100 protein-coding genes and 2 tRNA genes are annotated in these 113,889 nt (G+C 70.9%); 54 read left to right on the top strand and 48 right to left on the bottom strand.

Features of this window, described 5'->3' with window-relative positions:
- The first annotated feature begins 208 nt into the window (after positions 1–208).
- The 4 genes from ACFYV1_RS18505 to ACFYV1_RS18490 all read left to right on the top strand — a co-directional run bounded on the left by ACFYV1_RS18505 (position 209) and on the right by ACFYV1_RS18490 (position 4,692).
- Positions 209–904: a hypothetical protein gene (locus tag ACFYV1_RS18505; protein ID WP_389396556.1), complete on the top strand. Its 696-nt coding sequence runs from the start codon at positions 209–211 to the stop codon at positions 902–904.
- Between the two features lie 175 nt (positions 905–1,079).
- A complete protein-coding gene (locus tag ACFYV1_RS18500; RefSeq protein ID WP_389396555.1) occupies positions 1,080–2,321 on the top strand; it encodes a cation:proton antiporter in 1,242 nt (413 codons plus the stop codon).
- A 344-nt stretch (positions 2,322–2,665) separates the two neighbouring features.
- Positions 2,666–2,914, top strand: a complete 249-nt coding sequence (locus tag ACFYV1_RS18495; protein ID WP_389396915.1) for a hypothetical protein — start codon at positions 2,666–2,668, stop codon at positions 2,912–2,914.
- Positions 2,915–3,021: 107 nt separating this feature from the next.
- Positions 3,022–4,692 (top strand): class I adenylate-forming enzyme family protein, encoded by a 1,671-nt coding sequence (locus ACFYV1_RS18490; protein ID WP_389396554.1) that lies wholly within the window; start codon positions 3,022–3,024, stop codon positions 4,690–4,692.
- A 24-nt stretch (positions 4,693–4,716) separates the two neighbouring features.
- On the opposite strand, the gene ACFYV1_RS18485 is transcribed toward ACFYV1_RS18490, so the two are convergent.
- On the bottom strand, positions 4,717–5,994 hold the full coding sequence (locus tag ACFYV1_RS18485; protein WP_389396553.1) for a M6 family metalloprotease domain-containing protein: 1,278 nt from the start codon (positions 5,992–5,994) through the stop codon (positions 4,717–4,719).
- A gap of 270 nt (positions 5,995–6,264) precedes the next feature.
- Here ACFYV1_RS18485 and ACFYV1_RS18480 point away from each other — a divergent pair, with 270 nt between their 5' ends.
- Complete coding sequence (locus ACFYV1_RS18480; protein WP_389396552.1) at positions 6,265–6,948, top strand: TetR/AcrR family transcriptional regulator; 684 nt, start codon at positions 6,265–6,267, stop codon at positions 6,946–6,948.
- A gap of 277 nt (positions 6,949–7,225) precedes the next feature.
- Positions 7,226–8,755: an MFS transporter gene (locus tag ACFYV1_RS18475; RefSeq protein ID WP_389396551.1), complete on the top strand. Its 1,530-nt coding sequence runs from the start codon at positions 7,226–7,228 to the stop codon at positions 8,753–8,755.
- A 111-nt stretch (positions 8,756–8,866) separates the two neighbouring features.
- Here ACFYV1_RS18475 and ACFYV1_RS18470 read toward each other — a convergent pair whose 3' ends face one another.
- A complete protein-coding gene (locus ACFYV1_RS18470; RefSeq protein WP_389396550.1) occupies positions 8,867–9,391 on the bottom strand; it encodes a MarR family winged helix-turn-helix transcriptional regulator in 525 nt (174 codons plus the stop codon).
- 131 nt (positions 9,392–9,522) lie between these two features.
- On the opposite strand from ACFYV1_RS18470, the gene ACFYV1_RS18465 reads away from it, so the two are divergent.
- Positions 9,523–10,308, top strand: a complete 786-nt coding sequence (locus tag ACFYV1_RS18465; protein ID WP_389396549.1) for a dioxygenase — start codon at positions 9,523–9,525, stop codon at positions 10,306–10,308.
- Positions 10,309–10,417: 109 nt separating this feature from the next.
- Here the strand turns inward: ACFYV1_RS18465 and ACFYV1_RS18460 are convergent, their stop codons facing one another.
- On the bottom strand, positions 10,418–10,981 hold the full coding sequence (locus ACFYV1_RS18460) for a GNAT family N-acetyltransferase (RefSeq protein ID WP_389396548.1): 564 nt from the start codon (positions 10,979–10,981) through the stop codon (positions 10,418–10,420).
- A gap of 149 nt (positions 10,982–11,130) precedes the next feature.
- On the opposite strand from ACFYV1_RS18460, the gene ACFYV1_RS18455 reads away from it, so the two are divergent.
- Positions 11,131–12,156 carry an RNA polymerase sigma factor RpoD/SigA gene (locus ACFYV1_RS18455; RefSeq protein ID WP_389396547.1) on the top strand — a complete coding sequence of 342 codons (1,026 nt, stop codon included), beginning with the start codon at positions 11,131–11,133 and terminating at the stop codon, positions 12,154–12,156.
- A gap of 336 nt (positions 12,157–12,492) precedes the next feature.
- Here ACFYV1_RS18455 and ACFYV1_RS18450 read toward each other — a convergent pair whose 3' ends face one another.
- Complete coding sequence (locus ACFYV1_RS18450; protein ID WP_389396546.1) at positions 12,493–13,452, bottom strand: helix-turn-helix transcriptional regulator; 960 nt, start codon at positions 13,450–13,452, stop codon at positions 12,493–12,495.
- 62 nt (positions 13,453–13,514) lie between these two features.
- On the opposite strand from ACFYV1_RS18450, the gene ACFYV1_RS18445 reads away from it, so the two are divergent.
- Complete coding sequence (locus ACFYV1_RS18445; RefSeq protein WP_389396545.1) at positions 13,515–15,113, top strand: MFS transporter; 1,599 nt, start codon at positions 13,515–13,517, stop codon at positions 15,111–15,113.
- A 121-nt stretch (positions 15,114–15,234) separates the two neighbouring features.
- On the opposite strand, the gene ACFYV1_RS18440 is transcribed toward ACFYV1_RS18445, so the two are convergent.
- Both ACFYV1_RS18440 and ACFYV1_RS18435 read right to left on the bottom strand, forming a co-directional pair.
- Positions 15,235–16,023: a DUF6227 family protein gene (locus ACFYV1_RS18440; RefSeq protein ID WP_389396544.1), complete on the bottom strand. Its 789-nt coding sequence runs from the start codon at positions 16,021–16,023 to the stop codon at positions 15,235–15,237.
- Between the two features lie 144 nt (positions 16,024–16,167).
- Positions 16,168–17,229, bottom strand: coding sequence for a P1 family peptidase (locus tag ACFYV1_RS18435; RefSeq protein ID WP_389396543.1), 1,062 nt, complete (start codon positions 17,227–17,229; stop codon positions 16,168–16,170).
- Between the two features lie 566 nt (positions 17,230–17,795).
- Here ACFYV1_RS18435 and ACFYV1_RS18430 point away from each other — a divergent pair.
- Positions 17,796–18,002, top strand: coding sequence for a hypothetical protein (locus ACFYV1_RS18430; RefSeq protein ID WP_389396542.1), 207 nt, complete (start codon positions 17,796–17,798; stop codon positions 18,000–18,002).
- A 32-nt stretch (positions 18,003–18,034) separates the two neighbouring features.
- Here ACFYV1_RS18430 and ACFYV1_RS18425 read toward each other — a convergent pair whose 3' ends face one another.
- From ACFYV1_RS18425 to ACFYV1_RS18400, 6 genes are all read right to left on the bottom strand, one after another.
- Positions 18,035–18,550, bottom strand: coding sequence for an MscL family protein (locus tag ACFYV1_RS18425; protein WP_389396541.1), 516 nt, complete (start codon positions 18,548–18,550; stop codon positions 18,035–18,037).
- Positions 18,551–18,673: 123 nt separating this feature from the next.
- Entirely contained in the window at positions 18,674–19,243 is a 570-nt protein-coding gene (locus tag ACFYV1_RS18420; RefSeq protein WP_389396540.1) for an RcpC/CpaB family pilus assembly protein, read from the bottom strand.
- A 159-nt stretch (positions 19,244–19,402) separates the two neighbouring features.
- On the bottom strand, positions 19,403–20,266 hold the full coding sequence (locus ACFYV1_RS18415; protein WP_389396539.1) for an S-methyl-5'-thioadenosine phosphorylase: 864 nt from the start codon (positions 20,264–20,266) through the stop codon (positions 19,403–19,405).
- Positions 20,267–20,348: 82 nt separating this feature from the next.
- Positions 20,349–20,675: an FmdB family zinc ribbon protein gene (locus ACFYV1_RS18410; protein WP_389396538.1), complete on the bottom strand. Its 327-nt coding sequence runs from the start codon at positions 20,673–20,675 to the stop codon at positions 20,349–20,351.
- A 68-nt stretch (positions 20,676–20,743) separates the two neighbouring features.
- Positions 20,744–22,015 (bottom strand): MFS transporter, encoded by a 1,272-nt coding sequence (locus ACFYV1_RS18405; RefSeq protein ID WP_389396537.1) that lies wholly within the window; start codon positions 22,013–22,015, stop codon positions 20,744–20,746.
- Positions 22,016–22,309: 294 nt separating this feature from the next.
- The gene (locus ACFYV1_RS18400) at positions 22,310–23,821 is read right to left on the bottom strand and encodes a potassium/proton antiporter (protein WP_389396895.1); all 1,512 of its coding nucleotides are present in this window, start codon (positions 23,819–23,821) and stop codon (positions 22,310–22,312) included.
- A 216-nt stretch (positions 23,822–24,037) separates the two neighbouring features.
- On the opposite strand from ACFYV1_RS18400, the gene ACFYV1_RS18395 reads away from it, so the two are divergent.
- The gene (locus ACFYV1_RS18395) at positions 24,038–26,848 is read left to right on the top strand and encodes a penicillin acylase family protein (protein ID WP_389396536.1); all 2,811 of its coding nucleotides are present in this window, start codon (positions 24,038–24,040) and stop codon (positions 26,846–26,848) included.
- On the opposite strand, the gene ACFYV1_RS18390 is transcribed toward ACFYV1_RS18395, so the two are convergent.
- The gene (locus ACFYV1_RS18390) at positions 26,814–27,431 is read right to left on the bottom strand and encodes a 5-formyltetrahydrofolate cyclo-ligase (RefSeq protein ID WP_389396535.1); all 618 of its coding nucleotides are present in this window, start codon (positions 27,429–27,431) and stop codon (positions 26,814–26,816) included. The genes ACFYV1_RS18395 and ACFYV1_RS18390 overlap by 35 nt on opposite strands.
- A gap of 111 nt (positions 27,432–27,542) precedes the next feature.
- On the opposite strand from ACFYV1_RS18390, the gene galU reads away from it, so the two are divergent.
- From galU to ACFYV1_RS18355, 7 genes are all read left to right on the top strand, one after another.
- The gene (galU, locus tag ACFYV1_RS18385; protein ID WP_389396534.1) at positions 27,543–28,469 is read left to right on the top strand and encodes a UTP--glucose-1-phosphate uridylyltransferase GalU; all 927 of its coding nucleotides are present in this window, start codon (positions 27,543–27,545) and stop codon (positions 28,467–28,469) included.
- 4 nt (positions 28,470–28,473) lie between these two features.
- Entirely contained in the window at positions 28,474–29,775 is a 1,302-nt protein-coding gene (glp, locus tag ACFYV1_RS18380; protein WP_389396533.1) for a gephyrin-like molybdotransferase Glp, read from the top strand.
- A 72-nt stretch (positions 29,776–29,847) separates the two neighbouring features.
- Positions 29,848–30,366 carry a cyclic pyranopterin monophosphate synthase MoaC gene (moaC, locus tag ACFYV1_RS18375; protein ID WP_389396532.1) on the top strand — a complete coding sequence of 173 codons (519 nt, stop codon included), beginning with the start codon at positions 29,848–29,850 and terminating at the stop codon, positions 30,364–30,366.
- On the top strand, positions 30,363–30,869 hold the full coding sequence (locus ACFYV1_RS18370; RefSeq protein ID WP_389396531.1) for a molybdenum cofactor biosynthesis protein B: 507 nt from the start codon (positions 30,363–30,365) through the stop codon (positions 30,867–30,869). The genes moaC and ACFYV1_RS18370 overlap by 4 nt, the downstream gene beginning before the upstream one ends.
- Entirely contained in the window at positions 30,866–31,489 is a 624-nt protein-coding gene (locus ACFYV1_RS18365) for a GNAT family N-acetyltransferase (protein ID WP_389396530.1), read from the top strand. Before ACFYV1_RS18370 ends, ACFYV1_RS18365 begins: the two co-directional genes overlap by 4 nt.
- 141 nt (positions 31,490–31,630) lie before the next feature.
- Complete coding sequence (glpR, locus tag ACFYV1_RS18360) at positions 31,631–32,737, top strand: gephyrin-like molybdotransferase receptor GlpR (RefSeq protein ID WP_389396529.1); 1,107 nt, start codon at positions 31,631–31,633, stop codon at positions 32,735–32,737.
- A 116-nt stretch (positions 32,738–32,853) separates the two neighbouring features.
- Positions 32,854–32,927, top strand: a tRNA-Ala gene (locus tag ACFYV1_RS18355).
- A 140-nt stretch (positions 32,928–33,067) separates the two neighbouring features.
- Here the strand turns inward: ACFYV1_RS18355 and ACFYV1_RS18350 are convergent.
- Positions 33,068–33,472: a hypothetical protein gene (locus ACFYV1_RS18350; protein WP_389396528.1), complete on the bottom strand. Its 405-nt coding sequence runs from the start codon at positions 33,470–33,472 to the stop codon at positions 33,068–33,070.
- A 309-nt stretch (positions 33,473–33,781) separates the two neighbouring features.
- Between ACFYV1_RS18350 and ACFYV1_RS18345 the strand changes: the two genes are divergently transcribed.
- On the top strand, positions 33,782–34,807 hold the full coding sequence (locus ACFYV1_RS18345) for a hypothetical protein (protein WP_389396527.1): 1,026 nt from the start codon (positions 33,782–33,784) through the stop codon (positions 34,805–34,807).
- Positions 34,808–34,895: 88 nt separating this feature from the next.
- Here the strand turns inward: ACFYV1_RS18345 and ACFYV1_RS18340 are convergent, their stop codons facing one another.
- On the bottom strand, positions 34,896–35,846 hold the full coding sequence (locus ACFYV1_RS18340; protein WP_389396526.1) for a trypsin-like serine peptidase: 951 nt from the start codon (positions 35,844–35,846) through the stop codon (positions 34,896–34,898).
- 110 nt (positions 35,847–35,956) lie between these two features.
- Entirely contained in the window at positions 35,957–36,445 is a 489-nt protein-coding gene (locus tag ACFYV1_RS18335) for a GNAT family N-acetyltransferase (protein ID WP_389396525.1), read from the bottom strand.
- 50 nt (positions 36,446–36,495) lie between these two features.
- Here ACFYV1_RS18335 and ACFYV1_RS18330 point away from each other — a divergent pair, with 50 nt between their 5' ends.
- Positions 36,496–37,293, top strand: coding sequence for an exodeoxyribonuclease III (locus tag ACFYV1_RS18330; RefSeq protein WP_389396524.1), 798 nt, complete (start codon positions 36,496–36,498; stop codon positions 37,291–37,293).
- A 56-nt stretch (positions 37,294–37,349) separates the two neighbouring features.
- On the opposite strand, the gene ACFYV1_RS18325 is transcribed toward ACFYV1_RS18330, so the two are convergent.
- Positions 37,350–38,411: an ArsR family transcriptional regulator gene (locus tag ACFYV1_RS18325; RefSeq protein ID WP_389396523.1), complete on the bottom strand. Its 1,062-nt coding sequence runs from the start codon at positions 38,409–38,411 to the stop codon at positions 37,350–37,352.
- 250 nt (positions 38,412–38,661) lie between these two features.
- On the opposite strand from ACFYV1_RS18325, the gene ACFYV1_RS18320 reads away from it, so the two are divergent.
- The gene (locus ACFYV1_RS18320; protein WP_389396522.1) at positions 38,662–39,324 is read left to right on the top strand and encodes a twin-arginine translocation signal domain-containing protein; all 663 of its coding nucleotides are present in this window, start codon (positions 38,662–38,664) and stop codon (positions 39,322–39,324) included.
- 97 nt (positions 39,325–39,421) lie between these two features.
- Here ACFYV1_RS18320 and ACFYV1_RS18315 read toward each other — a convergent pair whose 3' ends face one another.
- From ACFYV1_RS18315 to ACFYV1_RS18300, 4 genes are all read right to left on the bottom strand, one after another.
- Positions 39,422–39,652 (bottom strand): hypothetical protein, encoded by a 231-nt coding sequence (locus ACFYV1_RS18315; protein ID WP_389396521.1) that lies wholly within the window; start codon positions 39,650–39,652, stop codon positions 39,422–39,424.
- 97 nt (positions 39,653–39,749) lie between these two features.
- A complete protein-coding gene (locus tag ACFYV1_RS18310; protein WP_389396520.1) occupies positions 39,750–40,640 on the bottom strand; it encodes an SDR family oxidoreductase in 891 nt (296 codons plus the stop codon).
- Complete coding sequence (locus tag ACFYV1_RS18305; protein WP_389396519.1) at positions 40,637–41,575, bottom strand: alpha/beta fold hydrolase; 939 nt, start codon at positions 41,573–41,575, stop codon at positions 40,637–40,639. The genes ACFYV1_RS18310 and ACFYV1_RS18305 overlap by 4 nt, the downstream gene beginning before the upstream one ends.
- Positions 41,572–43,110, bottom strand: a complete 1,539-nt coding sequence (locus ACFYV1_RS18300; RefSeq protein ID WP_389396518.1) for a flavin-containing monooxygenase — start codon at positions 43,108–43,110, stop codon at positions 41,572–41,574. The genes ACFYV1_RS18305 and ACFYV1_RS18300 overlap by 4 nt, the downstream gene beginning before the upstream one ends.
- A 171-nt stretch (positions 43,111–43,281) precedes the next feature.
- On the opposite strand from ACFYV1_RS18300, the gene ACFYV1_RS18295 reads away from it, so the two are divergent.
- Positions 43,282–43,908 carry a MerR family transcriptional regulator gene (locus tag ACFYV1_RS18295; protein WP_389396894.1) on the top strand — a complete coding sequence of 209 codons (627 nt, stop codon included), beginning with the start codon at positions 43,282–43,284 and terminating at the stop codon, positions 43,906–43,908.
- A gap of 69 nt (positions 43,909–43,977) precedes the next feature.
- Here the strand turns inward: ACFYV1_RS18295 and ACFYV1_RS18290 are convergent, their stop codons facing one another.
- Entirely contained in the window at positions 43,978–47,388 is a 3,411-nt protein-coding gene (locus ACFYV1_RS18290) for a S41 family peptidase (RefSeq protein WP_389396517.1), read from the bottom strand.
- 301 nt (positions 47,389–47,689) lie between these two features.
- Between ACFYV1_RS18290 and ACFYV1_RS18285 the strand changes: the two genes are divergently transcribed.
- Both ACFYV1_RS18285 and ACFYV1_RS18280 read left to right on the top strand, forming a co-directional pair.
- Positions 47,690–48,262: a TetR/AcrR family transcriptional regulator gene (locus tag ACFYV1_RS18285; RefSeq protein WP_389396516.1), complete on the top strand. Its 573-nt coding sequence runs from the start codon at positions 47,690–47,692 to the stop codon at positions 48,260–48,262.
- A 120-nt stretch (positions 48,263–48,382) separates the two neighbouring features.
- Positions 48,383–50,548, top strand: coding sequence for an MMPL family transporter (locus ACFYV1_RS18280; protein WP_389396515.1), 2,166 nt, complete (start codon positions 48,383–48,385; stop codon positions 50,546–50,548).
- A 193-nt stretch (positions 50,549–50,741) separates the two neighbouring features.
- Here the strand turns inward: ACFYV1_RS18280 and ACFYV1_RS18275 are convergent, their stop codons facing one another.
- A complete protein-coding gene (locus ACFYV1_RS18275) occupies positions 50,742–51,083 on the bottom strand; it encodes an SsgA family sporulation/cell division regulator (RefSeq protein WP_389396514.1) in 342 nt (113 codons plus the stop codon).
- Positions 51,084–51,261: 178 nt separating this feature from the next.
- Between ACFYV1_RS18275 and ACFYV1_RS18270 the strand changes: the two genes are divergently transcribed.
- From ACFYV1_RS18270 to ACFYV1_RS18240, 7 genes are all read left to right on the top strand, one after another.
- Positions 51,262–52,344, top strand: a complete 1,083-nt coding sequence (locus ACFYV1_RS18270; RefSeq protein WP_389396513.1) for an energy-coupling factor ABC transporter permease — start codon at positions 51,262–51,264, stop codon at positions 52,342–52,344.
- 18 nt (positions 52,345–52,362) lie between these two features.
- Entirely contained in the window at positions 52,363–53,124 is a 762-nt protein-coding gene (cbiQ, locus tag ACFYV1_RS18265; RefSeq protein WP_389396512.1) for a cobalt ECF transporter T component CbiQ, read from the top strand.
- A gap of 26 nt (positions 53,125–53,150) precedes the next feature.
- Complete coding sequence (locus ACFYV1_RS18260; RefSeq protein WP_389396511.1) at positions 53,151–53,948, top strand: energy-coupling factor ABC transporter ATP-binding protein; 798 nt, start codon at positions 53,151–53,153, stop codon at positions 53,946–53,948.
- Positions 53,945–54,427: a MarR family winged helix-turn-helix transcriptional regulator gene (locus ACFYV1_RS18255; protein ID WP_389396510.1), complete on the top strand. Its 483-nt coding sequence runs from the start codon at positions 53,945–53,947 to the stop codon at positions 54,425–54,427. The genes ACFYV1_RS18260 and ACFYV1_RS18255 overlap by 4 nt, the downstream gene beginning before the upstream one ends.
- Positions 54,428–54,494: 67 nt before the next feature.
- Positions 54,495–54,962: an organic hydroperoxide resistance protein gene (locus tag ACFYV1_RS18250; protein ID WP_389396509.1), complete on the top strand. Its 468-nt coding sequence runs from the start codon at positions 54,495–54,497 to the stop codon at positions 54,960–54,962.
- 180 nt (positions 54,963–55,142) lie between these two features.
- The gene (locus tag ACFYV1_RS18245) at positions 55,143–56,333 is read left to right on the top strand and encodes a serine hydrolase domain-containing protein (protein ID WP_389396508.1); all 1,191 of its coding nucleotides are present in this window, start codon (positions 55,143–55,145) and stop codon (positions 56,331–56,333) included.
- Positions 56,330–57,112: an SDR family NAD(P)-dependent oxidoreductase gene (locus ACFYV1_RS18240; protein ID WP_389396507.1), complete on the top strand. Its 783-nt coding sequence runs from the start codon at positions 56,330–56,332 to the stop codon at positions 57,110–57,112. Before ACFYV1_RS18245 ends, ACFYV1_RS18240 begins: the two co-directional genes overlap by 4 nt.
- A 49-nt stretch (positions 57,113–57,161) precedes the next feature.
- On the opposite strand, the gene ACFYV1_RS18235 is transcribed toward ACFYV1_RS18240, so the two are convergent.
- The 4 genes from ACFYV1_RS18235 to ACFYV1_RS18220 form a co-directional block, all read right to left on the bottom strand.
- Complete coding sequence (locus tag ACFYV1_RS18235; RefSeq protein WP_389396506.1) at positions 57,162–58,028, bottom strand: EamA family transporter; 867 nt, start codon at positions 58,026–58,028, stop codon at positions 57,162–57,164.
- Positions 58,025–58,516, bottom strand: a complete 492-nt coding sequence (locus ACFYV1_RS18230; RefSeq protein ID WP_389396505.1) for a YbaK/EbsC family protein — start codon at positions 58,514–58,516, stop codon at positions 58,025–58,027. Before ACFYV1_RS18230 ends, ACFYV1_RS18235 begins: the two co-directional genes overlap by 4 nt.
- Before the next feature lie 55 nt (positions 58,517–58,571).
- On the bottom strand, positions 58,572–60,212 hold the full coding sequence (locus tag ACFYV1_RS18225; RefSeq protein ID WP_389396504.1) for a penicillin-binding transpeptidase domain-containing protein: 1,641 nt from the start codon (positions 60,210–60,212) through the stop codon (positions 58,572–58,574).
- A 126-nt stretch (positions 60,213–60,338) separates the two neighbouring features.
- On the bottom strand, positions 60,339–62,069 hold the full coding sequence (locus tag ACFYV1_RS18220; protein WP_389396503.1) for a dolichyl-phosphate-mannose--protein mannosyltransferase: 1,731 nt from the start codon (positions 62,067–62,069) through the stop codon (positions 60,339–60,341).
- A 61-nt stretch (positions 62,070–62,130) separates the two neighbouring features.
- Between ACFYV1_RS18220 and rsmI the strand changes: the two genes are divergently transcribed.
- From rsmI to ACFYV1_RS18165, 11 genes are all read left to right on the top strand, one after another.
- Positions 62,131–63,009, top strand: a complete 879-nt coding sequence (rsmI, locus tag ACFYV1_RS18215) for a 16S rRNA (cytidine(1402)-2'-O)-methyltransferase (protein WP_389396502.1) — start codon at positions 62,131–62,133, stop codon at positions 63,007–63,009.
- Between the two features lie 128 nt (positions 63,010–63,137).
- On the top strand, positions 63,138–63,671 hold the full coding sequence (locus tag ACFYV1_RS18210) for a hypothetical protein (protein WP_389396501.1): 534 nt from the start codon (positions 63,138–63,140) through the stop codon (positions 63,669–63,671).
- A 33-nt stretch (positions 63,672–63,704) separates the two neighbouring features.
- The gene (locus tag ACFYV1_RS18205) at positions 63,705–64,577 is read left to right on the top strand and encodes a TatD family hydrolase (protein WP_389396500.1); all 873 of its coding nucleotides are present in this window, start codon (positions 63,705–63,707) and stop codon (positions 64,575–64,577) included.
- Between the two features lie 307 nt (positions 64,578–64,884).
- On the top strand, positions 64,885–66,285 hold the full coding sequence (locus ACFYV1_RS18200; RefSeq protein WP_389396499.1) for a ubiquitin-like domain-containing protein: 1,401 nt from the start codon (positions 64,885–64,887) through the stop codon (positions 66,283–66,285).
- Positions 66,282–67,142, top strand: coding sequence for a 16S rRNA (adenine(1518)-N(6)/adenine(1519)-N(6))-dimethyltransferase RsmA (gene rsmA / locus ACFYV1_RS18195; protein WP_389396498.1), 861 nt, complete (start codon positions 66,282–66,284; stop codon positions 67,140–67,142). Before ACFYV1_RS18200 ends, rsmA begins: the two co-directional genes overlap by 4 nt.
- Entirely contained in the window at positions 67,139–68,047 is a 909-nt protein-coding gene (locus tag ACFYV1_RS18190; protein ID WP_389396497.1) for a 4-(cytidine 5'-diphospho)-2-C-methyl-D-erythritol kinase, read from the top strand. The genes rsmA and ACFYV1_RS18190 overlap by 4 nt, the downstream gene beginning before the upstream one ends.
- 509 nt (positions 68,048–68,556) lie before the next feature.
- Positions 68,557–69,870, top strand: a complete 1,314-nt coding sequence (locus ACFYV1_RS18185; protein WP_389396496.1) for an acyltransferase — start codon at positions 68,557–68,559, stop codon at positions 69,868–69,870.
- Between the two features lie 43 nt (positions 69,871–69,913).
- Positions 69,914–71,719 (top strand): ABC-F family ATP-binding cassette domain-containing protein, encoded by a 1,806-nt coding sequence (locus ACFYV1_RS18180; protein WP_389396495.1) that lies wholly within the window; start codon positions 69,914–69,916, stop codon positions 71,717–71,719.
- Between the two features lie 258 nt (positions 71,720–71,977).
- Positions 71,978–73,801, top strand: coding sequence for a PQQ-binding-like beta-propeller repeat protein (locus ACFYV1_RS18175; RefSeq protein ID WP_389396494.1), 1,824 nt, complete (start codon positions 71,978–71,980; stop codon positions 73,799–73,801).
- A gap of 52 nt (positions 73,802–73,853) precedes the next feature.
- The gene (locus tag ACFYV1_RS18170) at positions 73,854–75,686 is read left to right on the top strand and encodes a PQQ-binding-like beta-propeller repeat protein (RefSeq protein ID WP_389396493.1); all 1,833 of its coding nucleotides are present in this window, start codon (positions 73,854–73,856) and stop codon (positions 75,684–75,686) included.
- A 305-nt stretch (positions 75,687–75,991) separates the two neighbouring features.
- Positions 75,992–76,684: a LuxR C-terminal-related transcriptional regulator gene (locus ACFYV1_RS18165; RefSeq protein ID WP_389396492.1), complete on the top strand. Its 693-nt coding sequence runs from the start codon at positions 75,992–75,994 to the stop codon at positions 76,682–76,684.
- Here ACFYV1_RS18165 and ACFYV1_RS18160 read toward each other — a convergent pair whose 3' ends face one another.
- Complete coding sequence (locus tag ACFYV1_RS18160; protein WP_389396491.1) at positions 76,685–76,969, bottom strand: hypothetical protein; 285 nt, start codon at positions 76,967–76,969, stop codon at positions 76,685–76,687.
- Between the two features lie 23 nt (positions 76,970–76,992).
- Positions 76,993–78,663, bottom strand: a complete 1,671-nt coding sequence (locus ACFYV1_RS18155; protein ID WP_389396490.1) for a sodium:solute symporter family protein — start codon at positions 78,661–78,663, stop codon at positions 76,993–76,995.
- A gap of 265 nt (positions 78,664–78,928) precedes the next feature.
- Between ACFYV1_RS18155 and galT the strand changes: the two genes are divergently transcribed.
- The 4 genes from galT (at position 78,929) to ACFYV1_RS18135 (ending at position 83,245) form a co-directional block, all read left to right on the top strand.
- Positions 78,929–79,969 (top strand): galactose-1-phosphate uridylyltransferase, encoded by a 1,041-nt coding sequence (gene galT / locus ACFYV1_RS18150; RefSeq protein ID WP_389396489.1) that lies wholly within the window; start codon positions 78,929–78,931, stop codon positions 79,967–79,969.
- Positions 79,970–80,938: a UDP-glucose 4-epimerase GalE gene (galE, locus tag ACFYV1_RS18145; protein ID WP_389396488.1), complete on the top strand. Its 969-nt coding sequence runs from the start codon at positions 79,970–79,972 to the stop codon at positions 80,936–80,938. It begins immediately after the preceding gene.
- Entirely contained in the window at positions 80,935–82,047 is a 1,113-nt protein-coding gene (galK, locus tag ACFYV1_RS18140) for a galactokinase (protein ID WP_389396487.1), read from the top strand. The genes galE and galK overlap by 4 nt, the downstream gene beginning before the upstream one ends.
- 388 nt (positions 82,048–82,435) lie before the next feature.
- On the top strand, positions 82,436–83,245 hold the full coding sequence (locus ACFYV1_RS18135) for a LuxR C-terminal-related transcriptional regulator (protein ID WP_389396486.1): 810 nt from the start codon (positions 82,436–82,438) through the stop codon (positions 83,243–83,245).
- Here the strand turns inward: ACFYV1_RS18135 and ACFYV1_RS18130 are convergent.
- The gene (locus ACFYV1_RS18130) at positions 83,204–83,701 is read right to left on the bottom strand and encodes a MarR family winged helix-turn-helix transcriptional regulator (protein ID WP_389396485.1); all 498 of its coding nucleotides are present in this window, start codon (positions 83,699–83,701) and stop codon (positions 83,204–83,206) included. The genes ACFYV1_RS18135 and ACFYV1_RS18130 overlap by 42 nt on opposite strands.
- Positions 83,702–83,833: 132 nt before the next feature.
- On the opposite strand from ACFYV1_RS18130, the gene ACFYV1_RS18125 reads away from it, so the two are divergent.
- Positions 83,834–84,655, top strand: a complete 822-nt coding sequence (locus ACFYV1_RS18125; RefSeq protein WP_389396484.1) for a trans-aconitate 2-methyltransferase — start codon at positions 83,834–83,836, stop codon at positions 84,653–84,655.
- Positions 84,656–84,744: 89 nt separating this feature from the next.
- Here the strand turns inward: ACFYV1_RS18125 and ACFYV1_RS18120 are convergent, their stop codons facing one another.
- From ACFYV1_RS18120 to ACFYV1_RS18110, 3 genes are all read right to left on the bottom strand, one after another.
- Complete coding sequence (locus ACFYV1_RS18120; protein WP_389396483.1) at positions 84,745–86,499, bottom strand: FG-GAP repeat domain-containing protein; 1,755 nt, start codon at positions 86,497–86,499, stop codon at positions 84,745–84,747.
- A gap of 151 nt (positions 86,500–86,650) precedes the next feature.
- Positions 86,651–87,340, bottom strand: coding sequence for a TetR family transcriptional regulator (locus ACFYV1_RS18115; protein ID WP_389396482.1), 690 nt, complete (start codon positions 87,338–87,340; stop codon positions 86,651–86,653).
- Positions 87,337–88,368: an acyl-CoA desaturase gene (locus ACFYV1_RS18110; protein WP_389396481.1), complete on the bottom strand. Its 1,032-nt coding sequence runs from the start codon at positions 88,366–88,368 to the stop codon at positions 87,337–87,339. Before ACFYV1_RS18110 ends, ACFYV1_RS18115 begins: the two co-directional genes overlap by 4 nt.
- A 217-nt stretch (positions 88,369–88,585) precedes the next feature.
- Between ACFYV1_RS18110 and ppc the strand changes: the two genes are divergently transcribed.
- A complete protein-coding gene (gene ppc, locus ACFYV1_RS18105; RefSeq protein WP_389396480.1) occupies positions 88,586–91,315 on the top strand; it encodes a phosphoenolpyruvate carboxylase in 2,730 nt (909 codons plus the stop codon).
- A 243-nt stretch (positions 91,316–91,558) separates the two neighbouring features.
- On the opposite strand, the gene ACFYV1_RS18100 is transcribed toward ppc, so the two are convergent.
- The 11 genes from ACFYV1_RS18100 to ACFYV1_RS18050 form a co-directional block, all read right to left on the bottom strand.
- Positions 91,559–92,248 (bottom strand): hypothetical protein, encoded by a 690-nt coding sequence (locus ACFYV1_RS18100; RefSeq protein ID WP_389396479.1) that lies wholly within the window; start codon positions 92,246–92,248, stop codon positions 91,559–91,561.
- A 172-nt stretch (positions 92,249–92,420) separates the two neighbouring features.
- Positions 92,421–92,891, bottom strand: coding sequence for a hypothetical protein (locus ACFYV1_RS18095; RefSeq protein WP_389396478.1), 471 nt, complete (start codon positions 92,889–92,891; stop codon positions 92,421–92,423).
- A gap of 60 nt (positions 92,892–92,951) precedes the next feature.
- Complete coding sequence (locus ACFYV1_RS18090) at positions 92,952–93,239, bottom strand: hypothetical protein (protein WP_389396477.1); 288 nt, start codon at positions 93,237–93,239, stop codon at positions 92,952–92,954.
- 46 nt (positions 93,240–93,285) lie between these two features.
- Positions 93,286–94,188 (bottom strand): hypothetical protein, encoded by a 903-nt coding sequence (locus ACFYV1_RS18085; RefSeq protein ID WP_389396476.1) that lies wholly within the window; start codon positions 94,186–94,188, stop codon positions 93,286–93,288.
- A 308-nt stretch (positions 94,189–94,496) separates the two neighbouring features.
- Positions 94,497–95,726, bottom strand: coding sequence for an MFS transporter (locus ACFYV1_RS18080; RefSeq protein ID WP_389396475.1), 1,230 nt, complete (start codon positions 95,724–95,726; stop codon positions 94,497–94,499).
- A gap of 162 nt (positions 95,727–95,888) precedes the next feature.
- On the bottom strand, positions 95,889–96,482 hold the full coding sequence (gene pth, locus ACFYV1_RS18075; RefSeq protein ID WP_389396474.1) for an aminoacyl-tRNA hydrolase: 594 nt from the start codon (positions 96,480–96,482) through the stop codon (positions 95,889–95,891).
- Positions 96,483–96,580: 98 nt separating this feature from the next.
- Positions 96,581–97,171 (bottom strand): 50S ribosomal protein L25/general stress protein Ctc, encoded by a 591-nt coding sequence (locus ACFYV1_RS18070; RefSeq protein ID WP_389396473.1) that lies wholly within the window; start codon positions 97,169–97,171, stop codon positions 96,581–96,583.
- Between the two features lie 223 nt (positions 97,172–97,394).
- The gene (locus ACFYV1_RS18065) at positions 97,395–98,372 is read right to left on the bottom strand and encodes a ribose-phosphate diphosphokinase (RefSeq protein ID WP_389396472.1); all 978 of its coding nucleotides are present in this window, start codon (positions 98,370–98,372) and stop codon (positions 97,395–97,397) included.
- Positions 98,373–98,496: 124 nt separating this feature from the next.
- Complete coding sequence (glmU, locus tag ACFYV1_RS18060) at positions 98,497–99,945, bottom strand: bifunctional UDP-N-acetylglucosamine diphosphorylase/glucosamine-1-phosphate N-acetyltransferase GlmU (protein WP_389396471.1); 1,449 nt, start codon at positions 99,943–99,945, stop codon at positions 98,497–98,499.
- A gap of 114 nt (positions 99,946–100,059) precedes the next feature.
- Positions 100,060–100,130 (bottom strand) — tRNA-Gln (locus tag ACFYV1_RS18055).
- An 11-nt stretch (positions 100,131–100,141) separates the two neighbouring features.
- Positions 100,142–101,014 carry a hypothetical protein gene (locus ACFYV1_RS18050; protein WP_389396470.1) on the bottom strand — a complete coding sequence of 291 codons (873 nt, stop codon included), beginning with the start codon at positions 101,012–101,014 and terminating at the stop codon, positions 100,142–100,144.
- A gap of 157 nt (positions 101,015–101,171) precedes the next feature.
- Here ACFYV1_RS18050 and ACFYV1_RS18045 point away from each other — a divergent pair, with 157 nt between their 5' ends.
- A complete protein-coding gene (locus tag ACFYV1_RS18045) occupies positions 101,172–102,491 on the top strand; it encodes a sensor histidine kinase (RefSeq protein WP_389396469.1) in 1,320 nt (439 codons plus the stop codon).
- Positions 102,492–102,793: 302 nt separating this feature from the next.
- Here ACFYV1_RS18045 and ACFYV1_RS18040 read toward each other — a convergent pair whose 3' ends face one another.
- Together ACFYV1_RS18040 and ACFYV1_RS18035 are read right to left on the bottom strand one after the other, a co-directional pair.
- Positions 102,794–103,285, bottom strand: coding sequence for an SUKH-3 domain-containing protein (locus ACFYV1_RS18040; RefSeq protein ID WP_389396468.1), 492 nt, complete (start codon positions 103,283–103,285; stop codon positions 102,794–102,796).
- A gap of 10 nt (positions 103,286–103,295) precedes the next feature.
- Positions 103,296–103,802, bottom strand: coding sequence for a YwqJ-related putative deaminase (locus tag ACFYV1_RS18035; protein ID WP_389396467.1), 507 nt, complete (start codon positions 103,800–103,802; stop codon positions 103,296–103,298).
- A gap of 230 nt (positions 103,803–104,032) precedes the next feature.
- Here ACFYV1_RS18035 and ACFYV1_RS18030 point away from each other — a divergent pair, with 230 nt between their 5' ends.
- Together ACFYV1_RS18030 and ACFYV1_RS18025 are read left to right on the top strand one after the other, a co-directional pair.
- Positions 104,033–105,046 carry an SMI1/KNR4 family protein gene (locus ACFYV1_RS18030; protein WP_389396466.1) on the top strand — a complete coding sequence of 338 codons (1,014 nt, stop codon included), beginning with the start codon at positions 104,033–104,035 and terminating at the stop codon, positions 105,044–105,046.
- Positions 105,047–105,053: 7 nt separating this feature from the next.
- On the top strand, positions 105,054–107,951 hold the full coding sequence (locus ACFYV1_RS18025) for an SUKH-4 family immunity protein (RefSeq protein ID WP_389396465.1): 2,898 nt from the start codon (positions 105,054–105,056) through the stop codon (positions 107,949–107,951).
- Between the two features lie 286 nt (positions 107,952–108,237).
- Here the strand turns inward: ACFYV1_RS18025 and ACFYV1_RS18020 are convergent, their stop codons facing one another.
- Positions 108,238–109,179 (bottom strand): LuxR C-terminal-related transcriptional regulator, encoded by a 942-nt coding sequence (locus tag ACFYV1_RS18020; RefSeq protein ID WP_389396464.1) that lies wholly within the window; start codon positions 109,177–109,179, stop codon positions 108,238–108,240.
- Between the two features lie 342 nt (positions 109,180–109,521).
- Between ACFYV1_RS18020 and ACFYV1_RS18015 the strand changes: the two genes are divergently transcribed.
- The 3 genes from ACFYV1_RS18015 to purN all read left to right on the top strand — a co-directional run bounded on the left by ACFYV1_RS18015 (position 109,522) and on the right by purN (position 111,346).
- Positions 109,522–109,659 carry a hypothetical protein gene (locus tag ACFYV1_RS18015; RefSeq protein ID WP_389396463.1) on the top strand — a complete coding sequence of 46 codons (138 nt, stop codon included), beginning with the start codon at positions 109,522–109,524 and terminating at the stop codon, positions 109,657–109,659.
- A gap of 77 nt (positions 109,660–109,736) precedes the next feature.
- A complete protein-coding gene (locus ACFYV1_RS18010) occupies positions 109,737–110,720 on the top strand; it encodes a MarR family transcriptional regulator (protein ID WP_389396462.1) in 984 nt (327 codons plus the stop codon).
- Positions 110,717–111,346, top strand: coding sequence for a phosphoribosylglycinamide formyltransferase (gene purN, locus ACFYV1_RS18005; protein WP_389396461.1), 630 nt, complete (start codon positions 110,717–110,719; stop codon positions 111,344–111,346). Before ACFYV1_RS18010 ends, purN begins: the two co-directional genes overlap by 4 nt.
- A gap of 72 nt (positions 111,347–111,418) precedes the next feature.
- On the opposite strand, the gene purL is transcribed toward purN, so the two are convergent.
- The gene (gene purL / locus ACFYV1_RS18000) at positions 111,419–113,692 is read right to left on the bottom strand and encodes a phosphoribosylformylglycinamidine synthase subunit PurL (RefSeq protein ID WP_389396460.1); all 2,274 of its coding nucleotides are present in this window, start codon (positions 113,690–113,692) and stop codon (positions 111,419–111,421) included.
- Between the last annotated feature and the right edge of the window lie 197 nt (positions 113,693–113,889).

The following is a 113,889-nucleotide window of genomic DNA, read 5'->3' as shown; positions in this document are numbered from 1 at the left end:
CGGCCTCGGTCCTGGGCGTGTCCGCGTTGCCGCCGCCCGCTCCCGCCCCCGTCATGGGGGAGCGGGACGCGGCCTTCGGCCGGCGTTCCCCCGAAGCGACGCCGGGCGGGCGACGGTGACCGGCACTGTCCGGCCGGCGTCGCCCACCCGTAGCCGGCGGATACGCCGGCTGCGCCGCCAAGGGATGTTCGCCCTGTTGTCCGGGGCAGTGTCCCTTCTCATCGGCATCCTGCTCATCGGGGTGATGCTGCCCCAGGCAGTGGCCGAGGAGGCGGACTTCAGGGCCGCCGCCCCCTGCCCGCCGGCCACGACCACGCAATGGACGGATTGCGTGCAGGCTGCCTGGTTCACCGTGGAGGAAGTCGAACTCCGCAAGGGAAGAGGAGCGACCAGTTCGGTGATGCTCGCCGGGCCGCCTGCCTGGAGCGGCCGCGCCGACTTCGAGAGCGAGAACCCACTGCTGCGCCGGCTCCTGCCGGGAGAACAGGTGGCGGGCACGGTCTGGCGCGGTGAGATCGTGGCGGTCTCCGCGCAGCGAAGGAGCCAGAGGACATCGGCCCATCCGGTCGGCGATTCCCTCCTCGTCGCCGGGCTCGGTGTCGCTCTGACCCTCGCGGGCGGGCTCGGACTCTACGCGGCCCGCTGGTGGATCAGGCGCCCGCACGACTGTGTGCACCGGACTCCCTCACCGTTGGCCGTCGCAGGATGGATCGCGGGCGGCCTGGGCTCGTACTCGATCGTCCTCATGCTGGTGCTGCGCGCCCATGACGCGCCTCTGTGGCTCCTTGCGGGGCTCTGGGCGGCGGCGGGACTGCCGGCCTGCGGTACGGCAGCGATCCTCATGCGCTCGGCGGTGGGCAGGGCAGGCGGATTGCCCGCCGGCCGCAGCGGTCGTACTCCGTGAACAGGCAGCGGCTCAGGGGTTGTTTGCCGGATCCCGGCAGCCGGAGAGCGGCCGACCTGTCTGTCAAAGGGTCTGTCGGGACCGGATAAGGGCCGTGTAAGGTCCGTACCGGAGTGCCGGGAAGCCTGGTCGGCGAACAAGGGACAGTTGTCTTTGCCGATCGGGGGATTCCATCGTGGTGCTCGTCGCAGTTTTCGGAGTCGCGCTGCTCATCGCCGTACTCCTGTCGGGGCTCGCGGCCCGTACCGTCCTTTCGACGTCCTTCCTCTTCCTCGTCGGCGGTGCGCTCGTCAGTGACGGCTTCCTCGGCCTGATCCACATCACGCCCGAGAGCGACATCGTCTCGGTCACCGCGGATCTCGCGCTGTTCGCCGTGCTGTTCACCGACGGCATGCACGTCTCCTTTCCCAAGCTGCGTGCCAACTGGAAGAACCCGGCCCGCGCCCTGGGACTGGGCATGCCACTGGCGTTCGTCGGCATGGCCGTGATCACCCACTATCTGGTGGGGCTGGACTGGACGACCTCGTTCCTCGTCGGTGCCGTTCTGGCGCCCACTGACCCGGTGTTCGCCTCCGCGATCGTGGGACGCAAGGAAGTCCCGTCCAAGCTGCGGCAGTTGCTCAACGTGGAGAGCGGCATCAACGACGGTCTGGCCCTGCCCATCGTCCTGATCCTCATCGCGGCGGCCGGCCCCACGGCCGGTCATGCCGAGGCGTCGCTCGGCGCGATCGCCCTGGAACTCGGCCTGGGGCTCGTGTTCGGTGTCGTACTGCCGCTGGTGGTCGTAGCCCTCCTGCGCTTCCGGCTGCTGGGCGCCGAGCCGAAGCTGCAGCCGCTGCTGCCGCTCGCGATCGGCGTCATCCTCTACGGGCTGTGCCACCTCACCCACGCCAACCCCTACCTCGCGGCCTTCTCCGCCGGTGCCGTGCTCACCGCCGTTTCCCCGGAGGCGAAGTCCGCGTTCGAGCCGCTGGGCGAGGCTCTGGCCGAGCTGGCCAAGTTCGCGGCGCTGCTGGTCTTCGGCGCGCTGTTGACGCCGCAGCTCTTCGGTGACCTGTCCGTCGGCGGCTACATCGCCGTGTTCCTCGCGATCGTGCTGATCCGCCCGGCGTCGCTCCTGATCTCGCTCGTCGGCACCCGCTTCGACCGTCGGGAGAGGCTGGTCGCCGCGTGGTTCGGCCCGAAGGGCTTCGCGTCAGTGGTGTACGGACTGCTGGTGCTCCAGGCGGGCATTCCACAGGGCCATGAGGCGTACACCCTGATCGCCGTGTGCATCGCGGCCTCGATCATCGCGCACAGCAGCACCGACGTCCCGATCGCGCGGCTCTTCCACGTCGACGATCTGGCAGGCATCCCCGGTGACGGAACCGCGGAGGACGGTCGGCAGAGTTCTGACGCCTCGAAGGCGGATCTGTGAGCGGACGGTCTCTCCCGCCACTGCCCGGAGGTGCTTCGGGCAGTGGCGGAGTTCCGGTTGGCCGTGTGTGCCGTGAACGGGATGCGGGGCCCCCGCATCCCGATTGCTGATGTCCGGCAGTCCGCAGCTGCTCAGGTGGCCGTCGAGCTGACGACGAGTGGCACCGAGCCATGAGGGACTGCCGGGATCCGGCAGATTCAGCGGACGAATGAGTTCCCGGTGGGAACAGTGTGCGTGCAGCACTGCGCCGATACCTTCACTCACGGAACGAGCAGGCGCGAACGGGCCGCCGTTCCCTTGCCGATACAGGCACGGACACCGGACCCACCTGCTGAGGAGCACCTGTGAACGACAACCATGAGCCCGTGTTCAAGCGCAGCCGGTGGGGAACCAGCCGGTACGTCTACAACCCGAACAACCCGGTCGGGCTGGCCCTGATCATCATCAGCCTGGCCTTCGCCGTCATCATGATGATCATGATGGAGAACAGGGCGGGTCCGTTCGCCCCTCCGGAGCGGGAGGAGTGGAACTCTCCGACGTCGGTGGAGTACGACTGGTCCCCTCCCACGCCGACCTACAGCAGCGAACCGTAGACGGGCCGGGCCCGGCAGGCGGCCGCCGGGAGACGACCTTGACGGGGTCAGGGGGGCGGCATAGCGTCGCGCGCACGTACTGAGCAAGCGCTTTGAGAGGGCCGATCGTGCCGCACTCGTACCCCGACGCAGCCCTCACCGCCCCCGGGGCCCCCTTCGCCGTCGTACGTGGCGAGGACGGAGGACTGCTGTACGAGAACGGGCCTCGCACGCTCCGGGAGTTCGTCGAGACGACGTGGGCGTACGGGGACCGGCCGTTCCTGGTGGCGGAGAGCGGGACGTACACCTACGGGGAGTTCTTCGCAGCCGCCTCGGCACTCGCCGGGCGGCTCGTCGACTCGTACGGGCTGCGGCCGGGGGACCGGGCCGCCGTCGCGATGCGCAACCACCCCGAGTGGCAGATCGCGTTCTGGGCGGCCCAGCTGGCCGGGCTCGTCGCCGTGCCGCTCAACGCCTGGTGGACCGAGGACGAGCTGGCGTACGCGCTGGACGACTGCACCCCGAGGGTGCTGTTCGTCGACGGGGAGCGACTGCCGCGAGTGGCGAGGTGGGCGGCGGCGCACCGCGTCCGGACGGTCGTCTTCCACCACGACGGGGACGTGGCCGAAGGCATTGGGGGCGTCGAACGCTACGCCGACTTCGACGCCCCCGATCCCCTCGCCGCGCCGCCCGCCGTCGACGTGGCGGCGGAGGCCGATGCCACGATCATCTACACGTCGGGCACCACCGGCCGGCCCAAGGGCGCCGTCGCCACCCAGCTCGCACAGGCCGGTGCGGCACAGCATCCCCGCTACCACGCGACCGCCTCGGCGCTCGGCCGCGGTGTGCTGCCGGGACAGGGCGCGACCCCTGTCACGCTGATGACCTTCCCGTTCTTCCATGTGGCCGCGTTCACCACGCTGTACGCGATGATGGGCGTCGGCGGCACGCTCGTACTCATGCGCAAGTGGGACGCCGGCGAGGCGCTCGCGCTGATCGAGGAACACGGGGTCACCTACTACTCGGGCGTCCCGGCGACAGCGCTCCAGCTCCTCGACGCCGCCGAGCGGGCCGGCTCCGAGCTGGCCACACTGACCAACCTGAGCACCGGCGGGGCCGCCGCGCCGCCCGACCTCGTGGCGCGGCTGACAGCTGCGTACGGGCGTCGGATCGAGCCGCGCAACGGGTACGGGTTGACCGAGACCAGCGGGGGGATGCTGGCGAACTTCGGTGACGGGTATCGCGAGGACCCGGGCAGCGTGGGCCGGCCCGCGCCCGCCGTCGAGGTGCGGATCGCGGGACCGGGCGGCGAGGTGCTGCCCGAGGGCGAGGTCGGTGAGTTGCTGCTGCGCGGCCAGGGGCTGATGCGCGGCTACTGGCGCGACGAGCGGGCGACCGCCGAGGCGTTCGACGGCGGCGGCTGGTTCAGGACCGGGGACCTCGCGACGGTGCGGGAGGGCCGGGTCGCCGTCGTGGACCGGATCAGGGACATGGTGATCCGGGGCGGGGAGAACGTGTACTGCGTGGAGGTGGAGGCGGTGCTGCACGACCACCCGGACGTCGTGGACGCCGCTGTGCTCGGCGTGCCGCATCCGGTGCTCGGCGAGGAGGTCGCCGCCGTCGTGCAGCTGCGGGCCGACGCCGCGGTCACCGCCGAAGGGCTTCGGCAGCACGTCGGCCGGACACTGGCGGCCTTCAAGGTGCCCGCCCATGTGCTGGTCCGTGAGGAGCCGCTGCCGCGCAATCCGACGGGCAAGATCCTCAAGCGGGTTCTCAGGGAGTCGCTCGGGACCGCGTGATCACGAGCGGGTGTGCCGCGCGGATCACGAGCGGGTGATCCGTACCCGGTAGACGCCGTCCTGGTCCTCGTCGACCACCGCAATGCGCACACCGTTCTCGCGGTCGGTGAAGGACTGGCCCGGCCGGTAGGGGGCGTCGGACAGTTCGGCGTGGACGTTGGGCTGCCGGGTGCAGCCGCCGCTGTCGCCGTCGCTGTCGGACACGGTCACCGGCCCCTGTCCCGTGTCCACGTCGGACTTCACACGGTAGATCAGTACGCCGGCCTCGCACACGTGGTCGTCGTTGCCCGCCCGGGTGCGTACCTCGACCGCGTAACCGGTCTTCTCGTCCAGCGGCACGATCGCCATCTTGGAGCCGCCTCGCCTGGCGAGCGGGGTGAGCGCGTACTCGGTCGTGCCGGGCGCTGCGGCGCAGTTGATCTGGCTGTTGTCGAGCCAGCCGAGCTTCCACTTGTGCCAGCCCAGCAGGTCGTTGTTGGCACCCCAGTCCTCGGACATGATGTCCCAGTGGCCGACCGCGCCCCCGCCGCTCGCGGTGTAGAGGTCGGGCAGTCCGAAGACATGGCCGTTCTCGTGAGGCAGGACGCGGTAGCCGGTCTCGGAGTACGACCCGGAACCGTCGTCCTGGCGGCTGTAGACGAAGGACGTGTTGGCGAGCGGTACACCGTCGGCGGTCGGCGCCTGTTCGTTGCCGGAGAACGTCACGGACAGCACGGTGTCCAGGGCGGACGGCCCGGCGTTGGGCGTGACCAGGACGTTGACCAGGTCGTAGGCGTCGAAGTCCACCTTCGGGTCGGCGACGGACACCAGGTCCTCGACCAGTTGCCGGTATCCCGGTTCGTAAGGGGAGCCGCGCTCTATCCCGTAGGCGGCGAACGGTTTCGGCATCCGCAGCCAGCTGCTCACGGGGGCGTGCGGACGGTAGCTGAGGCGGCCGTACGAGCTGGTGGCGAACCATTCGGAGGTCTGCGGGAAGAACTCCGCGAGCCGGTCGAGGGCCGAGCCGCTGCCCTCCGCGTCGGGGAAGTCGATCATCAGGTTGAGGGCGCGGACGATGCCGGTGGAGCGGGTGTAGCCGGTCGGGGTGGGCAGGCCCTCCGACATCTGGACGCCGACGGCCGAAGGGATACGGCAGGGTCCGAGGCCGACGGCGTTGGGCGCGGCGCTCGGCCCGGCGAAAACGCGGTCGGGGGCGGGGACGGTCCCGCTTCCCGTGGTCAGGGCGGCGAGCGCGAGCGCCGAGAGGGCGGCGAGTCCACCGAGTCTGCCCCGTGTTCGTATCCGGTGGCGGGTCTGCTCCATGCGATCGCCTTCGGGGCCGCGGCAGCAGGCCGGACCCTGGCTGCGCTCTGATCGTCAGCCTGTGTCGGGTGGTGACGGGGCGCGCGCCGGGTGGGCCGATCGTGGGTTTTTCCGAGCGCGGTGCATATGTGGCTCAGGTCACAGCACGTGCGGGAAATAACCGGGGATCGTTTCCCCGTTTGAACCCGTGTCCCCGCGAAACGGGGAAGCCGTCCCCGCTTGAGGGTCGGTCCGCGAGGGCCGCCCCCCGAGGGGGGAACCATCGGGGGCATGAGCCTCGGGTCGAGAGCAAGGAAGGGAAGTGGAGCCGTGACCGCCGCCACCGAGACGCGCCGCACGCCGCGCCCCAGGGCAGACGCCCTGCGCAACCGTGAGCGGATCGTGTCGGCCGCGCGCGAGATGTTCGTCGAGTTCGGACCCGACGTCCCGCTCGACGAGATCGCCCGCCGCGCCGGAATCGGAAACGCGACGCTCTACCGGCACTTCCCCGAGCGCGTGGTCCTCATCCGTGAGGTCGTCCTCGCCGTCATGTCGCGCATCACGGAGCAGGTGGACGCGGCTTCGGCCGACGAGTCCGACCCCTTCGCCGCGCTGCGCCGCTTCGTGCACGCGGCGGCCGACGAGCGGATCGGAGCCCTGTGCCCGATGCTCTCCGGCGCCTTCGACACCGACCACCCTGATCTGCACATCGGACGCGAGCGACTCGAGGAAGCCGTGCGCGGTCTCGTCGAGGCGGCGCAGTCCGCGGGCAGGATGCGTACCGACGTCGCCGTGGGCGATCTGTTGGTGGCGCTCTCCCAGCTCACCCGGCCGCTGCCGGGCACCGCCTGCCCGAACATGGACCGGTTCGTCCATCGCCATCTGCAGCTGTTCCTGGACGGACTCGAGGCGCCCGCGCGCTCCGAACTGCCGGGCGCCGCGGCGACCCTGGAGGACCTCCGGATCACCTCGTGACGCCGTAACTCCCCCCGATCTTCTCGGCCTTCTGGACCTTCTCGATCTTCGACTTCTTTGAATCTCGACCTCTTCGACCCTCGACTCCCCGCACTCCCTCGACTCCCCGCACTCCCTCGACTCCCCGCACTCCCTCGACTCTCCGCACTCCTTCGACTTCCCGGGCTCCCGGGCTCCGGGCCTCGCCCGCGGGCCCGGACCCTTCACGCCACTTCGCTTCATCTCGCTTCACCCGCGTACCGCGTGACCTCCCGTTACCCATTAGGTGGACAGACGTATGCCAAAAACAGCCGATATTTCACTTCCTGACCCGAGTCGTTGGAAAGCGCTCGTCTTCATAGCGCTCGCCCAGCTGATGGTGGTGCTGGACGCGACGATCGTGAACATCGCGCTCCCCACCGCCCAGCAGGACCTCGGAATCTCCGACGCCAACCGGCAGTGGGTCATCACCGCCTACGCCCTCGCCTTCGGTGGACTGCTGCTCTTCGGCGGCCGCATCTCCGACCTGTGGGGCCGTAAGCGCACCTTCATCGTCGGACTGCTCGGCTTCGCCGCGGCCTCCGCGCTCGGCGGTGCCGCGGGCGGTGAGGCGATGATGCTCGGTGCCCGTGCCCTGCAGGGTGTCTTCGGCGCGCTGCTCGCGCCCGCCGCGCTCTCGCTGCTCGCCGTGATGTTCACCGACGCCAAGGAGCGCGCCAAGGCCTTCGGCATCTACGGTGCGATCGCCGGTGGCGGTGGCGCCGTCGGCCTGATCCTGGGCGGCTTCCTCACCGAATACCTGAACTGGCGCTGGACGTTCTACGTCAACATCCCGTTCGCGGTCGTCGCCGCCGTCGGCGCGTACCTGGTGATCCGCGAGCCCGAGGGTGCGCGCAACCGTGCCTCCCTGGACATTCCCGGTGTCGTGCTGTCCACGCTCGGCCTGGTGGCGCTGGTGTACGGCTTCACCCGCGCCGAGTCCGCCGGCTGGTCGGACGGCCTGACCGTGAGCATGTTCGTCACCTCCGCGGTGCTGCTCACCGCGTTCGTCCTCACCGAGGCGAAGGTGAAGTCGCCGCTGCTGCCGCTGCGCGTCCTGACCGAGCGCAACCGCGGTGGTGTCTACCTCTCGCTGGGCCTCGCCATCATCGCGATGTTCGGGCTCTTCCTCTTCCTCACGTTCTACCTGCAGGTCGTGAAGGGCTACTCGCCCGTCATGACGGGCTTCGCCTTCCTGCCGATGATCGCGGGCATGATCACGGGCTCGACCCAGATCGGTGCCCGGCTGATGACCCGTGTGGCGCCGCGCCTGCTGATGGGCCCGGGCTTCGTCCTCGCGGCGGCCGGCATGCTGCTGCTGACGCAGCTGGAGGTCGACAGTTCCTACGCGGCTCTGATCCTTCCCGCGCAGCTGATGCTCGGACTCGGCATGGGTACGGCGTTCATGCCGGCGATGTCGCTGGCCACGCACGGCGTGAACCCGGCGGACGCCGGCGTCGCCTCCGCGATGGTGAACACCTCGCAGCAGGTGGGCGGTGCCATCGGCACGGCCCTGCTCAACACGATCGCGGCCTCGGCCACGACCTCGTACGTCGCCTCGCACGCCGCCGGTGCGGCCGACCCGAAGCTGCTGGAGCTCCAGGGCATGGTGCACGGCTTCTCGTCGGCGATCTGGTGGGCGGTCGGCATCCTGGCGGCCGCTGCGACGATCGCGTTCACGCTCATCAACACCGGGCGTCCGCAGGCCGGTTCGGTCACGGCGGCTTCTGCCTCCGGTGAGGGTGCCGGCGCGGAGGACGAGATCAAGGTTCCCGTCGTCGCGCACTGAGCCGCGCGAGCGGCAGGTCGTACGCGCGTGAAGAAGGGCCCCGCCCGGGTGCGGCACCCGGGCGGGGCCCTCGCGCGTCGCGGGTCATCTGAGCCAGGGCAGGTCCGCGGGTCATCTGAGCCAGGGCAGGTCCGCGCCGGTGTCCTGGGGCTGCAGCCCCTCCGCCATCAACGACATGATCTCCCCGAGCTGTTCGACCTGCTGGGGAGTGAGTCGGTCGAACATCGCCTGCCGTACGGCCTCCACATGGCCGGGAGCGGTCCGTTCGAGCACACCGAGGCCCTCGTCCGTGAGCACCGCGTTCTGGCCGCGCTTGTCGGAGGGGCAGTCCTCGCGGCGCACCCAGCCGTTCTTCTCGAGCCGGGCGACGGCGTGCGAGAGGCGGGACCGGGTGATCTTGGCGTCGATGGCCAGCTCGGTCATCCGCTTGCGGTGGCGGGGGGCCTGGGAGAGCTGGACGAGCAGGCCGTAGTAGATGTGCGGCATACCCGCGTCGCGCTGCAACTGGCGGTCGAGGTGGTCCTCGAGGAGGGTGGTGGCGTGGAGGTACGCGCGCCAGACGCGCTGTTCCTCGTCGCTCAGCCAGCGTGGACCGTGACTGTCCTCACCATTGGGTGCCCTGTTCATGTATCCCACTCTACGACCCCATTCTTGAAAGTTGAACTAAATGGGGCTACGGTTGGGGCGAGCTTGAAAGTTCAAGCTTCAGGCTCGCATCTTTCCAGGTTCGCAATCGACCAGGTTCAGTACCCCGGGAGCCGACCGTCATGAATGCCGCCACAGCAGCGCCACAGCGCATGCCCGCCCTCTACCTCTCCCACGGCGCCCCGCCACTGGCCGACGACCCGGTCTGGCCCGGGGAGCTGTCCGCCTGGTCGGCGTCCCTGCCCCGGCCCAAGGCGATCCTGATGGTGTCCGCCCACTGGGAAGAGGCGCCGCTCGCACTCGGCGCGACCCGGACCGTGCCGCTGGTGTACGACTTCTGGGGCTTCCCCGAGCACTACTACCGCGTCCGCTACGGCGCGCCCGGTGCTCCGGCCCTCGCCGACTCCGTGCGCAAACTGCTGCGCCGCGCCGGCACGCCCGTGCAGGACATCCCCGACCGGGGCCTGGATCACGGCGCCTACGTACCGCTCGTCGAGATGTACCCCGGCGCCGACATCCCCGTACTGCAGATCTCCATGCCGACGCTCGACCCGCAGAAACTGCTGGAGATCGGACGCAGGCTCGCACCGCTCAGGGACGAGGGTGTGCTGATCGTCGGCAGCGGATTCTTCACGCACAACCTCGCCGCGCTGCGTCACGAGGGGATCCCCGGCTGGTCGGCCGAGTTCGACGACTGGGGCCGGCGGGCGCTCGCGGACGCCGATGTGGACGCGCTGCTCGACTTCGAGCACAAGGCACCGGCGGGCAGGCTGGCCCACCCGCGGACCGAGCACTTCGCACCGCTCTTCGTCACGCTGGGGGCGTCGGAGGCGGAGGTCGGCAGCGGGCGCAGTGTGATCGACGGATTCTGGATGGGGCTGGCGAAGCGGTCGCTGCAGTTCGGCTGAGCCCTGCTGAGCTCTGCTGGACCCTGCTGGGCTTTCGGGGGTCGGGCGGGGCAAAGCGGGGCGGCGCCGGGCGGGTGTCGGGCGCGGGGGTGCGGCGCGCTCGCGCTGTTCAGTCCAGGCGCTTCTCGAACCAGGCCACGTCCCAGTACCTGCCGAACTTCCGGCCCACCTCCTCATACGTCCCGACGTGTCGGAAGCCGAAGCGGGTGTGCAGCCGGACCGACGCCTCGTTGGGCACCGCCACGCCCGCGTACGCGCGGTGCAGGTCCTCGCCCGCCAGGGCCTCGAAAAGCGCCTTGTAGAGAAGGGTGCCGATGCCGCGTCCGGCGGCCTCCGGCGCGCAGTAGACGCTCACCTCGACAGACGTCGAATAGGCCGGCTTGGGGCGGAAGGGGCTGCTGGTGGCGTAGCCCAGGATTGCGCCTGCCGGGCCCGCTCCCGGCCGGGCTGCCGGATTCGATCCGGCAAACCGGACATCCTGAGCAACCAGAAGCCGGTGCGGGCCGTCTTCAGGGTGGGAGTGCAGCCATGAGCGGCGCTGCTCAGGGGTGAAAACCGTGGTGTCGAACGTGACGGGGGTCTCACGGACGTAGTGGTTGTAGATGTCCGTGAGGGGCTCGAGGTCGGCCTCCGCGCCCGCCCTGACCTGCACCTCCGCGTGTTCCGCCGACATCCGTCCTCCCTGGGGTGGCCGCACAGGGTACTGCATGATCGCGGAAATCGATGCACCCGATGGGAATTCTGTCCGGATTCCAGTCGTTGTTTCCTTCGGATGCAGGGCACCCGGGAGGGTGTCGCGACCTACTCAGCAAGGGAGCTCGCATGGCAACCCGTGCCGTCGCCCGCCGACAGTCCGACTCCGGTGGGGCGACAGACAGGGCAAGCAGTGTTCGCGCCGTGGGCGGGGAGATCGCCGACCGCGACCTGGTCGGCATGTACCTCGACGAGATTGCGCGTACGCCACTGCTCGACGCCGCCAAGGAGGTCGAGCTGTCCCAGACGATCGAAGCAGGTGTCTACGCCCGCCAGATCCTCGACGAGACCGTCGCACCCGCCGCTGCCGCGGCGGGGAAGAGCGGGACCGGCGATGCCACGCGCGAGGAGCTGGAGGCGCTGGCCGATGCGGGCGAGCGCGCCAAGGACGTCTTCATCCGCTCCAATCTGCGCCTCGTCGTCGCCGTCGCCCGGCGCTACCCGCGCAGCGGACTGCCGCTGCTCGACCTGATCCAGGAAGGGAACGCAGGCCTGGTCCGCGCGGTCGAGAAGTTCGACTACGCCAAGGGATTCAAGTTCTCCACGTATGCGACGTGGTGGATCCGCCAGGCGATCACCCGCTCCATAGCCGACCAGTCCCGCACCATCCGGCTCCCCGTCCACCTGGTGGAGGAGCTCGGCCGCATCCGCCGTGTCCAGCGCGAGTTCAACCGGGAGAACGGCCGGGACCCCGAGCCCGCCGAGATCGCGGGCGAACTGGGCTCGACGGCCGAGCGGATCACGGATGTCCTCGACTGGGCCCGTGACCCGGTCAGCCTGAACATGGCGGTGGACGACGCGGGCGAGACCCAGTTCGGTGACCTGCTGGAGGACACCTCCGCGGTGTCGCCGGAGCAGTCCGTGCTCACGCTGCTGCGCAGTGAGGAACTGGGCGGCCTGATCGGCAAGCTCGACAACCGCACAGCGTCCATCATCCGGATGCGTTACGGGATCGAGGACGGCCGGGAGCGCACGCTGACCGAGGTCGGCAAGGAACACGGCCTCACGCGCGAGCGGATCCGCCAGATCGAGAAGCACGCGCTGCTCGAACTCAAGCGGATGGCCCGCGACACGGGCTTCGAGCCGGCCGCGTAACGGCGGTTGGCCCAGGCCACGCCTCCGGCCGGCCGAGGTGCGGGCCGCCCCGAGCCCGTGCCGTGTGCCTCGCAGCCCGGTTCCGGCACGGCTCAGCCCCCTCCTGGGGCCCGTTCCCCGGAGCCCCGCCCGGGGCCCGAGCAGATCCTGCGCCGGTACGGCGCGCGAGCTCACCCTGTCCGAGCGGGTACCGCCCCGTCCGAGCGGGTACCGCCCCGTCCGAGCGAGCGGGTGCCGCCCGCCCGTTGGCCCGCCGCCTGGCCTGTTGGCCCGCTGTGGCCCGCTCCTTAGCTGCCGTCCGCCCGGCCCGGCGTCAGGGCCCGTTGCTCCGCCGTATCAGGCCGTGGCTCTGGCGAGGCGTGTGGCGAGTTCCGTCATGTAGACGTGCAGCGGCTGCGGCCCGTGGACGGTGAACTCGCAGTCCACCAGCGCCAGTCGAAGCGCCAGCCACTCGACCGAGTCCGCCGACCGTGTCAGCAGACGGCAGCTGCCCTCGCCCGTCGGGGCGGGCGCGCCCAGGTGTTCCGGCAGACGTGCCGCCACGAATGACGCCGGTGCCTCGAAGCTCACATCGACCTCGTGCTCCTGCTGCTGACGCGACTGCGAGTGGCCCAGCAGCTCCGCGGCATCACCGACCGGTGCCTCTCGAGGCGTGAACCGCGCGCCTGTCGCGAACGGCTCCGTCACCCGGTCCACCCGGAACGTGCGCCAGTCCTCCCGCCCGATGTCGTATGCGACGAGGTACCACCGCCGGCCCGTCGACACCAGACGGTACGGCTCCACCTGCCGCCGGGTCTCTGCGCCGTCCCCCGCCCGATAGGCGAAGCGGAGCCGCTCGCGCGCCGTCACGGCGCCCGCGATGACGGTCAGCGTCTCCGGGGCGATCGTCGCGCCGTCGCCCCTGGTGAGGGGGAGTGTCGCGGCCTGGAGCGTGGTGACCCGGTACCGCAGCCGGGACGGCAGCACCTGTTCCAGCTTGGCCAGCGCCCGTACGGACGCTTCCTCGATGCCCTCGATCGCGTGCCCCGCCCCGGCCCGCAGACCGACCGCGATCGCCACGGCCTCCTCGTCGTCCAGCAGCAACGGCGGCATCGCCGCACCCGCCACCAGGCGGTAACCGCCGACGGCGCCTTTGGTCGCTTCCACCGGATAGCCCAGGTCGCGCAGCCGGTCGATGTCGCGACGGATCGTGCGCGGGCTGACGTCCAGTCGCTCGGCGAGCTCGCTGCCGGGCCATTCCCGCGGAGTCTGGAGAAGCGAGAGCAGATTCAGAAGTCGTGCCGGAGTGTCCGTCATGTTCTTCAGGATGCCCGCCATCTAGGACATGTTCTGACCTATACGCGATCTAGTTTCGTCCCATGAGTTCACAGCAGCCCGCCGGGGCAGAAACGGCAGCCGTACCGCAGGACGCGTCCGACCGCCGCCGCTGGATCGCCCTGGCGATCGTCATGACCGCCGCTTTCATGGATCTGGTCGACGTCACCATCGTCAACATCGCGATCCCCAGCATCGAGCGGGACCTCGGCGCGTCGTTCGGCGCGATCCAGTGGATCACCGCCGGATACGCGCTCGCCTTCGCCGCCGGCCTGATCACGGGCGGCAGGCTCGGTGACATCTACGGCCGCAAGCGGCTGTTCCTCATCGGCATCACCGGCTTCACAGTCGCCTCGGCGCTCTGCGGATTCGCCGTGGGGGAGGAGATGCTCGTCGCCGCGCGACTGCTGCAGGGCGCGGCCGCCGCGATGATGGTGCCGCAGGTACTGGCGATCGTCCACGTCACCTTCCCGGCGCACGAACGCGGCAAGGTCTTCGGCCTGTTCGGCGCCGTCGTCGGCCTCGGCGCGGTGTCCGGCCCGCTGCTCGGCGCGCTGCTCACCCAGTGGAACCTCTTCGGCCTCGAGTGGCGGCCGATCTTCCTCATCAACCTGCCGGTCGGGATCGCGGGCCTCGTCCTGGGGCGGAAGTTCATCATCGAGTCCCGTGCGCCGAAGGCGCTCAGGCTCGACCTCGTCGGCGTCCTGATGGTCACGCTCGCCCTGCTGATGCTGATCTACCCGCTCACCAGGGGACGCGAGCTGGGCTGGCCTCTCTGGGGACACCTGTGCATGGCCGGCAGCCTGCTCGTCTTCGCCGCCTTCGTGGCGTACGAGAAGCACAAGACGCGCAAGGACGGCTCACCGCTGGTCGAACTGTCACTGTTCAAGGTGAAGAGCTTCGCCGCCGGTATCGCCGTACAGCTCACCTTCGGAGTCGTGATGGGGATCTTCTTCCTCGTCTGGACCCTCTACATGCAGATCGGGCTCGGCTGGAGCCCGCTGAAGGCGGGACTCACCGGAGTACCGTTCTCGATCGCCGTCTCCGCGGCGGCCGGCCTGTCCGTGCAGCTGCTGGTGCCGCGCTTCGGGCGCAAGGTGCTGCAGGCGGGAGCGGCCGCCATGGCCGCCGGACTGGCCCTCTACATCTGGGAGGCCGACCGGTACGGCACGGCCATCCACTCCTGGCAGATGATCCTGCCGCTGGTCGTGATGGGTGTCGGCATGGGGCTGATCGTCGCACCGCTCACCGACGCCGTGCTCTCCGAAGTGCCGCGTGAGCACGCCGGATCGGCGTCCGGCCTGATCAACACAACCGGGCAGATGGGCACCGCGCTCGGCCTCGGGCTGGTGTCGCTGGTGTTCTTCGGATCGATCGACGAGGCCAAGCCCGCGCCGGACGCCATGGGGCCCGCCTTCGTCGAGGCCTTCGAGAACTCGCTGTGGTGGGTGGCGGCGGTACTGGGCGTCATCTTCCTGGTTATGTTCGCGCTGCCGGCGCGGCCGAAGCAGCACGTGGAGGGCGGCGCCGCGGAGGACGGAGCGGAACTCCCTGTGCGGCAGCAGCCCGGCCAGGAGTTCGAGCCGGACGCCGAGCCGGAAGCGGAGCCGGACGCCGAGCCGGAGCCGGTGCTCTCGCGCTGACCGGACCTCTCCGTGCCCGCGCCACCCCCGGTGGCGCGGGCACTCGCCTACGTACGGGCTGCCGTACGCCCGGGCTGCCCGTACGGGCGAGCGCCGCGCACGCGGCGGGGTGGCTCGAGGGTCACCGGACGCGGGCGCGGTGCTCCATCGCCTCGCGGGCCGCGTGCTCCGCCTCGTACACCTCGCACATGTGCCGACCGTCCGGCGTCGCCGTGTGCTCCACCTCCCACAGACTCCGCTCCGTGCCGTCGAGCAGCAGGAACGCATGCTCGTAGAGAGTGAAGCCCGCGTCCTTTCCGTCCACCCTGCACTGACGCCCGAAGACCTGGGTGATGTGGTGGGCGAAGGCGCTGCGCAGCAGGCGGGCCGTCTCGTCACCCGGCCGGTCCGCGTTCTCCGCGCGGCGCAGCACCCTGCGGGCGTGGTCCGCGGAGTCGTCGGGGACGTACATCGGCGGCAGCGGCGCGGGAGGCGGTGCCATCAGCGCGGTGAGCAGTTCCAAATCGGCGTCGAGATCGACGCCGAGCTCCTGCTCGAACGCGACGCCCGGCCCGCCGGAGTCACCCGCACCGGCGAATCCGGGGAACCCGGCCGGCAGCCGTGAGGCCGCCAGCCGCGCCTCCGACTCCTCCGTGTAGAGCTCGTGTTGCTCCGTGCCCTCGCGGCCCGTGTTGTGCACCAGCTCCCACAGCACGAGGGAACTGCCGTCACCGAGCAGATAGGCATGGCGGTAGGTGGCCCTGTGCAGTGCCGCGCTGTGGTGCGAGGAGTGCAGCGAACTGGCGTGTGCCAGCGCGGAGTCGAGCCGCTCGACCGTCGTGTCGGGCAGGTCGAAGGAGTTGAGCGCCCGACCCAGGAGTCGCTCGAGGTGCGTCTCGGTTGTCTCGTAGGGATCGATCGGATCGTTCAAGAGGGGTCTCCAGGCCGTCGCCAAAAGTCACTCGGTGATTGCTAAAAGTAGCGCTTCGATGCGGCGGTGCGCTTCCGGGTCGGGTAAAACGAAGGGGCGCGTGGAAGAAGTTCCCGCACGCCCCCAACTCGGCTGTCCGTTAAGTCAGTCGATGCCGTACAACTCCCCGTACGAAGGGAAGCTGCCGCCCGGTCCGTCGACACCGGTGGCCGTCCGCACGGCGCGCACGATCGCCCGGGTCACCATGTCGGCACCCGCCGCCAGCACTTCGTTGAGTGCGAGCGGATTCTCGGAGTCCAGCTCCGTCGAGCCCGTGGCCAGCGCGAACACCGTGTCGCCGTCGTTGAGGAGGTGCACGGGCCGCACGGCGCGTGCGATGCCGTCGTGCGCCGTGCCCGCGAGCTTGTGCGCCTGCGCGCGAGTGAGGTCGGCGTCGGTGGCGACAACCGCGAGGGTCGTGTTCAGCGGCGGCGGTCCGTTCTTCTCCCGGGCCTCGGCCAGCCGAAGCTGCGCCGCTGCGTGGACCGCGGAGGTGGGGAACGCCGCCCGGTCGGCCCCCTCGGTGACGAACTCGCCGTACAGGGCGCCGGTCCGGGGGTCGACGGCCGAGCCGACGGCGTTCGCCACGACGAGCGCCGCGACCGTGATCCCGGAGTCGAGGACGATGCTCGCCGTGCCAACCCCGCCCTTGAAGTGGCCGATCACCGCGCCGGTCCCGGCGCCGACCGCCCCCTCCTCGACCGGCGCGCCCTCCGCCGTGGCGGCTGCCGCCTCCACGGCCGCGCGTCCCGTCGAGGCGTTCGGCCGGGCATGCCAGTCACCACCGCGTCCGAGATCGAAGACGCATGCGGCGGGTACGACCGGCACGACCTGCGAGGGGTCCGGGCCCACCCGTACGCCGCGACCCTGCTCCTCCAGCCAGGCCATCACCCCGGCGGCCGACTCGAGGCCGAACGCGCTGCCGCCGGTCAGCACGATCGCCTCGATGCGCTGGACGACGTTGCGCGGATCAAGTGCGTCCGTCTCGCGGGTGCCGGGTCCGCCGCCCCTGACATCCACAGCGGCGACGGCTCCGCCCTCCGGCGCGAGGACGACAGTGGTGCCGCTGAGGGCGCCGACGCCGGCTACCTGCGCATGACCGACCCGCAGGCCGGTCACATCCGTGAGCCCGTCGGCCCGGCCTTCGACCCTGCTCATAACGACCATGTACGCCAGGTTAGTTGGGTGCGGCACGCGCCGTGGTGTGACCGCGGCGGCCCGGCGTGGGCTCCATCGTGTCTCCGGCGGGCCTCGAGTCCTGCGGCCGAGATCGCGGTGCCCGTGCCCGCTGTCCCGTGCCCGTGTCCGCTGTCCCGTGGCCAGATGTCCGGTGCGCGGCCGCCCCGGCCCGGCTGCCGGCCCTGCGGCGCCGAGTCCCGCCAGAACCGGCCGGAGCGCGAGATCCGGAGCGCGAGCGGTATCCGCAGATCCGGCCGGCCGGCGGCTACGGCGACGACCCCGGGGCCACGCACCCCGTCCCGGCGCCCAGGGCGGGCAGGGAGCCGGCACGGCCCTTGAAGCTCAGCCCCCGGCTGGGGCCGGCGGGCCCCGTCGTCGCGGGCCGGTTGTGGGGTCTGGCCGCCGTGGGGGACGAGTGGACGAGAGGCGGGACCCGTACCGCGTGGCGGGGTGCGGCCTTTCTGATCCCCTGGTGCCGGGTGGTCCCGGGCCCGTGGTGGCTCGACCCCAGGGACCGCTGACCGGCCGGCGGTCTGCCGCCGTACCCTGGAGGCATGAGCACCGCCCCCACCCCCGGCCCGCGTGATGCGAAGCAGCCCGGACAGCAGGACCTTGAGCCGAGGCTGATCTTCGACGATCCGCTGGACCAGCAATCGGCGGACGATACGGACCGCGGGTGGGGCGAGCGGCCTCTTTCGAGCGGCGACAGTGCCGCCGACCTCGCGCGCTTCCTCGAAGAGAAGCCGCCCCACCACATCTGAGCCGTCCGGGACCGTCCGGTCCGCCGGCCGCCTCAGCGGCTGTCGCCGGCTCCCGGCACATCCGACGGGCCGGAGGTTCCCCCGGATCCCGGGGCTCCCGGACCGCGCTGCGCCACCAGTGCGTCGCGGATCTCCTTCAGTACCTCCAGCTCGCTCACCTCGAGCGTCTCCTGCACGCCTTCCTTCGCCTTCTGCGCAGCGGCACGGCGAGCCAGGTACTTCGCCATGGGCAGCACCATGAGGAAGTAGACGACGGCCGCGGTGATCAGGAACTGCAGGGCCGCGCCGAGTACGGAGCCCCACATGATCTGGATGCCCTGCATCTCGCCGTCGACCACCTTGCAGGGGTCCTTCAGGCAGGAGCTGTAGGCGTCCAGGTCCTTCGTGCCGAATGCTCCGACGAGGGGGTTGATCACACCCTTCACCACCGCGTTCACGATGTTGGTGAAGGCGGCGCCGATGACGACCGCGACCGCGAGGTCGATCACATTGCCACGCGTCAGGAAGGCCTTGAAACCTTCGAGCAGACTCGGGTTCTTCTCGCTCACGAATGAGCCTCTTCTCATGAATTCCGGAGGGGAGTGGGACTGCCTGGCAACCTACGGCAGCGCCGGCCCACGTTGTCCAATCCATCCCCTTCAGGAGGTGACCCGGCGCGACACCTGTACGAGTCAGCACACCGTCACCGCCAGCCGGGACGTCGCCCCCGCACCGGCCAGCTCCGCCGCCGTGGCACGCGGCACCGACAGGACGACCAGGGCGCCGTCCTCCGACGAGCCCTCGTCGGCGTCGGGGACCTCGGCCACCCGGACGCCCGATGCCACGACCCGCGCCTCCGGAGCCTCCCCGACGGCCGGGTCGGGGGCCGCGATCACGTCCACGTGGTCGCCGGGCCGGAGCAGTCGCACCGTGGCGGCGTCCGCGATCCGCACGGGTGCGGACACCAGCGCGGCGGCCGGTCGCCGTTCGTGCGCCGGAGCCGCGGCCACCGGCACGGCGGCGCCCGGTCCATTGTCCGCGGGGCGTCCGTGCGCGGGACCGGTGGCGTCGGTCCCGCGGGCCGTCGACGCCGCAAGCGCCGCCGCCGTCACCGCCAGGCCCGCTGCCATCGTCCGCCGCTGCCGCCACAGCGCGCGTCGCAGTCGCTGAGCCCCGCCGCGGACCCGCAGCGGGGCGAACGCCGGTACGCCGAGGGGCTCCGGCGCGGGAGAAGGAGGAGGAGAGGAAGGCAGAAAGGACATGACACGCACCGCCTTGCGAGGAGTGGCCCGAGCCCGGCGCCCGTGACCGACCGCTCCTCACGATCCACGGTTCGGCCGCGGTCCGCCGCGGCCTGTGGACAGGCACGAAGATGTGGACAACTCGCTCACCGGAAAGCGTGAGTGTGCCGTTCCGGACGCCTACGGAAGCCGGATGCCCGGATCGACGCCGCCGAGCGCGCCGGCGCACGAGCAGGATCGCTCGTCGTTCGCGGGAAGCTCCGCCACCGCGTCGAACAGCACGTCGCGCAGCCGGTCGACATTGGCCGCGAACACCTTCAGCACCTCTTCGTGCGAGACGCCCTCGCCCGCCTCCGCGCCCGCGTCCAGGTCCGTGACGAGGGTGATCGACGTGTAGCAGAGCTCGAGTTCGCGGGCGAGCACGGCTTCCGGGTGCCCCGTCATGCCGACCACCGACCAGCCCATGGCGGCGTGCCACCGGGACTCGGCCCGGGTCGAGAAGCGCGGTCCTTCGACGACGACGAGGGTCCCGCCGTCCACCGGCTCCCAGTCGCGCCCACGCGCCGCGTCGAGCACCGTCCTGCGCCCACGCGGACAGTACGGATCGGCCGGCGACACGTGCACCACGTTGGGAACGGTGTCGTCCGGCAGCGGCAGACCGTCGAAGTACGTCTGCACGCGCCCCTTCGTACGGTCGACGAACTGGTCGGGCACGAGAAGCGTGCCGGGGCCGTACTCGGGCCGCAGACCACCGACCGCGCACGGGCCCAGCACCTGGCGGGCCCCCACGGACCGCAGTGCCCAGAGGTTGGCGCGGTAGTTGATGCGGTGCGGCGGCAGGTGGTGACCGCGCCCGTGACGGGGGAGGAAGGCGACCCGCCGGCCGGCGAGCTCACCGAGGAACAACGAGTCGCTGGGAGGTCCGTAGGGGGTCTCGACCTGGACCTCTGTGACGTCCTCCAGGAAGGAGTAGAGGCCCGAGCCGCCGATCACGCCGATTTCCACAGGCCCGGCCGTTGCGCCGGTGTTCGAGTTCGTCGCCATGGCGATCACAGTAGCCGCACGCGGACACGCCAAGAACCCCGTCGTGGATGCTGCTGCGACGGGGTTCTCGAAGCGTAAGAAGTCAGGCGGCGGAGCCGGACGCGCTCGACGAGGACGAGGCCGACGACGTGGAGGAAGAGGACGACGCCGCCTTGGAGTCCGACGACTTCGTGCTCGTCGTGGTGGACGGGGAAGACGAGGACGTCGACGCCGGCGAACTGCTCGACGTGGAGCCGCGGCTGTCGTTCCGGTAGAAGCCGGAACCCTTGAACACGATGCCGACCGCCGAGAACACCTTCTTCAGGCGTCCGTCACAGCTGGGGCACACGGTCAGGGCGTCATCGGTGAACTTCTGCACCGCCTCGAGGCCCTCGCCGCATTCGGTGCACTGGTACTGGTAGGTCGGCACTTGTCTTCCTCCTGGCACTCTCACTCGATGAGTGCTAACGACGCTCTATAGTGACGTATTCCGTCGGATCAGTCCACCGTCACCGGCACGCGGTGACCGACCCCACGCGCCGCGACCCGTCCGGAGGCCCTCGGTGCCAGCCGCGAGCGCAGCGTGACGAGAGTCGCCAGCGCGAGCGCCGTGCCCGCCAGCGGCACGGCGAAACCGGCGCTCGCGCCGTATCCGTCGGCCAGCCGTCCGGCCACCGTCACGGCGGCCGCCTGGCCGAGCGCCACCGCGCCCGTCAGCCAGGTGAAGGCCTCTGTGCGGGCCGAAGCCGGGACCAGCGAGTCGACGAGCGTGTAGCCCGTGATCAGCGCGGGGGCGATGAACAGTCCGACGACCAGGCCGAGTGCCCCGAGCAGCACCACGGAGTGCGTGGTCCACAGCAGGGACGCCGCGACGGTGAGGCCGGCGTAACCGGCTATCAGGCGCCGGCGGGGTCCGATCTTCCAGGCGACGGCACCGACGGCGACACCGGCGAGCATGTTGCCTGCGGCGAAGAGCCCGTAGAGCAGGCCGTTCATGCCGGGCTGTCCGATCTCCTGCGTGAAGGCGGTCAGCGAGACCTGCATGCCGCCGAAGACCGAGCCGATGCCGAGGAAGGCCACCGCCAGTACCCGCACGCCCGGCACGGAGAGCGCCGAGGCGCGCTTCGCCTGTGCGTCGGCGAGGGAGTGGCCGTGGGCCGGCTGGGTCCGGCGCTGGGCGGCGAAGAGCAGGCCGCCGGCCAGGGTGAGCGCGGACTCGGCGATCAGACCGGCCGCGGGGTGGATCCCGGTGCACAGGGCGGTCGCCAGCACGGGGCCGACGACGAACGTGAACTCGTCCGTCACGGACTCGAAGGCCGCGGCCGTCGACATCAGAGGCGAGCCCTGGAGCCGTGCGGCCCAGCGGGCGCGCACCATCGGACCGACCTGCGGAACAGAGGCGCCGGTCGGCACGGCCGCGGCGAACAGGGCCCACAGGGGGGCGCCGCCGAGGGCCAGGGCAGTGAGCGCGGCACCCGACGCCGTGTGGACGAGCACGCCGGGCAGCAGCACCGCACGCTGGCCGAAGCGGTCGGCGAGCTTGCCGCTCTGCGGTGCGAAGAGGGCCATGGACACGCCGGTGACGGCGGCGACGGCGCCGGCACTGCCGTACGAGCCGGTGGTGTGCTGGACCAGCAGGACGATGCCGATGGTGAGCATCGCGAAGGGCTGGCGGGCGGCGAACCCGGGAAGCAGGAACGTCCAAGCGCCTGCGGTACGCAGCAGCTGCCCGTAACCAGGACGCTTGTCGGTAGCGACCGTGGACTCCACGGTCCTTGCCTTTCTGCCGCCTGGTAGCGCTCCCCTGGGTGTCGGGAGCCGCCGAGAGCTGTCCTCTTGCGCGGAACTGCGGTAGATACCGGGGTCCGCTGAGGGGGACTCCGCGGCCGCCATACGGTCGCGCCAGCTCTGCGTCAGGCAGAGTTGGTCGATCAGTGTGCCTTCATGGTACAGGCACTTTTCCTGGCCACTCCTGGGAAATGACAGGGATCACGTTCCGTATTCCTGCGATTCACGCGAATCGCAGGAATACGGAGGGAAATACGTGACGGAATGCTGGGCCTGTCATCTCGGCCTGGTGCGGGTGCCCCCGCCGGTGCCCAGCCATCCAGCCAGCTTTCCGCCCTGGCCGACCGCCCGCAGACGCCGCTCGGCGGCGTCCCTGACGGGGTCGGTCGCGACCACGAGAAGCTCGTCCCCGTGACGGAGCACCGTCGCGGGCTGCGGTACGAAACTCTTGCCTTCGCGTACGACGAGGGTGACCGCGGAACCCGCCGGGAGGCGCAGTTCGCCGACCTCCACGCCGTGCATCTTCGATCCTTTGGGGATCGCGACCGACAGCAGGTGTCCGCGCAGCCGCTCCAGGGGCGCGGACTCGACGCCCAGGTCGGCCGCCTCCGACGCGTCGCCCAGCCGCAGCCGCCGCGCCAGCCATGGCAGCGTCGGACCCTGCACCAGGGTGTAGACGATCACCAGGACGAAGACGATGTTGAAGATCCGGTCGTTGTCCTCGACGCCCGACACCATGGGGATGGTCGCGAAGATGATGGGCACGGCGCCGCGGAGGCCCGCCCAGGACATCAGCACCTGCTCCTGCCAGGGGATACGGAAGGGGAAGAGGCTGATGAACACCCCGACCGGACGTGCGACCACGGTCAGTATCAGACCGACCACGACCGCGGGCCAGAAGTCGCCGAGCAGCTCGTGCGGCGTGACCAGCAGGCCGAGCAGGACGAACATGCCGATCTGGGCGAGCCAGCCCAGACCTTCGGCGAATCCCCGGTTGGCCGGGGCGTGCGGCAGTTTCGCGTTCCCGAGGATCATCGAGGCGAGATAGACGGCGAGGAAGCCGCTGCCGTGTGCCATGGCGCCCGCCGCGTAGGCCATGACCGCGATGGCGATGACCGCGATCGGGTAGAGGCCGGAGGCGGGCAGGGCGACGTGCCGCAGCGCGAAGGCGCCGAGCCAGCCGATCGCCAGACCGATGACCGCACCGATCGCCAGCTCCAGCGCGATCTCGCCGACCAGCATGTACCAGGACTCGATCGGCCCGGTCGACGAGAAGGCCACCACCAGGATCACCACGGGGGCGTCGTTGAAACCGGATTCGGCCTCGAGCGCTCCTGTCACGCGGGACGGCAGCGGCACTTTGCGCAGTACGGAGAAGACCGCGGCGGCGTCGGTCGAGGAGACGACCGCGCCGACGATCAGAGCCTGCTGCCACTCCAGGCCCACCAGGTAGTGGGCGGCGGTCGCGGTGACTCCGACGCTCACCGCGACGCCGGCCGTCGCCAGAGCGGCGGCCGCGGGCAGCGCGGGTTTGATCTCTTTCCACTTCGTGCCCAGTCCACCTTCGGCCAGGATCACCACGAGTGCGGCGTAGCCGATCACCTGTGTCAGTTCGGCGTCGTCGAACTTGACGTCGAGCAGGCCGTCCTGGCCCATGGCGATCCCGATGCCGAGATACAGCAGCAGGCTGGGCAGACCGCTGCGCGACGAGATGCGCACGGCTGCCACGGCGATGAGCAGAACGAGCGAGCAGACAAGCAGGAGTTCGTTGAGCTGGTGGACAGTCAGTGGCCGATCCTTCCCCTCGCGCCTGGCAGCCGGATCTTCGTTCCGGCGGGCGACACTTCGTTACCTTACCTAATCTTTAACGTTTCCTTGACGGTCTGATGATCTGTTTGTCCGATGGCGAAGCCGCCTTGTGGATGCCGCGTCCGGGCCGGTCGGGCGCTGCGCCTAGAGTTGCCTCAGCATTCCCAGGACCACCCTGCCCCTCGAAGGACAGCGATGCCCGCCAACACAACCGCCTCTTCCCCCAAGAAGAAGAAGGGGCGACGCGCCCGCCTGCTCGTGCTCGTCCTGGTGCTGGCGCTCGTCGCGGGCGTCGGATACGGGACGTACTGGAGCATCAGTACGGTGCGTGCCTCGTTCCCGCAGACCACCGGCTCGATCCAACTCGACGGGCTCGGCGGCCGGGTCGAGGTCAAGCGGGACGGCTACGGCATCCCGCAGATCTACGCGGACACCGACGAGGACCTGTTCCGCGCCCAGGGCTTCGTCCAGGCGCAGGACCGCTTCTGGGAGATGGACGTCCGCCGGCACATGACCTCCGGCCGGCTCTCCGAGATGTTCGGCTCCGGCCAGGTCGAGACGGACGCCTTCCTCCGCACGCTCGGCTGGCGCCGGGTCGCCCAGCAGGAGTACGACACCAAGCTCGCGCCGGAGACGAAGAAGTTCCTCCAGGCGTACTCGGAGGGCGTCAACGCGTATCTCAAGGGGCGCTCGGCGGACGAGATCTCGGTCGAGTACGCGGCGCTGTCCTTCACCAACGACTACAAGCCCGAGCCGTGGTCACCGGTCGACTCGGTGGCCTGGCTCAAGGCGATGGCCTGGGACCTGCGCGGGAACATGGAGGACGAGATCGATCGCTCCCTGCTGACCAGCAGGCTCAGCGAGAAGCAGATCAAGGACCTCTACCCGTCCTATCCGTTCGACCGGAACAAGCCGATCGTGCAGCAGGGCGGCATCAGCCAGGCCACCGGGAAGTTCGACCCGGCGGCCAAGCCCTCCGACCTCGGCGACGGCTCCGCGGAGGGAAACACGGGCAACGGCACCGGAAACGGCTCGGGCACCGGGAACGGCACCGGCACGGGAATCGGGAACGCCTCCGACGCGGTCTCCGGCCTCGGCTCGCAACTGTCGTCGCTCTCCGACACCCTCGACGCGATCCCGGCGCTGCTCGGCCCCAGCGGCAACGGCATCGGCTCCAACTCCTGGGTGGTCGCGGGCGCCAACACGACGACCGGCAAGCCCCTGCTGGCCAATGACCCGCACCTCGCCCCGCAGCTCCCCTCGCTCTGGTACCAGATGGGTCTGCACTGCCGCGAGACCTCGCAGAAGTGCCGCTACGACGTCGCCGGCTACACCTTCTCCGGCATGCCGGGCGTGATAATCGGCCACAACCAGGACATCGCCTGGGGCTTCACCAACCTCGGCGCCGACGTCACCGACCTCTACCTCGAGAAGCTCTCCGGGGACAGCTACCTGGTCGGCGACGAGGAGAAGAAGCTGACCACCCGCACGGAGGTCATCAAGGTCGCCGGCGGTGCCAGCAAGACCATCACCGTCCGCTCCACCGGTCACGGCCCCCTGGTCTCCGACCGCAGCGAGGAACTGGAGAAGGTCGGCCAGCGGGCCCCCGTCTCCAATGCCGCGCCCGACCGCGGCTCCGGCTACGGCGTCGCCCTGCAGTGGACCGCTCTGCAGCCCGGCAACACGATGGACGCCGTCTTCGAGCTCAACCGGGCCGGTGACTTCCAGAGTTTCCGCAAGGCCGCGCAGAAGTTCGAGGTGCCCTCGCAGAACCTGATCTACGCCGACACCGAGGGCAACATCGGCTACCAGGCCCCGGGCCGGATCCCGGTCCGTGCCCAGGGTGACGGCTCCACGCCTGCCCCCGGCTGGGACCCGGCGTACAAGTGGACCGACTACATCCCCTTCGACGAGCTGCCGTACGAGTACAACCCCGACCGCGGCTACATCGTCACCGCCAACCAGGCCGTCATCGACACCGAGAAGTACCCGTACCTGATCACCAAGGACTACGGCTACGGCGCCCGCAGCCAGCGGATCAACGACCTCATCGAGTCGAAGATCGAAGGCGGCGGCAAGATCTCGACCGAAGACATGCGCACCATGCAGACGGACAACAGCAGCGAGATCGCGAAGCTGCTCACGCCCCATCTGCTGAAGATCGACATCTCCGACCCGTACGTGCGCGAGGCGCAGAAGCTGCTGGAGGGCTGGGACTACACCCAGGAGCCGGACTCGGGCGCAGCCGCCTACTTCAACGCGGTGTGGCGCAACGTCCTCAAGCTGGCCTTCGGCAACAAGCTCCCCAAGGAACTGCGTGTCGAGGGCGAGTGCCTCAGCGTCCGGCCCGCCGACAGCACGGCCCCGGACGACGATCTCGAGGAGCGGGTGCGCGAGTGCGGCCAGCGTGACGCCGATTCGGCCCAGCCGGACGGCGGCGACCGCTGGTTCGAGGTGGTGCGACGCCTGCTGAAGGACCCGGACAACACCTGGTGGCAGTCGCCCAGGACCCGTACGGAGCAGGCGACCGACAGCCGTGACGAGCTCCTCGCCCGGGCCATGGTGGACGCCCGTTGGGAGCTGACCGCAAAGCTCGGCAAGGACGCGTCCAGCTGGAGCTGGGGCCGCCTGCACCAGTTGACGCTGAAGAACCAGACGCTCGGCACCGCCGGCCCGGGCTTCCTGCAGTTCGTGCTCAACCGTGGTCCGTGGAACCTGGGCGGCGGCGAGGCCGCGGTCAACGCCACCGGCTGGAACGCTGCGGGCGGCTACGAAGTCGTGTGGGTGCCCTCGATGCGGATGGTCGTGAACGTCGGCGAGTGGGACCAGTCCCGGTGGATCAACCTCACCGGTGCGTCGGGTCACGCGTACAACGCGCACTACACCGACCAGACCGACAAGTGGGCCGAGGGCGAGTTGCTGGACTGGCCCTACAGCGCGAACGCGGTGTCGGCCGGGACCGTCGACACCCTCACTCTCCACCCCGCGGGCCAGTCGGTCCCGTGAACCGGCTGACACCCCCGGGTGTCACCACAGCGTGCACGGGGTGGTCGTGCGGTTCCGCCGGAACCCGCTCGACCACCTCGTTCGCGTAGAGGAGCACCACGAGCGCCGGGTGCGCCCCGGCGGCCGACAGGCGGGCCAGTACGCGGTCGTACGAGCCTCCGCCGCGGCCGAGCCGCATGCCGTCCGAGTCCACCGCGAGGCCGGGCAGCAGGACGGCGCCCGCCGTGACCACGGCAGCCGGACCGAGCCGTTCCCCGTCCGGCTCCAGCAGCCCCCGTCCGGCGCGCTCGAGGTGGTCCTCCCCTCGGTAGATTCCCCAGTCCAGGTCGTTGTCCTCGAGCAGCACCGGCAGCAGGACGCGAACGCCTCTGGCGCGCAACGCGTCGAGCAGTGCCCGTGTGCCGGGCTCCTTGCCGACGGAGACGTACGCCGCGACGGTGTCGGCGCGGGTCAACTCGGGAAGGCTCAGCGCGTGCCGGGCGAGAACCGCGGCGGTCTCCTGGACGTCCTGAACGGACAGGAGCCGTCGTGCGTCCAGGAGTTCACCCCTGAGTCGGCTCTTTTCGGACATCTCCATGCTCATGGTCCACCTGCAGCCATCTCGTACACGTCTTCGTCCTGTACATGTCTTTATGGGGACGAAGTTAACCGGAACATCATCTTCCGCCCATAGTCAGCGGCTAGGGTTCCACCCATGACTCAGTCGCACCCCAGGATCAGCAAGGCTGTCATCCCGGCCGCAGGCCTCGGCACCCGGTTCCTGCCGGCAACCAAGGCCACTCCCAAAGAGATGCTGCCTGTGGTCGACAAGCCCGCGATTCAGTACGTCGTCGAGGAGGCCGTCTCCGCCGGTCTCTCCGACGTGCTCATGATCACGGGTCGCAACAAGCGCCCGCTCGAGGATCACTTCGACCGCAACTACGAGCTCGAGGAGGCGCTCACCCGCAAGGGCGACGCCGGGCGGCTCGCGAAGGTCCAGGAGTCCAGCGATCTGGCCACCATGCACTACGTGCGCCAGGGCGACCCGCGCGGCCTCGGCCACGCGGTGCTGTGTGCCGAGCCGCATGTGGGGGACCAGCCCTTCGCCGTCCTCCTCGGCGACGACCTGATCGATCCGCGCGACCCGTTGCTCGCCCGCATGGTCGAGATCCAGGAGCGTGAGGGCGGCAGCGTCATCGCGCTGATGGAGGTCGATCCCTCCCAGATCCACCTCTACGGCTGCGCCGCCGTGAAGCCGACCGGCGAGGGCGACGTCGTCAAGATCACCGACCTGGTGGAGAAGCCCGACACGGCCGACGCCCCCAGCAACCTGGCGATCATCGGCCGTTACGTGCTCGACCCCGCCGTCTTCGGCATACTGCGCGAGACCCAGCCGGGCCGCGGCGGCGAGATCCAGCTCACCGACGCCCTCCAGAAGCTCGCGGAGCTGGACCAGTCGGCCACGCCCGAGGCGGGCGGCGCCGGTGGCCCGGTCCACGGTGTGATCTTCAAGGGCCGCCGATACGACACCGGTGACCGCGGCGACTACCTGCGTGCCATTGTCAGACTCGCGTGCGAACGTGAGGACCTGGGCCCGGAGTTCCGGGACTGGCTTCGCAGTTTTGTGACCGAGGAGATGTAGGACCGTGAGCAGCACGACCTGGTCGGTCGACGACCACCTCGAGGACATCCTCGCCGCGATCCGCCCGCTCGACCCGATCGAGCTGCAGTTGCCGGACGCGCAGGGCTGTGTCCTCGTGGAGGACGTCACCGTCCCCGTCGCGCTGCCACCGTTCGACAACAGCTCCATGGACGGCTACGCGGTCCGGGTCGCCGATGTCGCGGGCGCCACGGAGGAGTTCCCCTCCGTTCTCACCGTCATCGGCGACGTGGCCGCGGGCAGCGACGGCCTGCCCACCGTCGGTCCCGGCCAGGCCGCCCGCATCATGACCGGAGCCCCCCTGCCGCCCGGCGCGCAGGCCGTGGTCCCGGTCGAGTGGACCGACGGCGGCAGCGGCGGGGGAGCGGCGCAGACCATGCTCCCCGCCGGTGAGGCCCCCGAGGGCGCGAGCGGCGAGGTCCGTATCCACCGGCCCGTCGAGGAGCGTGCCCATGTGCGTGCCCGCGGCAGTGACGTGCAGGCGGGCGACCTCGCCCTCCCGGCCGGCACGGTCCTCGGCCCGCCCCAGATCGGCCTGCTCGCGGCGATCGGCCGCCACGCGGTGCGGGTCCGCCCCCGCCCCCGGGTGGTCGTCCTGTCCACCGGCAGCGAACTCGTCCAGCCCGGTGAGAAGTTGACCGAGGGCAGGATCTACGACTCCAACAGCTTCGCGCTCGCCGCCGCCGCGCGGGACGCCGGTGCGATCTCCTACCGGGTCGGCGCGGTCACCGATGACGCGGAGACCCTGCGCGCCACCATCGAGGACCAGCTGGTCCGCGCCGATCTGCTGGTCACCACGGGCGGCGTGAGTGTCGGCGCGTACGACGTGGTGAAGGAGGCGCTCGCCTCAGTCGGTGACGAGGACGAGCCGGGCAGCGGGATCGACTTCCGCAAGCTCGCCATGCAGCCGGGCAAGCCCCAGGGCTTCGGTTCCATCGGGCCGGATCACACCCCGCTGCTCGCCCTGCCCGGCAACCCGGTCTCGTCGTACGTCTCCTTCGAACTGTTCGTCCGCCCCGCGATCCGTACGCTCATGGGCCTGCCGGACGTGAACCGCCCGACGGTCCGGGCGGTGCTGAAGGCGGACAAGGCGCTCGGCTCCCCGGCCGGCAAGCGCCAGTTCCTCCGCGGCACGTACGACGCCGAGTCCGCCGGAGTAACCCCCGTCGGCGGCGCCGGCTCCCACCTGATCGCGGCGCTCGCCCACGCCAACTGTCTGATCGTCGTCCCGGAGTCCGAGACATCCGTCGAGCCCGGCACGGAGGTCGGCGTGGTCCTCCTAAGCTGACAGGTCGCCTGTGGCGGTACCGTGTCTGACCACACAGGCCCTGACGGGACCGGACCGGGAGCACAGGCGCACATGAGTACGCACGGCAGGCTGACGCACATCGACGAGGCGGGGGCGGCCCGCATGGTCGACGTATCCGGGAAGGACGTCACCGCCCGGACCGCACGCGCGACCGGCCGCGTCCTCGTCTCCCCGCACGTCGTGGAGTTGCTCCGCGGCGAGGGTGTCCCCAAGGGCGACGCGCTCGCCACGGCGCGGATCGCCGGGATCATGGGTGCCAAGCGCACACCCGACCTGATCCCCCTCTGCCACCCCCTCGCGGTCTCCGGGGTGAAGCTCGACCTGTCGGTCACCGACGACGCCGTCGAGATCGCCGCCACGGTGAGGACGACGGACCGCACGGGCGTGGAGATGGAGGCGCTCACAGCGGTCTCCGTGGCCGCCCTCACGGTCGTGGACATGGTCAAGGCCGTCGACAAGGCGGCCGTCATCACCGACATCCGCGTCGAGGAGAAGACCGGCGGCAAGTCCGGGGACTGGACCAGAGAGGGATCGCGGACAGCGCCGGAGACAGACGGAGCCTCCGCATGACCGCCGCCCACGCCACGGCCCCGTACCGGGCACTCGTCGTCACCGCCTCCAACCGGGCTTCGGCCGGGGTGTACGAGGACAGGGGCGGTCCGGTCATCGCAGAGAAGCTCACCGCCCTCGGCTTCGCCGTCGACGGCCCCCGGGTGGTCCCCGACGGGGACCCGGTCGGCGAGGCGCTGCGCGAGGGTGTGGCCGACCGGTACGACGTCATCGTCACCACCGGCGGCACGGGCATCTCGCCCACCGACCGCACCCCCGACGTCACTCGCGCCCTCTTGGACCACGAGGTCCCCGGCATCCCAGAAGCGATCCGCGCCCACGGCCGGGCGAAGGTGCCCACCGCCGTGCTGTCGCGCGGGGTCGCCGGAGTCGCCGGCCGCACCCTGATCGTCAACCTCCCGGGATCCACCGGCGGCGTACGGGACGGCCTCGCGGTACTGGAACAGATCCTGCGCCACGCTGTCGACCAGCTGCGCGGCGGCGATCATCCCGGCGAGTCATGAGCGTCAGCTGGCCGGTCGTCCTGGTGGACGGTGAGATCACCCTCCGCCCCATAAAACTGCGTGACCAGCGGACATGGCGTGAGGTGAACCGGCGCAACCGCGACTGGCTGCGCCCCTGGGAGGCGACGGTCCCGCCGCCCACGCCCGGTGGCCCGCTCATCCAGCGCCCGACGTACCGGCAGATGGTGCGTCATCTGCGCGCGGAGGCGGGCGCGGGCCGGATGCTGCCCTTCGTCATCGAGTACCAGGACCGGCTCGTCGGCCAGCTGACGGTGGCCGGGATCACCTGGGGCTCGATGTGCTCGGGGCACGTCGGCTACTGGGTGGACCGGAGCGTCGCCGGCCGGGGGGTCATGCCGACGGCCGTCGCTCTTGCCGTGGACCACTGCTTCCGCGCGGTCGGACTGCACCGGATCGAGGTGTGCATTCGGCCCGAGAACGGACCCAGTCGCCGTGTCGTGGAAAAGCTCGGATTCCGCGAGGAGGGGATGCGTCCACGCTATCTCCACATCGACGGTGCCTGGAGGGACCATCTCGTCTTCGCGCTGACGGCGGAGGAGGTGCCGGAAGGCATGCTCAACCGCTGGCACCAGGCACGACCCGGTACAGCCCGGAAATGAAATAAGTGTTCGAAATTGGTCGCCCTCGACCATGAATCGATCTCAACAATCACAAAAAAAGTCTGTGATATCAGCCAGATCGTGCGACACACCGAGCCAATTGGCGGATGCCGTTGTGCAAATCCCTCTACGGTGTGTTGCGTGAGCAGCAGCGGCCTCATCTACGCAGTCATTGTCGGGGCCTGGGCCGCCTACTTGGTGCCGATGTGGCTCCGCAGGCAGGACGAGCTGAACGAGGCCCGTCCGACGGAACGCTTCTCCACCGCCATCCGGCTCCTGTCCGGACGCGGGGCGATGGAGCGCCGGTACGCCAAGGAGCTGCGGGAACGCACCGCCGAGCAGCCCGAGCACGACGCAGACCCGGATGCCGCCACGGACCGTTTGAGTTCCGTGGACGTCCGGGCCTTCGCCGCGCCCCGCACCGAAGTCCGCCGGGACGTTCCCGAGAGCGCCGAGCAGGAGGTGGACCGGCCCGCGGGCCGGGCCCCCACCCGCCGCCCGGCCCCGGGCCGGCGGCCCGATCGCGCCGCGGCGGCCGAGCGCGCGCGGCGCAGCAGGGTCCTCGCCCGGCGCAGACGTACGACCACGGTCCTCTTCCTCGCCTTCACGGTCGGGGCGGTCGTCGCGGCGGTCGGCGGGCTCGGATTCCTGTGGGCGCCCGCTCTCCCGGCGGTGCTGCTCAGTGCCTACATCATGCAGATGCGCGCCCAGGAACGGCGGCGCTTCGCGTTCACGATGGACCGGCAGCGGGCGGAGGCCGCGGCTCAGCGGCTGCGCGAGAACCGTACGGGCCGGCACCCGGCGGCGGACGCGGCCGAGGCCGCCGGCGAAGAACCCGCGGAACACGCGGAGCCCGAGCCGGCCCCGAAGCTCTCGCCGCAGGAGGCGGGCCGCAGGGCGCTGGTCGAGCAGACCGACCACGCGGAGTGGGTGGACCAGCAGCGCCAGCGCGGTCCCGCGACCGGCGACAGCTGGGAACCGGTCCCAGTGCCGCTGCCGACCTATGTCACCGCCCCCGTGGCGCCGCGCGCCGCGAGCGGTGTGGACGTCAGCGATCCGGAGACGTGGAGTGCGGCCCGCTCCTCGACCGCCGAGCCGACCGCGGCTCGGCGCGAGACGCCCGACCCGGCCGCGGACCCCACCGCGGGCCGCCGCGCGTCCCAGCCGCGCCGCGCCCGCGACCGCGGACGCACGCCGCTCTTCGACCAGTACGCGGACGAGGACCGGCCGCGCGCGGCCAACGAGTGAGACCGGGCGGACGAGTGGTGCCCGCCTCCGGGTGGTGCCTGTGACCTGCGCGGCGACCTGCGGGGAACGGATTTCCAAGCACCCCGATCGGGATGCTAGAGTTTCACTCGTTGCAAGGGCCTGTGGCGCAGTCTGGTAGCGCACCTCGTTCGCATCGAGGGGGTCTGGGGTTCAAATCCCCACAGGTCCACCGCAGCTGAGAGCCCCAGTCGGATTCATCCGGCTGGGGCTCTCGCCTTTCGTACAGCAGCGTCGTTCGGTCGCGCTGTGGCTGATGCTCGGCGGGGCAGCCGCAGTGCGGGCAGTCCGCGGCAGTCGCCGACCAGCGACTCACGCAGCCGGGCAGCCGCCGTCTGCGCTTCTGCCGGCGCACCCCGCGTCGTACGGTCGCCCACCGACCTCCTGGGCCTCATCGGGTCTCCGGGGCCGCCCGGCCCGCCGGTGGAACCACTCGCCGAGCCGCGATCCGCTCATCAGCCCACCCGCGAACATGAACAGCCCGGCCGACGCCATGGACGCGAGTGTCGCGGCCTCCTCGGTGTCCAGGCCGCTCTGCCGCACCAGTGGACCGACCAGTGCTCCGGCCCAGAGCACCAGCAGCGCGACTCCCCGGACCTGGATGCCCCACGGACTGACACGGCGCCGGACACGTCCGGGCGCCCAGCCCCGCAACAAGGCGATGGCCAGGGGCAGTACGAACGCTGACCAGCCGATCACGAAGACGCCTGTGAGCACGGCACATACTCCTTGTCCTGTCGGAGAATCCGCCCATCGAACAGAGGCGGTTCTCCGTCGCCCGTCGTCAACCACGACGCCGCGTCGACGATCCCGCCCACTGCCCGGGACAGTCACTGCCGTGTCCCGGCAGTCTTGCGCGTTGTTGAGCCCCGCGTGATGCGGCGACGGCACGTTGCGCCGTGAGTCTGCGCCGTGAGTCTGCGCCGTGAGGCATGCCAGGGGCGTAGAGGGTCCTCCCCCGGTGGACGGAGGAGGATGGTTCCGGCAGTCGATGTCGTGCCGCCGCGGCGATGCGATGTTCGATGCATGAATCGTGTGACGGGAACGACGAGTGCACCCTGGCGGGCGTGGTGGCAGCGCCGGCCGTACTGGGCGGGCCGGGCGACGAGGACCTGGGGGGTGGCGTACGCCGGTTTCGGGCTGGCGTGTGCGCTGAGTGGGACATCCGTCTTCCAACTGGGCCGCGTTTCCGGGCCCTCGGCGCTGGGCTGGGCGGTCGTGGCGGTGGGGGTTCTGGCGGTCCTGGCCTGTGACGCGGTGGCGCGTCACGGGCTGCGGCCGGCGTCGCGAGCGCTGCTGTGGGTCCTGTGCGTGCTGGCCGGGATCGCCGCGTTCGGTCTGCTGATGGACGTCGTCACACTGCTCTTCGGCCAGGGGGTGGACAGTGGAGTGACCGCTGCGCACCACGTGTTGGCGGCGACCGGGGCCCTGCTGCTCGCCGCCACCGCTCGGCCGTCCGGCCGGCCGTCCGCCGCAGGCGTGATGCGGCCTCCGTCAGCAGGCTCCCGGTCGGTCCAGCTCGCCGCCTTCGCCGGGACGGTGGCCTTTCTCCCGTACATGGCCATGAAGTTCGTCTGGGTGTCCGGCGGCACCTTCGCGGGGACGACCCGCGAGGAGATGGTCGCGATCTCCGAGCACAACGGCGCGTCGGAGATCTGGCTCTCCCTGGAATCCTGGGGCCTGGACGGCACCGTGATGCTGGCCGTGCTCGGCGTCTTCCTGCTGTGGGGCCTGGTCCGTCCCTGGGGTCAGGTGTTCCCGCGCTGGACGCTGTGGCTGCGCGGCCGGCGCGTCCCGCGTCGGCTCCCCCTGGTCCCGGCCTTCATCGGGGCCGCCACCCTCGCTCCGTACGGGGTGTTCGGGCTGGTCTACACGACCCTGTGCACGGCCGGTGTTCTCGAGATGCGGCGTGGTGACTTCGACTCCTCGAGCGACGCGCTGCTGGTCGCCTGGATCGGCCTGTCCGCGTTCGCCGTCTACGGGGTCGCTCTCATCGTGGCGGCCCGCTCCTACTGGCTCCGGACCCGTACCGACCAGCCGGCCGCGGGGTGACGCGGCGCGGCGCCCGTCGGCAGGGGCCCTGGCGGATCCATCCGCCGGGGCCCCTGCTCGTCACGGTTCGACGAGGCGCCTCACCGCGTCAGGACGCCTGGGCCTTGTCGTAGACCGCCTTCGCCTCCGGACCGAAGTACGGGCCGAACATGCGGTTCGGCAGGAACGTGTACCCGAAGCTGTTCACGGACACCTGCAGTCCGGTGCCGGCGGACTCGTTGAAGGACTCGAACCAGGGGCCGCCGCTGGAGCCGCCCGTCATGTCGCAACCGAGGCTGTGGTCCTGGGAGAAGAGGAAGTCCTTCGAGCTGTTGCCGCTGCAGTGGATCAGCTTGCTGCCGTCGTACGGGTCGGCCGCCGGGAAGCCGAAGGCGTACATGGCCTTGTTGTAGCCGCCGTTGAACTTCAGGCCCTGTGCTCCGACGGTCGCGGCGAGCGTCTTGCCGTCCCGTGGGGCGACAACCGCGGCGCCGACGTCGTAGTTGATGTCCTCGCTCGCCGCCCACTGGTCCGTGGCGAGCGTCTTGGTGGCGCTCCACTGGCCGTACGGTGCCTGGCCGTTGTCGTAGCCGGGGACGAAGACCCAGTCGGTGTGCCAGGAGCCCTGGTACTTCACGCAGTGTCCGGCGGTCATGACCGTGCTGCCGTTCTGGCTGGTGACCGAGTTGCCGGAGCAGGAGGCGGTGCGGCCCTGGAAGGTGAAGAACACCCGGCCGGACGTCTTCACCACCGCGCCGCCGCCGGTCCACGGCCCGCCGGCCTGCGGGAAGGCGGTCGGAGCGATGACCGTCTCCTCGGCGGCCGCGGCCGCGGCCGGTACGGGGGTCCGGAGCGAGCCGGGGCTCGCGGGGATCAGGTCGAGCGGGGTGGCGCCGCGCATTCGTTCGGCGGTCCAGAAACCCTCGGCTGCCTGCTGAGGGGTGAAGGACGCGGGGGCGGGGGCGGCCGGTGCGGCGCCCGCCGTGGTGGCGGACAGCGCCCCGGCGAGCAGGGCGCCGACGGCGGTCAGGACCGAGGCGGCAAAGCGGTGGCGTCTCACGCATGTCTCCTTCTGCCGTGCCCGCCCGCGGACGTGCTCGGGCGGGGAGGGGGGCGAGGCGGTGCGGATCGGCGTGCGTGAGGCAGAGTGCCACGAATCCCGTCGTTATGTCAGGGGCGCGTCAAAAGCTTGGCCATGCAACGGCTGCTCTCGTACTCCCTGTAGTGGCCGAATTTCGCGCACGGCTCGTAGCCGCTGGAGGCGTAGAGCGCGATCGCCTCCGGCTGCATGTCCCCGGTCTCCAGCACCATGCGGAGCCGGCCCGCCGAGCGGGCGTCCTCCTCCAGCGCGGCGAGGATGCGCCGCGCCAGACCCCGCCCGCGCGCCTCCGGAATCACGTACATGCGCTTGAGTTCGGCGTCGCCGTCCGAGTAACCCTCCGGGTTCTCGTCCTGGGTGCGCCAGCCTCCGGTCGCGAGGGGGTGGTCCCGGTCGTCGTAGGCGATGAGATACAGGCCACGCGGTGGCACGAACATGGAGGCGTCGAGCGGCGTTGCGTCGCCCTCTCCGTCCCCGTAGCGCTCGACGTACTCGAGCTGGACCTGGTCGTTGAGCTTCACGGCGTCCGGGTGGTCGAAGCCCGCGGTTCTGACATGCATGCCGGAAAGCGTACGTGTATGCGAATCCTTTCTGCCGGTATGGTGCCGGGATGCTCACCGTGACCTCCGTGAATGTGAACGGTCTCCGTGCCGCCGCGAAGAAGGGCTTCGCCGAGTGGCTGGCCACGACCGCCGCCGACGCGATCTGCCTCCAGGAGGTGCGTGCCACGGCGGACCAGCTGCCGCCCGAGGTGCGGGACCCCGACGGCTGGTTCACGGTGCACGCCCCGGCCGAGGCGAAGGGCCGCGCGGGCGTCTCCCTCTACACGCGGCGCGAGCCCGACGCGGTGCGGATCGGGTTCGGCTCGAGCGAGTTCGACGGCAGCGGACGGTACGTGGAGGCCGATCTGCCGGGCGTCACCGTCGCCAGCCTGTACCTGCCGTCCGGGGAGGTCGGCACGGAGCGGCAGGACGAGAAGATCCGCTTCATGAGCGAGTTCCTGCCGTATCTGAAGGAGCTGCGGGCCCGCGCGGCCGCGGACGGCCGCGAGGTCGTCGTCTGCGGTGACTGGAACATCGCGCACCGCGAGGCCGACCTCAAGAACTGGAGGGGCAACAAGAAGAACTCCGGCTTCCTGCCCGAGGAGCGGGAGTGGCTCGGCCGCGTCTTCGACGAGGCGCAGTACGTGGACGTCGTCCGTGCCCTCCACCCCGACCAGGAGGGCCCGTACACCTGGTGGTCCTACCGCGGGCGCGCGTTCGACAACGACACGGGCTGGCGCATCGACTACCAGGTGGCGACGCCCGGCCTGGCCGCCCGCGCCGTGAAGGCGCACGTCGAGCGGGCCGCGACGCACGCGGAACGGTGGTCGGACCACGCGCCCGTCACCGTCGTGTTCGAGCAGTAGGCGCCCGCGCGGAGGCGGCACCACGCGGCACGGGGCCGAGAGCCGACCGGTTCCGATCAGGCCTCGGACGGGCTGTCGGACTCGCGGCCCAGGAGCCGGGTTCCCAGCGGACACCGTTGGTAGAGCACCATCCGGTGGCGTCGGCGGCTTCGCACCAGTCGGGCGCGGCGCAGGATGCCCAGGTGGTAGGAGACGGTCGCGGGCGCCAGGGCCGTGTCCCGGCTCAGCTGGGAGGTCGAGCGGGGTTCGTCGAGGCCGGCGAGCAGCAGGGCCCGCGTGTCGCCGATGAGGTCCCGGACCGCGTCGTCGTCCCGTCCTGCCGAGGAACTCCACAGCCGGGAGACCCCGCGCGCGGGGTAGGTGAGCACGGGTGTCCGCGGACGCTCCGCGCTGAACAGGACCTGTGAGTCCTCGGCCGTGGACGGCAGCAGGACGAAGCCGTCGGTGGCCCAGTCGACGACCACGTCGTACGGGCGGGCGACGTGGATCTCACCGTCCCGCCAGCGCACTCCGTCACCCAGTTCGTCGATCATGGCGCCCGCGCCGAGGGCGGCCATCCTCTCGGCGCGGTAGCTGATGTCGTCCTGGAGGAGGGTGCGGGTGGTGTCCCATTCGGGCTCGATCGCAGCCGTGAAGTAGTCGACCAGGGCGTCGGCCGCTCGAGCGGCCAGCGCGGCGGGACCGGCCCGCAACGCGTCGGCGAGCGCGAGCGGCATGGGGCGGCGCCACCGTTCGTACGCCGCGGTGCTGCCGAAGGCCGCGGCGACCTCGGGACGTACCCGGCGTCCGCGGAAGGCGATGTCGAGGTGGTAGTCCACCTCGTCCGGCGGGGTGCGGCGCACGGTGTCCGCGGCTCGGCGGACGGACAGCAGGGGGCTGCCCGGCGACGGGGTGAGGAAGTCGGGCGTGTAGGGGTGGTCGTGCGGGATCAGGGCGTGCAGCAACTCCAGTGAGCGGGGATCCGCAGCAGCCGCGGCACGTTCCCGGCGGCGCCGGAGGTGTGCGGGCGGACGCTGCCTGCCGCGCCGTCGAATGCTGCCGACGACCTCGGTCGCGGGGCAGATCGCGAACCGTGAACGCCCGAGCGTTTCCGCCGACACCGCAATACGCACCGTCATCGCCGCCCGCCTCCCCCGCTCCGGCAGTCGCACAGTCTGCCACGCGCCGTACGGCGTCGGCCGATTCGGGCCTGCGCCGCGGCATCGGCTCGTTCGGGCCTGCGCCGCGGCGTCGGCTCGTTCGGGCCTGCGCCCCCGCACCCACAGATTCGAGCCTGCTCGAATGTGTGGGCATCGGTCCGCGGACCGCGTTGTCTCGTGCCGTCGCCTCACCCCGGTACGCATGACGCACACACGAAGGAGCAACCCCATGTCCGTGGACCGTCGCCGATTCCTCCGAACCGGAACCGCTGCCGGCGCCCTGGCGGTCGCCGGTGGTGCCGGGCTCAGCCACCCGGCCGCCGCGACCACGCCCCGCACGGCGAGCGCCCCGGCCGGCAGGAAGCCGATCGTCGTCGGCGCGAATCCCGGCCTGGTGCTCTACGACAATGACCGGCTCACCGCCTATGCCGCGACATGGCAGATCGACTGGTCGCCCCTCGGCTCGGGGAACGTCCTCGTCCTGTGGCGTGAGGAGACCGTCCACGTCTACGGCACCGATCCGCGCCTGGCCCGATGGCTGGAGCGGGAGTTCGTACGCCACTTCCCGGAGGCCCGCGGACTCGTGTGGCCCGAGCCGGTCGTGCACAGGGTGCCGGTGCGGGTGGACCTGGACCTGGCGTCCGGCCTGCATGTCCGCGCCGCCGACGTGCAGGTCGACATGGGCGACGTGCTCGACCGGCGCGCGTTCGCCACCGACGGATTCCCTCTGGACGGGGTCGAGCACAGCCTCAGCCTGGTGCTCGGCCCCTGTGGACACGGCACGATTCGCGCCGGTGGCCGCACTCTGGCCGGACAGCCCCGAGTAGGCGGCACCACGGAGCGCCCCACGTCGACCGCCTACCTCGCAGTCTCCGAGGTATGGCAGCGCTGAGCGAGAACAACGGGTGAGCAGGGCACACGGAAGGGGCGCACCCGCCGTCTCGCGGGTGCGCCCCTCGTCCTGTGGTCCGTGGACCTGCGTCGCCGTGTCAGGCGTCGTAGTCCTCGGGCCTGTCGCGGCGCTCGCGCATCGCTTCCTCGCCACGCTCCCGCATGGACTCCCCGGACCGGCCGCCCTGCTGCTCGCGACCCTCGGTCCGCTCGGAGACCTCCTCGCGGGCGCGGCGCGCGCGCTCCGACTGGTCTCCCTTGCCGGCCTTCTGCTTCGCCTGGTCCGCGAGTTCGTTGGCCTTGTCCTTGAACTGGTCTGAGATGCCCATGAAGTGTCACTCCTAAGAGGGGTGCGGGGGGTCGGGGGCAGTGATGCCTCCGAGGCTGCGACCAGCGTGGCACGCACGGACAAAGCGCGCATTTCGATCAGTGACGCTCAGTTGTCCCCGTGCGTACGGCCTCGTCGGCGGCACCGCCGGCTCCCACGAGACCCGTGGAGACCGAGTCGAGACGGGGCCCGAAACGGCGCATCTCACGCTGCCCCACCGTCCCGATGACCGACGGGAGGTAGCCGCGGATCGACTGCATCCCGCGCAGCCACCACTGGCCGTAGACGTGCGCGGAGCGGCGCTCGACACCGTCGACGATCCGGTCCACCGCGGGCCCGAGCGGATACGTGCGGTTCGACGGCCACGGCAGCCGCTGCCGCAGCTCCCGCATCACGTCGTCCTGGTCGGCACCGCGCACCATGTCGGTGTCGGTCCAGGACAGGTAGGCGACGCCGACCCGCACACCCCGGTGGCCGACCTCGCCCCGCAGACAGTGCGCGAACGCCTCCACGCCCGACTTCGACGCGCAGTACGCCGACATCATCGGCGCGGGGGTGATCGCGGCGAGCGAGGCGATCTGCAGGAAGTAGCCGCGGCTCTCCAGCAGTACGGGCAGGAACGCCCGCCCTGTCACCGCGCTTCCGATCAGGTTGACCTCGATCACCCGCCGCCAGGAGGCAGGGTCCGAGTTCACGAACGGTCCGCCGGTCGCCACGCCGGCGTTCGCGACGACGATGTCGATCTTGCCGAACCGCTCCTTGACCTCCTGGGCCACCCGGGCCATCGCCTCGTGGTCGGTGACGTCCGCGTGCCAGTGGTCGCTCTCGGTGTGCAGCCGCTCCGAGACCTTCTTCAGTTCGTCGGGCTCGAGACCGACGAGCGCCACCTTCGCACCCCGCGCGGACAGCTTGCGCGCCAGCAGTTCGCCGACGCCACGCGCAGCGCCCGTGACGACCGCGACCTGTCCCTCCAGACTCACCCTGCTCATGCGGCCTCCTCCTTCGTGTCCAGGTACGTACCGGCCAGCTCACGGATCTTGGCGGTGACGGCCTCAGGGGCCTCCACCGGTGTCATGTGGCCGACTCCGGCGAGTTCCACCAGCTCGAGGCACTGCGGGAGTTCGGCGGCGAGCCGCTGGGCGTGGACCGGGGGCGTGAGCCGGTCGGCCGTGCCGCCGATCACGATCGTGGGCACGTCCAGCTCCCGAACCCCCTTGTCCAGGTCGAGTTCGCCGAGGACGTGCGACCAGGCCACGCGTACGGCCCGAGGGCAGGCGTGGACGATGCGGGCGCACTCGTCGACGCGCTCCGGCGCGGAAGCGGGGCCCATCGTCCCGTACTTCAGGATGCGCCGGGATACGGGCGTGACCGGCCCGAGCGGGGCACGGGCCCCGAGGATCAGGTTGGTCAGCCTGGTCCGCAGCCGCCCCGGCCGCATCGGCAGCACCTGGGACTCGTCGACCAGTCGAGCGCTGCCCGTGCTGCACAGCAGTACGGCGGCCGCGTGTTCCCGGAAACCGGCGCGTCCGGACGCGGCCATCATCGTCATGCCGCCCATGGAGTGGCCGGCGAGCACGGCCTTCTCGCCCGGCGCGAGTACGGCCGCGAGCACGGCTTCCAGGTCGTCGGCCAGCTGCTCGGTGCCGACGGTCCCGGCCGGCGTCCGGCCGTGGCCGCGCTGGTCGTAGACGACGACACGGTGGTCGGCCGCCAGGTCGCGCGTCTGCGCTGCCCAGAAGAGGGTCGAACAGGTCCAGCCGTGGGCCAGCACGACCGTGGGCGCCCCGTCCTGGCCGTGCACCTCGACGTGGATGCGGGATCCGTCGGCGGAGACGGCGGTCAGTACGCGGTCGGCGACGCGCGGGGCGTCACCGCGGTGCAGCAGCCGCGGGGACCTGCCGGGCCGGAGGCTCTGGGGAATCATGCGACGGCCTCCGCGTCCTTCGTGCCCTTCGTGTTCTTCGGGCTCTTCGGGCTCTTGGCGGCAGCCCGTACCACCTCGTACTCGGCGAGGTCCACGTGCCGTGTCGCGCTGCGGAACTCCGTCGTCGTGCCGGGCCAGATGGTGGTGTTGCGGCCGCCGGCGTCCAGGTACCAGCTGGTGCAGCCGCCGGTGTTCCACACGGTGCGCTTCATGCGCTCCTGCACTCGGCGGTTCCAGGCGTGGACGGCCGACGGGCGGGCGGCCAGGGCGGAACCCTCGCCGAGGAGGTTCAACTGCCGCATGTAGTCGGCCATGTAGTTCAGCTGGGACTCGATCATCAGGATCATGGAGGAGTTCCCGAGCCCGGTGTTCGGGCCGATGATCGTCATCCAGTTGGGGAAGCCCGCCGCGGTCGCGCCGCGCAGTGACTCCATGCCGTCCTTCCACGCCTCTGCGAGCGTGATCCCCTCCGCTCCCACGACGCGTTCGGCGATCGGCATGTCGGTGACGTGGAAGCCGGTGCCGAAGATGATCGCGTCGACCTCGGTCTCCGTGCCGTCGGCGGAGACCACCGTGGACCCGCGCACCTCCTTGAGCCCGGAGGCGACGACGTCCACATTCGGCTGCGCGAGCGCCGGGTAGTAGGTGCTGGAGAGCAGGATGCGCTTGCAGCCGATGCGGTACGAGGGCGTCAGCCTGGCCCGCAGCGCCGGGTCCTTGATGGCCTTGCGCATGTTGGCCTTGGCGAGCTGCTCGACGAGGCCGAGCTCGTTCGGCCGCTTGGTGAACGCCTGGACCTGCAACTCCCTGATGCCCCACAGCAGACCGCGCCGCGCGGCGCCGGTGAGCGGCAGCTGCCGGTGCAGCCACCGTTCCGCCCCGGAGATCTTCCGGTCGACGCGGGGCATCACCCACGGAGGGGTGCGCTGGAAGAGGGTGAGCCTGCCGACCTCCGGCTGGATGGCGGGCACGATCTGGATCGCGGAGGCGCCGGTGCCGATCATCGCGACGCGCTTGCCGGTCAGGTCGTAGTCGTGGTCCCAGCGGGCGGAGTGGAAGACCTTCCCGGGGAAGTCGGCGAGTCCCGGGACGTCCGGCGTCTTCGGGTCGGAGAGCGGACCGGTGGCGGAGACGACGACGTCCGCGGTGAGGGTGCCCCGGGAGGTCTCGATCTCCCAGCGGAGGTTCTCCGTGTCCCAGCGCATCATCAGCACTTCGTGGTTGAAGCGCAGGTGCGAGCGGAGCCGGAAGGTGTCCGCGACGTGCTCGAGGTAGGCGCGGATGTGCTGCTGGCCGGAGAAGGTGCGGGGCCAGTCGGGGTTGGGTGCGAAGGAGAATGAGTACAAATGCGACGGCACGTCGCAGGCGCAGCCGGGGTAGCTGTTGTCCCGCCAGGTGCCGCCGACCGAGTCCGCCCGCTCCAGGACGACGAAGTCGGTGATTCCCTCGCGGCGCAGCCGGACGGCCGCCCCGAGGCCGCCGAATCCGGATCCGATCACCGCCACCCGTACGTGTTCGTGCTGCTGCTGGCCCATGCCGCCGCCTCCCGATGGAACGTCCCGTGCCCAATCCGAAAACACTGCCAGCAATCACTGGCGTGGTTGGGAGGGTAGAGCAGCGTCCTACCGAGCGGTAGGGGTCGGGGCCGACAAGTTACCGGCGGTACAACATAGGCTGCCGGTGTGACCGACGCGCGCGAGTACCGCATGGAGGAATTGGCCGAGGAGGCCGGGATCACGGTGCGCACCCTGCGCTTCTACCGTGAGCGCGGCCTGATACAGCCGCCGCGCCGGGAGGGCAGGATCGCCTGGTACGACGAGCACCACCTGGCCCGGCTGCGGACGATCGCCGCCATGCTGGAGCGCGGCCACACCCTCAACGGCATCGCCGACCTGGCCGCCACCATCGAGAGCGGCCGGGACGTCGGCGAGGTCCTGGGCCTCGGTGAACCGACCGAGGAGACCCCGGTCCGCCTCACCCCCGAGGCGCTCGCCGACTACTTCGAGGGCGAGGTCACCGTGGAGAACCTGGCCACCGCGCTCGAACTCGGCTATCTCGCGACCGACGGCGACGAGATCGTCCACATCAGCCGCCGTCTGCTGGACGTCTCGGCCGCGCTGGTCCGCGAAGGCGTCCCGCTGGCGGCGGTGCTGGAAGCGGGGCGCCGTGTCCGCGTGCACGCGGACGCCCTCGCCGAACTGTTCATCGGCGTGCTGGCGGAGTACAGCGCCGAAGACCAGGTGGAGAAGCTTCGTCCCCTCGCGAAGAGCGTCGTCGAGGCGGAGCTGTCCATGGCGATGGACCGCCGTCTGCGCCGGCCTCCCCAGCTCTGACGAACCTGCCCAGCCCTGACGAACCTCCCCAGCAGTCCGTGACGGACTCGAAGCAGCCCCGGCGAACCCTCAGCGAGGCGGCAGCGGGGGCCGGCGCAGGTCGGGCGCCTTCGAGTAGTCCGGCGGTACGGCGGCCGGCGCCGCCTTGAGCATGTCGAGAGCGAGCCGGATCGCGTCGTCGAGGCCCACATGGCGCCCCTCCGCCCAGTCCAGCGGCGTGCGCATGGCGTCCAGGTCCGGTTCCACGCCGTGGTTCTCGATCGACCAGCCGTAGGCGTCGAACCACGCCGCGTTCATCGGCACCGTGATCACCGTGCCGTCGCCCAGGCGGTGGCGCCCTGTCATGCCGACGACACCGCCCCAGGTGCGGCTGCCCACCACAGGGCCGAGGCCCAGCAGTTTGAACGCCGCTGTGATCATGTCCCCGTCCGACGAGGTCGCCTCGTCCGCGAGCGCGACCACGGGCCCGCGGGGTGCGTTGGAGGTGTAGGAGACCGGCTCGGCGTTGCGCGTCAGGTCCCAGCCCAGGATCTTGCGGGTCAGCTTCTCGATGACCAACTCGCTGATGTGGCCGCCCGCGTTGCCTCGTACGTCCACGATCAGCGCGGGCCGCGACACCTCCATGCGCAGGTCGCGGTTGAACTGCGCCCAGCCGGAGCCGCCCATGTCGGGGATGTGCAGATAGCCGCACTTGCCGCCGCTCGCTTCGCGCACCACGGCCCGCCGTTTGGCCACCCAGTCCTGGTAGCGCAGCGGCCGCTCGTCGACGAGCGGGACAATCGCGACCCGGCGCGCGCGCCCCGCGCCCTCCGCGGGAAGGAACGTCAGCTCGACCGTCGTGCCGCCCGCCGCCGAGAGCATCGGGTAGGGGCCGGCCACCGGGTCGACCGGCCGGCCGTCGACATGCGTGAGGATCGCGCCCTCCCTGATGCCGGTACCGGCGAGCGGGGAGCGGGCCTTGGAGTCGGAGGAGTCGCCGGGAAGGATGCGCTTGACGACCCATTTCCCGTCCCGGCAGACCAGGTTGGCGCCGAGCAGGCCGATGGCCCGCTGGTAGTGCGGTGGTCCCTCGTTGCGCCGCGCCCCGGTGACGTACGCGTGGGAGGTGCCCAGCTCGCCGAGGACCTCGCGCATCAGGTCGGCGAACTCGTCGGGGGAGGCGACCCGTTCGACGAGCGGACGGTACTGCCGCAGCACGCCGTCCCAGTCGATGCCGCACATGTCCGGTTCCCAGAAGTAGTCGCGGATGATGCGGCCGGCCTCCCCGTACGCCTGGCGCCATTCGGTCGCCGGGTCCACCTCGTGCAGGATGCGGCGCATGTCGAGGTAGACGGTGGAGTCGCCGTCGCCGGACTCGGTGGCGGGCACGGCGCGCAGTTCGCCCTCGTCGACGACCACGAGACGGCTGCCGTCGCCGCTCACCGCGAACCAGTCGAGGTGGTCGACCAGTTCGGTCCTGCGCGCCTTCGAGATGTCGAAGTGCTCGAGGGTGGGCCTGCCGGAGGTGTCGGCCGGGTTGACGAACGTCTCGCCCAGTGCGCCGGAGATGGGCCACCGCAGCCACACCAGTCCGCCGCCGGTGACGGCGTGCAGCGCCGAGTACTTGGAGGCGGCGACCGGGAACGGCGTGACCCGGTTCTCCAGGCCCTCGATCTCCACGAGCACCGTGCTGTCGGGCGACTCGGCCAGCGGGTCCAGCCCGCCGGCGGCCGGCCGGCCCTCGGGGGTCAGCGCGAAGGGGGAGGGGGTCGCGGACGACAGCGGCACCAGGTAGGGGCGGCAGCCGAGCGGGAAGGACAGGTCGCCGGTGTGCACGTCGTAGACGGGGTCGAAGCCGCGCCACGAGAGGAAGGCGAGATAGCGGCCGTCGCGGGTGAAGACCGGGTTCTCGTCCTCGAACCGGCCGTCGGTGACGTCGACGATCGTACGGTCGGCGATCCTGGCCATCCTGATCTGCCGCAGCGAGCGCCCGATGCCGGGCTGGGACCAGGTGAGCCAGTTGCCGTCGGGCGAGAAGGACAGATCCCGTACGGGCCCGTTGGCCGAGCGGGTCAGCTCGGTGACCGCGCTCTCCGAAGCCTTCGCGCCCTCGGCGCCCTCCGACGCCTCCGGGGCCTTCACGGGCCCGGGCGGTTCTTCCGCCTCCTGCCACATCGTCGCCCCGGCGGGCGCGTCCGTGGTCTCGGCGGTGTCGACGAGCAGCAGCCTCCCGTCGTGGGAGGCGACGGCGATCCGTTCGCCCTCGGTGTCGGCGGCCATCTCCAGAACCCGCCCGAGCCTGCCGGACGCGAGCCGTCGCGGCTCGCGGTCACCGGTGGCCCGTGGCAGGTAGGCGATCTCGACGGCGTCCTCGCCGTCGGCGTCGGTGACGTAGGCGACCCTGCCGCCGCTGCCGAGCATCTCCGGCATGCGCACGCGTACGCCGGGGGTGTCCGCGATCGTACGGGCGGGCCCGTCGCGGTGGGTGAGCCAGTACAGGCTGCCGCGTACGTTGACGGCGCTGGCCCGCCCGGTCTCGTCGACCGAGATCGCGTTCACGTTTCCGGCGGCCGGCACCTGGTACGTCCGGCGCCCGGCGCGCGGCCCGCCGAGCCGCACCTCCAGTTTGCGGGGCGTGGAGTGCGGCGAGGTCATGTCCTCGACGATCCACAGGTCCCCGGCGCACTGGTACACCACCCGGCGGCCGTCGCTCGAGGCGTGCCGGGCGTAGAAGGCGTCATGGTCGGTGTGGCGGAGCAGGCCGGTTCCGTCGGGGCGGCAGGAGTAGAGGTTGCCGACGCCCTCGTGGTCGGAGAGGAAGGCGATCCTGCCGTCGTCCTCCGACCACCGCTCGGAACCGTCGCCGCGGATGAACATCGGGCAGTCGAGATGGCCGTTCAGGTCGGGGAGCAGTCGCTCGCCGTGCAGCCACAACCGCCCCGTCGCTCCGCCGCGGTAGCGCTTCCACGCGGCGGGCTCGTGCGGAGGCTTGCCGGTGAGCAGCAGGGTGCGCCGCTCGCATCCGGTGCCGCCGGCGTGGGAGGGGCCCGCGGACTCGTCGATGCAGGCGATGTCGGAGACCGGCCCCCAGGGGAGCCTGCCGCCGGGGGAGCCGTCGGTCGGGAGGCTGTAGGCCCAGGAGAAGTAGGAGAACGGCTGGCCGTGCGAGGAGACGGCGAGGATCTGGCCGTCGGGTGTCCAGCCGCAGACCCTGGTGTCGGTCGAGCCCCAGTAGCTGAGCCTGCGGGCGGGGCCGCCGTCGACCGGCGCGAGATGGATCTCGGGGTCGAGGCTGCGCCAGTTCGTATAGGCGATGTGGCGGCCGTCGGGGGAGAAGCGCGGGTGGCCGACTCTGGTGCGGTCCACGGTCAGTCGCCAGGCCCGGCCCGGCCTGTGTCCCTCCGGCACCAGGGGAGCGACCCACAGGTCGTCCTCGGCGGCGAAGCACACCAAGTCGTCGTACAGATGCGGGAAGCGGAGATACGCGACGTCGTCACTCACCCCCCAATGCTTTCCGCGTGAGGAGGGCGCGGCAACTCGTGGGCCCGGGTGAATCCGGACCGGGCCACCGGCACAGGTGTTCGCCCCCGTCCTACGCCGCCCCCGTCCCGCCCCATGCCGTCCCGCCCCATGCAGTCCCGCCCCATGCCGCCCCCGCCCCATGCCGCCCCCGCCCCATGCCGCCCCGCGCCCGCCCGTGAGCGAGGCCACATGCGAAACGGTTTCGTTTCGCCGGTGGATCCGGGTACTGTCGTGGTGTACGAAACCGTTTCGTTCAGTCGTCCACGACCGGGAGGCCGACATGTCACGCAGCCGGCTCACCCCCGAGCGCGAGGCGCAGCTGTACGAAGCGGTGCTCGACCTGCTGCGCGAGGTCGGCTACGACGGCCTGACCATGGACGCCGTCGCCGGCCGCACGAGGTCCAGCAAGGCGACGCTCTACCGCCAGTGGCGGAGCAAGCCGGAGCTCGTCGCGACGGCGCTCAAGCACGGCAAGCCGGTGCAGGTCGGTGACATCGACACCGGCACTCTGCGCGGCGACTTCCACGCCATGATCGAGCGCACCGACGACTGCCAGATGGAGAAGGACTCCGCGCTCATGCGGGGTCTGGCCCAGGCGATCCACGCCCACCCCGATCTGCACAAGGCACTGCGCGAACTGCTGGTCGAGCCCGAGATGACAGGGCTCGACGCGATGCTCCGCAGAGCCGTGGACCGGGGCGAGATCACCGCGGACAACCCGGCCCTCGGGTATGTGCCGCACATGCTGGTCGGCGCTTTCGTCGTCCGGCACCTGATCGAGGACCGCACCCCCGACCAGGCCTTCCTCACCGACTACCTCGACGCCGTGGTCCTCCCCGCCCTCGGCGTCTGACCTCCCCGGGTCCTCTCACACCTCCCCGCTGCTCCACAGCACAGCTCCTGACGCGCGCCGCTCTCGTCGTCGGGCCGGCTCCCCATGCCCTGTTCGTCCTTACACACGGGAGTAGCCCTCGTGGCCACGTTTCTCTACAAACTCGGACGGTCCGCCTTCCGGCGCCGCCGTCTCGTCGCCCTGCTGTGGGTGGCGCTGCTCGCGATAGCGGGCGTCGGCGCGGCGACCGCGTCCACCGCCACCTCGTCCTCCTTCTCCATCCCGGGCACGGAGGCCCAGAAGGCCTTCGACCTGCTGGAGGAACGCTTCCCCGGCGCCAACGCCGACGGCGCCACCGCACGGGTCGTCTTCAAGGCCCCCGACGGCGAGAAGATGACGGACGCGGCCCACAAGAGCGAGGTGGAGCGGGTCGTCTCCGACCTGAAGGCGGGTTCGGACCAGATCGCGTCCGTCACGGACCCGTACCTGGCCAAGGCCGTTTCGCGGGACGGCACCACCGCCTATGTCTCCGTCTCCTACGAGGTCAGCGCGCTGGAGCTGACCAAGGCCACGCGTGAGGCGCTCAAGGAGACAGGCACCGAGGCGCGCGAGGCGGGCCTGGCGGTGGAGATCGGTGGCGACGCGCTCCAGACCATGCCGGAGCAGGGACTCGGCGAGGTCATCGGCGTGATCGTCGCGGGCGTCGTGCTCGTCATCACCTTCGGTTCGCTGGTCGCGGCCGGACTGCCACTGCTCACCGCGCTCATCGGCGTCGGCATCGGCATCTCCTCGATCACCGCGCTGGCGAACGTCCTCGACCTCGGCTCCACCACCTCGACCCTCGCCATGATGATCGGTCTCGCGGTCGGCATCGACTACGCGCTGTTCATCGTCTCCCGCTACCGGGCCGAGCTCGCCGAGGGCCGGGAGCACGAGGAAGCGGCCGGGCGGGCCGTCGGCACGGCCGGCTCCGCGGTCGTCTTCGCCGGTCTCACCGTCGTCATCGCCCTCGTCGGCCTCGCCGTCGTCAACATCCCGATGCTCACCAAGATGGGCTTCGCGGCCGCCGGCACGGTCGTCATCGCCGTGCTGATCGCCCTCACCCTGATCCCGGCGCTGCTCGGCTTCGCGGGCAGGCGCGTCCTCGGCCGCAAGGCACGCAAGGGCGAGCCGGCCTCCGACAAGCCGAACGCCGGCACCCGCTGGGCCCGTTTCGTGCTGCGCCGTCCGGTCACCGTGCTGCTCGCCGGTGTGGTGGGCCTCGGCGCCGTGGCCGTGCCCGCCGCCTCGCTGGAGATGGGGCTCCCCGACGACGGTTCGAAGCCCACGAGCACCAGCGAGCGCAAGGCGTACGACCTGCTGTCCGACGGCTTCGGCCCCGGCTTCAACGGCCCGCTGCTGGTGGTCGTCGACGGCGACAAGGGCACGGCGGACCGCACGGTCGAGGTCATCAAGGGCCTCGACGGCGCCGCCGCGGTCACCCCGCCGACCCTCAACAAGGCCGGCGACGCCGCGATGATCACGGTCGTCCCCAAGGACCGGCCCTCCTCCGTGCAGACGGAGGACCTGGTCCACGACATCCGCGACAAGAGCGGTGACGAGGTGCTCGTCACCGGCGCCACCGCGATGAACATCGACTTCTCGCAGAAGATGAACGACGCGCTGCTGCCCTACCTGGCGCTCGTCGTCGGTCTGGCCTTCCTGCTGCTGATGCTCGTCTTCCGTTCGGTGCTGGTGCCGCTGAAGGCCGCCCTCGGCTTCCTGCTGTCGGTCGTCGCGGCGCTGGGCGCGGTCGTGGCCGTCTTCCAGTGGGGCTGGCTGGGCTCGCTGTTCGGCGTCGAGCAGACCGGCCCGATCATGTCGATGATGCCCATCTTCATGGTGGGTGTCGTCTTCGGTCTCGCCATGGACTACGAGGTCTTCCTGGTCACCCGGATGAGGGAGGCGTACGTCCACGGCGAGCGGCCGGGCGAGGCGATCGTCACCGGTTTCCAGCACGGGGCCCGGGTGGTCACGGCCGCGGCCGTGATCATGATCGCCGTTTTCTCCGGCTTCATCGGCTCCAGCGAGCAGATGGTCAAGATGATCGGCTTCGGTCTCGCGATCGCCGTCTTCTTCGACGCGTTCGTGGTCCGCATGGCGATCGTGCCGGCCGTGCTCGCCCTGCTGGGCCGCAAGGCCTGGTGGCTGCCCCGCTGGCTGGACCGGGCGCTGCCCGACGTCGACGTGGAGGGCGAGAAGCTCCACAAGGAGCTCGCGAAGGACTCGGGTGAATCCGACGGGGACCGCGAGCTGGCCCGCGTCTGAGAACCCGCCGACTCCGGGGTTCCCGGTGGCGCGGCGCGGCCGCGCCACCGGGTGAGCGGACCCCGGTCGCCGCGACGGCACCGTGGGGACGGGGGCCGTCGCGGACGGGGTGGCCGCTCCCGCCGGATCGTGTCCGGCGGGAGCGGCCACTTCGGTGCGTCGGGGCCGTGGGCAGGGGGCCTGCCCGGGATGCTCAGAGCGCGGGCGCGGCCACCGCGTAGGTGTGACGGAGGAACCGCCTCAGCGTCTGCGAGTCGAACTGGACCACTGCGACGCCGTCGGCCGTGTGGAACTCGACGATCGCCTGGACCCGGCCGCACGGCCAGATGCCGATGTCCCCGTCCCTGGTCGGCGCGCGCAGCCCAGATTCGAGGAGCTCGCGCGGGAAGCTCCACTCCCTGCCGCTGGGGAACGCGAAGCGGACGGCTCCGGGATCGGCGTCGGGGTCGTACGTGAGGAACACGCGCACTGGTCGGTGCTGAGGGCTGTCGGTGACGATCCGGCCACTTGCCTGCTCTTTGACGGCGTGCGACATCGGCAAGCTCCTCACAGTCATCCGCTTTGTCTCTAATGTCCCATATTTTGCGCGGAACGATCCCCGCGCGCTGGTCTTCACCTGTGAACCGCTTCTGTGACCCATGCGCTCTTGCAACCCATTTGCAGCTGGGCACTATCATTGAGCAGTTGTTCATCTGTCCGAAGCGGAGCTCTCCATGCATGTCCCCGACGGATTCATCAACGCGCCCGTCTCGGTGGCCGCCGGAGTCGTCGCGGCGGGCGCCGTCGCCGTCAGTCTCCGCGGCGCCCGCCGCGAGCTGGGCGGCTCCGCGACCCAGCTGCCCGGCGCCGACCGCACGGCGCCGCTCGCCGGTCTGGTCGCCGCGTTCGTCTTCGCCGTGCAGATGCTCAACTTCCCCGTCGCGGCCGGCACCAGCGGGCATCTGCTCGGCGGGGCGCTGGCGGCCATCCTCGTAGGGCCGTTCACGGGTGTGCTCTGCATCGCCGTCGTACTGCTGATGCAGGGGATCCTCTTCGCCGACGGCGGCCTCACCGCGCTCGGCGTCAACATCACCGTCATGGGCGTCGTCACCGTGCTCGTCGCCTACGGACTCTTTCGCGGCCTGGTCAAGATCCTGCCGCGGACCCGCCGCTCGGTGACCGCCGCGTCCTTCGTGGCCGCTCTGGTGTCCGTCCCCGCCTCGGCCGCCGCCTTCACCCTCGTCTACGCGATCGGCGGGGTCACCGAGGTCCCCGTCGGCTCGGTCCTCACCGCGATGGTGGGCGTCCACGTCCTGATCGGCGTCGGTGAGGCCGCGATCACCATGCTGACCGTGGGCGCCGTCATCGCCGTACGACCCGACCTGGTGTACGGCGCCCGCGGGCTGTCCACGCCGCTCAAGCTCCGCGTCGGCGGCGAGCTCGTCGAAGCACCCGCCGCCGTGAAGTCGGCGACCGTCGCCGCCCGCTCCCCGCGCCGCCTGTGGCTGGGCGGTCTGGTGACCAGCCTCGTCCTCGCCGGCTTCGTCTCCTTCTACGCCTCCGCCGATCCCGACGGCCTGGAGAAGGTCGCCTCCGACAAGGGCTTCGACAAGTCGGTCGAGGAGCACGCGGCCGCCGGCTCCCCGCTCGCGGACTACGGCGTCGAGGACGTAGAGAACGACCGGCTCTCCGGCGGCCTCGCCGGCGCGATCGGCGTCGGTGCGACGGTCGTCGTCGGCAGCGGCGTCTTCTACGCGGTGCGCCGCCGCCGCGACCCGGCGGCCGAAGAGCGCACCCCTGTGCAGAGCTCGGTCTGAGACGGGGGCGGCTCGGACATGGGTGCGGGACACGCTCACAAGCTCTACCGGCACGGCCGCTCGCCGGTGCACGCGCTGCCGGCGCACTGCAAGCTGATCGCCGTCCTCGGCTTCGTACTGGTGGTCGTCTCCACCCCGCGCGAGGCGGTCTGGGCCTTCGGCCTGTACGCGGTGCTGCTCGGCGCGGTCGCGGCCGTGGCGCGCATCCCGGCGGGCTTCCTGCTGAAGCGGCTGCTGATCGAGATCCCGTTCGTGGCGTTCGCGCTGCTCATGCCCTTCGTGGTGCCCGGCGAGCACACCGAGGTGCTGGGGATCCAGCTCTCCGTACCCGGCCTCTGGGGCGCGTGGAACATCCTCGCCAAGGGGACGCTCGGCGTCGCCGCGTCCGTGATCCTCGCCTCGACGACCGAGCTGCGTTCCCTGCTCCTCGGCCTGCAACGGCTGCGCCTGCCGTCGCTGCTGGTCCAGATCGCCTCCTTCATGATCCGCTACGGCGATGTGATCGCCGACGAGATGCGCCGGATGTCGATCGCCCGCCGTTCGCGCGGCTTCGAGGCGCGCGGCGTACGCCACTGGGGCGTGCTGGCCAAGTCCGCGGGCGCCCTGTTCATCCGCTCCTACGAGCGGGGCGAGCGGGTGCACCTCGCGATGGTCAGCAGGGGGTACACCGGGACGATGCCCGTGCTCGACGAGGTGCGTGCGACCCGTGCCCAGTGGTCGTCCGCTGCCGCACTGCCCGTGACCGCGCTCGCGGTCTGTCTGCTGGGATGGGCGCTGTGACTGCTATGGACAGAACGGATTCGGACATGGCTGCTTCGGACATGGCTGCTTCGGACAGGACCGCTTCGGACGCCGCGAGCCCCTCTCTCGAGGTGCGCGGGCTCGCGTACGCCTATCCCGACGGCCACCAGGCCCTGTTCGGCGTCGATCTGACCGTCGGGCGCGGCGAGCGGGTCGCCGTCCTCGGCCCCAACGGCGCGGGCAAGACCACGCTCGTGCTCCATCTCAACGGCATCCTGGCCGGCGGCGTCGGTTCCGTCGCCGTGGCCGGACTGCCGGTCGGCCGCCCGAACCTCGCCGAGATCCGCCGCCGCGTCGGCATCGTCTTCCAGGACCCGGACGACCAGCTGTTCATGCCGACCGTCCGGGAGGACGTGGCCTTCGGCCCCGCGTCGGCCGGGATGCGCGGCGACGAACTGGAGACACGGGTCATGGCCGCGCTGGAGCGCGTCGGCATGGCGGAGTTCGCCGACCGGCCCCCGCACCACCTCTCCTTCGGCCAGCGCCGCCGGGTGGCGGTGGCGACGGTGCTCGCGATGGAGCCGGAGATCCTGGTGCTCGACGAGCCCTCGTCCAATCTGGACCCGGCCTCGCGCCGTGAACTCGCCGACATCCTGCGCTCGTTGGACGTCACCGTGCTGATGGTCACCCACGACCTGCCGTACGCGCTGGAGCTGTGCCCGCGTTCGGTGATCCTCAGCGGCGGTGTGATCGCCGCGGACGGGCCCACGCAGGAGGTGCTGAGCGACGACGGACTGATGCGCGCACACCGGCTGGAGCTGCCCTTCGGCTTCGATCCGAGGTCCGTGACAATAGGCGCGTGAACACGGAGCACGGACACGAGGACCGGGGCGGGGCGGCGAAGGCGTCGCTGCTGCTGGACGACCAGCTGTGCTTCGCGCTGTACGCGGCCCAGCGGGCGGTGACCGCCGCCTACCGGCCGCTGCTCGCCGAGCTGGGCCTGACCTATCCGCAGTATCTGACGATGCTGGTGCTGTGGGAGCGCGGCGAGATCCCGGTCAAGGAGCTGGGCGCCGCGCTGCGGCTCGACTACGGCACGGTCTCGCCGCTGCTCAAGCGGCTGGAGGCGGCGGGCCTGGTACGTCGGGAGCGTTCGGCGGCCGACGAGCGCTCGGTGCGGCTGGTACTCACGGAGGAGGGCGACGCGATGCGCGAACAGGCCGGCAACGTGCCCGGCCGGCTGATGGCGAGCACGGGTCTCGACGCGCCGGAGATCGCCCGCCTTCGCGCCGATCTGTACCGGCTGGTGGAGACCGCCACGCAGGCTGCCCCGGAGCGATGAGGGCGGTTCCGGTCGGATACATTGTGCGCGATGTAAATCCATCGGCGTGCCGACCCGGAGAAGCTGCATGAGCGAACAGGTCGAGACGGCGGAGACGGCCCGGACGGCCGGCACCCGCCCGACGAAGATCATGTACGTGGCGGAAGCCACCGCGCACGGTGGCCGCGACGGCTACGTGACCAGTCACGACGGACAGATCGAGCTGCGTGTCGCCATGCCGCCCGCCCTCGGCGGCGACGGCCGCGGCACCAACCCGGAACAGCTCTTCGCCGCCGGTTACAGCTCCTGCTTCCACAACGCCCTGGTACTGGTCGGCCGCCGCGCGGGCCTCGACCTCACCGGTTCGACCGTCGCCGCCAAGGTCGGCATCGGCCCCAACCGGGCCCGCGGTCACGGGCTCGCGGTGGCCCTCAGCGTCTCGCTGCCGCTCGTCGACCAGGACCTGGCATCGCGGCTCGTGACCGCCGCCCACCAGGTCTGCCCGTACTCCAACGCCACCCGCGACAACATCGACGTCTCCATCGTGCTCAGCTGACCGCGCGCCTCCGTTCGGACATACGGGGCTCGCGTGCCCTGGCACCGCGCCCCGCCGCGTTCCCGCCGGCCGACGATCCGCCCGCCGCCCTTCCGGCTGATCCGTCCCGCTCCGGACGGAAGGCCCGGGCCGGACCGCCCCGGACGCGGGATGGTCCGCGCCACGTTGCACCATGGGGGGATGGATCGCAGCGAAGGAGCAGACGTGGTGGACGTCCGGGGCACGGTGGCGGACGGCTTCGAGGCGGTCGCGGACGCCTTCGCGCGGGGTTTCGAGCAGCGCGGCGAGCGCGGGGCGGCCGTCGCCGTCTACCGCGACGGCCGCAAGGTCGTCGACCTGTGGGCCGGCACGCGGGACGTGGACGGCCGGGAACCGTGGGCGGTCGACACCGCGCAGGTCGTCCGCTCCGCGACCAAGGGGGTCGCCGCCGCCGTCGTCCTCGTGCTCCACCAGCGCGGCCAGATCGACCTGGACGCGCCCGTCGGCACCTACTGGCCGGAGTTCAAGGCGGCCGGCAAGGAACGGGTCCTCGTACGACATCTGCTCTCCCACCGCGCCGGGCTGCCGGTCCTGGACCGCCCGCTCACCCCGGCCGAAGCCCAGGACGGTGTCACGGGACCGGCAGCGATCGCCGCGCAGGCGCCCGTCTGGGAGCCGGGCGCCGACCACGGCTACCACGCGCAGACCTACAGCTGGCTCCTCGGCGAACTGGTCCGCCGTGTCACCGGACGCACCATCGGCCGCTGGGTCGCGGAGGAGATCGCCGGTCCGCTCGGCCTCGACCTGTGGATAGGCCTGCCCGCGGACGAGACCCACCGGGTGGGGCGGCTCGGGCAGATCGCGGAGCCGCCGACCGCGGAGGGCGGCGGGCTCAAGCTGCGGCCCAAGCGCTCCGTCGCACAGGCGTACCGCGACCCCGAGTCCCTGACCCGCCGCGCCTTCGAGGCCATCGATCCCCTCCCGGACGAGAACGACCCCGCCTACCGCGCCGCCGAACTGCCCGCGTCCAACGGCATGTCCACCGCGCGCGCCCTCGCCCGGTTCTACGCCGCGACCATCGGCGAGGTGTACGGCGGGCCCCGGCTCTTCGCCCCCGCCACGCTCACCCTCGCCCGCACCCAGGAGTCCGCCGGACCCGACCGGGTCCTCGTCGTGCCCACCCGCTTCGGACTCGGCTTCATGCTGCACGGCCCCGCCTCGCCCCTGCTCGGCCCCGGCTCCTTCGGCCACCCCGGCCGCGGCGGCTCCCTCGGCTTCGCCGACCCCGAGTCGGGCATCGCGTTCGGCTACACGACCAACGGCATGCGCAAGGGCGTCACCGCCGATCCGCGTGCCCAGGCACTGATCAGGGCGGTACGTTCGGCCCTATGAGACGTTTCGAGGGCTACAGCGCGATCATCACGGGCGGGGCACACGGCATCGGCGCGGCGGTCGCACGCCGACTGGCGTCGGAAGGCGCGCGGGTCCTGATCGCCGACATCGACGCCGAGGCCGCGGAGCGGACGGCCGGCTCCGTCGACGGCGCCGCCTGGATCCGCTGCGACGTGAGCGACCGGGCGTCGGCCGAGGCCGCGGTCGCGTACGCCGTGGAGCGTTTCGGGGCCCTGGACGTACTCGTCAACAGCGCTTTCGAGACGTCCGGGCACAACGGGCCCCTCGTCGAACTGCCCGACGACCTCTGGCGGCAGACCCTCGACGTCACACTCACCGGCGCCCTTCGCTGCGCACGGGCCGCATGGCCGCACCTGACGGCCTCCGGTCGCGGAGCGATCGTCAACATCGGCTCCATCAACGCGGAGGCGGACTTCGGAGGCCACGCCTACAGCGCGGCGAAGGCCGGCATGACGTCCCTGACCCGCACCCTGGCGGGTGAGGGCGGTGCCCAGCGCCTGCGGGTCAACCAGGTCAACCCCGGTACCGTACGCACCCGTTCATGGGACGGCCAGGAGGAGCGGCTCGACGTGCTGAGCGCCATCTACCCCCTCGGGCGGATCGGCGAGCCCGAGGACATCGCGGCAGCGGTCGCGTTCCTGGCGTCGGCGGACGCCGCCTGGGTCACCGGCACGACGCTGCGCGTCGACGGCGGCGTCATGGCCGTCAACACCGCCTTCCGGCGCACGGCGCCGGACGACGCGCCGACGGAGGAGTAGCGGCCGAGGCGGGCCCGTCCGGCCCCGCAGGCCGGGGACCGCGCGGCGGTCAGGCCGTGAGCATCAGAGAGATGCCCGCCACCATCAGCGCCGCCGCCGCGATGCGCGGACCGCCGAAGCGCTCCTTGAAGAACAGTGCCCCGATCGCCGCGCCCACGATGATCGACGACTCGCGAAGCGCCGCGATCGGGGCGAGCGGCGCACGCGTCTGCGCCCAGAGCACCAGTCCGTAGGCGGTGACCGCCATCACCGCGCCGAGCAGCCCCCGCCCGGCGTAGGGACGCAGTTGCGGCCACAGCGCGGTCCGGCGGACGCATATCGCGTACACGACGAGCGGAACGCCCTCCAGGATCATCAGCCAGGCGACGTAACCGGCCGCCGAACCGGCCGCCCGCACACCCACCCCGTCGACCACGGTGTACGCGGAGATCGACAGGCCCGTCGCGAGCGCGGCGAGCACAGCGGGCCAGTGCGGCCGTGCGGTCTCCCGCGCGCCGCGGCCGAAGGGCAGCACACCCCACACCGCGAGACCGACCAGCCCCGCGGACGCGACCACCACGCCCGCCAACTGGCCGCTGCCGACGCGTTCGTCCACGAACAGCGCGGCGGCCGCCGTCACCACCAGTGGGGCCGTGCCGCGGGCGATCGGATAGACCTGGCCGAAGTCGCCGAGACCGAACGACCGCAGCAGCAGCGCGTGGTAACCGACGTGCAGCACCGCGGAACCGATCAGATACGGCCAGGCGGCTGCGGCCGGCACCGGCACGAACGGCGCCATCAGCCCACCGATGACCGACGCGCCCCCGACGATCAGGGTGAAGACGACCAGCCGGTCCTGGATCCGGTGAGCGAGGGCGTTCCAGCCGGCGTGGGTCACCGCCGCGGCCAGGACCGCCCCGGTGACCAGAGGCGTCACGCGCCGCGCTCGCGGACGTCCACCAGCGTGCCACCGGCGTGCGCGATCAGTGACTTCGGGTCGAGCGGGAAGACCGTGTGCGGGGTCCCGGCCGCCGCCCAGACCACGTCGTGGTCGAGCAGCCCCCGGTCGGCCAGCACCCGGGTGCTGGTGCGGTGGCCGAACGGCGGCACGCCGCCGATCGCGTAACCCGTCGTCTCCCGGACCAGGTCGGCGTCCGCGCGCTTCACGGCCTCGGCGCCGAGCTCCTGCCGCACCCGCTCCACGTCCACCCGCGAGGAGCCGTCCATCAGTACCAGAACCGGCACTCCGTCCGCCGCGAAGATCAGCGACTTGACGATCTCGCCGACATCGCAGCCGATGGCCTGTGCCGCCTGCACCGCGGTCCTGGTGGCGTCCGGGAAGCGGCGTACGGGGACGTCGAGGCCGAGTTCGCGCAGAGCCTCGGCGAAACGGGGGTGGGCGCCGGTGGTGTCGTGAGTGCTCATGGCCCGCACGCTAGCGGTGGCCGTACGGGCCGTGCGAACCGTTTCACCCTGTGGATCAGCGGGCGTTCAGCACCTGCGCCACCACCGGGCCCGCCGCGTCGGCGCCGTGTCCGCCGGCCTGTACGACCGCTGCGGCGGCCAGGTCACCCGCGTACCCGGTGAACCAGCTGTTGGAGTCGCCCTGCCCGTCGACCTCCGCGGAGCCGGTCTTCGCACCCTTGGTGCCGCTCACCGAGGCCATGGCCTCCGCCGCCGTGCCACTCGTGGCGGTCAGGCTCATCATCTGCCGCAGCGCCCTGGCGATCGAGCCGGGAAGCCGTTCGGCCACGGCGAGTTCACGGCCGTCCAGCGCCTGCGGGACGATGACCGGCTGCCGGAACCCGCCGTCCTTCGCGGTGGCGGCGATGGACGCGACGTTCAGCGCGTTCATCTGGATCTGCCCCTGGCCGATGTACGAGGCGGCGGTCTCCGCGCCCGCCGACGCGGGCACACTGCCGTCGACCGTGGTGACACCGGTCTTCCAGTCGAGACCTATGCCGAAGTACTTCCCGGCGGTCTCGCCGAGCGCCGTGCCGGCGCCGGTGCCGAGCGGCTTGACGGGCTTGATGAAGGTGGTGTTGCACGAGCGCGCGAAGGCCTGCTGGAACGACGCGCCGGGGATGGAGAAGTCCTTGAGGTTGTGGAACTCCCGCTCCCAGGTGACCGTCGCCGGACACTCGACCGGCGAGTTCGGCCCGTTCACCAGGCCCTTGTCCATCATCATCGCGGCGGTCACGATCTTCATCGTCGAACCGGGCGCCTGCGCTCCCTGCAGTGCCGTGTTGAAGCCCTGCGCCGGGTTGTTGGCCACCGCCTTGATCTCGCCGGTGCTCGGCTGGATCGCCACCACCGACCCCTTGGTGTGCTGCCGCACGGCCTTCTCCGCGGCGGCCTGCACCCCGGCGTCGAGAGTGGTGCGCAGCGCGCCCGCCTTGCCCTCCTTCAGTGTGAGGAGCGTCTGGTCGGGCACATCGGGTGTCGCGGACGTGATCGCCAGCTCGATGCCGGGGGTGCCGCCCACCTTGTCGCCGTACTTCTTGCGCAACTCGTCCAGCACCGGTCCCAGCGAGGGGTACTTCTCTCTCGTCAGCTCGACACCGTTGTCGTCGAAGGCCTTGATCTGCGGGGCCGATGCCTCCGCGGTGACCAGCGAGGTGCCCTTGGTGAGCTTGGGGTGGACGACGGACGGCTGCCAGTCCACCAGCGCCCTGCCGGTCGTCAGCCCGCGCACCACGGTCAGCGAGGAGGCGTACGACAAGGGCTTGCTCGTCCCCTCGTACGCCACGGTCGCCTCCACGGTGAAGGGAACCGTCGCACCCGTTGCCCGACCGGGCTTGATCACAGCGTCGGTGACGTGCGCCTGCCGACTGAATCCGGTCAGCAGCGGTTCGGCGTCGACCGCGTTGTTCGTCAGCTGCGCCGCCGCGGGTCCCCTGCCCTCGGCCCAGGCGGCCAGGAAGTCCTTCGCGGTCTGCTCGATCTCGTCCGCGCTCGGCGGCCCGGTTCTCTTCTCCGCCGGCTCCGACCTGGTACTCACGCCGCTGTCGCCGCCCGAACCGGTCAGCCCGTTGTACAGGTTGTAGCCCCCGTAGCCGACACCGGTCGCGACGACCGCGAAGACGCCGCCGACGACGGCGACCTTTGCTCCACTGCGCATGACCGCAGCCCCCTCCCCAGAGTGCCATGCCCTTGAACACGTTCAAAGACATGAGTCGTTCAGCACTGTACGGGACAGGAGTGCTGCCTGGTGCGGTCGTTACGGGAACGCGATGTCACCGCGACGTCACACCCAGGTGTCCAACCACATCCGGTTGCGCCACTCGTCGATGGGGATCGGGGTGCCCGTGTAGATCGGCCAGAAGTAGATGAAGTTCCAGATGATCAGCAGCACCAGCACGCCCGCGCCGATCGCGCCGATCGCACGCCGGCGTTCGTCGGAGCCGGGTGGGCCGAGGATGGCTCCGATCATCATGGCCACGGCGAGACACAGGAACGGGACGAACACCACCGCGTAGAACAGGAAGATCGTGCGCTCCTGGTAGTGCAGCCACGGAAGCCAGCCCGCCAGGATGCCGCACAGGATCGCGCCCGCGCGCCAGTCGCGGCGGAAGAGCCAGCGCCACGCGATGTAGCAGATCGCGAAGCACGCGGCCCACCACAGGAGCGGCGTCCCCAGGGCCAGGACCTCGGCGGCGCACTTGTCGACCGCGTCCTTGGGGCAGCCCTCGGTACCGGGCTTCGGGTCCTCGTAGTAGTAGGAGACCGGGCGGCCCAGGACCAGCCAGCTCCAGGGGTTCGACTCATAGGTGTGGCCGGAGGTCAGGCCGACGTGGAAGTCGAAGACCTGGTACTCGTAGTGCCAGAAACTGCGCCACCAGTCCGGGAGCAGCCAGCTCCAGTCGCTGTCCTTGCCCGCGCCCTTGGTCGCCCAGTCCCGGTAGTAGCCCTTGTCCGTGACCAGCCAGCCGGTCCAGGAGGCCATGTAGGTGGCGAGGGCGACCGGGACGGTGGAGACGAACGCCGGGACGAGGTCCTTCTTCAGCACGGCCAGGTAGGGCCGGACCGCGCCCGCCGTACGGCGCGCGCCCACGTCCCACAGCACGGTCATCAGGCCGAACGCGGCCATGATGAACAGTCCGTTCCACTTGGTGCCCGCCGCCAGACCCAGCATCACGCCGGCCGTGATCCGCCACGGCCGCCAGCCCATCCGCAGCGTTTCCGCGATCCGCGCGTCCGGCCGCACTGTGCCGTCCTCGTCCCGCGGCAGCGCCGCGGCGAGCCGCAGCCGCGCCCGGTCCCGGTCGACGACCAGCGCCCCGAAGGCCGCCAGCACGAAGAACATCAGCACCAGGTCGAGCAGCGCCGTGCGGCTCATCACGAAGTGCAGACCGTCCACCGCCAGCAGCAGTCCCGCGAGACAGCCGAGGAACGTCGAACGGAAGAGCCGCCGTCCGATGCGGCAGAGCATCAGCACGGACAGGGTGCCGAGCACGGCGACCATGAACCGCCAGCCGAAGGGCGTGAAGTCGAACATCTTCTCGCCGAGGCCGATCACCCACTTGCCGACCGGTGGATGCACCACGTACCCGGGATCGGTGGGGATCGCGACGGCCGACGGGTCGTCGAGGATCGACTTGTCGATGTCCTTGGGCCAGCTGCCCTCGTACCCCTGGTTGATCAGCGCCCAGGCGTCCTTGGCGTAGTACGTCTCGTCGAATATCACCGCATGGGGCTGCCCCAGGTTCCAGAACCGCAGCACTCCCGCGACCAGCGCCACCAGCAGCGGGCCGCCCCAGGCGGCCGCGCGCAGCAGGGGCCCGACGGCCCGGGGCGGGACGCCGAACACCGCCCACAGCTGCCGGGAGGGCCGGGTGTACAGGGGCACGAGGCGCTCCCGCAGGCCGATCACCGGCCGGGGTGTGTGGCCGAAGCGGCGCAGGCGGTGCTCCCAGCCTGACGGCTGGTGTTCGGCGTCGTCCTTGCCCCGCAGGGGCTGTGGCGCGGTACTGGTCACCGCGCCATCGTAAGGAACACGGCTGTGCGATTGGTGCTTGCGGCCCTGGGAGGATGGCGGGGTGACTGGAACGCTGGTACTCGCAGGTACGCCCATCGGTGATGTCGCGGACGCGCCGCCCCGGCTCGCCGCCGAACTCGAGGGCGCCGACATCGTCGCCGCGGAGGACACCCGGCGGCTGCGCCGGCTGACGCAGGCGCTCGGCGTGCACACCCGGGGCAGAGTCGTCTCCTACTTCGAGGGCAACGAGGCGGCCAGGACACCGGAGCTGGTCGAGGCGCTGGCCGGTGGGGCGCGGGTGCTGCTGGTCACCGACGCCGGCATGCCGTCCGTGTCCGACCCCGGCTACCGGCTGGTCGCCGCCGCGGTGGAGCAGGACATCAAGGTCACCGCCGTGCCCGGCCCGTCGGCCGTGCTGACCGCGCTGGCACTGTCCGGGCTGCCCGTGGACCGCTTCTGCTTCGAGGGCTTCCTGCCGCGCAAGGCGGGCGAGCGCCTCGGCAGGCTCCGCGAGGTCGTGGGCGAGCGCCGCACCCTCGTCTACTTCGAGGCCCCCCACCGGCTCGACGACACGCTCGCGGCCATGGCAGAGGTCTTCGGCGCCGACCGCAGGGCCGCCGTGTGCCGGGAGCTGACCAAGACGTACGAGGAGGTCAAGCGCGGCGGCCTCGGCGAGCTGGCCGCCTGGGCGGCGGAAGGGGTACGCGGCGAGATCACCGTCGTCGTCGAGGGCGCGCCCGAGACCGGGCCCGAGGAACTCGGCGCGGAAGAGCTGGTGCGCAGGGTCCGGGTACGGGAGGAGGCGGGGGAGCGGCGCAAGGAGGCCATCGCGGCCGTCGCCGCCGAGGCGGGGCTTCCCAAGCGCGAGGTGTTCGACGCGGTCGTGGCGGCGAAGAACGCGGCTCGACCGGCGTCCGGGGACGGTAAAGGTCTATCGTGAAAGGCAAAGCGCAGACCGTGTCCTGCCCGCTTCCGTATGGAAAATCAAAAGACCGCACCATCAGATGACAGGCGCTGATGCGCTCCCGCCGGAAAAGGCGTCCACTGAATCAGTGGAGAGGAGCTGGCATGAGTGAGACCACAGGCCCCGCCAAGGTCCACGAGGCGTATTCCTTTGCCTGCATGCGGTGCGGGCACGGGTGGGAGCAGTCCTACGAGATCGAGCACCACGTCGATCCGGCGGGGCAGGAATTCGTTGTGTACACGTCGGACGGGCAGCGGGTTCCGTCCCCGCTCTCGAGCCCGACCTGCCTCAACTGCGGCGGGCACGTCGTGAGGATCATGCGCGAGGGGCGGGTCTCCTCCGTGCGGAACATGATGGGGCTCACCGAGACCGGCACCACCCCGGCCGGCTCCGCGTCCGCCGTCTCCCCGGTGTCCCCTGCCGGCCCGCCGCGGGCCGAGGAACTGCCGGGGACACAAGCCGAGCCGTCCGCCGGATCCACGGCACCGCCCCCGTCCGGATCGACCATGGACGGATCGACCATGGACGGGGCCGGCACGGACGAGGCCACCGCGGACCGGGCCGGCACGGAACCGGCCGGTGACGAGCGCCACTGGCACCTCTCCGATCTGCTGCACCCCTTCCAGCACCGCAAGTGAGCCGCCGGGCGCGGGTTTCGTAGGATCGCGCCCATGAGTTCGAAATCAGCACCGCCGCCGCTGCCCGAACCGCTCGGTGTCGCGGTCGCCGATTCACACACCCACCTGGACATGCAGGAAGGCACCGTCGAGGAGGCCCTGGCCCGGGCCGCCGCGGTCGGGGTGACGACCGTGGTCCAGGTGGGCTGCGACATCAAGGGCTCCCAGTGGGCCGCGGAGACCGCCGCCGCGCACCGGGACGTGCACGCCGCGGTCGCCCTGCACCCCAACGAGGCTCCGCGGATCGTGCTCGGGGACCCTGGGGGAGGCCGGTCACGGCAGGGCGGGCGGGAGAGGGGCGGGGACGCCGCGCTCGACGACGCGCTCGCCGAGATCGACCGGCTGGCCGCCCTCGACGCGGTCAAGGCCGTCGGCGAGACAGGCCTCGACCACTTCCGCACCGGGCCGGAAGGCCTTGCCGCGCAGGAACGCTCGTTCCGCGCCCATATCGAGATCGCCAAACGGCACGACAAGGCGCTCGTCATTCACGATCGCGAGGCGCACGCGGATGTGCTGCGCATTCTCGCCGAGGAAGGCGCGCCGGAGCGCACGGTCTTCCACTGCTATTCCGGCGACGCGGAAATGGCCGAAGTCTGCGCGGCCGCCGGTTACTTCATGTCGTTCGCCGGCAACGTGACCTTCAAGAACGCGCAGCCGCTGCGCGACGCGCTCGCCGTGGCACCCGCCGAACTCGTGCTCGTGGAGACGGACGCGCCGTTCCTCACACCGGCGCCGTACCGCGGACGGCCCAACGCCCCGTACCTGATTCCGGTCACGCTCCGTGCCATGGCGGTGGTGCGGGGGACGGACGAGGACACGCTGGCCGCGGCGATCGCGGCGAACACCGCGCGCGCATTCGGTTACTGACCGGATCGAGGGTCCCACGCCCCTGATAGCGACGCTGCGTGTTCGCGCCGCTTTGGAGAGTGACCGGCGCTCCGCTACTGTCCGATGCCACTTGGCTGACCGGACCTTACGGAGCGTCGTGGGCGTGGGTAATTCGCAGGGCAGTCACCGGGCGGTGCGCGGCGCACGGCATGCCGGCAGCCGGTCAACGGCGGCGACCGACGGCAACGGGGCGGTACCGGTGGGCCCGCCGCCCGGCCGTCCGTCGACGCAGCCCACCCTCGCCGACACCCGGCCTGTCCCGTCGTACGCGCCGACCCTGCCGTACATGGACCTCCGAGCGGACGGCGGGGCCGAAGGGGCGCAGCGGTACCAGCAGGCCGTGGCACAGGCGCCGACCGTGCCGTACCTGGACGTCGGGGCGGCCGGCCTGCCGGGGGCTTCGCTGCCGCGGCAGTCGCCCCCGGCGGGGAGCGCCGCCGGGGCCGCCGACGACCCGGCCGCCGCAAGCACGGCCCAGGGGTACGACGGCGGCCGGGACGGCGCGTATCCGGCAGACGGCGGCGCCGGTGCCGGCCGAGCCGGGCGGGCGCGGACGCGGCACGGAGCGCGACGCCGCAGAGCCGCCGAGCGGCCGGAGGCGCTGCGCCGGCTCGTCCCCCAGGCCCTCGTCGTCGCCTTCCTGGCCGGCGGGACGTCCGCCTTCGTCGCCAGCGACAAGGTTGTCCGCCTCGTCGTCGACGGCGGACGGCCACGCACCATGCACACCTTCGCCGACGACGTGAGCGAACTCCTCGAGGAGGAAGGCGTCGACCTGCGCGCCCACGACGTCGTCGCCCCCGGCCCTGACGCGGCCCTCGACAGCGGCGACGAGATCACCGTCCACTACGGCAGGCCGCTGACTCTGACCCTCGACGGCCGTCGAGGGAGCGTGTGGACCACGGCCCGCACCGTGGAGGCCGCACTGCGTGAACTCGGGGTGCGCGCCGAGGGCGCCCACCTCTCCGTCCCGCTCTCCACGAAGATCCCGCGCAGCGGGCTGGCGTTGGACGTCCGTACGGAGAAGGCCGTGACGTTCATGGCCGACGGGCACGAGCGCACCGTCCGCACCAATGCCGCCACCGTGCACGAGGCCCTCGGCGAGGCGGGGATCGTGCTGCACGGCGAGGACACCACGTCCGTCCCGCCCGACGGGTTCCCGCGCGACGGCCAGACGATCACGGTCATGCGGATCAGCGGCGGCAGGGAAGTGCGCGAGGAACCGATCGCCTTCGCCGTCGACAGGACCCGCGATCCCGCGCTCTTCGCGGGCACGGAAGTCGTCGTGCGGCAGGGACAGCCGGGCGTGCGCCGGGTCACGTACGCGCTGCGGACCGTCAACGGCGTACGCCAGAAACCGCGGCGGATCGGCGAGGAGGTCGTCCGCGAGCCCGTCACCGAGCAGGTACGGGTCGGCACCCGGCAGCTCCCCTCGTCGGTGGACGGAGCGGACGGGCTCAACTGGGGCGCGCTCGCCGCGTGCGAGTCGGGCGGCCGGCCCGGTGCCGTCGACCCCTCCGGGAACTACGGCGGCCTGTACCAGTTCGACACCGGGACCTGGCGCTCCCTGGGAGGCACCGGACGCCCCCAGGACGCACCCGCGGAGGAACAGACGTACCGGGCGAAGAAGCTCTATGTGCAGCGGGGGGCGAGTCCGTGGCCGCACTGCGGCCGTAGGCTGTATCGGTGAGCACCACTGATCCCGACGCACTCCTCGGCCCCGCCGACATCCGCGAACTGGCCGCCGCGCTGGGCGTACGGCCCACCAAGCAGCGCGGCCAGAACTTCGTCATCGACGCCAACACGGTCCGCCGGATCGTGCGCACGGCCGAGGTGAAGCCCGACGACGTGGTCGTCGAGATCGGCCCGGGCCTCGGCTCGCTGACCCTCGGACTGCTGGAGGCGGCGGACCGGGTCGTCGCCGTGGAGATCGACGACGTGCTCGCCGGTGCGCTGCCGGCGACGGTCGCCGCCCGGCTGCCGGAGCGCGCCCCACGCTTCTCGTTGGTGCACTCGGACGCGATGCACGTACAGGAACTGCCCGGGTCGCCACCGACCGCGCTCGTCGCGAACCTCCCGTACAACGTCGCCGTGCCGGTGCTGCTCCACATGCTCGACCGCTTCCCGACGATCGAGCGGACCCTGGTCATGGTCCAGGCCGAGGTCGCCGACCGGCTGGCCGCGGGACCGGGGAACAAGGTCTACGGTGTCCCGTCCGTGAAGGCCAACTGGTACTGCGAGGTCAAGCGGGCCGGGTCCATCGGCCGCAACGTGTTCTGGCCCGCACCGAACGTGGACTCCGGACTGGTGTCCCTGGTGCGGCGGACGTCGCCGGTCGCGACGTCCGCCACGAAGCAGGACGTCTTCAAGGTCGTCGACGCGGCCTTCGCACAGCGGCGCAAGACCCTGCGGGCCGCACTCGCCGGCTGGGCGGGATCGCCGGCCGCGGCGGAGGCGGCGCTGGTGGCGGCCGGTGTGTCACCCCAGGCGCGGGGCGAGTCGCTGACGGTGGAGGAGTTCGCACGGATCGCGGAGGCCAAGCAGTGAGCTCGAGTGTGACCGTACGGGTCCCGGCCAAGGTGAACGTCCAGCTGGCGGTCGGCGGGGCCCGGCCCGACGGCTTCCACGACCTCGCGAACGTCTTCCTGGCGGTCGGCCTCCACGACGAGGTGACCGTGCGCCCCGCCGCGTCGCTGACGATCACCTGCGACGGGCCCGACGCCGATCAGGTGCCGCTGGACCGTACGAACCTCGCCGCGCGCGCCGCCGAACTGCTCGCCGCCCGGCACGGGATCACGCCCGACGTCCACATCCACATCGCCAAGGACATCCCCGTCGCGGGCGGCATGGCGGGCGGCAGCGCGGACGGCGCGGGCGCGTTGCTCGCCTGCGACACGCTGTGGGGACTCGGCTCCTCGCGAGACGAACTGCTCTCCATCTGCGCCGAGTTGGGCTCCGACGTGCCGTTCAGCCTGGTGGGCGGAGCGGCGCTGGGCGTCGGGCGCGGCGAGCAGCTGACCGAACTCGAGGTCGGCGGCGCCTTCCACTGGGTGTTCGCGGTGGCCGACGGAGGTCTCTCGACGCCCGCCGTGTACCGGGAGTTCGACCGGCTGAACGAAGGCGTGAGCGTGCCCGAGCCGGTGGCCTCGCCCCTGCTGCTGTCCGCGCTGCGCACGGGTGACGTGGCGGCGCTGGCCGGCGCGGTGTCGAACGATCTCCAGGCGGCGGCGCTGTCGCTGCGGCCGTCGCTGGCCGCGACGCTGTCCGCCGGAATGTCGGCGGGCGCGCTCGCCTCGCTGGTCTCGGGCTCGGGCCCGACGACCGCGTTTCTCGTCAAGGACGAGGAGGCGGGGGAGGGCGTGGCGTCGGCGCTGCTGGCGTCGGGGACGTGCAGGGCCGCGCGGGTGGCACCCGCGCCGGCGGGGGGCGCGAGGGTCGTCACGGCCGCGTAAGCGGGTGCGGGTGGCCCCTGCGGTCCTGTTCCCTTCCCCGCCCTCCATGGCCTGGCGGCCATGGAGGTGCCCGCGTCCCACAACCGGGCTCCGCCCGGACCCGTTCCCCGGGCTCCGCCAACCGGGCTCCGCCCGGACCCGTTCACCGGGCTCCGCGCGGTGTCTCGGGGGCTCTTCGCCCTGCGCCCGCCGCTGTTGGAGGTACCCCACCCGGCCCCCGCGCCTCAAACGCCGGCGAGGCTGAAGCAGCCCTCCGGCGGGCGGGGTGCAGCGCAGCGGCAGCTCCGGCCCGGCCGGGGCGCCATCCACGGCCGCCGGGCCGCAGGGGAGTTCGAGGCCACGGCACGAAGCGCGGTACGCCGCGCGCAGGGTGGTGCCGGGCCGGGCGGAGCCGCACAGAGGTACAGCGGTGAGGGGCGGGCGGAGGAACAGGTCGCGTCCGGGTACTCAGCGCGGACCTGAGTACCCGCGCTCTCCCGCCCGGCCCCACCCGGCGGCACCGTACGCCCATGGGAACAAGCGCTCGTGACCTCGCCGCCGCCACCCCCGGTACGCGGGACCGGTACATCGATCTGCTGAGGGTCGCCTCGCTCGGGACCGTCGTGGCGGGGCACTGGCTGATGGCCGCGGTCACCGGCGACGGCGTCGGGAACCTGCTCGCCGTCGTGCCGGGGCTGCAACCGCTCACCTGGGTGCTGCAGGTCATGCCCGTGTTCTATTTCGTCGGCGGGTTCTCGCACGCTCTTTCCCACCGGTCGTTGCGCCGCCGGCACCCGGACCGTTCCGTGTACTCCGTGTTCCTGCGGGGCCGGCTCCAGCGGCTCCTGCGGCCCACCATGGCGTTCGTCCTCGTCTGGGGTGCCGCCGCGCTCGTCGTGCAGTTGCTCGGCGGGGGCGGCGGGATGACCGGCGTCGCGCTGCGGCTCGTCACGCAGCCGCTGTGGTTCATCGGCATCTATCTCGCGATGGTCGCGTTCACGCCGCCGCTGCTGAGGCTGCACGAGCGCTTCGGCTGGGGCGCGTTCCTCGCGCTGCTCGGCGCGGCCGCCGCCGTGGACGTACTGCGGTTCGCCGCCCACGTCCCCTTCGTCGAGTTCCTGAACTTCGCCTTCGTCTGGCTCGCCGTCCACCAGCTCGGCTTCCTGCGCGCCGACGGCCGCATCCGGGTGCCTGCCGCGCTCGCGGCGACCGGTCTCGCGGGAGCGGCCGTGCTCGTCGCGGCGGGGCCGTATCCGCTTTCCATGGTCGGGATGCCGGGCGAGAAGATCTCGAACATGGCCCCGCCCACGTTCGCCCTGCTGCTCCACGGCGTGTGGCTGGTCGGTGCCGTCGAGCTGCTGAAGGGGCCGGGCGGCCGGTTCGTGGGGCGGGCCCGTGTCTGGCGGGGTGTGGTGGCCGCGAACGGGATCGCCATGACCGCGTTCCTGTGGCATCTCACCGCCATGCTCGGCGTCTACGGGGTGATGATCGCCGCCGGTCCCGCCCTGCCGGAGCCGGCGACGGCCGCCTGGTGGACACAGGTGCCGCTGCGGGTCGTCGCGGCGGCGGGGCTGACCGTGCTGCTCGTCGCCGTGTTCCGCAGGTTCGAGCGGCCCGCGCGTCGCACGGCGGAACCGGTGCCGGGCACCGGGCCGATCGCGGCCGCCGGGATCACGCTCTGCCTGCTCGGCATCCTCGGTCTGTCCATGGTCGGCTTCGGCGGGCTGCTGGAGGGAAGGACCGCGATGCTGGTCGCCGTGCACGTCAGCGCCCCTGCCGCGGTCGTGATGGCGCTCGGCGGCTGGCTGCTGGTGGAACGGGCCGGACGGGGCGGCCGTACCTGACAAGTAGGCTGGGAGGTCGATCGTTCCCCCTGTCAGGAGAGTAATGGCCGTCAACCTGGTCAATGTCGAGGCAGTCAGCAAGGTGTACGGAACACGCGCCCTGCTCGACGGGGTCTCCCTCGGCGTCTCGGAGGGGGACCGCATCGGTGTCGTCGGCCGCAACGGCGACGGCAAGACCACCCTCATCCGGATGCTCGCCAAGCTCGAGGAGCCCGACACCGGCAGGGTCACCCAGAGCGGTGGGCTGCGGATCGGCGTGCTCACGCAGCACGACTCCCTCGACCCGGAGGCGACGATCCGGCACGAGGTCATCGGTGACCTCGCCGACCACGAGTGGGCGGGCAACGCCAAGATCCGGGACGTGCTGACCGGGCTGTTCGACGGCCTGGACCTGTCCGGCTTCCCCCAGGGCCTCGACACGGTCATCGGCCCGCTGTCCGGCGGCGAGCGCCGCCGTATCGCGCTCGCCCAGCTGCTCATCGCCGAGCAGGACCTGATCGTCCTCGACGAGCCCACCAACCACCTCGACGTGGAGGGCATCGCCTGGCTGGCGAAGCATCTGCGCGACCGTCGCTCCGCGCTCGTCTGCGTCACCCACGACCGCTGGTTCCTCGACCAGGTCTGCACCCGGATGTGGGACGTGCAGCGCGGTGACGTGTACGAGTACGAGGGCGGCTACTCCGACTACGTCTTCGCCCGCGCCGAGCGGGAGCGGATCGCCGCCACCGAGGAGTCGAAGCGGCAGAACCTGATGCGCAAGGAGCTGGCCTGGCTGCGGCGCGGCGCCCCCGCCCGTACGTCCAAGCCGCGCTACCGCATCGAGGCGGCGAACGAGCTGATCGCCGACGTGCCGCCGCCGCGTGACACGTCGGAGCTGATGAAGTTCGCCTCCGCCCGGCTCGGCAAGACGGTCTTCGACCTGGAGAACGTGACGGTCCAGGCCGGGCCCAAGGTGCTGCTCAAGCACCTGACCTGGCAGCTCGGTCCCGGCGACCGCATCGGCCTGGTCGGCGTCAACGGTGCGGGCAAGACGTCCCTGCTGCGCGCGCTCACGGCGGCTGCCTTCTCCAAGGGCGAGGAGCAGCCCGTGGCGGGGAAGATCGTCGTCGGGAAGACCGTACGGCTCGCGTACCTCTCGCAGGACGTCACCGAACTGCCGCCGACGCTGCGCGTGCTGGAGGCGGTCCAGCAGATCCGCGACCGTGTCGATCTCGGCAAGGGCCGTGAGATGACCGCCGGCCAGCTGTGCGAACAGTTCGGGTTCGGCAAGGAGAAGCAGTGGACGCCCGTCGGGGACCTGTCCGGTGGTGAGCGGCGCCGGCTCCAGCTGCTGCGCCTGCTGATGGACGAGCCGAACGTCCTGTTCCTCGACGAGCCCACCAACGACCTGGACATCGAGACGCTGACCCAGCTGGAGGACGTCCTCGACGGCTGGCCCGGTTCGATGGTGGTCATCTCGCACGACCGGTTCTTCATCGAGCGGACCACGGACCGTACGTTCGCCCTGCTCGGCGACGGCGCGCTGCGGATGCTGCCGCGCGGCATCGACGAGTACCTGGAGCGCAGGGCCGCGATGGTCGAGGCGGCCGTGCCCGCGCCGCCGCCCGCGCAGGCCGGTGCCGTCAAGGAGAAGTCGGCGGCCGACGCACGGGCGGCGAAGAAGGAACTGCAGCGGATCGAGCGGCAGCTGGACAAGGTCTCGGAGCGTGAGACCAAGCTGCATGCGCAAATCGCCGAAAATGCCACGGACTTCGGGAAAGTTGCCAAACTGGACGCGGAGCTTCGTGAACTCGTGGGCGAGCGCGAAGAGTTGGAGATGCGCTGGCTCGAACTGGCGGAAGACGCCTGACCGGCTCCACGGGCCCGGCCCGTGGAGAAGCCGTACAGGGCGAGTAACAACCGCATCACGGCCCGGTCCTCCCTTGGGAACAGGGGTGGACCGAGCCCGCTCCCCCTTCACTCCGGGTGATACAAAGAAGGCCCGCTCGACTGACCTGAAACAACGGAATCCTTGTCCGATTCACTCCTTTCCGGGGCGCCTTCGCCGGCCGGAGAAGCGGGGGAGTACGGCCGGGCAGCAGACCGTACGACTTAGGGGGAGGCGCTGATGACTCAGCCGCCCAGCCAGCAACCGCCGCAGCCGGGCTTCGGAGCCCCGCAGGACCCTCGGCAGGGTGGTCCTCAGCAGCCCCCGCCGCCGGCGCAGCCGCCGCAGATGCCGCCCGCGCCGCAGGGCCAGCCGCAGATGCCGCCGCCGGCCGCGCCCCCCGGCGCCCCGGCGCCCGGCTACGGATACCCGGCGGACCAGCCCGGTTACGGCTACCCGCAGCAGCAGCCCGGCCAGCCCGGCCCGTACGGCCAGCAGCCCGGGCCCTACAGCCAGCAGCCCGGCCCGTACAACCAGCCCGGCCCGTACGGGGGTTACCCGACGCAGCCGCAGTACCCCGGCGCGCCCGCCCCTGCGGGCGGCGGTGGCGCGGGGAACTTCTTCAAGGGGAAGACGGGCATCATCGTGGCCGCTTCGGCGGCCGCGCTGCTCGTCGTCGGCGGCGGCACCTGGTTCGCCCTGAGCGGTGACGACGAGAAGAACGACAAGCCGAGCGTCAGCAAGTCCAGCGACGACCCGAAGCCGACCGGCTCGGCCACCGTCGACCAGGGCGACGGCAGCGGTACCGGCCGCGAGGGCAGCGACGACCTGAACGCAGGCCGCAAGGACGGCGAGGCCAAGGTCCTGTTCCTGACGAAGAACGACGTCGACCTGCCCCGCAACGGAGCCGACGTGTTCGGCCCGTGGATGGCCGGCGACACCGTCGTCAAGGCGATGTACCGGGAGGTCGCCGGGTACTCGGTCACCGACGGCAGCAAGAAGTGGAGTGTGCCGCTGCCCGCCGAGGTGTGCTCGGCCCCCGCGCAGACCTCCGCCGACGGCAAGATCGTCATCGGGGTCAAGGACGGCCTCACCGAGAAAGCCAAGTGCAACGACCTCCAGATGATCGATCTGGCCGCCGGCAAGGCCGGCTGGAAGAAGCCGATCCCGAAGGCGTCCGGCGCGTTCAGCTCGCTCTCCGACTTCACCCTGGCCATCAGCGGCAACACGGTCGCCGTCGGAGGCAGCGGCAACTCGTACGGCTTCTCGCTGGCCGACGGCAAGCAGCTCTTCGGCAAGCCGGCCGACGGCTGCAAGCCGTTCGCGTTCGCCGGCGGCCCCAGGCTGCTGGCCGGCGCGAGCTGCCCGACGGACGACTACGACAAGCCCAAGCACCAGCTCCAGGAGGTCGACCCGGCCACCGGCAAGCCGCGGTGGACGTACAACACCCCCGAGGGCTGGGAGATCGACAAGGTCTACTCCGCCAGCCCGCTGGTCATCTCCATCACCCAGCGTGAGCCGGAGAAGAAGTGGTCGATCATCTCGCTGACCGACAACGGCAAGCTGCGCTCCCAGATCGCGGGCGGCAAGAACGACAAGTTCCAGCCCCGCTGCGGCGGCGCGTTCGTGATCTTCGGTCAGAACCTCGAGGGCTGCACCGGCGTCGCGGCCGACGCGAAGAACTTCTACATGGCCACGGAGACCGAGTACGGCAAGGCCAACGAGCTCGTCGCCTTCAGCCTGGACACCGGCAAGGAGTCCTGGCGCGCGCCCGCCGGCGAGGAGCGCAAGATGACGCCGCTGCGCATGGAGGGCGGCAACGTCCTCGTCTACATGCAGCCGTCGTACGACACGGGCGGCGGCGTCGCCACCGTCGCGCCGACCGGTGGCGCGCCGAAGATGCTGCTCAAGCACCCGGCCTCGACCGCCGAGATCGAGAGCTCCTTCTACTCCCCGAAGATGGCCTACGCGGACGGGCGGTTCTTCATCGCCAGCGGTCGCGTGAGCGCCCCCAACGACAAGGCGGAGAAGGAGACGAAGACCATGATGGGCTTCGGTCAGTGACCTTCTTCGCCGTCGTAGGACCCACCTTCCGCTTCCCAGAGGTAAGCAAGCCATGACGCAGCCGCCGCCACCGCCCAGCCAGCCCCCGAACCAGCCGCCCGGTCCGCCCCCGGGCGGTGGGTTCGGGCTCTCCAAGGAGTCCCAGCCCCAGCCGCAGGGCGGCGGCTTCGGCACCCCGGCCCCGCCCCCGCAGGACCCCAACTACGGCTATCCGCAGACGCCGCCCCAGGCGCCGCCGCAGACCCCGCCGCCCACGGAGCCGGGCTACGGCTACCCGCAGGCACCGCCGCAGGGTCAGCAGCCCTACGGCTACCCGCAGCAGGGCGCGCCGGTCCAGCCGGCCTACAGCGCGCCGACCCAGCCCATGCAGGTGCAGCCCGCGGGCGGCCCGGGCGGCGGTGGCGGTGGCGGTCTGCTGAACAAGACGCAGCTGCAGATCGTCGTCGCGGCCTTCGTCGCCATCGTGCTGATCATCGGTGGTGGCTTCTGGTACTCGTCCGCCAAGAGCGACGGCGGCAAGGAGGAGCAGGCCACGGGCGGCTCCGACGGCAAGGACGGAGGCACGGAGGGCAAGGGCGAGGAGTCCGCCGCCGACGGTCCCGGCAAGGAGAAGGTCCCGGCCGACACCGCTTCCAAGGTCGCCTTCCAGCTGCCGGTGCCCGCGCGCTTCGACGTGACCGGTGTTCCCGGTTCCTGGGTCACGGACAAGACGTACGTCAAGACCGGTGTGAACACGGTCGTGGCGTTCGACATCGCCAAGGGTTCCCAGGTGTGGACACTGCCGATGCCCGGCCAGGTGTGCGCCGCCTCGCGTCACATGACCGCGGACAACAAGACCGCCGTCGTCTTCGAGGCCACCAAGCGGACCAAGGGCGACAAGGGCTACCCGCCGTGCACCGAGGTCGGCGTCATCGACCTGAACACCGGCAAGCTGCTGTGGAGCAAGTCCGTCACGGGCGGCTCGAGCGGTGACGAGAAGGCCCGCTTCGACCAGGTCACGATCAGCGGCAACACGGTCGCCGCGGGGTACCTCGGCGGCAGTGCGGCCTTCGACCTGGCCACCGGTGCCGTCCGCTGGAAGCCCACGGTCGACGCCGAGGAGTGCACGGACATCGGCTACGGCGGCGGCGCCGCGCTCATCGCGGTCCGCCAGTGCGGTTCGTACGACGACCCGCAGGTGACCATCCAGCCGCTCAACCCGGAGAACGGCACGCCGCTCTCCTCGTACAAGATGCCCGCCGGTGTCGAGGACGCGCGTGTCGTCTCCTCCGACCCGCTGGTCGTCGCGGCCGACGTCGGTGACACCGGAACCTACGGCATCTCCGACTTCTTCTCGATCGACGCCAAGACCGGGAAGCTGCGGGCCAAGATCTCCGCGCCGGGCGACAACTACCTGGCCAGGTGCTCCGCCAGTGACGGCGTCGAGGGCTGCCAGTTCGTCGTCGTCGGCAACGACCGGCTCTACCTGCCGACCGCGGAGCACGAGGGAACCGGCGAGTCGTACTCGCGCACCAACGAGATCATCGCCTTCGACCTCGCGACCGGAAAGGCCGTCAGCGGCCGCGCGGACGCCGGCGACGGCTACCACTCGCTGCCGCTGCGCATGGACGGCGGCAATGTCATCGCCTACAAGTGGCCCCCGTACGACAAGGGCGGCCAGGTCGTCAGCATCAACGGCGACACCCTCAAGGAGACCGTCCTGATGGAGAACCCGTCGGACAAGACGGTTCGGGACGCCGAGACGAGCTTCGTCGAGACCGGCTCCGAGTACCACTTCGTGGGCGGGCGGCTGTTCATCGCGGACGACACCCTGAGCGAGCCCCGTGAGGGCGACGCGCAGTCCGGGCCGAGTTTCCTGGCCATCTCCTTCGCCACGGCCGGCTGACCCGCCCGCCGTACGGCACCGCAGTACCGCGGCCCGGTCCGTCGCCCAGCGCGACGGACCGGGCCGCGGTCGTCCCCGGCACCGGCGTACCGCGCGCGTGGTCCTGCCCGCAGGCACAGGGCCGGAGACCGGGGCCGGCGCCGGCGTACCGCGCAAGTGGCCCTGGTTGATGAGGATTTCGGCATTCCGGGGGGCTTCTGCCCGGTTAGGGGCGCGGGATGTCGAACAAGCGTGTAGCTTGCCGGGACTGACGCGGTAGTGGGGAGGGGGCCAGGCGGCCGACTCCGGCGGGACGGGGGTGTTCGATGGGCGTTCGGCTCATGGTGCTCGACGACCACAGGCTGCTCGCGGAGGCGCTCGCCTCCGCGCTGAAGCTGCGCGGGCACCGTGTGCTCGCGGCGGCGGCGCCCGCTGCCGGAGCCGCGGAGCTGGTGATAGCCAGGTCGCCCGAGGTGTGCCTGATGGGTACGGCCTCCCCCGCGCAGCCGGGCGCCTTCGACCCGGTCGTACGCATCAAGCGTGAACGGCCGCAGGTCGCGGTGGTGGTGCTCGGTCCGGTGCCCAGCCCCCGTGGGATAGCCGCGGCGTTCGCCGCGGGCGCGTCCGGCTATGTGCGCCACGACGAGCGCATCGAGGGTGTCGAGCGGGCGCTGGTGAAGGCGCGGGCGGGGGAGGCGGTGGTGGGGGCGCAGCTGCTGCAGGGCGCCTTCGCGGAGCTGCTCAATCCGGCCGCGCAGCCCGACGACGAGGGACAGCGGCTGCTGCGGCTGCTCACGCCACGCGAGGTCGAGGTGCTGGTGCGGGTCGCCGAGGGCGAGGACACCCGGCTGATCGCCGTGGGCATGGGGATAGCGCCGAGCACCGCCCGTACGCATGTGCAGCGGGTGCTGATGAAGCTGGACGTGGGGTCCCGGCTGGAGGCGGCGGCGCTGGCCGCGCGGACCGGCCTGCTGGACCGGGCGGCGGCGTACGGGACGCCGCCGCCCGGCCTCCAGTGACTACTCCGCGGACTGCGCGGGGGGCGGGGGCGGCGTCGTGGGCCGCAGCTTCAGCCAGACGAGGAAGAACAGCCCCAGGGCCAGCATGCCGAGCCCGGTCCACAGGTTGATGTTGACGCCTTCCGCCTTCTTCAAATCGGCGTCCGACGCGAACACGCCCGCGGCCGTGACGATGACGCCGTAGAGGGTGAACAGGCCGCCGATGATGCGCCTGATGTCGAAGAGGCGTGCGGCGGTGGCGGACTTGCGCTCCAGCTCGGAGACTTCGCGATGCAGTTCGGACATGGTTCTCTGGGCCTCCGATCGGGTCAGAAGGAGTACGGGACGTAGCAGGCGGCGGCGAGGACGATCGCGCCCCAGCCCAGCAGCGCGGGCCTGCGATACCAGGCGTCGTCGCCCTCGGAGGGTGCCTCCTCCATGCCCGGGGACTTCGTGCCGTACACGAGTCCGGCGAGCTCTGCCTCGGGCTTCGGGGCGGTGAACAGGGTGACCAGGACCATCACCAGCGCGCCGGCGAAGAAGCCGACGATCGCGGAGACGAAGTTGGCGCCCTGCTCGCTCGGGATGTCGATGACGCCCTGCTTGTAGATCACGAAGTAGTTCACCATCGCTGCCGTCGTGCCCGCGAGCAGGCCCCAGACGCCGGACTTCATGGAGGCCCGCTTCCAGAACATGCCGATGATGAAGACGACGAACATCGGCACGTTGAAGAAGGAGAAGAGGGTCTGCAGGTAGCCCATGATGTTGGAGAAGCTGGAGGCGAGGAACGCGGTGCCGATGGAGCAGAGCACGCCGATCGCGGTGATCAGCCGGCCGAAGCGCAGGTAGTACCGGTCCTCGCGGCCCTTCTGCACGTACCGGGCCCAGATGTCGTACGTGAACACGGTGTTGAAGGACGAGACGTTGGCCGCCATGCCCGCCATGAAGGCGGCGAGCAGACCGGTCACCGCGATGCCGAGCACGCCGTTGGGCAGCAGCTCCTGCATCAGCAGCGGGATGGCGTCGTTGTAGGTGAGGTCGGAGCCGGCCGTGCCGATCCTGGGTACGAGAACGGCGGCGACCAGTCCCGGGATCATCACCAGGAAGACGATGAACATCTTCGGGAACGCGGCGATCAGCGGGGTGCGCTTGGCGGCCGAGAGGTTCTTGGCGGACAGGGCGCGCTGCACCTCGGCGAAGTTGGTCGTCCAGTAGCCGAAGGAGAGGACGAAGCCGAGGCCGAGGATGATGGTCAGCCAGTTGGCGCCCAGCGGGTTGGGGTCGCCGATGCCGGTGCCGCCCCAGGCGCTCAGGAAGTTCTCGCCGTGGCTCTGCTCCAGGGAGCCGGTCAGTCCGTCCCAGCCGCCGACGCGCTTGAGGCCGAGGATGGTCAGTGGGATGAGCGCGGCGAGGATGACGAAGAACTGCAGGACCTCGTTGTAGATCGCGGAGGACAGTCCGCCGATGGTGATGTACGCCAGGACGAAGAACCCGGCGACGACGATGGACACCCACTGCGGCCAGCCGAGCAGTGCCTCGACCACGATCGACAGGGCGTAGAGGTTGACGCCGGCGATCAGGACGGCGGCGAACGCGAAGAGTACGGAGCTCAGCAGATGCGCCGACCTGTCGAACCGCTGGAGCAGGAACTCGGGGACCGAGCGGACCTTGGAGCCGTAGTAGAACGGCATCATCACCAGGCCGAGGAAGACCATGGCGGGGATGGCGCCGATCCAGTACCAGTGGACGACCGCGACGCCGTACTGCGCGCCGGTGGCCGCCATGCCGAGTATCTCGGTCGCGCCGAGGTTGGCGGCGACGAACGCGAGGCCGGTCACCCAGGCGGGCAGGGAGCGACCGGACAGGAAGAAGTCGAGGCTGGTTCTCACGCTGGCCCGGGCGGCGAAGCCGATGCCCAGGACGACGGCGAAGTAGATCGCCAGGATCGCGTAATCGAGCCCGTTCGTGGGGAGCCGGAGCCCTTCGGCCAGGTATTGCATGAGTACTCGCTTCGTCGCGCGAACTGAACCAGACCGGAACCTACGCCGAGACGTTCAGAAACTGAACACATGTGTTGAGTTCTTTGATTGATTGTGATGCAACTTGAGCGAAGCTCGGCCCGGGATCGCTGGGTGCCCCAAGGTTCGAGGGGCTGGGATCTTGACCCCGATGCCGGAAGGGGGAGCGCAGGCCATTGACGGTCTATGTTTGTTCGTGGTTTGTTGTGTTCGCTTGTGTTGGGTGAAGCGCTGAAGGAGTGCCCAGGTGAAGAAGACGCCGACCCGGCTCGCCGACGGCCGGGAGCTGATCTACTACGACTCGCGTGACGACGCCGTGCGTGACGCGGTCGATCAGCGGCCTCTCGACGCCGTCTCCACCACCGCGGAGATCCGCCGCGACGTGCTGCTCGGGGACTCGGTCGCCGTCGCCTCGCACCGCCAGGGCCGCACCTACCACCCGCCGGCCGACGAATGCCCCCTCTGCCCCTCGCGCGACGGCCGCCTCACCGAGGTCCCGGCCGCCGAGTACGAGGTCGCCGTCTTCGAGAACCGCTTCCCCTCACTCGCCGGCGACGCCGGACGCTGCGAGGTCGTCTGCTTCACCTCCGACCACGACGCGTCCTTCGCCGACCTCACGCAGGAGCAGGCCGGCTTGGTCCTCGACGCGTGGACGGACCGCACGGCGGAACTCGCCGAACTGCCCCAGGTCGAGCAGGTCTTCTGCTTCGAGAACCGCGGTGCGGAGATCGGCGTCACGCTCGGCCACCCGCACGGGCAGATCTACGCCTATCCGTTCGTGACCCCGCGCACCGAGCTGATGCTCCGCTCCCTCGCCGCCCACCACGCGGAGACCGGCCGCAACCTCTTCGACGACGTCGTCGCGCGCGAGCGCGAGGAGGGCGTACGGGTGGTACTGGAGGGCGAGCACTGGATCGCCTTCGTCCCGTACGCGGCACACTGGCCGTACGAGGTGCACCTCCACCCGAAGCGCCGGGTGCCGGACCTCCGAGCGCTCGACGACGCGGCGCGCACAGAGTTTCCACAGATCTATCTGGAACTCCTGAGGCGCTTCGACCGGATCTTCGGGCCCGGCGAACCTCCCACGCCCTACATCGCCGCCTGGCACCAGGCACCGTTCACCGGTGACGGCAGGGACGCCTTCGGCCTCCATCTCGAGCTTTTCACCATCCGCCGCACCTCCGGCAAGCTGAAGTTCCTCGCCGGTTCCGAATCCGGTATGAGCGTGTTCATCAACGATGTGCCGCCGGAGGCCGCGGCGCGGCGACTGCGAGAGGTAGCGAGCTAAGTGAGCAAGAAGTACCTGGTCACCGGTGGTGCGGGATACGTCGGCAGTGTGGTGGCCCAGCACCTTCTGGAGGCCGGCCACCGGGTGACCGTGCTGGACGATCTCTCCACCGGATTCCGCGAAGGGGTCCCGGCGGGCGCCGAGTTCGTCGAGGGCCGCATCCAGGACGCCGCACGGTGGCTGGACGCCTCGTACGACGGCGTGCTGCACTTCGCGGCCTTCTCGCAGGTCGGTGAGTCGGTCGTGAAGCCCGAGAAGTACTGGGAGAACAACGTCGGCGGCACCATGGCGCTGCTCGCCGCCATGCGCGCGGCCGGCGTGCGCACCCTGGTGTTCTCGTCCACCGCGGCCACCTACGGCGAGCCGGTCTCCACCCCGATCACGGAGTCCGACCCGACCGCGCCCACCAGCCCCTACGGCGCGTCCAAGCTCGCCGTCGACCACATGATCACGGGCGAGGCGGCGGCCCACGGGCTCGCGGCGGTCTCCCTGCGGTACTTCAACGTCGCCGGGGCCTACGGCAGCCGCGGCGAACGCCACGACCCCGAGTCGCACCTCATTCCGCTGGTTCTGCAGGTCGCCCTCGGCCGGCGCGAGTCGATCTCCGTGTACGGCGACGACTACCCGACCCCGGACGGCACCTGCGTCCGCGACTACATCCATGTCGCCGACCTCGCGGAGGCCCACCTCCTCGCACTCGACGCGGCCGCCGCGGGCGAGCACCTGATCTGCAACCTCGGCAACGGAAACGGCTTCTCGGTGCGCGAGGTCATCGAGACCGTCCGCGAGGTCACCGGCCACCCGGTGCCCGAGGTGGTCGCGGAGCGCCGGGGCGGCGACCCCGCCGTGCTGGTCGCCTCCGCGGCGACGGCCCGGGAACGCCTGGGCTGGAAGCCGAGCCGTGCCGACCTGGCCGGCATCGTGTCGGACGCCTGGGCATTCGCCCGAGGGAGGGAGAACGGGTCATGAGCTTCACGGACGAGGGTGTGTGGGCGGCGCCGGGCAGGGTGAACCTGATCGGTGAGCACACGGACTACAACGACGGCTTCGTCATGCCCTTCGCGCTGCCGCACACCACGGTCGCGACCGTTTCCCGCCGCGACGACGGCGTACTGCGGCTGAGCTCCGCGGACATGCCGGGCGAGCCGGTCGAACTGCGCGTGGACGACCTCGCCCCCGGCCGCCCCGGCGGCTGGACCGACTACCCGGCGGGCGTCGTGTGGGCGCTGCGCGACGCCGGTCACGCGGTCGGCGGCGCGGACATCCACTACGAGTCGACCGTGCCGACCGGAGCCGGACTCTCCTCGTCCGCGGCGATCGAGGTCGTCACCGCCCTCGCCCTGAACGACCTGTACGAACTCGGTCTGGAGCGCGGCTCCATGGCCCGTCTGTGCCAGCGCGCGGAGAACGTCTACGTCGGTGCCCCGACCGGGATCATGGACCAGACGGCATCCGCCTGCTGCACCGACGGCCACGCCCTGTACCTGGACACCCGGGACTTCTCCCAGCGGCAGATCCCCTTCGACCTCGCCGCCCACGGCCTCGAACTCCTCGTGGTCGACACCCGCGTCAAGCACGCCCACAGCGACGGCGAGTACGGCAAGCGGCGCGCGGGCTGCGAGGCAGGGGCCGCGACCCTGGGGGTGGGTGCACTGCGGGACGTCCCGTACGACTCGCTCGACGAGGCCCTCGCCCGGATCGCCGACCCCGAGGTGCGCTGCCTCGTCCGTCACATCGTCACGGAGAACCGGCGGGTGGAGCGGGTGATCGCCCACCTGGAGGCCGGTGAGGTCCGGGCGATCGGCCCCGTGCTGACCGAAGGTCACGCGTCGCTGCGCGACGACTTCCGTGTCTCCTGCCGGGAGCTGGACATGGTCGTGCACGCCGCGCTGTCGGCCGGTGCGCTGGGAGCCCGTATGACCGGCGGGGGCTTCGGCGGATCGGCGATCGTCCTGACCGAGACGGCCCAGGCGTCCACCGTGACCAAGTCGGTCCTGGCGGCGTTCGACGCGGCGTCCCTGGAGCCGCCCCGTGTCTTCACGGCGCTGCCCTCGGCGGGCGCGCGCCGCCTGTCCTGACACCGGTTCCGGCCGGCCGGTTCCCGCGACGCGCCCGCGACCCGCGACCTGTGCCTCGCGCTCCGCGACCCGTGTCCCGCGTTTTGCCGCGGGGCACGGGTCGCCGGGGCGTTCACGGTCCTGTTTTCGTCTCGGTACGGAACACCCGTCGCACCTTGAACACCCGCGTCGATCAGTTCCGCGATTCGCCTTCCGCAGCCGACTCCCGTCCGTACTCTGAACCACAGCACCGGTGGGGGCCGGTGCCGATCAGGGGGCGACAGCCGGGTACGGCGCTCGGGGCGGGGTATCACTCACAGCACGGCGGCGGCCGGGCGATGAGCTGTACCCTCCGACCCCCGGGCGGCGTACCCGTGCCTGGTCCGTCCTCCGACACTGGGGGTGTCCTGTGGTTCGTATCCGGGTCCTGGTCGTCGACGACCACCGAATCTTCGCGGAGTCGCTCGCCGCGGCCCTCGCGGCGGAGCCCGACGTCGAGGTCGCCGCGGCCGGCAGCGGCCCCGCGGCGCTGCGCTGCCTGGAGCGTGCCGCGGCGGACGGCCGAAGATTCGACGTGATGCTGGTCGACGCCGACCTGGGGGCCGCCTCCTCGCTGTCCCCGGCCGGTGCCGTGCCGACGGCCCGTGGCGTACCCGACGGTGGGGACGCGTTCGCCGACGGGATCTCCCTGGTCTCCGGGGTCCGTTCGGTCCAGCCCACGGTGCGTTCGGTCGTGCTCGCGCAGAAGGACGACGTCCGCCGGGCCGCCCTCGCCCTTCAGGCGGGCGCCTGGGGCTGGGTCGCCAAGGACTGTTCGCTGCAGCGGCTGCTCGTGGTGATCCGCGGGGTGCTGCGGGACGAGACCCACCTCGCGCCCGCACTGCTCACGGGCGTTCTGCGCGAGATGACGACGGCGCGCAAGCACCGCACGGAGAGCGAGCGGCTGGTGGAGTCGCTGACGCCGCGCGAGCAGGAGGTGCTGCGCTGCATGGTCGCGGGGCTCGGGCGCAAGGCGGTCGCCGAGCGCCTCTTCCTGTCGCCGCACACGGTTCGTACGCATATGCAGAACGTGCTGGGCAAGCTCGGCGTCCACTCCACGCTCGCCGCGGTGGCACTGGCCCGCCGGGCCGGCGTCGGCCCCGCGGACCTGGGCTCCGACCTCGGGGCCGTGCGGTCCCTAACCGGGGATGTTGTCGAACGGGGCGGTCAACTGGCGTAGCAGCGCCGCCAGTTCCGCGCGCTGCGCATGTGACAGCTCGGCGAGGATCGCACGCTCCTGGGCGAGCAGCCCGGCCAGCGCCTGGTCCGCGCGGTCGCGTCCCTCCGGTGTCAGACGCACCAGCACCCCGCGCCGGTCGCTGGGATCGGGGAGCCGCTCGACCAGGTTCTTCTTGGCGAGCCGGTCGATGCGGTTGGTCATCGTGCCGGAGGTGACCAGGGTCTGGGTGAGCAGCTGGCCGGGGGAGAGCTGATACGGGGCCCCGGCGCGGCGCAGTGAGGTGAGCACGTCGAACTCCCACGGCTCGAGCTGGTGCTCGGAGAACGCGATGCGGCGGGCGCGGTCGAGGTGACGGGCGAGCCTCGAGACGCGGCTGAGCACCTCGAGCGGTTCCACGTCGAGGTCCGGGCGCTCACGGCGCCATGCTGCGACCAGTCGATCGACCTCGTCCTCCATGTCGATCAGTGTAGATGGTCTGTCGATGTGAAGTCTCTTGACGTCAAGATATAGTCCGCTGGACTATTGGGCATGGTCGGGCCGGAACACCGTTCTGATTCGGCCACGCCATCCTGCGAAGGGGACTCGACCATGCACTCCGCGCCCACTTGGGACCCAGAGCAGTACCTGCGCCACGCCGGGCACCGCACCCGTCCCTTCCTGGACATGCTCGCCCGAATACCGACGCTGCCGTCGGGCAGCCGACCGGCCAGGATCGCCGACCTCGGCTGCGGTCCCGGCAACGTCACCGCACTGCTCGCCGACCACTGGCCCGACGCACACATCACGGGATTCGACCTGTCGCCCGAGATGCTCGCCCAGGCGGAGAAGGAGCACGCGGGCACCACGGCGGGCGGCGGCCGGCTGGACTTCCGGCCCGCGGACGCGGCGCACTGGACCCCGGACGAGCCGTACGACCTGATCGTCTCCAACGCCGCACTGCAATGGGTGCCGAACCACCCCGAGTCGTTCGCCCGCTGGATCGACGGGCTCACCCCCGGCGGCACCTTCGCCTTCCAGGTGCCCGGGAACTTCACCTCGCCCAGCCACGCGCTCCTCGGCGAGCTCTGCGACACCCCGCAGTGGCGCGCCCGCCTCGGCGACCACGGCCGGCGCTACGTCCACATCCTGGAGACGGCCGACTACCTCGGCCGTCTCGTCGACCTGGGGTGCGAGGCGGACGCCTGGGAGACCACGTACTTCCAGCTCCTCGGCGGCGAGGACCCGGTCCTGGACTGGGTGAAGGGCACCGCCCTGCGGCCCGTGCTCACCGAACTCGCGGACGACCCGGACACGCGGTCGGATTTCCTGGGCCAGTACCGGGACCTGCTGCGCAAGGCGTACCCGCCCGGCCCGCACGGCACGGTGTTCCCGTTTCGGCGGATCTTCGCCGTCGCACGCAAACCGCGCTGACCTCGGGCCCGGCTCCCGCCGCTGCCCTGGCTCCGGGACGTACGAAGCGCCCCCGCCGGGGCGGGGGCGCTTCACGGTGTCACAGCAGATCAGTGCAGGGAGGCGTACGTGTTCCAGCTGCTGCCGATCGAGACGCGCGGCTTGAACGGGCTCTTGCCGTCGGCGTCGTAGCGGTACAGCGTGCCACCGGAGGTGGTCGCGAGCAGGTCGGCGCGACCGTCACCGGTGATGTCACCGGGCGCCACCAGCTTGTTGTAGCCCTGCCAGCCGCCGCCGATCAGCTGGCGGGACTCGAAGACCCAGCCCGCCTGGCCGTGGCCCTTGTAGAGGTACAGCTGGCCGGCGGGGGTGCGGGCCACGATGTCGGCGCGGCCGTCACCCGTGATGTCGCCCGCGCCGACGATGGCGTTGTAGCCGTTCCAGCCGGCGCCGATCTTGATCCGGGGGGCCACGGCGGAGCCGTTGCCGTTGCCCTGGTAGAGCCACAGGACGCCGGAGGAGTCACGCGCCAGCAGGTCGCCCTTGCCGTCGCCCGACAGGTCACCGGGGCCGACCAGGGTGTTGTAGATCTGCCAGCCCGAGCCCAGGTAGCCGCCCTCGGAACCGTACGACAGGTTGTAGAGACCGCCGTTGTAGACCTCGAAGAGGTCGGCGTACCCGTCGTTGTCGTGCGACGAGGCAAGCGTGAGCTTGGCGCCCTGCCAGCCGCTGCCGACCTCGTAACGCTGACTGAGCAGGCCGTTGTTCATCCCGTAGTAGGCCCACAGGACGCCCGACTTGTCGACGCCCATGACGTCGTTCTTGCCCCACGCCGGGTTGTTGCCCGCACCGGCGAACTGCGACGCCTCGTTCCAGCCGGTGGCATCCACCTGGCGGGGCTTGAAGTTGCCCGTGCCGTCGGAGATGTAGTAGTACAGCGTGCCGGTCAGTGTGCGGCCGAAGACGTCACCGAGGCCGTCGCCGTCGATGTCGTCGGTGCTGAACATCGTGTTGTAGATGTCATAGCCCCAGCCGGCCTTCACCCGGCCCTTGAAGGGCCGGCCGATCTCCGAGGTGCCGGAGTAGAAGTACAGGTCGCCGGACGGGGTGCGGGCGTACAGGTCGGCAATGGCGTCGCCGTTGACGTCGTTGACGCCGACGAGCTGGTCGTAGCCGTTCCAGCCGTTGCCCACCTTGACGCGCGGAGCGAGCGGGGTGGCCTTGTCGGCCGTACCCGCGTAGATCCACAGCTCGCCGCCCGGGGTGCGCGCCAGGACGTCGCCGACACCGTCGCCGGTCAGGTCGCCGGGCGAGAACACCTTGTTGTAGATCTGCCAGCCGGCGCCGGACCAGTAGGCGTCGGCGAAGTACGGGTCGGCCTTGTAGGCCGTCAGCACACCGCGCGAGGAGACGGTGAAGACCGTGGCGTGGTCGGCGGCCGTCGAGTCGAGACCGGCGATCGAGAACACGTCGGCGAAGGACTCGGTCGAGTACTCGAACGAGTAGTCCAGGTTGCCGCCGCCGCCCGTCAGCGCCAGGCGGTAGTCGCCGTTGACCGTGCGGTACAGCATGTCGCTGGCGCCGTCGTCGTTGAGGTCGCTGCGCGGACGGGCCACGGCGAGCGCGCCCTCGACCGACTCCGAGGAGACGCCGGAACGATTCTTGTCGGTGCGCAGGTCGGGCAGCGTCAGGTTCGGTGCCGCGGCCTGCTCACGGGGCTGCTCGCCGACACTCCGGTGGGCCGGGGCCTCGTCGGCGCTCGCCGGAACGGCGAGCAGCATGCCGGCCGCGAGCGCCAGCGAGGTGCAGGCGGCGATGCGGCGGCCGGCGCTGCGGCGCGTGGACACAGCACGGCCGCGATTCACTGAAGTCAAGATCCCCCCAGGATCGGTAGAACGTCTTTCCAGGGGCGCACCTGCGCCCCTGGTACCCCTTAGACGATCAATCGGGCCGAAAGGATGTATGGATCCGGCCACCAATCCTGTGGGGCCGGGCACAGGGCCCGGCCCCAACGGGTCAGCTCTTGCGGTGCCCTATCAAGCGGGGCTTCGGCTCCAGGCGGTCGAGCCCGTGCCAGGCGAGATTCACCAGATGGGCCGCGACCTCCGCCTTCTTGGGACGGCGGGACTCGAGCCACCACTGACCCGTCAGGGCCACCATGCCGACCAGCGCCTGGGCGTACAGCGGGGCGAGCTTGGGGTCGAAGCCCCGGTTCTTGAACTCCATCCCCAGGATGTCCTCGACCTGGGTGGCGATGTCACTGATCAGGGACGCGAACGTGCCCGTCGACTGGGCCACGGGCGAGTCGCGCACCAGAATGCGGAAACCGTCCGTGTACGCCTCGATGTAGTCCAGCAGCGCAAAGGCCGCCTGCTCCAGCAGTTCCCGAGGGTGCCCGGCGGTCAGCGCCCCGGTCACCATGTCGAGCAACTGGCGCATCTCACGGTCCACGACGACGGCGTAGAGCCCTTCCTTGCCGCCGAAGTGCTCGTACACGACCGGCTTGGAGACCCCTGCCTTGGCCGCGATCTCCTCGACGGACGTGCCCTCGAAGCCCTTCTCCGCGAAGAGGGCACGTCCGATGTCCAACAACTGCTCGCGGCGCTCGGCGCCGGTCATGCGGACCCGGCGCGCACGCCTGCCGCCGGACGCCCTGCTCTTGTCCGGACTGCCGATACTTCCGTCACTCGCCACGACGTCAATCATGCCGTCTTCGCGGCGTCACTCTCGCGGCGGGTTTCATCGGAGTCGGAGTCGGAGTCGGAGTCGGAGCCGGAGCCGTTGCGGCGGGCGTCGATCCGGGACCGCTGAGGCCAGCGCACGTCGTACGCCCAGCCGGCCATCTCGAACCAGCGGATCAGCCGGGCGCTGGAGTCGACCTGGCCCCGCAGCACACCGTGCCGGGCGCTCGTCGGATCGGCGTGGTGCAGGTTGTGCCACGACTCGCCGCACGACAGCACCGCCAGCCACCACACGTTCCCCGAGCGGTCACGCGACTTGAACGGGCGCTTGCCCACCGCGTGGCAGATCGAGTTGATCGACCAGGTCACGTGGTGCAGCAGCGCCACACGGACCAGCGAACCCCAGAAGAAGGCGGTGAACGCGCCCCACCACGACATCGTCACCAGACCGCCGACCAGGGGCGGGATCGCCAGCGACAGCACCGTCCAGTAGATGAAGTCCCGCGAGATCCGGCGGATCGCCGGGTCCTTGATCAGATCCGGCGCGTACTTGTGCTGCGGAGTCCGCTCCTCGTCGAACATCCAACCGATGTGCGCCCACCACAGGCCCTTCATCAGCGCGGGAACCGTCTCGCCGTAGCGCCACGGCGAGTGCGGGTCGCCCTCCGCGTCGGAGAACTTGTGGTGCTTGCGGTGGTCGGCCACCCAGCGCACCAGCGGGCCCTCGACGGCCAGGGAGCCCATGACCGCCAGCGCGATGCGCAGCGGTCGCTTCGCCTTGAACGAACCGTGGGTGAAGTAGCGGTGGTATCCGATCGTTACGCCGTGACAGCCGATGTAGTACATCGCCACCATCAGCCCCAGATCCAGCCAGCTCACCCCCCAGCCCCAGGCGAGCGGCACCGCGGCGAGCAGTGCCAGGAACGGCACCGCGATGAACAGCAGCAAGGTGATCTGCTCCACCGAGCCCTTGCTGTCACCGCCCAATGTCGCCGGGGGCAGGCCGGATTCGGAGGTCTTGGGGACGTCGTCCAGATCAGGACTCGTGGTCATGTGGGTTCCCTGGGGGTGGGGAGAAGCGGGGACGGGCGCCTGGCTACGGTTCCGTAACCTACGGCGACGTAAGTATGGCAGTGCCCGGCGGCGCGGCAAGGGACCTGTGGATAACGCCGGAGGAATGGACACCTATCCTGGGTGACGTCGGACAGCGCGGTCCGCAAGCCTCCAGTACCCCTCCAGACGTGCTCAAACACTGCAAGGAGCCGCACCTGTGAGCAGTGCCGACCAGACACCCACCGCCAGTGCAGAACTGCGTGCCGACATCCGCCGACTGGGCGATCTCCTGGGCGAGACCCTCGTCCGCCAGGAGGGCCGAGAACTCTTCGACCTGGTCGAGAGGGTCCGCGCCCTGACACGTACCGACGGTGAGGCGGCAGCCGAGCTGCTGGGCGACACCGACCTGGAGACCGCGGCCAAGCTGGTCCGCGCCTTCTCCACCTACTTCCACCTCGCCAACGTCACCGAGCAGGTGCACCGAGGCCACGAGATGCGTGAGAAGCGCGCCGCGGAGGGCGGGCTCCTCGCCATCACCGCGGACCGGCTCAAGGACGCGGACCCGCAGCACCTGCGCGAGACCGTGAAGAACCTGAACGTACGGCCCGTGTTCACCGCCCACCCGACGGAGGCGGCCCGGCGCTCGGTGCTCAACAAGCTCCGCCGCATCGCGGAACTCCTGGAAAGCCCCGTCATCGCGGCCGACCGGCGCCGCCACGACCTGCGGCTGGCCGAGCACATCGACCTGATCTGGCAGACCGACGAGCTGCGCGTCGTCCGCCCGGAGCCGGCGGACGAGGCCCGTAACGCCATCTACTACCTCGACGAGCTGCACGCCGGCGCCGTCGGCGACGTCCTGGAGGACCTCGCCGCCGAGCTCGAGCGGGTCGGCGTCGAGCTGCCCCCCGGCACCCGGCCGCTCACCTTCGGCACCTGGATCGGCGGCGACCGCGACGGCAACCCGAACGTCACCCCCGCCGTCACCTGGGAAGTGCTGATCCTCCAGCACGAGCACGGCATCACCGACGCCATCGAGGTCATCGACTACCTCCGCGGCCTGCTGTCGAACTCCATCCGCTACGCAGGAGCCACCGAGGAACTCCTCGCCTCCCTCCAGAACGACCTGGAGCGGCTGCCCGAGATCAGCCCCCGCTACAAGCGCCTCAACGCCGAGGAGCCCTACCGGCTCAAGGCCACCTGCATCCGCCAGAAGCTCGTCAACACCCGCGAACGCCTCGCCAAGGGCACCCCCCACGAGGCAGGCCGCGACTACCTCGGCACCGCCGAGCTCGTCGCCGACCTCACCCTCATCCAGACCTCGCTGCGCGCACACCGCGGCGGCCTCTTCGCCGACGGCCGGATGGACCGGGTCATCCGAACCCTGTCCGCGTTCGGCCTGCAGCTCGCCACCATGGACGTACGCGAGCACGCCGACGCCCACCACCACGCCCTCGGGCAGCTCTTCGACCGGCTCGGCGAGGAGTCCTGGCGGTACGCGGACATGCCGCGCGAATACCGGCAGAAGCTGCTCGCCAAGGAGCTCCGCTCCCGGCGGCCGCTCGCCCCGACCCCGGCACCGCTCGACGCCGCGGGCGAGAAGACCCTCGGCGTCTTCCACACCGTGAAGGAAGCGTTCGAACGGTTCGGGCCCGAGGTCATCGAGTCGTACATCATCTCGATGTGCCAGGGCGCCGACGACGTCTTCGCCGCCGCCGTCCTCGCCCGCGAGGCCGGACTGATCGACCTGCACGCAGGCTGGGCCAAGATCGGCATCGTGCCGCTGCTGGAGACCACGGACGAGCTCAAGGCCGCCGACGTCATCCTCGAGGGCATGCTCGCCGACCCCTCCTACCGCCGTCTCGTCTCGCTCCGCGGCGACGTCCAGGAGGTCATGCTCGGCTACTCCGACTCCTCCAAGTTCGGCGGCATCACCACCAGCCAGTGGGAGATCCACCGCGCCCAGCGCAGGCTCCGCGACGTCGCCCACCGTCACGGCGTACGGCTGCGCCTCTTCCACGGCCGCGGCGGCACCGTCGGCCGTGGCGGCGGCCCCTCCCACGACGCGATCCTCGCCCAGCCCTGGGGCACCCTCGAAGGCGAGATCAAGGTGACCGAGCAGGGCGAGGTCATCTCCGACAAGTACCTCATCCCGTCCCTGGCCAGGGAGAACCTCGAGCTGACGGTCGCCGCCACGCTCCAGGCGTCCGCCCTGCACACCGCGCCCCGCCAGTCCGACGAGGCGCTCTCGCGCTGGGACGCGGCCATGGACACGGTCTCCGACGCCGCGCACGACGCGTACCGCCGGCTCGTCGAGGACCCGGACCTGCCGTCGTACTTCTTCGCCGCCACCCCCGTCGACCAGCTCGCGGACCTGCACCTCGGCTCACGGCCCTCCCGCCGTCCCGACTCGGGGGCCGGCCTCGACGGGCTGCGGGCCATCCCGTGGGTGTTCGGCTGGACGCAGTCGCGGCAGATCGTGCCCGGCTGGTACGGCGTCGGCTCCGGCCTCAAGGCGCTGCGCGAGGCAGGCCTCGACACGGTCCTGACCGAGATGCACGAGCAGTGGCACTTCTTCCGCAACTTCCTCGCCAACGTCGAGATGACACTGGCCAAGACGGACCTGCGGATCGCCCGTCACTACGTCGACACGCTGGTGCCCGAACACCTGAAGCACGTCTTCGAGACCATCGAGGCCGAGCACGCCCTCACCGTCAGCGAGGTGCTCAAGGTGACCGGCAACGACGAGCTCCTCGGCTCCAACCCGGTGCTCCAGCAGACGTTCGCCATCCGCGACGCCTACCTGGACCCGATCTCCTACCTCCAGGTGGCGCTGCTCAAGCGGCAGCGCGACGCGGCGGAGCGCGGCGAGGAGGCGGACCCGCTGCTGGGCCGCGCCCTGCTGCTCACCGTCAACGGTGTCGCGGCCGGTCTGCGCAACACGGGCTGAACACCCCCTGGGTGAGAGCGGCATGAAAGTGCCCCCGTCCTCCGCTGCACGTCAGCGGGGGACGGGGGCACTGTCGTTCGTGCGACCTCTGCTGCGGCCTGGCCTGGCCTGGTCGGGCTCGGTCTGGTCGGGCTCGGTCTGGCCTGGTCGTCCGGCGGGTCGGGCCGATCACCGACACCGGTGGCGCCGGTGTCGGTGGTCAACCGCTGTCAGTGACGAACCGGCCTCAGTGACGAACCGGCGTCAGTGGCGCCGGGCCGTACGACGCCGGGCCAGCAGGTAACCGCCGGCGGCGACCAGCGCCGCGGCGGTGGCCGCGAGAACGCCGACAGGCGCGCCGGCACCCGTCTCCGCCAGGTCGCCGGAGGCTCCGTCGGCCGAGGGAGCGGGGGCTTCCGCGGGCTCGGAGGCGGCCGGTGACTCGTCCGTGGCGGCCGGGGGCTCGGACGTCTCGGTGTCGGGCTTCCCACCGGGCTTCTCGCCCGGCTCGTCACCGGGCTTGTTCTCGCCCGAGGTCTCCTCGTCAGCGCAGTCGACCTTGAAGACCTTGTGCTTGGCGGCCTCGCTCTTCTGACCGTCGAAGGTCCAGAACAGCTTGTACTGGCCGTCGGCGAGCGTCATCTCCTCAGTGCGCTCGTGGCCGGAGCCGTCGAGAGTGAGCGAACCGGACTTGACGACAGTGCCCTTGACGAGGTCGTTGTTCGCCCAGGCCTTGATCTCCCACTCGACGCTCTGTGCTCCGTCGAACTGGAAGCTGTCGAGGTAGAACGTGCAGACCTTGGGGTTGTTGCGGTGGTCGTACTCGCCCGTCACGACGTCGTGGATCTTGACGTTGCCGTTGTCGCCGGGCGGGGTGGCGAACGCGGCCGGGGCGGCCGTCAGCGAAAGCGCTCCGGCGGCCAACAGGGCGCCAGTGCAAGTGAGCATGCGCATGGGGCAGTCCATGGGTGAGAGGGAAAGGCCGTGGGGGGCGGCTCAGCGTCCCGGTGAACAGGTGCGCCGGTCAAGTTGACAGGTGCCGCATCCGCACCAAGAGTTACCACTCGTCCCCATAGTCCGAATAACGATCGGGTGAATACGCGGTTCCGCTGCGCGACTTGGGCACTCACAGCACCAGGAACGACGCCGTCATCAGGGCCCCGCCCGCGAGCGCCGAGCCCCAGGCGATCCGGGTCAGCCGCAGACCGCCGCCGATCACCGGAGCCGCCAGCAGCAGCGCCCCACCCAGCGGCAGCCACGCGTACAGACCGCCGGCGGGACCGGTGCGCACCGCCTCCGTGGAGCCCGGCTTCAGGACAACGGCCAATGTCCTGCCCTTCTTCACCGCGACGGACTCCTCCATCGTCACCCCGGCGCGGTCGGGTGCCGGAGCCTCAGGTGTGTACGTACCGGTGCAGGTGTCGTCGCCGCAGCGCGTGACGGCGAGCGTGCCGTGCTCACGGCCCTTGGAGAGCAGGATGTGCTGCGCGGTGCTCCATGACGACCAGAATCCGGCGGCCAGCAGCACGAGGGCGACGAGCGCCATCGCCGTGTTGCGTGCGAGGACCAGTATCCGGCCGGAGGACTTCCGCTTCATGGCCCGTGATCCTTGGCCATAGGGCTACGCCGGGTCAACCTCACCGGTTGGTGAGGAAACCTACTCCGTTGGCTCGGTGAAGATCGCCTCGGTGGTGGTGGTTGTCACGGCGCGGCTGAGCCAGGTGCGCATGAGTTGTGTGTCGCCGCAGGTGGTGATGCGTTCGTGGGCTTCGTCGGGAATGTCGAGTCCCCGCTGCTGCAGGACGAGAAGGAGGGCGTCTGCGAGGCCCCTCGCGCATCCTTCCGCGCGGCCTTCCGCGCGGCCCTCGGCGCGGCCCTCGGCGCGGCCTTCGTCCCGGATTTCTTCCGAGAGTGGAGATGTGTAGAAAGAAAGGTCCACGGCCACCAGGTTCCTCCACTGATCTGCGGCCGGGCGGTTGCCCGGACAGGACCTACTCCGTTGGCTCGGTGAAGATCGCCTCGGTGGTGGTGGTTGTCACGGCGCGGCTGAGCCAGGTGCGCATGAGTTGTGTGTCGCCGCAGGTGGTGATGCGTTCGTGGGCTTCGTCGGGAATGTCGAGTCCCCGCTGCTGCAGGACGAGAAGGAGGGCGTCTGCGAGGCCCCTCGCGCATCCTTCCGCGCGGCCCTCGGCGCGGCCTTCGTCCCGGATTTCTTCCGAGAGCGGAGATGTGTAGAAAGAAAGGTCCACGGCCACCAGGTTCCTCCACTGATCTGCGGCCGGGCGGTTGCCCAGGCCCTGTGCGGTGAGTTCGACGATGGGGTCGGCGATGGCTTCCGGTGCCTCCCGCAGCGCGGCGGACAGCGTTTTCAGTATGGCACCGATGTCCGGATCGCCGGCGTGCGTGATGGCAGCCAGCGTGGCGAGTGCCAGGTCCTTCCGCGCTTCCGCCACATCCGTGATCACCGGCATGTTGTGCGGGCCGGCGACAAGAGGGCGCAGGGTGAGCGCCGGCCACTTTCGGGGGCCGATGAGTACGGGGCGCGCGGCCCACTCGGCGGTGGCGCGGTCCTGGCAGACGACCAGCAGCAGGGGCGGCGTCCGGTACTTCGTGTACAGGAAGGACAGGTAGTACGCCCAGCTCGCGGGCTTGTCCGGGTCCTTCTTGCCCTGGGCCTCGATGGCCAGGAGGAACGTCTCGTCGTCCTCGGTGTTGATACGTAACAGGGTGTCGACGCGGCGTTCCACCGGGCGCGTTTCCGTGAGATCGGTGGGCAGGAGGGTAGCTGAGACGGGTGCCGCGAAGGGAACGCCGAGCACCTCGGAGACACGGGAGAAGAGCTCCGGGTACTCCTGGAAGATGCGGTGCATCGCCTCGTGGGGAGAACTGACCATAGGGGTGCCTTCGGTTGTGCGGGTGGGGGCCCAGCCACAGCATGGATCTCGGTTCTGGCGCCACGGCAGCGCCCGTCTCCCGGCCCCGAAAGGCGCGGTGCAGGCATCCTCGGGCAGCGACTGGATGGTGCTGTGGCGAGCCCGATCGCATCGAGCATATGCCCGCCAACTATGTGCAAAGCCAGTCCAATTGGCCAACGTCACCCGTGCGAGTGACCGGGTTCAGCACGGAGAGGGTCGGGGAAGCCGCGACCCGGTGGCGGCAGCCACGGCAGCAGCGGCCGCCCGATCAGCGACCCGCGAGGACCTCACGTGGCCTGCGCGGCTGCCCGTGCGGGGGCCGCTTCCATGCGCGTTCCAGCCGCCCATCGCGACGCCGGGCCCATGGCGTACGACGCCACCAGGAACAGGCCGCCGAGCAGCAGCCATCCCGTCGCCCCCAGCCCCATCAGCAGCGCGGTGAGCAACAGCGGTCCGACCGCACGGGCGATCGTGACGCCGGCGCCGAAGAAGCCCTGGTACTCGCCGACACGCCCGACCGGCGCCAGATCGAAGCCGAGCTGCCACGACCCGGCCGACTGGAGCATCTCGGCGGCGACGAGCAGCACCGAGCCGCCGACCAGAGCGGTGATCGCGACCCAGGGCGCAGTCCCTGCCGAGACGGCGAAGGTCGTGCAGGTGAGGAGCATGAGTGCGCCGGACCGTCGGATGGCGCGGGCGGCTGTGCCGAGTCCCCTGACCGAGCGGGCGGTGCGGACCTGGAAGACCACCACGGCACCGGTGTTGAGGATGAAGAGCGCGGAGACGAGCCACTCGGGTGCCTCGGTGCGCTCGGTGATCCACAGAGGCAGACCGAGGCTGAGCAGCGGCATTCGCAGCAGCAGCACGGTGTTGAGGAGCGTCACGACGGCGTACGGCCGGTCCCGCAGCACTGCGGGTTTCGCGCCCCCGACACCGGGCACCGGCGCGACCGCCGGCAGGCGCAGCAGGAGGAGCGCGCAGAGCAGAAAACTCAAGGCGTCGATCGCGAAGACCGCGAGATAGGCCTGTCTCGTGCCCATGGACAGCGCCATCCCGCCGAGCCCGGCGCCCACCGCCAGGCCCGCGTTGAGTGCCGACTGCAGGTGCGCCAAGGTGCCCGTGCGTTCCTCCTTGGCCACCAGACCGGCGAGCAGCGCCTGCCGGGCGGCGGCGAGCCCCGACTGGGCGGTGGCGTAGAGGCAGGCGGTCGCGAGGAACGGCAGGAAGTCCCGAACCACGAGGAAGGACGCGACCGCGACGCCGGTCGCGAGCGCGAGCAGTACCGCCGTGCCCCGTGGCCCCCGGCGGTCCGCGACCTGGCCGAGCGGCACCCCGACGACCGAGCCGACGGCCCAGGCCACGGTCAGCCCGAGGCCGATCCTGGTGGGTGCGAGACCGACGACATGGGTGAAGTACAGGGCTGACGTGACGTAGAACGCGCCGTCACCCACGGAGTTGCTCAACTGGGCCAGGGCAAGGGTGCGTCGTGGGCCCGAGGGCGGCAGAAGGTTCGGCATGGCTGCGACCGTACGCAGTCATCGACCCCCCAGCGCAGGACAATCGGGCGCCCTGTGGGTGGGCCACTTGTGACTGCGGAACGTCGAGATCGACTGCCATGACCACGGGCACACCCGGGCCGCCGCCACCAGCCACGTCTGTGCCGCCGCCACCAGCGGCGACTAGGAGTTGTACGTGCCCTGGGCCCGTTCGAGGCCGTCGATCACCAGACACTCCGCGGCGTCCGCCGCGCGGTCGACGAAGTAGTCCAGTTCCTTGCGCTCCGCGGAGGAGAAGTCCTTCAGCACGAAGTCCGCGACCTGCATCCGGCCCGGCGGCCGGCCGATGCCGAAGCGCACCCGGTGGTAGTCCGGACCCATCGCCTTGGTCATGGACTTCAGGCCGTTGTGCCCGTTGTCCCCGCCGCCCAGCTTCAGCCGCAGGGTGCCGTAGTCGATGTCCAGCTCGTCGTGGACGGCCACGATGTTCGACGTCGGCACCTTGTAGAAGTCGCGCAGCGCCGTCACGGGGCCGCCGGACAGGTTCATGTACGACATCGGCTTGGCCAGGATCACTCGCCGGCTCGACGGTGCCGGAGCTCCGATCCTGCCCTCCAGCACCTGCGCCTGTGCCTTGCCTGCCCGCTTGAAGGAGCCGCCGATGCGCTCCGCCAGGAGGTCGGCCACCATGAAGCCGACGTTGTGGCGGTTCGCCGCGTAGCCGGGGCCGGGGTTGCCGAGGCCCACGATCAGCCAGGGGGCGTTCGTGTCGGACATCGCGCTGCGTCTCCTCGTGAGGACGGCCGTGAACAGGAGAACGGGGTGGCGGGCCGCAGCCCGCCACCCCGTGAAAAGCCTCAAGCAGAGCTTACGGCTCAGGCCTCGGCGGCCTCTTCGCCCTCGGCGCCCTCGGCGGCCGGCTCCTCGGCCTGCGCGGCCAGGACCTGCAGGACGACGGTGTCGTCCTCCACGGCCAGCACGGTGCCGTTCGGCAGGGTGATGTCCTTGGCCAGGACGGAGTCACCGGCGGCCAGGCCCGCGATGGAGACCGTGACGGACTCGGGGATGTGGGTGGCCTCGGCCTCGACCGGCAGGGCGTTCAGCACGTGCTCGAGCAGGAACGCGCCGGGGGCCAGGTCGCCCTCGGTCTGGACCGGGATCTCGACGTTGACCTTCTCGCCGCGCTTCACGAGGAGCAGGTCGACGTGCTCGAGGGAGCCCCGCAGCGGGTCGCGCTGCACGGCCTTCGGGATGGCCAGCTCGTTCTTGCCCTCGAGCTCCAGGGAGATCAGGACGTTCGAGGTGCGCAGGGCGAGCAGCAGCTCGTGGCCCGGCAGCGTGACGTGGACCGGGTCGGTGCCGTGGCCGTACAGGACGCCGGGGACCTTGTTGTCGCGGCGGATACGGCGGGCGGCGCCCTTGCCGAACTCGGAACGGAGCTCGGCGGCGAGCTTCACCTCGGACATGTGCACTCCTCGTACTGAGCAGAAAACTGGTGGCGGTCACCCGGCCACGACAGGCCTGCTACGAAGAGCGCGTCGATAACGGACCGCCGCAACCTGATCGGATGCGGCCTCCCTCGCCGAGCAACTTCGTCAGTCTACCCAGCGTGGGCCGTCGTCCCAAATGGATCTACGAGCATACGAAAAGGGCCGCCCCACGATGTGTGGGGCGGCCCTGGTCGGAACGTTACGCCTGCTCCTCGAAGAGGCTCGTCACCGAGCCGTCCTCGAAGACCTCGCGCACGGCGCGGGCGATCGTCGGCGCGATCGACAGCACCTTGATCTTGTCGAGCTCCAGCTCGCCCGGCGTCGGCAGCGTGTTCGTCAGGACGAACTCGCTCACCTTGGAGTTCTTCAGACGGTCCGCGGCCGGCCCGGAGAGGATGCCGTGCGTCGCCGTCACGATCACGTCCTCCGCGCCGTGCGCGAAGAGCGCGTCGGCCGCGGCGCAGATGGTGCCGCCCGTGTCGATCATGTCGTCGACCAGGACACAGACCCGGCCCTCGACCTCACCGACCACCTCGTGGACCGTCACCTGGTTGGCGACGTCCTTGTCGCGGCGCTTGTGGACGATGGCCAGCGGGGCGTCCAGGCGGTCGCACCAGCGGTCGGCCACGCGCACGCGCCCGGCGTCCGGGGAGACGATCGTCAGCTTGTCGCGGTCGACCTTGGCGCCCACGTAGTCGGCCAGGACCGGCAGCGCGGACAGGTGGTCCACCGGGCCGTCGAAGAAGCCCTGGATCTGGTCCGTGTGCAGGTCGACGGTGAGGATGCGGTGGGCACCGGCCGTCTTCAGCATGTCGGCGATCAGGCGGGCCGAGATCGGCTCGCGGCCGCGGTGCTTCTTGTCCTGGCGGGCGTAGCCGTACGACGGGATGATCACGGTGATGCTCCGGGCGGAGGCCCGCTTGAGAGCATCGATCATGATCAGCTGTTCCATGATCCACTTGTTGATGGGAGCCGTGTGGCTCTGGATCAGGAAGCAGTCGGCGCCGCGCGCGGACTCCTGGAAGCGGACGTAGATCTCGCCGTTGGCGAAGTCGAAAGCCTTCGTCGGGACGAGGCCGACACCCAGTTGGTGTGCAACCTCCTCGGCCAGCTCGGGGTGGGCGCGGCCGGAGAAGAGCATCAGCTTCTTCTCGCCGGTCGTCTTGATCCCGGTCACAGCACTGTCTCCTCAGACGTGTTCTCTGGCCGCGAAGGTCCAGGCCACAAGGGTCCTGAGCGCGAGCCAGCCGAATTTGTGTGCACGTATCACGGTACGCCGAGTTCGGCGCACCTGTTTCCGGTCAGTTCTCCTCGACGACCTGTTCCGTTGCCGCCGAGGCCGCCTGCGCGGCCGCGCTTCCGGGACGCTTGCGCGCCACCCAGCCCTCGATATTCCGCTGCTGGCCGCGGGCGACGGCCAGCGAACCCGCGGGAACGTCCTTCGTGATCACGGACCCCGCGGCGGTGTATGCGCCGTCCCCGACCGTGACAGGAGCCACAAACATGTTGTCCGAGCCCGTCTTGCAGTGGGAGCCGATCGTGGTGTGGTGCTTGGACTCGCCGTCGTAGTTCACGAAGACGCTCGCGGCGCCGATGTTCGTGTACTCGCCGATCGTCGCATCCCCCACGTACGACAGGTGCGGCACCTTCGTGCCCTCGCCGATCGACGAGTTCTTCATCTCGACGAACGTCCCCGCCTTCGCCTTCACGCCGAGGCGGGTGCCGGGCCGGAGGTACGCGAACGGGCCCACGGACGCGCCCTCGCCCACCGTGGCGCCGTCCGCCACCGTGTTGTCCACCCGGGCGCCGGCACGGACCACCGTGTCCTTCAGCCGCGAGTTGGGGCCCACTTCGGCACCCTCGGCGATGTGGGTGGCGCCCAGCAGCTGCGTGCCGGGGTGCACCACGGAGTCCGGCTCGAAGGTCACCATCACGTCCACCAGCACGGAAGCCGGGTCGACGACCGTGACGCCGGCCATCATGGCCTGCTCCAGCAGCCGCTCGTTCATCAGCTTCCGGGCCTCGGCCAGCTGCACCCGGTTGTTGATGCCGAGGATCTCGCGGTGGTCGCCCGCCACGGAGGCGCCGACCCGGTGTCCCGCCTCGCGCAGGATGCCGAGCACGTCGGTGAGGTACTCCTCGCCCTGGCTGTTGTCGGTGCGGACCTTCTTCAGGGCGTCGGCGAGGAGCTGCCCGTCGAACGCGAACACGCCGGAGTTGATCTCACGGATCGCGCGCTGCTCGTCGGTGGCGTCCTTGTGCTCCACGATCGCGGTGACGGCGCCGGTGGCCGCGTCCCGCACGATGCGCCCGTAACCGGTGGAGTCCGGCACCTCGGCGGTCAGCACGGTCACCGCGTTGCCGTCGGCGGAGTGTGTTCCGGCGAGCGCGGCGAGCGTACTGCCGGAGAGCAGCGGGGTGTCGCCGCACACGACGACCACGGTTCCCTCGAGCCGGCCGCCGAGCTCCTCGAGTCCCATGCGCACGGCGTGCCCGGTGCCGTTCTGTTCGGCCTGGAAGGCGGTACGGGTTCCTGTGTAGTGCTCGCCGAGGTGCGCCTCGACCTGCTCGCGCGCGTGTCCGACGACCACCACGAGCTGCTCGGGGTCGAGCTCTCGCGCCGCGGACACGACGTGCCCGACGAGCGAACGTCCGGCGATTTCGTGCAGGACCTTGGGGGTCTTCGACTTCATGCGGGTGCCCTCACCCGCTGCGAGAACGACGACGGCTGCCGGGCGATTGGCGCTCACAGGTATGCCCTTCGGCTTCGGGTGGTGGGACAACCGAAGGATACCGGTGGGTTTCGGGCCGGAAACGAGTGCGGGTCCCGACCGCACGGTCAGGACCCGAACCCAGGTGAGCTGCTCCCGGGGAAGGAATCGAACCCTCATTCAATGGACCAAAACCATTTGTCCTGCCATTAGACGACCCGGGATGGTCTGTCTTCTATGTCCGAGCTTGCGTCTCGGGCGCGAAGGCAGCCCCTACTATGCCGTACCAAGTGCCTTCGATGCGACGGTAGAGCTCAGCGCTCTGGCGTACATGGATCACCAGGCACCCTCTGTAGGTGGGGCCGACGTTCTTGCGGACGGTTCTCGGGTTGTGTCGCTTCAGGGTTGTCTTGCCGAACGCTCCGGCGTCAGCCCCGACAAGATCGGCCCAGTAGCGTTCGGCGCCGGTGATGTCGGCCGACTCGTGGATCATCACGTGGAACGTGAGGCGTTCGCGTTCGACGCCGAGCATGTCGAGCCAGGCCATGAACAGTTGGATCATTCCCGGGTCGTTGTTGACGAACGAGACGCGCTCGCGACGGGCGTGCGGCTTGTCCTTGGTTCCCTCCGCCCAGTAGAGGGCGGCGCCGAGCAGGAGCAGTTCCCGCTCGCTCAAGATGCCTACCTCGGCTGATGCCCGCGCCTTGGTCTCGACGCGTTCGGCTTCACGTCGCCGGAGTGTCGGCTCCCAGCCGCGCCGAGCGATCGCTGCCAACTCCTCGCGGGAGCGCTTGCGCTCCGGCTTCGGCAGGTCCCGTACCCACAGCGAGATCGAACTCTTCGAGCAGCCCAGTTCGACCTGGATCCGGTCGTAGGTCATGCCCTGGAGGCGTAGTTCGCGGGCCCTGGCGCGCAGGTCGTCCTTGGCGTTGGGCCGCTTCGTCCATTCAGGAGGGGGCTCGCCCTCGATCAGGCGGTGGAGGAGGTCGTTGTTGTGGACGTGGAGGCGGTCTCGGATCTGGCGGAGGCTGAGGCCTTGACGGCGCAGGGCGACGGCCTGCTCGCGGAGGCCTTCGAAGTCGGCGTACCTGCCGGCGTTGGATGCCATGTGGTGATCGTCGTCCGGAATGCGAACGTCCGGGTCGAAAATGTGGTCGATTCGCCGTTTCGGGCGAATATGGGCCCTTTCTGTCCCGAAACGAGCCCGCCCGGTGCCGTTCGCGCTCCCGTGAAAATGACTCGCGCCCGCCCGTAGGCTGGAACACATGACCACAACGGGGGCGCAGCAGGAGGCCACGGGTTCGACCGCCGGTGGCCCGCTGTGGTGGGGACGGCGGCGCAGTGCCGCGTTGGACGTGGGACTTGCCGTCGTCTCCGCTGTCGAGTGTGCGCTGCAAGGTGTCGGGTTCGCGGACCGTGCGGCGTTGCCGGTGCCCTTCGGGGTGCTGTTCGGGCTGGTTGTCGGGTCGGTGCTGGTCCTCAGACGGCGGTGGCCGATCGCCGTCGTGCTGGTGTCCGTCGCGACCACGCCGGCCGAGATGGGCTTTGTGATGGGGATGGTCGGGCTGTACACGCTCGCCGCCTCCGAGGTGCCCCGGCGGATCACGGCGACGCTGGCGGGGATGGCCCTGTCCGCGACGTTCATAGTGACGCTGGTCGGTGTGCGGCAGGACGTGGAGGCGGGTGACTACAGCGCCCAGTTCGTGCCGCTGATGGCCGTGTCCATGTCGCTCGGACTGACGGCCCCTCCGGTGTTGCTGGGGCTCTACGTAGGGGCGCGGCGGCGGCTGATGGAGAGCCTGCGGGAACGGGCGGACAGCCTGGAGCAGGAACTTTCGCTGCTCGCGGACCGGGCGGAGCAGCGCGCCGAATGGGCGCGTCAGGAGGAGCGGACCCGTATCGCACGCGAGATGCACGACGTGGTGGCGCACCGGGTGAGCCTGATGGTGGTGCACGCGGCGGCGCTGCAGGCGGTGGCGTTGAAGGACCCGCAGAAGGCCGTGAAGAACGCGGCCCTGGTGGGGGACATGGGCCGGCAGGCGCTGACCGAACTGCGGGAGATGCTCGGGGTGCTGCGCTCCGGCGAGAGCCAGGCGCGGGCGCAGGCGGCGGTGCCGCTCGCCGCGGTGGGAGTTGCGGCTGCCGCGGCTGCCGCGGCGGCGGCGGAGGACGGGCCGTGCATCGCGGACATCGAGGTGCTCGTCGGCCAGTCACGGCAGGCGGGCATGGTGGTGGATCTGGCGGTGCAGGGGGACGTACGGCCGTATCCGCCCGAGGTGGAGCAGACGGCGTACCGGGTGATCCAGGAGGCGCTGACCAACGTCCACAAGCACGCGGCGGGCGCGAAGGTGCTCGTGCGGCTCGCGCATCGTGCGGACGAGGTCGCGATGCAGGTGGAGAACGGTGCTCCGGACGCGGCGGGCGGGGCGGCGGCCGCCGGGCTGCCGAGCGGCGGCAACGGTCTGGTGGGCATGCGGGAGCGGGTCACCGCGCTGGGCGGGGTGTTCGTCTCGGGTGCGACGGAGGTCGGGGGTTTCAGGGTGTCCGCGGTGCTGCCCGACCGGGCCGAGGCCAGTCTGAGGTGAGCCGGGGGCCGGGACCGGCCGCCCCTGCGAGTCCGGGGTCCTGGCGGCCGGTGGGCTCGTGAGCCGGTGGCCACAGGGGGCGATGGGGCCGCGGAGTCGGTTGGCGTGTGAGTCCGGGCCGGGGAGCCGGTGGTGCCGGAGTCGCTGGTCGTGTGAGTCCGGGCCGGGGGGCCGGTGGTGCCGGAGTCGCTGGGCGGGAGCCCGGTGCAAGGGATCGGGTGGTTCCTGAGTCGGTGGCGTGTGCGTCCGGCGTCAGCGGGCCCCGCCGGGCCCGGACCTGCCGCTCCGACGGGGCGCGGTGGTCAGCCCAGTGTCAGTCGTGTCGGCTGGACGCCGGTCACGAGGGTGGCCAGGGCCTGGTCCATGTCCGCGCCGAGGTACCAGTCGCCGGTGTGGTCGATGCTGTAGACGCGCCCTTCGACGTCCATCGCCAGCACCGCCTGCTGGTCGCCCTCCATCCCGAGCGGAGAGATCTCCGTGTCGAGTGCCCGGCCCAGGTCGGCGAGGGTACGGGCCAGGTGCAGTCCCGCCAGCGGGTCGAAGTGGAGCGGCGCGGGCGCGTACTGCCGTCCGGGCCCGGGTGCGGCGACGGTCAGGCCGCCGAACTCCGCCCATGCCTCGACGGCCGCGGGGAAGACCGTGTGCTCGTGTCCCGCCGGTGAGATGTGCGCGCGCAGGGTGTCCGCCCAGTGCTCGGCCTGCTTGATGTCCCAGCGTCCGGGCCGCCAGCCCGCGTCGCGCAGGGCCGCGTCGACGGCGACGGGGAAGCGGGTGGTGCTCAAGTGGTCGGACATCGGTCGCGGGTCAGCCGTTCTCGGGTGCGGTCGGGGCGACGGGGCGTACGCCGAAGTGGTCGAGCATCGCGGTGCAGGACCGGCAGGGCGGGGCGTAGCTGCCGTGCAGGGGGTCGCCGTCCTCGCGGATGCGGCGTGCGGTGAGCTTGGAGTTCTTGAGCGCCCGGCGTGCCTCGCCGTGGGTGAGGGGTTTGCGCTGGGCACGCTTCGAGCGCTGGGTCTCCGCTGCCGTGAGGTGGCGGGAGAGCAGGATCGCCTCGGGGCAGCGTCCCGTGAAGCGTTCGCGCTGACCGCTCGTGAGGGTGTCGAGGAAATCCTGTACGAGCGGGTGGAGAGTCGGTGGCTGGTCGCCCTTTCCCGCGGTGCACGTGAGGGTCTCGCCGCGTACGGAGAGTGCGGCCGCCACGGCGGGCAGGATCCCGTCCCGGCGGTGCCGAAGGCCCGGCGTCCGCTGCGAGTCGTCGGTTCTCCAGTTGAGGCGTGGATCACCCGATGTGCTTGGTCGCGCTGTGTGCATGGTGTTGCCGTCCCTCCGTGCACTCCCCCGTGGTGCGAGTAGACAGCCTGCCAAATGGGGTGGCTGATAAGGAAGCTGGGTAGCCGAAACGTGTTGCCGGGGTGTCGCCGCGTGGCTTTGCGGTCACCCGGATGTGACTCATTGTTACGGAACCGGAGGCCCGGCCGTCGCTCTTGCCGCACCGCTTAGGCTGTGCTGAACCAGCCAGCAGCAGCAGGGGGCAGAACGCCATGACGACAGGTCGGCAAGGCCTGGGGGCAGCTATGGGCCCCGAGGCCGGCGCGGGTACGGCGCCACCGAATGCGGCCTACGCCGGGCAGGTCGTGCAGTTCCCGGACCCGGTCCGGGCCTCCCGCCATCCCAGAGGGGTGCGGATCGACAACGACGGCTACCCGGACTTCTCGCCGTACGCCCGCGCGGCCGCGGAGATCGCCGAGCCGCCCGAGGGCTTCGGAGTGGACGAGCTGCGGCTCACGGACTACGTCTCCGCGAACGCCGCCCTGGCCGCGTCCGGCCACGCCTTGTGGGACACGATCCCGGCGGTCGCGACGCCCCACGGCTGGACCTGGCACCACGCACGACAGTCGCGGCGGCTGGAGCTCGTACCCGTCGAGGTCAAGGCACTGCTGCGGCACCACGGCGGCCTGGCGACGGCGGCCGTGGACCAGGGCAAGCGCGGCACGCGTCCGCTGCAGGAGGCCAGGCCCGTCCACTTCGGTCTGCCCAAGGGCGCCGTGTCCGTGACGGAGCAGCAGCTGCTCAGCGTCGAGGAGGACCTCGGCTACCGCCTCCCCGGCGCGTACCGCTCCTTCCTCAAGGCCGCGGGCGGCTCCGCCCCGGTCGGCGCGGCACTCGACGCGGAGCTGGGCCTGCTGGTGGACCAGCCGTTCTTCACGGTGCGGGACGAGGCCGCGGTCAACGATCTGGTGTACGTCAACAAGTGCCTGCGGGACCATCTGACCAAGGACTACCTGGGCGTTGCTTTCGTGCAGGGCGGGATCCTCGCGCTGAAGGTGCGCGGGGCGGACATCGGTTCCGTGTGGTTCTGCGCGTACGACGACGCCCGCGACCAGGACGGGTGGCAGGTGCAGGAGCGCGTGGACAGGCTGCTGCTGCCGTGCGGCGAGGACTTCGACGCGTTCCTGCAGCGGCTCGCGGGCAATCCGCCGGAGCTGGAGACCGTGGCGAACCTGATGGTGGACGGCGGCTTCGCGCGCGCCGTCCCGGTTTCGGACGAGGGGTGATTGTCCGATGGTGACTTTCGCGCAGGCGCAGGAGCGCGCCGAGGAATGGGTCAACGGTGACGTGCCCGCGTACCAGCACCGTGAGGTGCGGGTCCGTGAGTTCGACCTGGGTTTCGTCGTGTGGGCGGAGGACCGTGAGCAGGGCGCCCGCTCCGACGGCGGCCGTCAGCGGCTGGTGATCGCCAGGGACAGCGGAGAGGCGACGCTGTGGCCTGGGCTGCCGGTGGGCGAGGTGATCCGCCGGTACGAGGAGGAGTACGGGGGCGCGGATCACGCGTCTCCCGCCGCTTCGCCCGAGCCGCCGCAGCGGATAGATCTGAACCAGACGTCGTTCCTGCTGAGCCCGCCCGAGTGGCTCCAGGACGCGGCGGACAGGCTGGGGATCCCCGACCGGCGGGCGTCGGCGGACTCCGAGGATTTGGCGGACTCGGCCGTTTCGTCGGCGGGCTCCGGGGCCGCCCGTCCGGCGGGTGGTTCACCGGCACCCGCCGCTGAGGCGCCTTCGGCGGGCTCGGACCGGTCGGCAGGCGTGGGAGAGACCGGCGTACCGGGCTCTGTCGGCAGCGATTCCTCGCAGTCGACGGGCAGTTCGTCCCACTCCTCGCTGTCGTCCCCGTCGTCGTCGGCCACACCGTCGCCGTCCTCTTCCGCCACGCCGGCACCGGGTTCCTCCTCGTCGGCGTCGGCCGGTTCGGCCTGGCCGGACGCCGGTTCGTCGTCAAGCCCGGGCTCGGGATCGGGTGCGGACGTGTCGCCGGGCGGATCCCCGTGGCCGAACGCGGGCGCCGCCGATTACGAGCCGACGGCGTCCGACGGAGTGCCCGCCGCACCGTCCGGCGGTACGGGATGGACCGACACCAGCTCGGCGGGCACGGACGACGTGTCCGTGCCGCTGCCGGCCACCGTCTTCGCGCCGCCGGTCCCGTCGGACGAGAGCCGTACCCCGCCGCCGGTCTCGGCCGAGGCGCCCACGGCCCTGATGTCCGGCGGCAGCCAGCTGCCGAGGACGGCGATCGTGCCGGGGCTGAACCCCCAGCCGCAGCCCCCGTCGCAGTCGCCCTCTCAGCCGGAGGCCGCGTCGCAGTCGACGCCGATGCCCGCCCCCGGCGCCGCGGCGGCCGACATCGCGGACGCGGCGACGAGCAAGGCCGTCCTCCCGCCGCGCGGTGCGCGCGGCGGGACCCGCGGTGGTCTCGGCGCGACGCCTCCGCCGCCCGGCGCTCCCGGCACTCCGGGGGCCCGCCCCGCGTCCGGAGCGACGCCCGCGCCCTCGGGTCCGGGTGCTCCCGGCGCTCCGGCGGCCGGCTACCTGCCGACCCAGCTCGTCTCCCAGCTCGGCCCGGAGGGACCGCAGCCTCCCGGCCCGCCCGCGCCCGTCGGTTCGACTCCGCCGCCTCCCGGTCCGCCGGCGCCTCCTGGTTCGACGCCGCCGCCTGGTGGCGGGGTGCATCATGCGGCGACCATGCTGGCCCAGCCCGGTCAGATGGGTCCGGGCGCGCCGCAGCCTCCTGGCCCGCCCGGTCCGCCGCGCCCGCCAGGCTCCACACCGCCGCCTCCCGGTCCGCCGGCGCCTCCTGGTTCGACGCCGCCGCCTGGTGGCGGGGTGCATCATGCGGCGACCATGCTGGCCGATCCCGGTCAGATGGGTCCGGGCGCGCCGCAGCCTCCCGGCCCGCCCGGCTCGCCGCCGCCTCCTGGTTCCACGCCGCCGCCCGGCGGTGGGGTGCACCAGGCCGCGACCATGCTCGCCGGTCCGGCGCAGATGGGTCCGGGCGCGCCGCAGCCTCCGGGTCCGCCCGGTCCTCCCGGTGCCCCCGGCTCCTTGCCGAACGCCCCGCAGCCTCCGAACGCCCCGCAGCCCCCGCATGCCTCGCAGCCCCCGATGGGCGGCGGGCGCCCGCCCTACGGGTACCCGCAGCAGCCGACCGGTGTGCCGACCGTCGGACCCGGCTACCAGGCGGTGCTGCGCTACCGCGCACCCGACGGTTCCGAGGCCCAGCTGATCCGCCGTTCCGCCCCGGGCACCCCGCATCCGGAGTGGCAGATCCTGCACGAGCTGCGCGCGATGAACGTGCCGCCGCAGCAGGTGCTGGAGCTGCACACGGAGCTGGAGTCGTGCGAGCTTCCGGGTGCGTACTGCGCCCGGATGATCCGCGAGACGTGGCCGCAGGCACGGATCACGTCGATCGCTCCGTACGGCAGGGACCACGCCTCGCGCCAGCAGGGCATGCAGCAACTCCTCGCCCATCAGGGTGAGTTGCATCAGGTCGCCGACGGGCCCGCGCGGCCCGCGCCGGTGCGCGCCCCGCTGCCGCAGGTCCAGCCCGTGCCTCCGATTCCGCCGGAGGGCATCGCGCAGGAGCTGGTCGGGGCGTTCGGACCGCAGGGTCTGTGCCGGTTCGACCAGCGGGCCGTGTCGCGTCAGGGTGTGCCGGAGATCGTGGCCGCCACCCTGGTGTGGGCGGGTCTGCCGGGTGACTTCAACCCGTTCTTCTGGGCACAGCCGGCCCAGCCGGTGGTGCCGACGCTGGCCGAACTCGCCGCCCAGCGCCAGGTGCAGCCGGCCTCCGACGCGGGTTCCTACCTGGTCATCGGCAGCGACTTCGGCCGGGCGATCTGTGTCCAGTACGGCACGGCGCACATCGTCGCGGTTCCGGTGGAGGCGGGTCCGGGCGGTCAGCCCGTGGCCCCGCAGTTCGTGAACACGGGCCTGCCCGAGTTCGTGCGCTGCCTCGCCCTGCTCGGCCGTATGTGGCGGCTGCGCTTCGGCCTCAACCCGGAGCAGGCGGGCCGCTGGACGGTCGACTTCCAGGCCCAGCTCGCGGCCCTGGACCCGGCGGCGCTGGCGTCGCCGGAGAGCTGGTGGTCGGTGATGCTCGAGCAGATGTGGGACGGGCTGCTGTAAGGACCGTGGTTGGTCGACGCGCCGCCGCGCGATGCGCTCGTGGAGCGATATCGCGCCGAGTGCCACGGGCAGTTGGAAGAGCCCAACAGCGGCCCGGTGGTGAGCTCGCCGCCGACCTCGCCGGTCCGTCGTGCCGGGGGCGTCGGCGGAGAGCAGGAGGAAGGGCACGCGGCAGCCGAGCGCGGCGAAGGTCGAGACACGCCACAGTCGCGCGGTAGGCGGAGCCGAGGTGTTGCACTTCGTGGCTGTGGTCGTCGCCGCCGGACGGTTGCGGGGGCGTCGGCGGCTACAGCAGACCGTCGACCGAACCGGAACCGGAACCGGAACCGGAACCGGAACCGGGATCGGGATGGGGATCGGAGCCGGTATCAGGATCGGGGACGGCGGGTGGCCCGCCGTCGCCTCGCACGGAGCCGGCTTCGGCATTGTCGAGAAGCCCCGAACTCGCCAGGAGGAAGCCGAGTTGCGCCCGGCTGTTGCTGTCGAAGTGCTCGGAGACCCTGCGGATGTGGGCCACCACCGTGCGGCGGCTCAGTCCGATCCTGCGGGCGATGCGTTCATCCGTCTCACCGGCGACCATGGCTCGCAGGATGACGCGCTGGATGTCGTCCACCACGAGTGCTTCTCGCTGTCCGCCTGCTGACGGGTCGACGGGGGTGGCGCGGGTCCAGTGGCGTTCGAACATCACCCTCAGGAACCGGATCAGGGCGGGATGCCGTATGGCCATGGCTGTGTCGGCAGTCTTCTCCCCGGTCGGAATGAAGGCGACGTCCTGGTCGCAGATGATCAGGCGGTCGAATATCTCCGCCAGCGTGCGGACCTCGGCGCCTTGGGCGCTGACCTGCTTGATGTAGGCGAGGGTGGGCTTGTGGGTCCGGACGGAGTGCTGGTAGAGCGTCCGTTGCCGCACGCCCCGGGCGAGCAGGGGCAGGCTGCGTCCCAGCGCCTCACGCAGCAGTTCGGCAGAGCGGCCGCCGCCCGGCTGGGCGGTGATGAGCTCCTGGGTGCAGCCGCTGACGGCGGCTTCCAGCGCGTGACTGATGGTCCGGGTGCCCCGGATGACGGTGAGCGGCTGTTCCTCCTTGCGGCGCGCGTTGGCGTAGATGGAGTCGTAGGCGCCCAAGGCGGCCCGGATCGTCGCCGCTTCACTCCTCAGGCCGGCCATCGCCTCCTCCAGCGGGCGGAGGGCGGCCTCGGCCGCGACGGACGGTGGTACGGGAAAGGCCATGCCGTCGGAGTTCTCCGACTCGACGACGAGTTTGAGCCGTCGAAGACAGGCAGGTACGGATCCGAGAAATGTATCTCCTTCAACTACCGCTCTGTGGTAGTGCTCCTTGGCCCAGGGGCAGGGCTCCGTGGCGGCAACTGCACCGCACTCGGGGGCGATTGAGCAGATCTCATTTCGCTTCACAGAAGCGAAATGTAACATCACGCAGCTGACTGGATTCGACGTTCCGAGCCCGCTTCGGTCAGGATCAATGATGAGGATCGCTGCTGGGGGGGAGCGGCCAGGCTTCACCCTCTGTTCGGTCCGTGCAGTCACAATGGAACCGCACGGGGAGAAAATTCAATGCGCAACATTCATCGGTTTGTGCTGGGTGCCGTCGCGCTCGTCGCACTCGTCGGTACGCCGGCGGCACTCGCGGGATCGTTCGCCGCGCCTTCCGCCGGGCCCACCGCTCCTGGCAGGGACCCCGCCTGGGGGTGAAGCACGACCGTGCGCCGGGGTGGGGCCCGGCGCACGGGAGGCGGGAGCTCGGACTCGATCTCTGAACGGGGGATGCAGTGGGCGATGACGTCGCACTTCATGTAGGCGAGAACGTTGACATTCCTGTGCTCATACGGTTCACGCCGGGCACGTCGGTCCTGTCGCTGATGGGGGACGCGCTCGGAATCCCTCAGGGCGTGCCCGTGAGCCGCCGCAGACTGCTGCGGAAGTCCTGTCCCGAGTACCTGATGAGAGTGATGGGAACCGTCACCCTTACTGGTTCTCTGAATATTCCAGAAGTTCTCTCGATGGACGGCGCGGCCGGCCCCGACGCGATGTTGGAAGAGATCGAAAAAATTCCCGACATCACGTCGGAATCCCTGTACGTCGACCTGGAGCGTATGTTCGGTGAAGCAGTCCCGCCGACCTGGCGGAAAATCGCCGACAATCCCTCCGACTTCCTCATCTCGTACGCCGCCCTGGCCCGTTCGGTATGGGACTCGCTGGCTCCCGTGTGGCAACGGGCAAAGCCCTTACTGGATCGGGAAGTCGAACGCGTGGGTGTGGCCTCGGTCACGGGAACGATGAGTGCCCTTCTCGCCAATCTGAGCCCACGGATCTCCTTCGTCGACGGGAACGTGCTGCTGCCGGGCGGCGCCCCGGCCGGCAACGGCGGCGCGGTACACAAACTGACCCTCACGCCACTGGTCTCCGGCACACGTGCCTGTGTCCACCACGTCGACGACGCCGGCCATGCGTACGTCGGCTACCCGGTGGCCGGGCTCGGCCCGCTGCTGGTCGGTGACGAGGGCTTGGGGGGGAGGTCCGCGGACGCGCTCGCGATGACGCTGGGGGAACTGCGCGCAGTCATCCTGCGCAACGGCAGCCAGTCCGTCTCCATGGGAAAGCTGGCCGACCTGCTGCACTGCACCGCCGGCACGGTGACATACCACTGCCGACAGCTCGAACAGGCCGGTCTCCTGTGCCGCGAACGGCGGGGTCGCGAGGTCCGGATACTGCGCACCCTCAGAGGAGACGCACTCGTGGACGCCCTGTCATGAAAACCGGCAAGAGATCGACGGCCCGTCTTCTCGTCCTGGTCTCCGGGTCCGGGACGAACCTCCAGGCCCTGCTGGACGCTGCCGCGGACGATCCCACCGGGTTCGGGGCGAGAGTCGTGGCCGTCGGGGCGGACCGGACGGGCATCAGGGGTCTGGAGCGGGCAGAGCGGGCAGGCCTGCCCACCTTCGTGTGCCGGGTGAAGGACTTCGCCACCCGCGGGGAATGGGACATGGCCCTGGCCGAGGCCACCGCCGAGTACGAGCCGGACCTGGTTGTCTCAGCCGGTTTCATGAAGATCATGGGCAAGGAGTTCCTGGAGAGGTTCGGCGGGCGCATCGTCAATACGCACCCGGCGCTGCTCCCCAGCTTCCCCGGAGCACACGGAGTGCGGGACGCGCTGGCGTACGGTGCGAAGGTCACCGGCTGCACCGTCCACTTCGTCGACGACGGCGTGGACACCGGGCCGGTCATCGCCCAGGGAGCGGTGGAGGTGCGCGACACCGACGACGAGGCGTCGCTTCACGAACGCATCAAGGAAGTCGAGCGTTCGCTGCTCGTCGATGTCGTCGGACGCCTCGCCCGGGACGGCCATCGCATGGACGGACGCAAGGTCGTGTTGCGCTGAACCCGGCGCCCATGGGAGAAGCCCCTTCGCCGGCGGGCCGGCGAGGGGGCTTCTTCGTTGTTTCGCTGCGTGTCAGACGAGCAGACCCGGGATGGTCTCCTCGTGGGCGGTGCGCAGTTCGCTCAGCGGGATGTCGAACTCGCCCTGCACCTCGAGCGAGTCGCCGTCGACGACACCGATTCGGGTCGCGGGGAGCCCGCGCGCGCCGCACATGTCGGTGAAGCGGAGTTCCTCGCTGCGCGGGACGGAGACGACGGCGCGGCCGGCCGACTCGCTGAGCAGGAAGGTGAAGGTGTCCAGACCGTCCGGGACGACCAGGCGGGCGCCGTTGCCGCCGCGCAGGCAGGACTCGACCACGGCCTGGACGAGTCCGCCGTCGGACAGGTCGTGCGCCGCGTCGATCATGCCGTCGCGGGAGGCCGAGATCAGGATCTCGCCCAGCAGCTTCTCGCGGTCGAGGTCGACCTTCGGCGGCATGCCGCCGAGGTGGTCGTGGACGACCTGGGACCAGGCGGAGCCGCCGAACTCCTCGAGGGTGTCGCCCAGGAGGTAGAGCAGCTGCCCCTCCTCGGCGAAGGCGATCGGCGTGCGGCGGTTGACGTCGTCGATCACACCGAGCACGGCCACGACGGGCGTGGGGTGGATCGCGGTCTCACCGGTCTGGTTGTAGAGCGAGACGTTGCCACCGGTGACGGGCGTGCCCAGCTGCAGACAGCCGTCCGCGAGACCGCGGGTGGCCTCCGCGAACTGCCACATCACGTCCGGGTCCTCGGGGGAACCGAAGTTCAGACAGTCGGAGATCGCCAGCGGCTTCGCACCGGACGCCGCGACATTGCGGTACGCCTCGGCCAGCGCGAGCTGCGCACCCGTGTACGGGTCGAGCTTGGCGTACCGGCCGTTGCCGTCGGTCGCGATGGCGACGCCGAGCCCGGTCTCCTCGTTGATGCGAATCATGCCGGCGTCCTCGGGCTGCGCGAGCACGGTGTTGCCCTGCACGAACCGGTCGTACTGGTCCGTGATCCACGCCTTGGATGCCTGGTTCGGCGAGGCCACCAGCTTGAGAACCTGCTCACGCAGCTCCTCGGCGGTCCGCGGGCGGGCCAGCTTGTTCGCGTCGTCGGCCTGCAGCGCGTCCTGCCAGGACGGGCGGGCGAAGGGCCGTTCGTAGACCGGTCCTTCGTGGGCGACCGTGCGCGGATCGACATCGACGATCTTCTGGCCGTGCCAGAAGATCTCCAGCCGGTCGCCGTCGGTCACCTCACCGATGACGACGGCGATGACGTCCCACTTCTCGCAGATCGCAAGGAAGCGGTCGACCTTGTCCGGTTCCACGACCGCGCACATGCGTTCCTGCGACTCGCTCATGAGGATCTCCTCGGGCGAGAGCGTCGCGTCACGCAGCGGCACGGTGTCCAGCTCGACCCGCATACCACCGTCGCCGTTGGACGCAAGCTCGCTCGTCGCACAGGACAGGCCGGCTGCGCCGAGGTCCTGGATGCCCGCGACGAGCTTCTCGGCGAAGGCCTCCAGGGTGCACTCGATCAGGAGCTTCTCCTGGAACGGGTCGCCGACCTGCACCGCGGGACGCTTCGACGGCTTGCCCGTGCCGGAAGCACTGTTGCCCTCGGCGTCGAAGGTCTCGGAGGCGAGGATCGACGCACCGCCGATGCCGTCGCCGCCGGTGCGGGCGCCGTACAGAATGACCTTGTTGCCGGGACCCGATGCCTTGGCGAGGTGGATGTCCTCGTGCTTCATCACACCGATGCAGCCTGCGTTGACCAGCGGATTGCCCTGGTAGCAGGCGTCGAAGACGACCTCGCCGCCGATGTTCGGCAGACCAAGGCAGTTGCCGTAGCCGCCGATGCCGGCGACGACGCCCGGCAGGACACGCCTGGTGTCGGGGTGGTCGGCCGCGCCGAAGCGCAGCGGGTCCACGACCGCGACCGGGCGGGCGCCCATCGCGAGGATGTCGCGGACGATGCCGCCGATGCCCGTCGCCGCGCCCTGGTAGGGCTCCACATACGAGGGGTGGTTGTGCGACTCGACCTTGAAGGTCACCGCATAGCCCTGGCCGACGTCGACGACGCCCGCGTTCTCGCCGATGCCGACGAGCATCGCGTCGTTCTCGGGAACCTTCTCGCCGAACTGCTTCAGGTGGACCTTGCTGCTCTTGTACGAGCAGTGCTCGGACCACATCACGCTGTACATCGCGAGCTCGGCACCGGTGGGACGGCGGCCGAGGATCTCGCGGATACGCGCGTACTCGTCCTCCTTGAGGCCGAGCTCCTTCCAGGGCTGCTCCGCCTCCGGGGTCTCACCCGCGTGCTTGACGGTGTCGAGGGTCACGCTCGGTCGCTCCTTCGCGCGATGGTGGTGCTGTGCTCACAAGCGGGACGCCCAGTCGCTCCCTCGGCTGCTGCGGCGGCGAGGCTCATGCGCTGACCAACTTCTTCAGGATCGAGGTGAAGAACCCGAGTCCGTCGGTACGGCCCGTACCGATCAGCGGCTCCACCGCGTGCTCGGGGTGCGGCATCAGGCCGACG

The organism is Streptomyces sp. NPDC003023, from assembly GCF_042888225.1.
GTDB lineage: Bacteria > Actinomycetota > Actinomycetes > Streptomycetales > Streptomycetaceae > Streptomyces.
This window is presented reverse-complemented; position numbering and strand designations above follow the sequence as displayed.

Bases quoted from the DNA above. Each gene is read 5' to 3' on its own strand.
- ACFYV1_RS18485 (WP_389396553.1), bottom strand. From the start codon at position 5,994: ATGGAGCAGACCCGCCACCGGATACGAACACGGGGCAGACTCGGTGGA.
- ACFYV1_RS18480 (WP_389396552.1), top strand. From the start codon at position 6,265: ATGAGCCTCGGGTCGAGAGCAAGGAAGGGAAGTGGAGCCGTGACCGCC.
- ACFYV1_RS18475 (WP_389396551.1), top strand. From the start codon at position 7,226: ATGCCAAAAACAGCCGATATTTCACTTCCTGACCCGAGTCGTTGGAAA.
- ACFYV1_RS18465 (WP_389396549.1), top strand. From the start codon at position 9,523: ATGAATGCCGCCACAGCAGCGCCACAGCGCATGCCCGCCCTCTACCTC.
- ACFYV1_RS18460 (WP_389396548.1), bottom strand. From the start codon at position 10,981: ATGTCGGCGGAACACGCGGAGGTGCAGGTCAGGGCGGGCGCGGAGGCC.
- ACFYV1_RS18455 (WP_389396547.1), top strand. From the start codon at position 11,131: ATGGCAACCCGTGCCGTCGCCCGCCGACAGTCCGACTCCGGTGGGGCG.
- ACFYV1_RS18450 (WP_389396546.1), bottom strand. From the start codon at position 13,452: ATGACGGACACTCCGGCACGACTTCTGAATCTGCTCTCGCTTCTCCAG.
- ACFYV1_RS18445 (WP_389396545.1), top strand. From the start codon at position 13,515: ATGAGTTCACAGCAGCCCGCCGGGGCAGAAACGGCAGCCGTACCGCAG.
- ACFYV1_RS18435 (WP_389396543.1), bottom strand. From the start codon at position 17,229: ATGGTCGTTATGAGCAGGGTCGAAGGCCGGGCCGACGGGCTCACGGAT.
- ACFYV1_RS18430 (WP_389396542.1), top strand. From the start codon at position 17,796: ATGAGCACCGCCCCCACCCCCGGCCCGCGTGATGCGAAGCAGCCCGGA.
- ACFYV1_RS18420 (WP_389396540.1), bottom strand. From the start codon at position 19,243: ATGTCCTTTCTGCCTTCCTCTCCTCCTCCTTCTCCCGCGCCGGAGCCC.
- ACFYV1_RS18415 (WP_389396539.1), bottom strand. From the start codon at position 20,266: ATGGCGACGAACTCGAACACCGGCGCAACGGCCGGGCCTGTGGAAATC.
- ACFYV1_RS18395 (WP_389396536.1), top strand. From the start codon at position 24,038: ATGCCCGCCAACACAACCGCCTCTTCCCCCAAGAAGAAGAAGGGGCGA.
- ACFYV1_RS18390 (WP_389396535.1), bottom strand. From the start codon at position 27,431: ATGAGCATGGAGATGTCCGAAAAGAGCCGACTCAGGGGTGAACTCCTG.
- galU (WP_389396534.1), top strand. From the start codon at position 27,543: ATGACTCAGTCGCACCCCAGGATCAGCAAGGCTGTCATCCCGGCCGCA.
- moaC (WP_389396532.1), top strand. From the start codon at position 29,848: ATGAGTACGCACGGCAGGCTGACGCACATCGACGAGGCGGGGGCGGCC.
- ACFYV1_RS18370 (WP_389396531.1), top strand. From the start codon at position 30,363: ATGACCGCCGCCCACGCCACGGCCCCGTACCGGGCACTCGTCGTCACC.
- ACFYV1_RS18365 (WP_389396530.1), top strand. From the start codon at position 30,866: ATGAGCGTCAGCTGGCCGGTCGTCCTGGTGGACGGTGAGATCACCCTC.
- ACFYV1_RS18345 (WP_389396527.1), top strand. From the start codon at position 33,782: ATGAATCGTGTGACGGGAACGACGAGTGCACCCTGGCGGGCGTGGTGG.
- ACFYV1_RS18335 (WP_389396525.1), bottom strand. From the start codon at position 36,445: ATGCATGTCAGAACCGCGGGCTTCGACCACCCGGACGCCGTGAAGCTC.
- ACFYV1_RS18330 (WP_389396524.1), top strand. From the start codon at position 36,496: ATGCTCACCGTGACCTCCGTGAATGTGAACGGTCTCCGTGCCGCCGCG.
- ACFYV1_RS18325 (WP_389396523.1), bottom strand. From the start codon at position 38,411: ATGACGGTGCGTATTGCGGTGTCGGCGGAAACGCTCGGGCGTTCACGG.
- ACFYV1_RS18320 (WP_389396522.1), top strand. From the start codon at position 38,662: ATGTCCGTGGACCGTCGCCGATTCCTCCGAACCGGAACCGCTGCCGGC.
- ACFYV1_RS18315 (WP_389396521.1), bottom strand. From the start codon at position 39,652: ATGGGCATCTCAGACCAGTTCAAGGACAAGGCCAACGAACTCGCGGAC.
- ACFYV1_RS18310 (WP_389396520.1), bottom strand. From the start codon at position 40,640: ATGAGCAGGGTGAGTCTGGAGGGACAGGTCGCGGTCGTCACGGGCGCT.
- ACFYV1_RS18305 (WP_389396519.1), bottom strand. From the start codon at position 41,575: ATGATTCCCCAGAGCCTCCGGCCCGGCAGGTCCCCGCGGCTGCTGCAC.
- ACFYV1_RS18300 (WP_389396518.1), bottom strand. From the start codon at position 43,110: ATGGGCCAGCAGCAGCACGAACACGTACGGGTGGCGGTGATCGGATCC.
- ACFYV1_RS18295 (WP_389396894.1), top strand. From the start codon at position 43,282: ATGGAGGAATTGGCCGAGGAGGCCGGGATCACGGTGCGCACCCTGCGC.
- ACFYV1_RS18285 (WP_389396516.1), top strand. From the start codon at position 47,690: ATGTCACGCAGCCGGCTCACCCCCGAGCGCGAGGCGCAGCTGTACGAA.
- ACFYV1_RS18275 (WP_389396514.1), bottom strand. From the start codon at position 51,083: ATGTCGCACGCCGTCAAAGAGCAGGCAAGTGGCCGGATCGTCACCGAC.
- ACFYV1_RS18270 (WP_389396513.1), top strand. From the start codon at position 51,262: ATGCATGTCCCCGACGGATTCATCAACGCGCCCGTCTCGGTGGCCGCC.
- cbiQ (WP_389396512.1), top strand. From the start codon at position 52,363: ATGGGTGCGGGACACGCTCACAAGCTCTACCGGCACGGCCGCTCGCCG.
- ACFYV1_RS18260 (WP_389396511.1), top strand. From the start codon at position 53,151: ATGGCTGCTTCGGACATGGCTGCTTCGGACAGGACCGCTTCGGACGCC.
- ACFYV1_RS18250 (WP_389396509.1), top strand. From the start codon at position 54,495: ATGAGCGAACAGGTCGAGACGGCGGAGACGGCCCGGACGGCCGGCACC.
- ACFYV1_RS18245 (WP_389396508.1), top strand. From the start codon at position 55,143: ATGGATCGCAGCGAAGGAGCAGACGTGGTGGACGTCCGGGGCACGGTG.
- ACFYV1_RS18240 (WP_389396507.1), top strand. From the start codon at position 56,330: ATGAGACGTTTCGAGGGCTACAGCGCGATCATCACGGGCGGGGCACAC.
- ACFYV1_RS18230 (WP_389396505.1), bottom strand. From the start codon at position 58,516: ATGAGCACTCACGACACCACCGGCGCCCACCCCCGTTTCGCCGAGGCT.
- ACFYV1_RS18225 (WP_389396504.1), bottom strand. From the start codon at position 60,212: ATGCGCAGTGGAGCAAAGGTCGCCGTCGTCGGCGGCGTCTTCGCGGTC.
- ACFYV1_RS18210 (WP_389396501.1), top strand. From the start codon at position 63,138: ATGAGTGAGACCACAGGCCCCGCCAAGGTCCACGAGGCGTATTCCTTT.
- ACFYV1_RS18205 (WP_389396500.1), top strand. From the start codon at position 63,705: ATGAGTTCGAAATCAGCACCGCCGCCGCTGCCCGAACCGCTCGGTGTC.
- ACFYV1_RS18200 (WP_389396499.1), top strand. From the start codon at position 64,885: ATGGACCTCCGAGCGGACGGCGGGGCCGAAGGGGCGCAGCGGTACCAG.
- ACFYV1_RS18185 (WP_389396496.1), top strand. From the start codon at position 68,557: ATGGGAACAAGCGCTCGTGACCTCGCCGCCGCCACCCCCGGTACGCGG.
- ACFYV1_RS18180 (WP_389396495.1), top strand. From the start codon at position 69,914: ATGGCCGTCAACCTGGTCAATGTCGAGGCAGTCAGCAAGGTGTACGGA.
- ACFYV1_RS18175 (WP_389396494.1), top strand. From the start codon at position 71,978: ATGACTCAGCCGCCCAGCCAGCAACCGCCGCAGCCGGGCTTCGGAGCC.
- ACFYV1_RS18170 (WP_389396493.1), top strand. From the start codon at position 73,854: ATGACGCAGCCGCCGCCACCGCCCAGCCAGCCCCCGAACCAGCCGCCC.
- ACFYV1_RS18165 (WP_389396492.1), top strand. From the start codon at position 75,992: ATGGGCGTTCGGCTCATGGTGCTCGACGACCACAGGCTGCTCGCGGAG.
- ACFYV1_RS18160 (WP_389396491.1), bottom strand. From the start codon at position 76,969: ATGTCCGAACTGCATCGCGAAGTCTCCGAGCTGGAGCGCAAGTCCGCC.
- ACFYV1_RS18155 (WP_389396490.1), bottom strand. From the start codon at position 78,663: ATGCAATACCTGGCCGAAGGGCTCCGGCTCCCCACGAACGGGCTCGAT.
- galK (WP_389396487.1), top strand. From the start codon at position 80,935: ATGAGCTTCACGGACGAGGGTGTGTGGGCGGCGCCGGGCAGGGTGAAC.
- ACFYV1_RS18130 (WP_389396485.1), bottom strand. From the start codon at position 83,701: ATGGAGGACGAGGTCGATCGACTGGTCGCAGCATGGCGCCGTGAGCGC.
- ACFYV1_RS18125 (WP_389396484.1), top strand. From the start codon at position 83,834: ATGCACTCCGCGCCCACTTGGGACCCAGAGCAGTACCTGCGCCACGCC.
- ACFYV1_RS18115 (WP_389396482.1), bottom strand. From the start codon at position 87,340: ATGATTGACGTCGTGGCGAGTGACGGAAGTATCGGCAGTCCGGACAAG.
- ACFYV1_RS18110 (WP_389396481.1), bottom strand. From the start codon at position 88,368: ATGACCACGAGTCCTGATCTGGACGACGTCCCCAAGACCTCCGAATCC.
- ACFYV1_RS18100 (WP_389396479.1), bottom strand. From the start codon at position 92,248: ATGCGCATGCTCACTTGCACTGGCGCCCTGTTGGCCGCCGGAGCGCTT.
- ACFYV1_RS18095 (WP_389396478.1), bottom strand. From the start codon at position 92,891: ATGAAGCGGAAGTCCTCCGGCCGGATACTGGTCCTCGCACGCAACACG.
- ACFYV1_RS18085 (WP_389396476.1), bottom strand. From the start codon at position 94,188: ATGGTCAGTTCTCCCCACGAGGCGATGCACCGCATCTTCCAGGAGTAC.
- ACFYV1_RS18080 (WP_389396475.1), bottom strand. From the start codon at position 95,726: ATGCCGAACCTTCTGCCGCCCTCGGGCCCACGACGCACCCTTGCCCTG.
- pth (WP_389396474.1), bottom strand. From the start codon at position 96,482: ATGTCCGACACGAACGCCCCCTGGCTGATCGTGGGCCTCGGCAACCCC.
- ACFYV1_RS18070 (WP_389396473.1), bottom strand. From the start codon at position 97,171: ATGTCCGAGGTGAAGCTCGCCGCCGAGCTCCGTTCCGAGTTCGGCAAG.
- ACFYV1_RS18050 (WP_389396470.1), bottom strand. From the start codon at position 101,014: ATGGCATCCAACGCCGGCAGGTACGCCGACTTCGAAGGCCTCCGCGAG.
- ACFYV1_RS18045 (WP_389396469.1), top strand. From the start codon at position 101,172: ATGACCACAACGGGGGCGCAGCAGGAGGCCACGGGTTCGACCGCCGGT.
- ACFYV1_RS18040 (WP_389396468.1), bottom strand. From the start codon at position 103,285: ATGTCCGACCACTTGAGCACCACCCGCTTCCCCGTCGCCGTCGACGCG.
- ACFYV1_RS18035 (WP_389396467.1), bottom strand. From the start codon at position 103,802: ATGCACACAGCGCGACCAAGCACATCGGGTGATCCACGCCTCAACTGG.
- ACFYV1_RS18030 (WP_389396466.1), top strand. From the start codon at position 104,033: ATGACGACAGGTCGGCAAGGCCTGGGGGCAGCTATGGGCCCCGAGGCC.
- ACFYV1_RS18025 (WP_389396465.1), top strand. From the start codon at position 105,054: ATGGTGACTTTCGCGCAGGCGCAGGAGCGCGCCGAGGAATGGGTCAAC.
- ACFYV1_RS18020 (WP_389396464.1), bottom strand. From the start codon at position 109,179: ATGGCCTTTCCCGTACCACCGTCCGTCGCGGCCGAGGCCGCCCTCCGC.
- ACFYV1_RS18015 (WP_389396463.1), top strand. From the start codon at position 109,522: ATGCGCAACATTCATCGGTTTGTGCTGGGTGCCGTCGCGCTCGTCGCA.
- purN (WP_389396461.1), top strand. From the start codon at position 110,717: ATGAAAACCGGCAAGAGATCGACGGCCCGTCTTCTCGTCCTGGTCTCC.